This is a genomic window from Sedimentitalea sp. XS_ASV28 (assembly GCF_041224545.1).
GTDB lineage: Bacteria > Pseudomonadota > Alphaproteobacteria > Rhodobacterales > Rhodobacteraceae > Sedimentitalea.
On the sequence record NZ_JBGFGP010000104.1, the window covers coordinates 1 to 104,667 of the forward strand.

General features: G+C 62.3%; 111 protein-coding genes. 70 read left to right on the forward strand and 41 right to left on the reverse strand.

The annotated features are described in order from the left end of the window. The 8 genes from AB9K34_RS06105 to AB9K34_RS06140 form a co-directional block, all read right to left on the reverse strand. The coding region (locus tag AB9K34_RS06105) for an enoyl-CoA hydratase/isomerase family protein (protein WP_369953527.1) at positions 1–606 on the reverse strand (606 nt) is incomplete at its 3' end. Continuing rightward, positions 603–1,091, reverse strand: a complete 489-nt coding sequence (locus AB9K34_RS06110; RefSeq protein ID WP_369953528.1) for a cupin domain-containing protein — start codon at positions 1,089–1,091, stop codon at positions 603–605. The genes AB9K34_RS06110 and AB9K34_RS06105, both read right to left, overlap by 4 nt. Then, a complete protein-coding gene (locus AB9K34_RS06115) occupies positions 1,091–2,302 on the reverse strand; it encodes an acetyl-CoA C-acetyltransferase (protein WP_369953529.1) in 1,212 nt (403 codons plus the stop codon). Before AB9K34_RS06115 ends, AB9K34_RS06110 begins: the two co-directional genes overlap by 1 nt. A 10-nt stretch (positions 2,303–2,312) precedes the next feature. Then, positions 2,313–2,951, reverse strand: coding sequence for a glutathione S-transferase family protein (locus AB9K34_RS06120; RefSeq protein ID WP_369953530.1), 639 nt, complete (start codon positions 2,949–2,951; stop codon positions 2,313–2,315). Positions 2,952–3,229: 278 nt separating this feature from the next. Beyond that, on the reverse strand, positions 3,230–4,369 hold the full coding sequence (locus AB9K34_RS06125) for an acyl-CoA dehydrogenase family protein (RefSeq protein WP_369953531.1): 1,140 nt from the start codon (positions 4,367–4,369) through the stop codon (positions 3,230–3,232). Positions 4,370–4,431: 62 nt separating this feature from the next. Beyond that, positions 4,432–6,213 carry an acyl-CoA dehydrogenase C-terminal domain-containing protein gene (locus AB9K34_RS06130; RefSeq protein ID WP_369953532.1) on the reverse strand — a complete coding sequence of 594 codons (1,782 nt, stop codon included), beginning with the start codon at positions 6,211–6,213 and terminating at the stop codon, positions 4,432–4,434. A gap of 47 nt (positions 6,214–6,260) precedes the next feature. Then, positions 6,261–6,662, reverse strand: coding sequence for a MerR family DNA-binding transcriptional regulator (locus AB9K34_RS06135; protein ID WP_369953533.1), 402 nt, complete (start codon positions 6,660–6,662; stop codon positions 6,261–6,263). A gap of 386 nt (positions 6,663–7,048) precedes the next feature. Next, positions 7,049–7,528: a MarR family winged helix-turn-helix transcriptional regulator gene (locus tag AB9K34_RS06140; RefSeq protein WP_369953534.1), complete on the reverse strand. Its 480-nt coding sequence runs from the start codon at positions 7,526–7,528 to the stop codon at positions 7,049–7,051. 81 nt (positions 7,529–7,609) lie between these two features. On the opposite strand from AB9K34_RS06140, the gene AB9K34_RS06145 reads away from it, so the two are divergent. Both AB9K34_RS06145 and AB9K34_RS06150 read left to right on the forward strand, forming a co-directional pair. After that, positions 7,610–7,978, forward strand: a complete 369-nt coding sequence (locus AB9K34_RS06145) for an antibiotic biosynthesis monooxygenase (protein WP_369953535.1) — start codon at positions 7,610–7,612, stop codon at positions 7,976–7,978. 40 nt (positions 7,979–8,018) lie between these two features. Next, positions 8,019–8,501: a hypothetical protein gene (locus AB9K34_RS06150; RefSeq protein ID WP_369953536.1), complete on the forward strand. Its 483-nt coding sequence runs from the start codon at positions 8,019–8,021 to the stop codon at positions 8,499–8,501. Between the two features lie 145 nt (positions 8,502–8,646). Here the strand turns inward: AB9K34_RS06150 and AB9K34_RS06155 are convergent, their stop codons facing one another. Further along, the gene (locus AB9K34_RS06155; RefSeq protein WP_369953537.1) at positions 8,647–9,015 is read right to left on the reverse strand and encodes a MerR family DNA-binding transcriptional regulator; all 369 of its coding nucleotides are present in this window, start codon (positions 9,013–9,015) and stop codon (positions 8,647–8,649) included. A 132-nt stretch (positions 9,016–9,147) separates the two neighbouring features. Between AB9K34_RS06155 and AB9K34_RS06160 the strand changes: the two genes are divergently transcribed. Genes AB9K34_RS06160 through AB9K34_RS06170 form a run of 3 tightly spaced genes read left to right on the forward strand, consistent with a single transcriptional unit; the run spans position 9,148 to position 11,409 of the window. Beyond that, positions 9,148–9,567 carry a PaaI family thioesterase gene (locus AB9K34_RS06160; RefSeq protein WP_369953538.1) on the forward strand — a complete coding sequence of 140 codons (420 nt, stop codon included), beginning with the start codon at positions 9,148–9,150 and terminating at the stop codon, positions 9,565–9,567. After that, positions 9,567–10,088, forward strand: coding sequence for a PaaI family thioesterase (locus AB9K34_RS06165; RefSeq protein WP_369953539.1), 522 nt, complete (start codon positions 9,567–9,569; stop codon positions 10,086–10,088). The genes AB9K34_RS06160 and AB9K34_RS06165 overlap by 1 nt, the downstream gene beginning before the upstream one ends. Next, positions 10,078–11,409 (forward strand): MATE family efflux transporter, encoded by a 1,332-nt coding sequence (locus tag AB9K34_RS06170; protein ID WP_369953540.1) that lies wholly within the window; start codon positions 10,078–10,080, stop codon positions 11,407–11,409. Before AB9K34_RS06165 ends, AB9K34_RS06170 begins: the two co-directional genes overlap by 11 nt. A gap of 116 nt (positions 11,410–11,525) precedes the next feature. On the opposite strand, the gene arsC is transcribed toward AB9K34_RS06170, so the two are convergent. The 3 genes from arsC to AB9K34_RS06185 are packed head-to-tail and all read right to left on the reverse strand — an operon-like array spanning position 11,526 to position 13,260. Continuing rightward, entirely contained in the window at positions 11,526–11,870 is a 345-nt protein-coding gene (gene arsC, locus AB9K34_RS06175; protein ID WP_369953541.1) for an arsenate reductase (glutaredoxin), read from the reverse strand. Next, entirely contained in the window at positions 11,867–12,925 is a 1,059-nt protein-coding gene (locus AB9K34_RS06180; RefSeq protein ID WP_369953542.1) for a quinone-dependent dihydroorotate dehydrogenase, read from the reverse strand. The genes arsC and AB9K34_RS06180 overlap by 4 nt, the downstream gene beginning before the upstream one ends. After that, positions 12,922–13,260: a DUF952 domain-containing protein gene (locus tag AB9K34_RS06185; RefSeq protein ID WP_369953543.1), complete on the reverse strand. Its 339-nt coding sequence runs from the start codon at positions 13,258–13,260 to the stop codon at positions 12,922–12,924. Before AB9K34_RS06185 ends, AB9K34_RS06180 begins: the two co-directional genes overlap by 4 nt. Positions 13,261–13,398: 138 nt before the next feature. Here AB9K34_RS06185 and AB9K34_RS06190 point away from each other — a divergent pair, with 138 nt between their 5' ends. Then, positions 13,399–14,964 carry a bifunctional UDP-sugar hydrolase/5'-nucleotidase gene (locus AB9K34_RS06190; protein ID WP_369953544.1) on the forward strand — a complete coding sequence of 522 codons (1,566 nt, stop codon included), beginning with the start codon at positions 13,399–13,401 and terminating at the stop codon, positions 14,962–14,964. A 55-nt stretch (positions 14,965–15,019) separates the two neighbouring features. Next, positions 15,020–16,090, forward strand: a complete 1,071-nt coding sequence (mnmH, locus tag AB9K34_RS06195) for a tRNA 2-selenouridine(34) synthase MnmH (protein ID WP_369953545.1) — start codon at positions 15,020–15,022, stop codon at positions 16,088–16,090. Here mnmH and selD read toward each other — a convergent pair. Further along, on the reverse strand, positions 16,066–18,228 hold the full coding sequence (gene selD, locus AB9K34_RS06200; protein WP_369953546.1) for a selenide, water dikinase SelD: 2,163 nt from the start codon (positions 18,226–18,228) through the stop codon (positions 16,066–16,068). The two genes, mnmH and selD, sit on opposite strands and share 25 nt — an antisense overlap. A 196-nt stretch (positions 18,229–18,424) precedes the next feature. Between selD and AB9K34_RS06205 the strand changes: the two genes are divergently transcribed. From AB9K34_RS06205 to mdoH, 5 genes are all read left to right on the forward strand, one after another. Continuing rightward, on the forward strand, positions 18,425–20,044 hold the full coding sequence (locus AB9K34_RS06205) for a thiamine pyrophosphate-binding protein (RefSeq protein ID WP_369953547.1): 1,620 nt from the start codon (positions 18,425–18,427) through the stop codon (positions 20,042–20,044). Between the two features lie 231 nt (positions 20,045–20,275). After that, a complete protein-coding gene (locus AB9K34_RS06210; protein ID WP_369953548.1) occupies positions 20,276–21,643 on the forward strand; it encodes a tetratricopeptide repeat protein in 1,368 nt (455 codons plus the stop codon). Positions 21,644–21,667: 24 nt separating this feature from the next. Then, entirely contained in the window at positions 21,668–22,915 is a 1,248-nt protein-coding gene (locus tag AB9K34_RS06215; RefSeq protein ID WP_369953549.1) for an OpgC family protein, read from the forward strand. After that, positions 22,912–24,414: a glucan biosynthesis protein gene (locus tag AB9K34_RS06220; RefSeq protein WP_369953550.1), complete on the forward strand. Its 1,503-nt coding sequence runs from the start codon at positions 22,912–22,914 to the stop codon at positions 24,412–24,414. The genes AB9K34_RS06215 and AB9K34_RS06220 overlap by 4 nt, the downstream gene beginning before the upstream one ends. Continuing rightward, positions 24,411–26,285 (forward strand): glucans biosynthesis glucosyltransferase MdoH, encoded by a 1,875-nt coding sequence (mdoH, locus tag AB9K34_RS06225; RefSeq protein ID WP_369953551.1) that lies wholly within the window; start codon positions 24,411–24,413, stop codon positions 26,283–26,285. Before AB9K34_RS06220 ends, mdoH begins: the two co-directional genes overlap by 4 nt. Before the next feature lie 91 nt (positions 26,286–26,376). Here mdoH and AB9K34_RS06230 read toward each other — a convergent pair whose 3' ends face one another. Beyond that, positions 26,377–27,207, reverse strand: a complete 831-nt coding sequence (locus tag AB9K34_RS06230; RefSeq protein ID WP_369953552.1) for a PHB depolymerase family esterase — start codon at positions 27,205–27,207, stop codon at positions 26,377–26,379. Continuing rightward, positions 27,204–27,662: a rhodanese-like domain-containing protein gene (locus AB9K34_RS06235; protein WP_369953553.1), complete on the reverse strand. Its 459-nt coding sequence runs from the start codon at positions 27,660–27,662 to the stop codon at positions 27,204–27,206. The genes AB9K34_RS06230 and AB9K34_RS06235 overlap by 4 nt, the downstream gene beginning before the upstream one ends. Before the next feature lie 407 nt (positions 27,663–28,069). On the opposite strand from AB9K34_RS06235, the gene AB9K34_RS06240 reads away from it, so the two are divergent. The 13 genes from AB9K34_RS06240 (at position 28,070) to AB9K34_RS06300 (ending at position 39,120) form a co-directional block, all read left to right on the forward strand. Then, on the forward strand, positions 28,070–28,552 hold the full coding sequence (locus AB9K34_RS06240) for a Na+/H+ antiporter subunit E (RefSeq protein ID WP_369953554.1): 483 nt from the start codon (positions 28,070–28,072) through the stop codon (positions 28,550–28,552). After that, positions 28,552–28,839 (forward strand): monovalent cation/H+ antiporter complex subunit F, encoded by a 288-nt coding sequence (locus AB9K34_RS06245; RefSeq protein WP_369953555.1) that lies wholly within the window; start codon positions 28,552–28,554, stop codon positions 28,837–28,839. Before AB9K34_RS06240 ends, AB9K34_RS06245 begins: the two co-directional genes overlap by 1 nt. Before the next feature lie 4 nt (positions 28,840–28,843). After that, positions 28,844–29,194 carry a monovalent cation/H(+) antiporter subunit G gene (mnhG, locus tag AB9K34_RS06250; RefSeq protein ID WP_369953556.1) on the forward strand — a complete coding sequence of 117 codons (351 nt, stop codon included), beginning with the start codon at positions 28,844–28,846 and terminating at the stop codon, positions 29,192–29,194. A 36-nt stretch (positions 29,195–29,230) separates the two neighbouring features. Then, positions 29,231–29,761, forward strand: coding sequence for a DUF4040 domain-containing protein (locus AB9K34_RS06255; protein WP_369953635.1), 531 nt, complete (start codon positions 29,231–29,233; stop codon positions 29,759–29,761). Then, positions 29,761–30,201 carry a Na(+)/H(+) antiporter subunit B gene (locus AB9K34_RS06260; RefSeq protein WP_369953557.1) on the forward strand — a complete coding sequence of 147 codons (441 nt, stop codon included), beginning with the start codon at positions 29,761–29,763 and terminating at the stop codon, positions 30,199–30,201. Before AB9K34_RS06255 ends, AB9K34_RS06260 begins: the two co-directional genes overlap by 1 nt. Beyond that, positions 30,195–30,638, forward strand: coding sequence for a cation:proton antiporter subunit C (locus AB9K34_RS06265; protein ID WP_369953558.1), 444 nt, complete (start codon positions 30,195–30,197; stop codon positions 30,636–30,638). The genes AB9K34_RS06260 and AB9K34_RS06265 overlap by 7 nt, the downstream gene beginning before the upstream one ends. Next, entirely contained in the window at positions 30,638–32,170 is a 1,533-nt protein-coding gene (locus AB9K34_RS06270) for a monovalent cation/H+ antiporter subunit D family protein (protein WP_369953559.1), read from the forward strand. Before AB9K34_RS06265 ends, AB9K34_RS06270 begins: the two co-directional genes overlap by 1 nt. 8 nt (positions 32,171–32,178) lie before the next feature. After that, complete coding sequence (locus AB9K34_RS06275) at positions 32,179–33,663, forward strand: proton-conducting transporter membrane subunit (RefSeq protein ID WP_369953560.1); 1,485 nt, start codon at positions 32,179–32,181, stop codon at positions 33,661–33,663. Next, on the forward strand, positions 33,653–34,000 hold the full coding sequence (locus tag AB9K34_RS06280; protein ID WP_369953561.1) for a hypothetical protein: 348 nt from the start codon (positions 33,653–33,655) through the stop codon (positions 33,998–34,000). Before AB9K34_RS06275 ends, AB9K34_RS06280 begins: the two co-directional genes overlap by 11 nt. After that, a complete protein-coding gene (locus tag AB9K34_RS06285; protein WP_369953562.1) occupies positions 33,993–35,690 on the forward strand; it encodes a Na(+)/H(+) antiporter subunit D in 1,698 nt (565 codons plus the stop codon). The genes AB9K34_RS06280 and AB9K34_RS06285 overlap by 8 nt, the downstream gene beginning before the upstream one ends. Before the next feature lie 97 nt (positions 35,691–35,787). Further along, on the forward strand, positions 35,788–37,164 hold the full coding sequence (locus tag AB9K34_RS06290; RefSeq protein WP_369953563.1) for an aspartate aminotransferase family protein: 1,377 nt from the start codon (positions 35,788–35,790) through the stop codon (positions 37,162–37,164). Positions 37,165–37,180: 16 nt separating this feature from the next. Then, on the forward strand, positions 37,181–38,389 hold the full coding sequence (locus AB9K34_RS06295) for a CaiB/BaiF CoA transferase family protein (RefSeq protein WP_369953564.1): 1,209 nt from the start codon (positions 37,181–37,183) through the stop codon (positions 38,387–38,389). After that, positions 38,386–39,120, forward strand: a complete 735-nt coding sequence (locus AB9K34_RS06300) for a glutathione binding-like protein (RefSeq protein ID WP_369953565.1) — start codon at positions 38,386–38,388, stop codon at positions 39,118–39,120. The genes AB9K34_RS06295 and AB9K34_RS06300 overlap by 4 nt, the downstream gene beginning before the upstream one ends. Before the next feature lie 35 nt (positions 39,121–39,155). Here AB9K34_RS06300 and AB9K34_RS06305 read toward each other — a convergent pair whose 3' ends face one another. The 4 genes from AB9K34_RS06305 to AB9K34_RS06320 form a co-directional block, all read right to left on the reverse strand. Then, positions 39,156–40,178, reverse strand: a complete 1,023-nt coding sequence (locus AB9K34_RS06305) for an extracellular solute-binding protein (RefSeq protein ID WP_369953566.1) — start codon at positions 40,176–40,178, stop codon at positions 39,156–39,158. A 65-nt stretch (positions 40,179–40,243) separates the two neighbouring features. Further along, positions 40,244–41,077, reverse strand: coding sequence for an ABC transporter permease (locus tag AB9K34_RS06310; RefSeq protein ID WP_369953567.1), 834 nt, complete (start codon positions 41,075–41,077; stop codon positions 40,244–40,246). Further along, positions 41,070–42,005, reverse strand: coding sequence for an ABC transporter permease (locus tag AB9K34_RS06315; protein ID WP_369953568.1), 936 nt, complete (start codon positions 42,003–42,005; stop codon positions 41,070–41,072). Before AB9K34_RS06315 ends, AB9K34_RS06310 begins: the two co-directional genes overlap by 8 nt. 4 nt (positions 42,006–42,009) lie before the next feature. Then, on the reverse strand, positions 42,010–43,113 hold the full coding sequence (locus AB9K34_RS06320; RefSeq protein WP_369953570.1) for an ABC transporter ATP-binding protein: 1,104 nt from the start codon (positions 43,111–43,113) through the stop codon (positions 42,010–42,012). Between the two features lie 321 nt (positions 43,114–43,434). Between AB9K34_RS06320 and edd the strand changes: the two genes are divergently transcribed. Both edd and AB9K34_RS06330 read left to right on the forward strand, forming a co-directional pair. Further along, positions 43,435–45,243, forward strand: coding sequence for a phosphogluconate dehydratase (gene edd, locus AB9K34_RS06325; protein ID WP_369953571.1), 1,809 nt, complete (start codon positions 43,435–43,437; stop codon positions 45,241–45,243). A gap of 3 nt (positions 45,244–45,246) precedes the next feature. Next, positions 45,247–45,894: a bifunctional 4-hydroxy-2-oxoglutarate aldolase/2-dehydro-3-deoxy-phosphogluconate aldolase gene (locus tag AB9K34_RS06330; RefSeq protein WP_369953572.1), complete on the forward strand. Its 648-nt coding sequence runs from the start codon at positions 45,247–45,249 to the stop codon at positions 45,892–45,894. Between the two features lie 19 nt (positions 45,895–45,913). Here the strand turns inward: AB9K34_RS06330 and AB9K34_RS06335 are convergent, their stop codons facing one another. Further along, positions 45,914–46,570 (reverse strand): TetR/AcrR family transcriptional regulator, encoded by a 657-nt coding sequence (locus tag AB9K34_RS06335; RefSeq protein ID WP_369953573.1) that lies wholly within the window; start codon positions 46,568–46,570, stop codon positions 45,914–45,916. A 65-nt stretch (positions 46,571–46,635) separates the two neighbouring features. Between AB9K34_RS06335 and AB9K34_RS06340 the strand changes: the two genes are divergently transcribed. The 5 genes from AB9K34_RS06340 (at position 46,636) to AB9K34_RS06360 (ending at position 51,156) form a co-directional block, all read left to right on the forward strand. Further along, the gene (locus AB9K34_RS06340) at positions 46,636–47,952 is read left to right on the forward strand and encodes a flavin-containing monooxygenase (RefSeq protein WP_369953574.1); all 1,317 of its coding nucleotides are present in this window, start codon (positions 46,636–46,638) and stop codon (positions 47,950–47,952) included. Beyond that, positions 47,949–48,863, forward strand: coding sequence for a bile acid:sodium symporter family protein (locus tag AB9K34_RS06345; RefSeq protein ID WP_369953575.1), 915 nt, complete (start codon positions 47,949–47,951; stop codon positions 48,861–48,863). Before AB9K34_RS06340 ends, AB9K34_RS06345 begins: the two co-directional genes overlap by 4 nt. Further along, positions 48,848–49,789: an SDR family oxidoreductase gene (locus AB9K34_RS06350; protein ID WP_369953576.1), complete on the forward strand. Its 942-nt coding sequence runs from the start codon at positions 48,848–48,850 to the stop codon at positions 49,787–49,789. The genes AB9K34_RS06345 and AB9K34_RS06350 overlap by 16 nt, the downstream gene beginning before the upstream one ends. Beyond that, complete coding sequence (locus AB9K34_RS06355) at positions 49,786–50,544, forward strand: SDR family NAD(P)-dependent oxidoreductase (protein ID WP_369953577.1); 759 nt, start codon at positions 49,786–49,788, stop codon at positions 50,542–50,544. Before AB9K34_RS06350 ends, AB9K34_RS06355 begins: the two co-directional genes overlap by 4 nt. 81 nt (positions 50,545–50,625) lie before the next feature. Further along, on the forward strand, positions 50,626–51,156 hold the full coding sequence (locus AB9K34_RS06360; protein WP_369953578.1) for a DUF2478 domain-containing protein: 531 nt from the start codon (positions 50,626–50,628) through the stop codon (positions 51,154–51,156). Positions 51,157–51,208: 52 nt separating this feature from the next. Here the strand turns inward: AB9K34_RS06360 and AB9K34_RS06365 are convergent, their stop codons facing one another. Further along, complete coding sequence (locus tag AB9K34_RS06365; RefSeq protein WP_369953579.1) at positions 51,209–51,682, reverse strand: hypothetical protein; 474 nt, start codon at positions 51,680–51,682, stop codon at positions 51,209–51,211. A gap of 272 nt (positions 51,683–51,954) precedes the next feature. Between AB9K34_RS06365 and AB9K34_RS06370 the strand changes: the two genes are divergently transcribed. Next, on the forward strand, positions 51,955–53,355 hold the full coding sequence (locus AB9K34_RS06370; RefSeq protein ID WP_369953580.1) for an amidase family protein: 1,401 nt from the start codon (positions 51,955–51,957) through the stop codon (positions 53,353–53,355). An 8-nt stretch (positions 53,356–53,363) separates the two neighbouring features. Here the strand turns inward: AB9K34_RS06370 and AB9K34_RS06375 are convergent, their stop codons facing one another. Next, positions 53,364–54,017, reverse strand: a complete 654-nt coding sequence (locus AB9K34_RS06375) for a GntR family transcriptional regulator (RefSeq protein ID WP_369953581.1) — start codon at positions 54,015–54,017, stop codon at positions 53,364–53,366. A 164-nt stretch (positions 54,018–54,181) separates the two neighbouring features. On the opposite strand from AB9K34_RS06375, the gene AB9K34_RS06380 reads away from it, so the two are divergent. From AB9K34_RS06380 to tig, 4 genes are all read left to right on the forward strand, one after another. Further along, a complete protein-coding gene (locus AB9K34_RS06380; RefSeq protein WP_369953582.1) occupies positions 54,182–55,429 on the forward strand; it encodes a malonyl-CoA decarboxylase in 1,248 nt (415 codons plus the stop codon). 12 nt (positions 55,430–55,441) lie between these two features. Next, positions 55,442–56,953: a malonyl-CoA synthase gene (locus AB9K34_RS06385; protein WP_369953583.1), complete on the forward strand. Its 1,512-nt coding sequence runs from the start codon at positions 55,442–55,444 to the stop codon at positions 56,951–56,953. A gap of 195 nt (positions 56,954–57,148) precedes the next feature. Continuing rightward, entirely contained in the window at positions 57,149–58,255 is a 1,107-nt protein-coding gene (locus AB9K34_RS06390) for a porin (RefSeq protein WP_369953584.1), read from the forward strand. Between the two features lie 181 nt (positions 58,256–58,436). Continuing rightward, a complete protein-coding gene (gene tig, locus AB9K34_RS06395; protein WP_369953585.1) occupies positions 58,437–59,768 on the forward strand; it encodes a trigger factor in 1,332 nt (443 codons plus the stop codon). A gap of 149 nt (positions 59,769–59,917) precedes the next feature. Here the strand turns inward: tig and AB9K34_RS06400 are convergent, their stop codons facing one another. After that, positions 59,918–60,394, reverse strand: a complete 477-nt coding sequence (locus AB9K34_RS06400; RefSeq protein WP_369953586.1) for a transglycosylase SLT domain-containing protein — start codon at positions 60,392–60,394, stop codon at positions 59,918–59,920. Positions 60,395–60,563: 169 nt separating this feature from the next. On the opposite strand from AB9K34_RS06400, the gene AB9K34_RS06405 reads away from it, so the two are divergent. Together AB9K34_RS06405 and AB9K34_RS06410 are read left to right on the forward strand one after the other, a co-directional pair. Continuing rightward, positions 60,564–60,998, forward strand: a complete 435-nt coding sequence (locus tag AB9K34_RS06405; protein ID WP_369953587.1) for a DUF1330 domain-containing protein — start codon at positions 60,564–60,566, stop codon at positions 60,996–60,998. Positions 60,999–61,004: 6 nt separating this feature from the next. Continuing rightward, complete coding sequence (locus AB9K34_RS06410) at positions 61,005–61,574, forward strand: isopropylmalate isomerase (RefSeq protein ID WP_369953588.1); 570 nt, start codon at positions 61,005–61,007, stop codon at positions 61,572–61,574. 89 nt (positions 61,575–61,663) lie between these two features. On the opposite strand, the gene rplI is transcribed toward AB9K34_RS06410, so the two are convergent. Genes rplI through rpsF form a run of 3 tightly spaced genes read right to left on the reverse strand, consistent with a single transcriptional unit; the run spans position 61,664 to position 62,924 of the window. After that, entirely contained in the window at positions 61,664–62,302 is a 639-nt protein-coding gene (gene rplI, locus AB9K34_RS06415; protein WP_369953589.1) for a 50S ribosomal protein L9, read from the reverse strand. An 11-nt stretch (positions 62,303–62,313) separates the two neighbouring features. Further along, entirely contained in the window at positions 62,314–62,541 is a 228-nt protein-coding gene (gene rpsR, locus AB9K34_RS06420) for a 30S ribosomal protein S18 (protein ID WP_005852865.1), read from the reverse strand. Between the two features lie 29 nt (positions 62,542–62,570). After that, positions 62,571–62,924, reverse strand: coding sequence for a 30S ribosomal protein S6 (rpsF, locus tag AB9K34_RS06425; protein WP_369953590.1), 354 nt, complete (start codon positions 62,922–62,924; stop codon positions 62,571–62,573). A gap of 306 nt (positions 62,925–63,230) precedes the next feature. On the opposite strand from rpsF, the gene AB9K34_RS06430 reads away from it, so the two are divergent. Both AB9K34_RS06430 and AB9K34_RS06435 read left to right on the forward strand, forming a co-directional pair. After that, a complete protein-coding gene (locus AB9K34_RS06430) occupies positions 63,231–63,818 on the forward strand; it encodes a YceI family protein (RefSeq protein WP_369953591.1) in 588 nt (195 codons plus the stop codon). A gap of 124 nt (positions 63,819–63,942) precedes the next feature. Beyond that, a complete protein-coding gene (locus AB9K34_RS06435; protein WP_369953592.1) occupies positions 63,943–64,536 on the forward strand; it encodes a YceI family protein in 594 nt (197 codons plus the stop codon). A 189-nt stretch (positions 64,537–64,725) separates the two neighbouring features. Here AB9K34_RS06435 and AB9K34_RS06440 read toward each other — a convergent pair whose 3' ends face one another. Then, on the reverse strand, positions 64,726–65,133 hold the full coding sequence (locus tag AB9K34_RS06440) for a VOC family protein (protein WP_369953593.1): 408 nt from the start codon (positions 65,131–65,133) through the stop codon (positions 64,726–64,728). A gap of 125 nt (positions 65,134–65,258) precedes the next feature. After that, positions 65,259–66,515, reverse strand: a complete 1,257-nt coding sequence (locus tag AB9K34_RS06445) for a cytochrome b/b6 domain-containing protein (RefSeq protein ID WP_369953636.1) — start codon at positions 66,513–66,515, stop codon at positions 65,259–65,261. A 157-nt stretch (positions 66,516–66,672) separates the two neighbouring features. On the opposite strand from AB9K34_RS06445, the gene fabD reads away from it, so the two are divergent. Next, entirely contained in the window at positions 66,673–67,611 is a 939-nt protein-coding gene (gene fabD, locus AB9K34_RS06450) for an ACP S-malonyltransferase (protein ID WP_369953594.1), read from the forward strand. 18 nt (positions 67,612–67,629) lie between these two features. Further along, the gene (gene fabG, locus AB9K34_RS06455; protein WP_369953595.1) at positions 67,630–68,367 is read left to right on the forward strand and encodes a 3-oxoacyl-[acyl-carrier-protein] reductase; all 738 of its coding nucleotides are present in this window, start codon (positions 67,630–67,632) and stop codon (positions 68,365–68,367) included. Positions 68,368–68,374: 7 nt separating this feature from the next. On the opposite strand, the gene AB9K34_RS06460 is transcribed toward fabG, so the two are convergent. Further along, positions 68,375–68,497: a hypothetical protein gene (locus tag AB9K34_RS06460; protein ID WP_369953596.1), complete on the reverse strand. Its 123-nt coding sequence runs from the start codon at positions 68,495–68,497 to the stop codon at positions 68,375–68,377. A gap of 357 nt (positions 68,498–68,854) precedes the next feature. Here AB9K34_RS06460 and AB9K34_RS06465 point away from each other — a divergent pair, with 357 nt between their 5' ends. From AB9K34_RS06465 to AB9K34_RS06570, 22 genes are all read left to right on the forward strand, one after another. Then, positions 68,855–69,088, forward strand: coding sequence for an acyl carrier protein (locus AB9K34_RS06465; RefSeq protein ID WP_369953597.1), 234 nt, complete (start codon positions 68,855–68,857; stop codon positions 69,086–69,088). 140 nt (positions 69,089–69,228) lie between these two features. Next, complete coding sequence (locus AB9K34_RS06470) at positions 69,229–69,768, forward strand: GNAT family N-acetyltransferase (protein WP_369953598.1); 540 nt, start codon at positions 69,229–69,231, stop codon at positions 69,766–69,768. 100 nt (positions 69,769–69,868) lie between these two features. Continuing rightward, entirely contained in the window at positions 69,869–70,612 is a 744-nt protein-coding gene (locus AB9K34_RS06475) for a HisA/HisF-related TIM barrel protein (protein WP_369953599.1), read from the forward strand. A 119-nt stretch (positions 70,613–70,731) separates the two neighbouring features. After that, positions 70,732–71,997: a beta-ketoacyl-ACP synthase II gene (fabF, locus tag AB9K34_RS06480; protein ID WP_369953600.1), complete on the forward strand. Its 1,266-nt coding sequence runs from the start codon at positions 70,732–70,734 to the stop codon at positions 71,995–71,997. Continuing rightward, entirely contained in the window at positions 71,997–73,151 is a 1,155-nt protein-coding gene (gene mltG, locus AB9K34_RS06485; RefSeq protein WP_369953601.1) for an endolytic transglycosylase MltG, read from the forward strand. The genes fabF and mltG overlap by 1 nt, the downstream gene beginning before the upstream one ends. 366 nt (positions 73,152–73,517) lie before the next feature. Continuing rightward, positions 73,518–73,847, forward strand: coding sequence for a hypothetical protein (locus AB9K34_RS06490; RefSeq protein WP_369953602.1), 330 nt, complete (start codon positions 73,518–73,520; stop codon positions 73,845–73,847). Continuing rightward, a complete protein-coding gene (locus AB9K34_RS06495) occupies positions 73,771–75,141 on the forward strand; it encodes a DNA-packaging protein (protein ID WP_369953603.1) in 1,371 nt (456 codons plus the stop codon). The genes AB9K34_RS06490 and AB9K34_RS06495 overlap by 77 nt, the downstream gene beginning before the upstream one ends. Before the next feature lie 120 nt (positions 75,142–75,261). Then, positions 75,262–76,452, forward strand: a complete 1,191-nt coding sequence (locus tag AB9K34_RS06500) for a phage portal protein (RefSeq protein WP_369953604.1) — start codon at positions 75,262–75,264, stop codon at positions 76,450–76,452. After that, positions 76,436–76,735, forward strand: coding sequence for a hypothetical protein (locus tag AB9K34_RS06505; RefSeq protein WP_369953605.1), 300 nt, complete (start codon positions 76,436–76,438; stop codon positions 76,733–76,735). Before AB9K34_RS06500 ends, AB9K34_RS06505 begins: the two co-directional genes overlap by 17 nt. Positions 76,736–76,915: 180 nt before the next feature. Next, positions 76,916–77,473, forward strand: a complete 558-nt coding sequence (locus AB9K34_RS06510) for an HK97 family phage prohead protease (protein ID WP_369953606.1) — start codon at positions 76,916–76,918, stop codon at positions 77,471–77,473. Positions 77,474–77,509: 36 nt separating this feature from the next. Then, positions 77,510–78,691, forward strand: coding sequence for a phage major capsid protein (locus AB9K34_RS06515; protein ID WP_369953608.1), 1,182 nt, complete (start codon positions 77,510–77,512; stop codon positions 78,689–78,691). Between the two features lie 164 nt (positions 78,692–78,855). Then, positions 78,856–79,455 (forward strand): head-tail connector protein, encoded by a 600-nt coding sequence (locus AB9K34_RS06520; RefSeq protein WP_369953609.1) that lies wholly within the window; start codon positions 78,856–78,858, stop codon positions 79,453–79,455. Then, positions 79,452–79,790 carry a head-tail adaptor protein gene (locus tag AB9K34_RS06525; protein WP_369953610.1) on the forward strand — a complete coding sequence of 113 codons (339 nt, stop codon included), beginning with the start codon at positions 79,452–79,454 and terminating at the stop codon, positions 79,788–79,790. Before AB9K34_RS06520 ends, AB9K34_RS06525 begins: the two co-directional genes overlap by 4 nt. Then, the gene (locus AB9K34_RS06530; protein WP_369953611.1) at positions 79,787–80,200 is read left to right on the forward strand and encodes a DUF3168 domain-containing protein; all 414 of its coding nucleotides are present in this window, start codon (positions 79,787–79,789) and stop codon (positions 80,198–80,200) included. The genes AB9K34_RS06525 and AB9K34_RS06530 overlap by 4 nt, the downstream gene beginning before the upstream one ends. A 25-nt stretch (positions 80,201–80,225) precedes the next feature. Continuing rightward, positions 80,226–80,639 carry a phage major tail protein, TP901-1 family gene (locus AB9K34_RS06535; protein WP_369953612.1) on the forward strand — a complete coding sequence of 138 codons (414 nt, stop codon included), beginning with the start codon at positions 80,226–80,228 and terminating at the stop codon, positions 80,637–80,639. A 4-nt stretch (positions 80,640–80,643) separates the two neighbouring features. After that, positions 80,644–80,964, forward strand: coding sequence for a gene transfer agent family protein (locus tag AB9K34_RS06540; RefSeq protein ID WP_369953613.1), 321 nt, complete (start codon positions 80,644–80,646; stop codon positions 80,962–80,964). Further along, positions 80,961–81,164, forward strand: coding sequence for a rcc01693 family protein (locus tag AB9K34_RS06545; RefSeq protein ID WP_369953614.1), 204 nt, complete (start codon positions 80,961–80,963; stop codon positions 81,162–81,164). Before AB9K34_RS06540 ends, AB9K34_RS06545 begins: the two co-directional genes overlap by 4 nt. Further along, entirely contained in the window at positions 81,157–81,816 is a 660-nt protein-coding gene (locus AB9K34_RS06550; protein ID WP_369953615.1) for a phage tail tape measure protein, read from the forward strand. The genes AB9K34_RS06545 and AB9K34_RS06550 overlap by 8 nt, the downstream gene beginning before the upstream one ends. Positions 81,817–81,840: 24 nt before the next feature. Then, entirely contained in the window at positions 81,841–82,473 is a 633-nt protein-coding gene (locus AB9K34_RS06555) for a TIGR02217 family protein (RefSeq protein ID WP_369953616.1), read from the forward strand. Beyond that, a complete protein-coding gene (locus tag AB9K34_RS06560) occupies positions 82,473–83,360 on the forward strand; it encodes a DUF2163 domain-containing protein (protein WP_369953617.1) in 888 nt (295 codons plus the stop codon). The genes AB9K34_RS06555 and AB9K34_RS06560 overlap by 1 nt, the downstream gene beginning before the upstream one ends. After that, positions 83,357–83,800, forward strand: a complete 444-nt coding sequence (locus AB9K34_RS06565; RefSeq protein WP_369953618.1) for a peptidase — start codon at positions 83,357–83,359, stop codon at positions 83,798–83,800. The genes AB9K34_RS06560 and AB9K34_RS06565 overlap by 4 nt, the downstream gene beginning before the upstream one ends. Further along, the gene (locus AB9K34_RS06570; RefSeq protein WP_369953619.1) at positions 83,800–87,750 is read left to right on the forward strand and encodes a glycoside hydrolase/phage tail family protein; all 3,951 of its coding nucleotides are present in this window, start codon (positions 83,800–83,802) and stop codon (positions 87,748–87,750) included. The genes AB9K34_RS06565 and AB9K34_RS06570 overlap by 1 nt, the downstream gene beginning before the upstream one ends. A gap of 60 nt (positions 87,751–87,810) precedes the next feature. On the opposite strand, the gene AB9K34_RS06575 is transcribed toward AB9K34_RS06570, so the two are convergent. Further along, positions 87,811–88,149 carry a TraR/DksA family transcriptional regulator gene (locus AB9K34_RS06575; protein WP_369953620.1) on the reverse strand — a complete coding sequence of 113 codons (339 nt, stop codon included), beginning with the start codon at positions 88,147–88,149 and terminating at the stop codon, positions 87,811–87,813. A gap of 84 nt (positions 88,150–88,233) precedes the next feature. Here AB9K34_RS06575 and cysE point away from each other — a divergent pair, with 84 nt between their 5' ends. Beyond that, complete coding sequence (cysE, locus tag AB9K34_RS06580) at positions 88,234–89,037, forward strand: serine O-acetyltransferase (RefSeq protein ID WP_369953621.1); 804 nt, start codon at positions 88,234–88,236, stop codon at positions 89,035–89,037. A 65-nt stretch (positions 89,038–89,102) separates the two neighbouring features. Here the strand turns inward: cysE and AB9K34_RS06585 are convergent, their stop codons facing one another. The 7 genes from AB9K34_RS06585 to pgk all read right to left on the reverse strand — a co-directional run bounded on the left by AB9K34_RS06585 (position 89,103) and on the right by pgk (position 95,992). Continuing rightward, the gene (locus AB9K34_RS06585; RefSeq protein ID WP_369953622.1) at positions 89,103–90,428 is read right to left on the reverse strand and encodes a pyruvate dehydrogenase complex dihydrolipoamide acetyltransferase; all 1,326 of its coding nucleotides are present in this window, start codon (positions 90,426–90,428) and stop codon (positions 89,103–89,105) included. A 10-nt stretch (positions 90,429–90,438) separates the two neighbouring features. Further along, the gene (locus tag AB9K34_RS06590) at positions 90,439–91,839 is read right to left on the reverse strand and encodes a pyruvate dehydrogenase complex E1 component subunit beta (protein WP_369953623.1); all 1,401 of its coding nucleotides are present in this window, start codon (positions 91,837–91,839) and stop codon (positions 90,439–90,441) included. Positions 91,840–91,841: 2 nt separating this feature from the next. Next, the gene (locus tag AB9K34_RS06595) at positions 91,842–92,231 is read right to left on the reverse strand and encodes a VOC family protein (protein ID WP_369953624.1); all 390 of its coding nucleotides are present in this window, start codon (positions 92,229–92,231) and stop codon (positions 91,842–91,844) included. Beyond that, complete coding sequence (gene pdhA, locus AB9K34_RS06600; RefSeq protein WP_369953625.1) at positions 92,231–93,247, reverse strand: pyruvate dehydrogenase (acetyl-transferring) E1 component subunit alpha; 1,017 nt, start codon at positions 93,245–93,247, stop codon at positions 92,231–92,233. Before pdhA ends, AB9K34_RS06595 begins: the two co-directional genes overlap by 1 nt. A 95-nt stretch (positions 93,248–93,342) precedes the next feature. Continuing rightward, entirely contained in the window at positions 93,343–93,642 is a 300-nt protein-coding gene (locus AB9K34_RS06605) for a septum formation initiator family protein (RefSeq protein ID WP_369953626.1), read from the reverse strand. 143 nt (positions 93,643–93,785) lie between these two features. After that, positions 93,786–94,679 carry a fructose bisphosphate aldolase gene (locus AB9K34_RS06610; RefSeq protein ID WP_369953627.1) on the reverse strand — a complete coding sequence of 298 codons (894 nt, stop codon included), beginning with the start codon at positions 94,677–94,679 and terminating at the stop codon, positions 93,786–93,788. 122 nt (positions 94,680–94,801) lie between these two features. Continuing rightward, positions 94,802–95,992, reverse strand: a complete 1,191-nt coding sequence (gene pgk, locus AB9K34_RS06615) for a phosphoglycerate kinase (RefSeq protein ID WP_369953628.1) — start codon at positions 95,990–95,992, stop codon at positions 94,802–94,804. A 131-nt stretch (positions 95,993–96,123) separates the two neighbouring features. Between pgk and AB9K34_RS06620 the strand changes: the two genes are divergently transcribed. Next, positions 96,124–96,630, forward strand: a complete 507-nt coding sequence (locus AB9K34_RS06620; protein ID WP_369953629.1) for a peptidylprolyl isomerase — start codon at positions 96,124–96,126, stop codon at positions 96,628–96,630. Next, positions 96,623–97,171 (forward strand): peptidylprolyl isomerase, encoded by a 549-nt coding sequence (locus AB9K34_RS06625; RefSeq protein ID WP_369953630.1) that lies wholly within the window; start codon positions 96,623–96,625, stop codon positions 97,169–97,171. The genes AB9K34_RS06620 and AB9K34_RS06625 overlap by 8 nt, the downstream gene beginning before the upstream one ends. A 316-nt stretch (positions 97,172–97,487) precedes the next feature. On the opposite strand, the gene AB9K34_RS06630 is transcribed toward AB9K34_RS06625, so the two are convergent. The 4 genes from AB9K34_RS06630 to AB9K34_RS06645 form a co-directional block, all read right to left on the reverse strand. After that, positions 97,488–97,997 (reverse strand): polymer-forming cytoskeletal protein, encoded by a 510-nt coding sequence (locus tag AB9K34_RS06630; RefSeq protein ID WP_369953631.1) that lies wholly within the window; start codon positions 97,995–97,997, stop codon positions 97,488–97,490. Beyond that, positions 97,948–99,318 carry a DUF5930 domain-containing protein gene (locus AB9K34_RS06635; protein WP_369953632.1) on the reverse strand — a complete coding sequence of 457 codons (1,371 nt, stop codon included), beginning with the start codon at positions 99,316–99,318 and terminating at the stop codon, positions 97,948–97,950. Before AB9K34_RS06635 ends, AB9K34_RS06630 begins: the two co-directional genes overlap by 50 nt. A 220-nt stretch (positions 99,319–99,538) precedes the next feature. After that, positions 99,539–100,345 (reverse strand): ferritin-like domain-containing protein, encoded by an 807-nt coding sequence (locus tag AB9K34_RS06640; RefSeq protein ID WP_369953637.1) that lies wholly within the window; start codon positions 100,343–100,345, stop codon positions 99,539–99,541. Positions 100,346–100,500: 155 nt separating this feature from the next. Beyond that, positions 100,501–100,962, reverse strand: a complete 462-nt coding sequence (locus tag AB9K34_RS06645; protein WP_369953633.1) for a peroxiredoxin — start codon at positions 100,960–100,962, stop codon at positions 100,501–100,503. A gap of 84 nt (positions 100,963–101,046) precedes the next feature. Between AB9K34_RS06645 and AB9K34_RS06650 the strand changes: the two genes are divergently transcribed. Together AB9K34_RS06650 and AB9K34_RS06655 are read left to right on the forward strand one after the other, a co-directional pair. Then, entirely contained in the window at positions 101,047–104,397 is a 3,351-nt protein-coding gene (locus AB9K34_RS06650; protein ID WP_369953634.1) for an AsmA-like C-terminal region-containing protein, read from the forward strand. 92 nt (positions 104,398–104,489) lie between these two features. Next, positions 104,490–104,667 (forward strand): S-adenosylmethionine:tRNA ribosyltransferase-isomerase (locus AB9K34_RS06655; protein WP_369953638.1); only part of this gene is annotated, 178 nt, incomplete at its 3' end.

The following is a 104,667-nucleotide window of genomic DNA, read 5'->3' on the forward strand; positions in this document are numbered from 1 at the left end:
GTCCACCACCTCGTCCACCAGACCGGCGGCCTTGGCTTTTGTCGGTTCGACCATCTTGCCTTCGAGCAGGAAGGGCGACGCGCCCATCGCACCCAGCTTGCGCACCAGCCGCGTGGTGCCGCCCGCGCCGGGAAAGATACCGACCATGATCTCGGGCAGTCCGATCCGCGCCTTGGGATTGTCGGCGACAAAGATGCGATGGGTCGCCAGCGGCAATTCCAGACCGATCCCGGCGGCGGTGCCGGGCAGGGCGGCGGCAATCGGCTTGCCGCCCTTGTTGGTTTTCGGATCCATGCCGGCGCGCTCGATCTTGCGCAGCAGGGCATGCATCTGCATCGTCCCCTCGAACAATCCGCGCGCCGGATCGTCGCCCGCATCGTCCTTCATCTTGGCCAGCAGATTCAAATCCATGCCCCCGGCAAAGGATCCCTCCTTGCCGCTGGTGATCACGATGCCCTTGACGGCATCGTCCGCCAGCGCATCGTCGATGCAATCGCTCAGGTCCTGAAGCCCGTTCAGGGACATGACGTTCATGGATTTACAGGGCACATCCCAGGTGATGGTCGCGACGCCCTCGGCGTCCTTTGTCATTGTGAAATCGGTCATTTGGTGTCTCCGATCTGGTCAGCCGTCAGCGGGCTGCCATCTTTGCGGGTGAACTTCGAGTCGGTCTCGTTGACCGACGTCACCTTCATGTCGATATCGCTGTAAACAGCGGTTTCAGTCGGGGTGCGCGTGCCCACCACCAGAAAGGCGGCGGGCGCGTCGGTGTTGTTGACAAGATGATGGCCATTGGCTTCGCCTGCCGGGAAGGCGGCACAATCGCCGGGCAGCATCTCATGCGATCCATGGTCGTCGATCAGGGTACAAACCCCCTGCGTGACCATGACAAACTCGTCCTGCTCCATGTGATAGTGACGCAGGGACGAACGCGCGCCCGCCTTAAGCATCACCATGTTGACGCCGAACTGGGTCAGCCCGCCGGCATCGCCCAATCTCTGGAGCGAGCGGCCATCGACCGCGCGCGCCAGCTTGCCCGGGTAGCTTGTGAATGCCGCGAACGGGATGGAGGCAAGATCGAGTTTTGGCATCAGACGCGCTCGATGATGGTCGCGGCGCCCATGCCCGACGCGATGCAGAGCGTGGCGAGGCCGGTTTCCTTGTCGGACCGTTCAAGCTCATCCAGCAACGTGCCGATGATGATCGCGCCGGTCGCGCCCAGCGGGTGCCCCATCGCGATGGAGCCGCCGTTGACGTTGACCCGATCGGGATCGACATCGAACGCCTGCTGAAAGCGCAGAACCACGGATGCAAAGGCTTCGTTGACCTCGAACAGATCGATATCGCCGATCTCCATGCCGTTATCCGCGAGGATCTTCTGGGTCACCGGCACCGGACCGGTCAGCATGATCGTCGGATCGGTGCCGATCTTGGCGGTGGCCCTGATCCGGGCGCGGGGTTTTAGCCCGTATTTCTCACCGAACGCCTTGTTGCCGACCAGAACGGCCGCCGCCCCGTCGACGATGCCCGAACTGTTGCCCGCATGGTGGATGTGATTGATTTTTTCGAGATGCGGGTATTTGAGCAGCGCGATCTTGTCGAAACCGGGCATCTGTTCGCCCATCATCTGGAATGACGGGTTCAGCGCGCCAAGCGATTGCATGTCGGTCTGCGGGCGCATGTATTCGTCGTGATCCAGGATCGGCAGCCCGTTCTGATCGCGCACTGTGATGACCGATTTCTCGAACCGGTTGTCATCCCACGCCGCCTTGGCGCGACGCTGGGATTCGACCGCCAGCGCATCGGCCTGATCACGGGTGAACCCGTATTCGGTGGCGATGATATCGGCGGAAATGCCCTGCGGCACGAAATAGCTGTCCATCGCCAGCGATGGGTCGACGGCAATCGCCGCGCCGTCGCTGCCCATCGCGACGCGGCCCATCATCTCGACGCCGCCAGCGATATAGGCCTCGCCCGCACCGCCCCTGACCTGGTTGGCGGCAAGGTTGACCGCCTCCATGCCGGAGGCACAGAAGCGGTTGATCGCAAGGCCGGGAATGGACTGGTCGAGATCGGATGCCAGTACCGCCGACCGTGCGAGGCAACCGCCCTGTTCCATCACCTGGGTCACGTTGCCCCAGATCACGTCCTCAACGGCGTGGCCGTCCAGATTGTTGCGCTCCTTGACCGCGTTCAGCGTTAGCGCCGAGAGCCGCAGGCTGGTCACTTCGTGCAGGGCGCCGTCCTTGCGACCCTTGCCGCGCGGGGTGCGCAGCGCGTCATAAATATAGGCTTCTGTCATGTGTATCTCCTCAGGCACGATCCGACGGGTTGCCGGGCATCAGGTCATAGGGGTGCTTCCACCCCGGGGTTTCGGACAGACGCGTGAGCCACGCGTCGATGTTGGGCCAGGCCGTCCGGTCAAATCCGAACGGCTCGGGATAATAAAGATAGCCGCAACAGCTGAGGTCGGCATTGGTGATGTCGTCTCCGACAATCCACTCGCGCCCCGCAAGATGCGCATCCAGCACGCCGTAAGCGGTCGTCAGGCGACCCTGGTTGAACGCGATGACCTCATGCGGGCGCTTGTCTTCCGCGAGGAAATTCATCAGGAACCGCGTCATGCCCGCCATCGAGGACAGCTTGTGATTGTCCCAGAGGACCCAGCGAAGCACCTCGTAGCGCGCCGCTTCGTCTGCGCCGCCGAACCTGCCGCACCGGTCGGTGATATATTGCTGGATCACGCCCGACTGGCTAAGTCGCATGTCACCGTCTTCGAGCACAGGTGCCTCACCCAGCTCGTTGATCAACTGACGATACTCCGGCGTTCGCGTGGCGCCTCCGAAGAAATCGACAAAGACCGGTTCCCAGTCGAGCCCGCTCAGTTCAAGCGCTAGCGCAGCCTTGTAGGAATTCCCGCTTTCACCAAAGCAATGCAGTTTCAGTGTCATATGAAAAAAGCCTCCCGGGGTGCCTTTGGTTCATGTCGGATTTGAGTATTTGGACAAAGATGAAGATGCGCAGGGACTCGCGTAACCAAGTGTTAAGATCGACGCGCCATGATCGTATCCACGGTACAGGCTGGAGAGCCGATGACCGTCAAAGGTGAAGTCGCTCCCGTCCTGATGGCCGTCGCCCCGTGGCGGGAGCGCATCCCCCTCTTCATCTTTGTGCAAATACTCCCGCCGGAGGCGGTGCAAGGGCGCGGCAAGTGGCATCGGTGCACTCATCAAAACGACCTCGCAATCAGTTCCTTCATGATCTCGTTCGTGCCGCCATATATCCGCTGCACCCGTGCATCCGTCCACATTTCGGCGATCGCGTAATCCTGCATATATCCATACCCGCCATGCAATTGCAGGCAGGCATCGAGAACCTGCCCCTGGGTCTCGGTTGCCCAGTATTTCGCCATTGCCGCCCTTTCCACACTCAGTTCCCCCGCAATCAGCTCTGAGATGCAGTCGTTCAGAAACGCCTCGGTGACCGCGAGCCTGGTCTTGCACTCGGCGAGTTGGAAGCGCGTGTTCTGAAATTGCAGCAGGTTGCCGCCAAAGGCTTCGCGTTCCTTGCAATAGCCGATGGTGCGCTCGATGGCGCCCTGCATCGAGCCGACGGATTCCGCCGCGATGATCAACCTTTCGCGCGGCAATTGTTCCATCATCTGATAAAAGCCCCGGCCTTCCTCGCCTCCGAGGACATTCTCGGGCGGGAGTTCCACGTCATCAAAGAACAGTTCCGAGGTATCGGAGGCGTGTTTCCCGATTTTCTCGAGATTTCGACCGCGGGTAAAGCCGGGGGCGTTGTCGGTCTCGACCGCGATCAAGGAGATGCCACCGGCGCCCAATGATGGATCGGTCTTGGCAGCCACCAGGATCAGGTCCGCGTGCTGGCCGTTGGTGATGAATGTCTTTTGCCCGTTCAACCGATAGGCATTGCCTTCGCGCATGGCCGTGGTCTTGATCGATTGCACGTCTGAACCGGCAGAGGGTTCGGTCATGGCGAGCGCCCCCACCATCTCGCCGCGCGCCATGGCGGGCAGCCATTTCCTCTTCTGCGCCTCGGAGCCGAACGCCAGGATGTAATGCGCCACGATACCCGAGTGGATGCCGTTGCCCCAGCTTGCCAGATTGGCACGGGCGGCTTCGATGACAAGCACGGCCTCGTGTCCGAAATCGCCGCCTGCGCCGCCGTATTCTTCGGGAATGGAGGCGCAGAGCAGGCCGAGCCGTCCTGCCTCGACCCAGGTGCTCTTGTCCATTTCGCCCTGTTTGCGCCAGGTCCCGATCTGAGGCACCCATTTCTCGGTAAAGAAAGACCGGGCCATGTCGGCGAGCATTTCGTGCTCTCTGGTTTTCCAGCTTCGTGTCATGGTGATCCTCGGCGCGGACAGGGGGGGCGCGCGGCGTGGGAAAACGCCGCACGGTTTCTTGCTTAGAAGTTTGCGGCGTCGAGCGCCATCACCGTGGCGGCACCGCTCTGGATGCGGCTCAGGTGCATCGCGGTGGCCGGCAGGCGGCGTGCCATATAGTAGCGTCCGGTCGCGATCTTGGTTTCGTAGAAAGACGCGTCGGACGCGCCCGCGGCGAGAGCGTCCATCGCCGCCTTGCCCATTCTAGCCCACATCAGTCCAAGGCAGACATGGCCGAACATGTGCATGAAATCCGTCGATCCGGCCAGTGCGTTGTTCGGGTTCTTCATGCCGTTCTGCATGAAGTACATGCCGGCCGCCTGCAGGTCCTTGGATGCGGCCTTGAGCGGCTCGAGGAAGTCGCGGTCCAGAGCGTCATTCTGGCCGGAATTCTCCTTGATGTAGCTTTTGACCATCTCGAAAAAGGCCATCACGTGCTTGCCGCCGTCCTGTGCCAGCTTGCGCCCCACCAGATCCAGCGCCTGAACGCCGTTGGCGCCTTCGTAGATCATCGCGATCCGGGCATCGCGGGTAAACTGCGACATGCCCCATTCTTCGATATATCCGTGGCCGCCATAGACCTGCTGTGCCTGAATGGTCATGTCATAGCCTTCGTCGGTCAGGAACCCCTTGATGACCGGCGTGAGCAACGAGATCAGGCCATCCGCATCCTTGTCGCCGGCGCGGTGCGCGCGGTCGATCATGGTCGCGCCCCACAGGATAAAGGCGCGCGCGCCTTCGGCGAAACTCTTCTGATCCATCAGGTTGCGGCGGATATCCGGGTGGACGATCAGCGGATCGGCCGGACCGTCCGGGTTCTTGGCGCCGGTCACATCCCGTCCCTGCAGGCGGTCCTTGGCATATTCGACGGCATTCTGATAAGCCGCATCGGCCTGGGCAAGGCCCTGCATCCCGACGCCGAGCCGGGCTTCGTTCATCATGGTGAACATGGCCCGCATGCCCTTGTGCTCTTCACCCAGAAGATAGCCGGTCGCACCATCGTAATTCATCACGCAGGTCGAGTTGCCGTGGATGCCCATCTTTTCCTCGATCTTGCCACAGGCCACGCCGTTGCGCGCGCCGAGGCTGCCATCTTCGTTGACGAGGAACTTGGGCACGATGAAGAGAGACACGCCCTTGATCCCTTCGGGCCCACCGGTGATCTTGGCGAGAACGAGGTGAATGATGTTGTCGGCCATGTCATGCTCGCCCGCCGAGATGAAAATCTTCTGGCCGGTGATCTTGTAGCTGCCGTCCTCCTGCGGTTCCGCCTTGGTACGCATCAGGCCGAGATCGGTGCCGCAATGCGGTTCGGTCAGGTTCATGGTGCCGGTCCATTCGCAGGCGACCATGTTGGGCAGGTAGGTGTCTTTCTGCGCGTCCGTCCCGTGCGCCAGGATTGCGCTGGCCGCGCCGTGGGTCAGGCCCTGGTACATGGTAAAGGCCTGATTGGAGGCGGAGAACATTTCACCCACCGCCGTGCCGATGACATAGGGCATGTTCTGGCCGCCATAGTTTTCGGGCATGTCGAGCCCCGGCCAGCCCCCTTCCTTCATCTGTTCGAATGCATCCTTGAAGCCTGTAGGGGTGCGCACGACCCCGTTTTCAAAGGTACAGCCCTCGGTGTCGCCGACCACGTTCAGGGGTTGCAGGACCTCGGAACTGATCTTGCCGGCCTCTTCCAGAATGGCGCTGGTGAAATCGGGCTCGAGCTCTTCATAGCCGGGAATGCCCGCGTCGGTTATGTTCAGCACGTCATGCAGGATGAACTGCATATCCTTGGTCGGGGCGATATAGCTGGGCATGTTTGGTCCTCCTGGAGGGAATTTTATCGGGCAGGGGCCGATCGACTCTATTCGGCGGCCTTCTGCGTGGTTTCGTTGGATTCGATGATCTTGCCGGCCCAGTCGATCTGGGTCTGCAACTCGCTGATCGCCTGGTTCAGTTCATCGCGCCTGGCCTGCATTTCGGCGAGCCGCTCCCTGGCGATCTCATAGGCCCGCACCAGTTGCGTGTGCTGCTGGTCGCCCAGTTGATAGAGATCGAGAAGCTGGCGGATTTCCTCGAGGCTGAAACCAAAGCGCTTGCCGCGCAGGATCAGCTTGAGCCGCCCGCGATCGCGGCGGGTAAACAGGCGTTTCTGTCCCACGCGTTCGGGGAACAGCAATTCCTTGGATTCATAGAAGCGCAGGGTCCGGGGCGTGACGTCGAACGCATCACACATTTCGCGGATTGTCATCAGTTCATCGGTCATGGGTTTAACTCTCATACTTGGCGTGGCGACCATGAGATGTGTGCCTCTGGCCGCGGTTACAACATGAGATTGACGTTGACGTAAGCGAAACGCCACGTCACAGGGAATTTGACGTCGGATCACCCAAACCGGAGGTGTCCGGAGAGGTCAAGGCATCCGTGCCGGTTTGTCCGTTTTTGTGAGTCAGGACTGGTGCCAATTGCAGATAGTTTCGGCTCTGAGCCCATTCTGCATGATGCTACGCAACGCTCGAACGGCAGCTTTCCCAAGAATACATGTTCATCATGAAGATACCCAGCCAACCGAAAAGAGTGCCGAATACGGTTGATGCTGTCGTCCAGCTTCATATTCATGGCTACGTTCTCCCTTGTAGCATGAACAGGTTTTCACTGGGTTGATACAGCATTGCCTTGAGCCGTTGTCGTCTCTTCAAGACGCGTTTTCAGATGTTCGACAACCTTCTGCGTTGTCTTGATGTCTTGAATGGACAACCCTTCGGAGAGGCCGTTCACCCAGGGAACTTGCAGCGCCATTGCCGCCTGGAAGAGCTTCTGGCCTTTTGTGCTCAGGACCACAAGATGCGCTCGTTTGTGGTGAGGGTTGGGCTGGAGCGCGACAATTCCGTCCTTCTTCAATTCGTTGACGATACGCTGCACGCCCTGACGGTGAACACCCATGGTTCTTGCATGCCAAGCCACTGATTCCGGGCGTTCTGCATAAGCGATAGCTCCAAGCACCTGCCATCGTGCACTGGTTAATCCAAGCTCAGAGACCAGTCGGTCTCCGGCCTGCATAAGCCGCCCGTTCAGTCGAAACACATCCAGAATAAGCGCTGTTACAGCCTCCGTCGATTGATTGTCTGACATATCATCCCCATTAATATTGACAACTTATTGTCATAATGACAATTTCACACCATATTGAGTCGTCCTTCAAGGAGCAAATAAATGGTCACCGTCAAACCTCTAGACCCCGAATTTCCGATCCAACAGCAGCTTGGCATAGATGCCGGACCCGTGGTGCTGGTGAACCTGTTCACCGTTGACGCGAGCGACCAAGACGCGCTGGAAGAAGCCTGGCGCAACGACGCTCTCTGGATGAAAAAGCAACCTGGCTACATCAGCACGCAGTTGCACAAAGCGATTGGCGAGAGCAGCATGTATCTGAACTACGCGGTCTGGGATTCCGTTGCAGATTTCCGCGCAGCGTTTTCACACCCGGACTTCCAGAAAGAGCTTAGCCACTACCCGTCAAGCGCAGTTGCAGCACCGCATCTCTTTGAAAAGGTTGCGATCGCGAACTGTTGCACAGCCTGAGGACGTCAACGCCTTAAGCGAGTCCAAGGAGGGCGCAGCCATGAAGACACGTATCCATGCCGTTGCTGGCGGCATCGGCTTTCTGATGATCTTGCTGTTCTGGACTTCGACGATCATCACCGAGCTTTTCGCAAGTCATGAGACCATTGCCGCGACGAAGGCAATGATCCTTCGGGGCATGTGGATACTTATCCCGGCCATGGCGATTTCCGGGGCGTCAGGCATGGCAATGGGTCGCAAGCGCATGGACCCGCTCGCAATGGCAAAGAAAAAACGTATGCCGTTCATTGCGGTCAATGGTATCCTGATCCTGGTCCCCTGTGCCTTCTTCCTGGCCGGGAGAGCGGCTGCAGGTCAATTTGATGTTTTGTTTTATGCGGTGCAGGGGCTGGAGCTGATTGCGGGTGCTGCCAACCTGACCATGATGGGCCTGAATATCCGCGACGGTCTGAAAATGACCGGTAAAATCGGGTCGGATGCAGTCGCTGCAGCAAAAAGAACCTCCCAAAAACGCGCCCTGTAACATAGGAAAGCCCTGCCGGTCTTCTCGTGGCCAATGCCATTCCGCGCCTCACAGGCCAATGGCTCAATGGAGACGCGGCCTGTCATGACGCTGTGCCCCTGTCCGGGTCTGTCTTCTTGGCCTCACCGGCAACGGGAGATCGGCATCATGAAACGGCGCGGGCGGTTTCGTCGCGCAGGTCTTTCAGTTCCTGAATCGCCTCTTCCAGTTGGGCACGCTGGTTTTCGAGTTCGCCCATCTGCCTGTCGGCCATCTCGACAAAGGCCTGCATCTGGACCTCGGTGCCTTCCTTTTCGTAGATCAGCAGCCACTGGCGGATCTCTTCCAGCGCAAAGCCGTATTTGCGACCCCGCAGAATCAGCTTCATGCGCGCGGCTTCGCGCGGACCGTAGAACCGTGCGCGCCCGTCGCGGTCGGGTTGCAGCAACTCGATATATTCGTAATAGCGGAGCGTTCTCGGCGTGACGTCGAACTCAGCGCACATTTCCTTGAACGACAATCGCATCTCGGTCATCAGTCTCTTCCCCCCGTCTGGGCAAATCGTAGGATGATGTCCGCAGGAGCGCAACAGGCGGGCTTGCCCTTTTGGTGCAGGAGCGGTCATAAGAATGCCGGAACAGGCCCGGAACAGGCAAGGACGGCAAAGATGGTGGACAAGGCCAAACTCGCGCGGCAATTCATCGAGGCAATCCCCCATTGCCGCGCGCTTGGCATGATGCTGACGGAGATCGGGGACGGCATGGCAAAGATCGAGATGCCCTATGACGCCAAGCTGGTCGGAGACCCCAAGACGGGGGTTGTTCATGGTGGTGCCGTGTCGGCAATCATGGATACCTGTTGCGGAGCGGCGGTGATGAGCCACCCGAGCGCGCCGGACAGCACGGCCACCATCGATTTGCGCATCGACTACATGCGGGGCGCGACGCCGGGACAGACGATTGTCACCACCGCCCACTGCTATCATATCACCCGCAATGTCGCCTTTGTCCGGGCCAAGGCGGTGGACGACGATACCGGGCGTCCGGTGGCCACGGCGGCGGGCTCCTTCACGGTGGAGAAACGCTGATGGCGCGTCCCCGTCCCGAACCGATGCAGGTGGTCAAGCAACGCCGCGATTCCGCGCTCAACGCGCTGGTGCACGAGGTGCCGTATATCCAGTTTCTCGGCATCGAATTCGAGCGTCGCGGCGATGAACTCACCGGGCTGTTGAATTTTGACGAAAAGCTGATCGGGAATCCCTATCTGCCTGCGATTCATGGCGGTGTGACGGCGGCGTTCCTCGAGACCACCTCGATCATCACGCTGAGCTGGTCCTATCTCTGGCCCGAAATCGAATCCGGCGCGATCGATCTCGAACAGATGGCGGCGGGCGATCTGCCGCGACTGCCCAGGACGATCGGTTTCACCATCGAATATCTGCGCTCAGGTCTGCCGCGCGATGCCTATGCCCGCGCCACGGTGACCCGCGCGGGCCGCCGCTATGCCTCGGTCCTGGTCGAAGCCTGGCAGGACAATCGCGACAAGCTGTTCGCGCAGGCGTCCGGACGGTTCCTGATGCCACCCAGGGACGGTCCGGATGGTGGCTGACCCCGGCGGGCAGATCACGCATCGGCGTGTTCTGAGGATCGCCGTTCCCATCGTTATTTCCAATGCCACCGTGCCGATCCTGGGCGCGGTGGATACAGGCGTGGTCGGACAGCTGGGCGAGGCGGCGCCCATCGGCGCGGTGGGGATCGGTGCGATCATCATCTCGTCGCTCTACTGGTTTTTCAATTTTCTGCGCATGGGCACCACCGGCCTGACAGGGCAGGCGCTGGGGGCCGGACGGATGGGCGAGGTCACCGCCATCCTGACCCGCGTCATCATGATCGGCGCCGTGGGCGGGCTGACGATCCTGGCGTTGCAGGGGCCGCTGTTCTGGGCGGCGTTCCAACTGTCGCCGGCGTCCGAACAGGTCGAAGGTCTCGCGCGCGGCTACATGAAGATCCGTGTCTGGTCGGCCCCGGCGGCCATCGCGATTTTCGGCGTCACCGGCTGGCTCATCGCGCAGGAACGCACCCGTGCGGTTCTGGTGCTGCAACTTTGGATGAACGGTTTGAATATCGTGCTGGACCTGTGGTTCGTGCTCGGTCTTGGCTGGGGCGTGAACGGCGTTGCCTTTGCCACCTTCCTTGCCGAATGGACCGGTCTGGCGCTGGCGCTCTGGCTGTGCCGCGCGACGTTTTCAACGCCCGCCTGGCGCGACTGGGCCCGGGTGTTCGACAAGGATCGCCTGCGCCGGATGATGCTGGTCAACATCGACATCCTGATCCGGTCCCTGATGCTGATGGGCATTTTCGTCTCGTTCCTGTTTCTGGGGGCCGACTTTGGTGACGTGACGCTCGCCGCCAACCAGATCCTGTTGCAATTCATCGAGATCACTGCCTATGCGCTCGACGGTTTCGCCTTTGCCGCAGAGGCGCTGGTCGGGCAGGCGGTGGGTCGCGCCAGTGTCGATCACCTGCGCCGGAGCATCGCCGTCTCAACGGTCTGGGCGTTGCTCGGAACCGCGCTGCTGACGCTGGTCTTTGTGTTCTGGGGCGGGGACATCGTCGATCTGATGGCAAAATCCCCCGAGGTTCGCGCCGAGGCACGCGAATACCTGAACTACATGCTGCTGGTTCCGGTTCTGGGGGTGGCGAGCTGGATGCTGGACGGGGTTTTCATCGGCGCCACCCGCACGGCGGACATGCGCAATATGTCGATCCTGTCGACCGTCGCTTTCGTGGTCGCGGTGGCGCTGCTGGTGCCCTCCTATGGCAACCACGGATTGTGGATCGCGTTCCTGTTTTCCTTCGTGGCACGGGCCGTGACGCTGGGCGCACGCTATCCCGCGCTCGAACGCGCCACGGCGGCGGGCGCGCTCTAGTGCGTTTCGCGATTAACTTGAAACATCTCGCACCACCTAATGCGTTGAAATCTTTGATTTCAGACAGCGTCAGGTGATTCAGGTTTATCGCGAAATGCTATAGGGGCGTTCAGAGGTCAGACAAGCTCCAGAACGCGCTCCGGTGGTCGGCCGATCACGGCGCGCCGACCCGAGATCGCCAGCGGGCGTTCGATCAGGATCGGATGGTCGGCCATCGCCTGCAGCAGTATGTCGTCGTCATCGGTCTTGCTCAGCCCCAGTTCGCGAAACAGCTTTTCGCCGGTGCGCATCATCTCGGCCACCGGCGGGCGGCCAAGCGCGGCATGGGCATGTTTGATCTGTTGCAGGGTGGGCGCGTCGTCCAGATAACGACGCTCTTGAAACGCCGCGCCGCTGTCGCTCAGGAGTGCCAGCGCCTGCCGCGACTTGGAGCAGCGCGGATTGTGCCAAATCTCTATCATAACCAGTCCTCTCGGTTGCTGCCGACCGCATCGGCGACGTTGTCGAAGCCATCCCGTTCCAGCAACCGGTCGAGCCCGGCGACGATCTCGCCAACCAGCGACAGGCCGCCATACACCAGTGCCGTATAGAGCTGTACCGCAGAGGCCCCGGCACAGATCTTGGCATAGGCCTGCTCGGCATTGCCGATGCCGCCGACACCGATCAGGGGAATGTCGCCGCCAAGCGTCGCGCTCAGACGCGCCAGCACGCGGGTCGAGCGTTCGAACAGTGGGGCACCGGAGAGACCTCCGGCCTCGTCCCGATGCGGGCTCTGCAACCCCTCGCGCGACAGGGTGGTGTTGGTCGCGATGATGGCGTCGATGCCGGCGTCACGCGCGACATCGGCCACGTCGGTCAACTCGGCCTCGTCCAGATCGGGTGCGATCTTGAGGAAGACCGGCAGCGGATGCCCGAGCGCGTCGCGTGTCTCCATCACCCCGGTCAACAGGGCTGCCAGCGCCGCCTTGCCTTGCAGGTCCCGCAGTTTTTCGGTGTTGGGAGACGAGACATTGACCGTTGCGAAATCCAGATGCGCCCCGCAATGGCGCAGCACGCTGGCAAAATCCGCGGGCCGGTCGCTGCTGTCCTTGTTGGCCCCGAGGTTCAGTCCGATGACCGCATCGCCCGGGCGTGTGGCGATCCGTGTGCCGATGGCGTCCATGCCCTGATTGTTGAACCCGAACCGGTTGATCGCGGCGCGATCTTCGGTCAGCCGAAACAGGCGCGGACGCGGGTTGCCTTGCTGTGCGCGCGGCGTGGCGGCGCCGACCTCGACAAATCCGAAACCGGCACGGGCGAGGGGGGCAAGCGCCTCGGCGTTCTTGTCGAACCCGGCGGCAAGGCCCACCGGATTGGGCAGCGTCATCCCTGCAACACGGGTGCGCAGCCGGTCCGAAGTCAGCGTGCCCGGCGCCGGCGCCAGACCCGCTTTCAGCGCCCGCATCGCCAGCCCATGCGCGGTTTCGGGGTCAAGCCGATGAAGTGCGGCCAGGCCGAGTTTTTCCAGCAGGCTCACACCATGCCCTCCGGAAAGCGATGCACCCCGTCAACCAGCGGCAGGGGTGCGTTCCAGAGCACGTCTGACAGGCGCAATTCGCGATAAAGATGCGGGAACAATGCACCGCCACGCGACACCTCCCATTTCAGGGCCTCACCCAGGTCATCCGTGTCCAGCGCGAGCAACACCAGCCCTTCGGCGCCGGCGAAATGCCTGGCGGCGGTCTCGGCGGCCTGTTCCGCAGTCGAGAAATGCACGAACCCGTCGGCCAGATCGACCGGCGCGCCACGGGTCGCGCCCTCGGTCCTGAGCGTGTCCCATTCTTCGCGACGGAATATCTTGTAGATCAGCATTTGCGCGGTTTGCCCTGCCGGTCAGCGGCGGTCAAGCCTCTATGCCGCTTGCGGCGTCACGTTGCCCGATCCGCTTTGACAAGTCCGCAAAAGCGGCGCAGGGTTCAGGGGTGTACCGGAACCATGAGGAGTCCGACCATGATGAAAACGCTTCTGCTCTCTGCCGCGACGATTGCCCTGACAACCGGCTCCGCGCTGGCGGATTACACGCTGCACGTGATTCACGTCAACGACATGCACAGCCGTATCGAACCGATCAGCAAATACGACTCGACCTGCAGCGCCGAAGACAACGCGGCGGGCGAGTGTTTTGGCGGATACGCGCGGGTGGCGGCAAAGGTCGCGCAGCTTCGCGAGGAACTGGCCGGTGAGAATGTCGTGGTTCTGGATGCGGGTGACCAGTATCAGGGGTCGCTGATGTACACCACCTACAAGGGCGACGTGGAAATCGAGTTGATGGACCGCATCGGGTTCGACGCGATGGCGGTGGGCAACCATGAATTCGACGATGGTCCGCAGGGTCTTGCAAAACTCGCCGACGGGGTGTCGTTCCCGGTGATCTCGGGAAATATCGACGTGTCGCGGTCAGACCTGTTGAAGGGCAAGGTTCGCAACCACGTGGTTCTGGAGCTGGGCGGCGAAAAGATCGGTATCGTCTCGGCGCTGGCCACCGATACGGTCGAAACCTCGAAACCGGGCGAGGCGGTGATTTTTCAGGACGAGATCGACAGCCTGAGCGCCGATGTGGCGATGTTGCAGGACGAAGGCGTGAACAAGATCATCGCGCTGAACCATGTGGGTGTGAACAAGGACATGGAAATCGCCGGGGCGGTCGCGGGTCTTGATGCGGTCGTGGGCGGTCACTCGCATACGGAATTTTCCAACACCGTGGACGGTGCCATGGCCTATCCGACGATGGTGGGTGATGTTCCGGTGGTTCAGGCCTATTCCTATTCGAAATACCTGGGGCACCTTGTTCTGACCTTTGACGACGACGGCAACGTGATCGATGCCACGGGCAATGCTATCCTGCTGGACGCGTCGGTTGAGGAAGACCCCGCGATTGTCGCGCGGATTGCCGAGCTGGCCGGGCCGATCAACGAGATGAAAACCCGCGTCGTGGCCGAGACATCCGAACCGATCGAGGGCGGGCGCGAGGTTTGCCGTGTCGCGGAATGCCAGATGGGCAACCTGATCGCCGATGCGATGCTGGCGCGCGTCGCCGGTCAGGGGATCGAGATCGCGATCCAGAACGGCGGGGGCATACGCGCATCGATCGATGGCGGCGAGGTGACGATGGGCGAGGTCCTGACGGTTCTGCCGTTCCAGAATACCCTGTCCACCTTCCGGGTGAACGGCGCGACCATTGTTGCGGCCCTGGAAAACGGTGTCAGCAAGATCGAGGACGTCGCAGGACGCTTTGCCCAGGTTGCGGGCATGAGCTATGCCTATGATGCGTCCAGACCGGCGGGCGAACGGGTGTCTGACGTGATGGTCGGCGGCGCGCCGATCGATCCGGACAAGGTATATGGCGTGGTCACCAACAACTACGTGCGCAACGGCGGTGACGGGTACGCGATGTTTTCGGGCGACGACAAGAGCGCCTATGATTTCGGCCCCGATCTGGCGGATGTGACGGCGGAATACCTTGCCGGTATCGGGCCGTACCAACCCTATCTGGATGGGCGCATCGTCGAAAAGTGAGGCGCCACGGTGAACCGGGCCTTTCGCCGCCCGCAGCCGCGGGATAGGGACTGGCATGGCTCTCAAATTCGATAACCTGACCGATCTTTTCGCGCATGGTTTTGATACCGTGATCGACGTGCGCAGCCCGGCGGAATTCGCCGAGGATCATCTGCCGGGGGCGATCAATCTGCCGGTCCTGGACAACCAGGAACGCGCGCAGGTCGGCACGATCTATAAACAGCAGAGCCCGTTCCTGGCACGCAAACTGGGTGCGGCGCTGGTGTTTCGCAATGCGGCGCATCATGTCGAGACCGCGCTGCGCGGCTTTGACGGGGGGTGGCGGCCGCTGGTCTATTGCTGGCGCGGTGGACAACGGTCCGGTTCTTTCGTCTGGATGCTGCGCGAAATCGGTTGGCGGGCCGAGGTGGTCGAAGGCGGCTATCGCACGTATCGGCGGCTGGTGAACGCGGCGCTGTATGACGTGCCGCTGGCGCATCGGCTGATTGCGCTGGATGGCTATACCGGCACCGCCAAGACCGAGTTGCTGCATCGGCTGCGATCGGAGGGGGTGCAGGTTCTCGACCTCGAAGGACTGGCGGGGCATCGCGGCTCGCTGCTCGGGCGGATGGCCCGGCCGCAGCCGGGCCAGAAGGCGTTTGAAAGCGCCTTGGCCCGCGCGTTGAACGGTCTCGATCCATCGCGGCCGGTGGTGATCGAGGCCGAGTCCAGCAAGATCGGCGAGCGCATCCTGCCGCCCAGTCTCTGGGCCGCGCTCAGACATGCGCCGCGCCTGACCCTGAGCGCACCGCTTGCGGCGCGAACGGCGTATCTGGTGCGCGCCTATGACGACATCCTGTCGGATGGCGAGCGGATGATGGATCTGCTTGGCGTGCTGCGCGCCTTTCGCGGAAATGCTGTGGTGGATGGTTGGTTCGATCTGATCCGGGCAGGGGACAAACACGGGCTGACCCGGGCGCTGATGGTGCAGCATTACGATCCGGCCTATGACAAGTCGCGCAAGGCCGCATCGGCGCCGGTTCTGGCCGAACTGACACTCGACACTCTGGACTATGCCGGGCTGGAGCGTGCCGCTGCGCAGATCGCGGGGATTGTGCAGGCTCAGGCGTTCTCGAGCGCGATATAGCCGCTGTCCGCGGTCAGAGCACCGATCCGCGCCGCAGGATACCCCGCTGCACGCAGGTCCGCGAGCAGGCGATCCGCCTCCTGCGCCGGGACCGCGGCGAGCAGCCCGCCGGCAGTCTGCGGGTCATGGAGCAGATCGGCCTTGCCGTGCCGGGGCAGGTGCGGCACCAGCGACCGGTTGTCTTCAAACAGGGACGAGCGGACTCCCGCCTTGGCCATTGCAAGCGCGCCTTCCATCACCGGGATCGCGTCGAGTGCCAGGATTGCACCGGTTCCCGACGCTTCGCAGATCCCGTGCAGGTGCCCGGCGAGACCGAACCCGGTCACATCGGTCATCGCATGAGCCTTGCGCAGGATGCGCGAGGCCTGCGCCTGCGGTTGCACCATGTGCTCCAGTGCCGCGACGATCCAGTTGCCGCGCGCGTATCCGGCCATGTCCGCCGCCATCAGCACGCCGCTGCCCAGGGGTTTGGTCAGGATCAGCACATCGCCCGGCTGACCCCCGGCGAGGGTGACCGGCGCGCTGTCGCACAGGCCGGTCAGGGTAAAGCCGATGGTCAGTTCCGCGCCGACGGAACTGTGTCCGCCGACAATCTCGGCGCCGGCGCTGCGCAGGGTGTCGGTTGCCGTCGCCATGATCTCGGCCAGCATCCGTTGCTGCATTGTGTCGGACAGCCGGGGCAGGATCACCGTCGCGGTCGCGGCCTGCGGTGTCGCCGCCATCGCCCAGATATCGCCAAGTGCATGGTTTGCCGCGATGCGGGTCATCATCACCGGATCGTCGATCAGCGCGCGCAGGTGATCGGATGTCATGACCTGCTGCACCCCGCCCGTGGTCAGCAGCGCCGCGTCGTCGCCCGGCAGCGGCGTGACATCCGCGCGCCGGTTGCCTGCCAGTGGCGCGAGAGCGCGGCGCAGCGCAGTGCGTCCGACCTTGGCGCCACAGCCGCCGCACATGGGCTTGCTGCCCAGGGCTTCGATCATGCCGACGGTGTGGACCGGCGGCAGGCCCGGGGGGTCCATCCGGGGCAGGTCGCGAAAGCGGTTCATGAAGGTTCTGTCGATGCGATCCTTCCAGCGCCACATCACCGGGCCGGTCCAGCTCCGGCCGAACCGTTCTGCCAGAGCACTTTTGCGCCCGAGCGAGATCAGCTTGAGATAATCGCGCTGCGGGCGGTAGCGCCGCAGTGCGCCGCCGCTCAGGGTGGCGCAGATATTCTCGTAAAGGACGGGCGCCTGCCGCACCGCGTAGACACCGGCCTTGGGGCGGGGGGCGTCCGTCATATGCGCGCAATCGCCGGTCGCGAAAATCGCCGGGTCGCTGCTCTGCAATCGATCGTTCACCGCGATGAACCCGTCCTGCAATGCCAGCCCCGATTGCCCGATCCAGCCATGCGCCCGCGCCCCTGCCGCGCCGGTGGTAAAGTCCGAGCGCAGGCTGCGCCCGTCCTGCAAGACAACGGCATCGGCCTGGATTTCGCGGACCCCGGTCTGTTCCAGCAGCGTGATGCCGAGCCCCTGCATCTGCTGCGTGATGTGCTCGCGTGTCTGCGCGCCGGTGGCGGTCAGCATCCTGTCCCGGTCGATGAGCGTGACGGTTGCATCGCGGCTCTGCCGGCGCAGCTGATACGCCATGGCCATCGCCAGTTCCGCCCCGGCGACACCGCCGCCGATGACGACAACGTTTGCCGGCGTGGCGGCATTGGCAAAATGCGCCCAGCGTTCCGCAAATGCGCCGAGCGGCTTGGCGGGCACTGCATGCTGCGCGAACCCCGGCAGATCGGGCATTTCCGAGGTGATGCCGATATCCACCGAACACAGGTCAAAGGCGATCGGGGGACGGCCGGGCACATGAACCAGCCGGTTGGCGGTGTCGATATGTTCGGCGGCCCCGATGACGATCCGCGCACCGGCAAAACGCGCCAGGCGAACCAGATCGATATCCAGATCGTCCCGCCCGTAATGTCCCGCGACAAACCCCGGTAACATGCCGGAATAGGGGGCGGTCGGGCCGGGATTGATCAGCGTCATCCGCGCACCGGGCAGCGGGCGCATGCCCCATTTGCGCAGAACCAGCGCATGGGTGTGGCCGCCGCCGATCAGGACGACATCGTGGGTCAGGGGAAGCGCCGCATTCATGTGCCGGTTCTATCGTATCCCGGCACCGGCGCAAGCCGTCGCATTCGGGCCGCGACAACGCGCGGGTTCGGGCATGGCGGACCACGCGGGGGACAAGCACGTCACAAGCGGCATGACCTCACACTGGCGTGAACGCCCTTGCGTGCGGATATGGATTGGTCAATGTCGCCGGCAGAAATAACCGGAGAACCATCACATGCCGCAATCGGACACCCGCGCAGCCGACATTCTCGCCCGGCGCCTGTACGACGCCGGATGTCGTCATGCCTTTGGCATGCCGGGAGGCGAGGTTCTGACGCTGGTCGATGCGCTGGAAAGGGCGGGCATCCGATTTATCCTCGCCAAGCATGAAAACGCGGCGGGTTTCATGGCCGAGGGCGTGTATCACCGCGATGGTGCGCCGGGGATCCTGGTGGCGACGCTCGGTCCGGGGGCGATGAACGGCGTCAATGTGGTGGCCAACGCCTTGCAGGACCGGGTGCCGCTGATCGTGCTGACCGGCTGCGTGGACGAGGACGAGGCGCTGAGCTACACCCATCAGGTTCTGGACCATCAGGCGGTGTTCCGCCCGATCACCAAGGCCAGCTTTCGCCTGACCGCGAAGGGCGCGGGGATCGTCGCGGACGACGCGGTGCTGACGGCAACGGCGCCGCGTCCGGGTCCGGTTCACGTGGATGTGCCGATCGGTGTGGCCGATACCGTTGTCCCGGACACGATGGCCCGCCAGAATCGCAGGCCGGCGCCGGTGGTGCCGCATGGTGCCGATCTTGCGCAGGCGCGTGACTGGCTGGCCAGGGCGCAGCGGCCGCTGGCGATTGTCGGTCTGGATGTCCTGAACGATTCGTCGGCCCCGGTGTTGCAGGCCTTTATCGAGCATTTCCGCATCCCCTTTATCACGACCTACAAGGCCAAGGGCGTGATTGACGAGGACCATCCGCTCTGCCTTGGTGCGGCTGGCCTGTCGCCGCTGGCGGACACGCATCTGTTGCCGCTGGTGCAACAGGCCGATCTCGTGCTGGCCATCGGCTATGATCCGATCGAGATGCGACCGGGCTGGCGGGATGCGTGGGACATCAGCCGGCAGAATGTCATCGATATAGCGGCGGAACCGAACCGGCATCACATGCATCGGGCCGGGCTTGATCTGGTGGCGGATACCGGGGCGACGCTGGAAGCGATGGCGCAAGGCACGCCGATTGTCGACACATGGCCCGGTGGTGAACCCCGGCACGTGAAAGAGGCGCTGAAGCGGGCCTTTCCCACGGATGAAGAGTGGGGACCGGCGGCGGTGATCGACGAGTGCCGCAAGGTCTTGCCCCGCGACACGCTTGCCACCGCCGACAGCGGTGCGCACCGCATATTGCTGTCGCAGATGTGGACCTGCCATGCCCCGCGCGACATGGTGCAATCCTCGGGGCTCTGCACAATGGGCTGCGCGGTGCCCCTGGCGATCGGATTGAAACTCGCTGCGCCAGACCGCCCGGTGGTCAGCTTTTCCGGGGATGCGGGGCTGCTGATGGTTGCCGGGGAACTCGCGACCGCCGCAGAGCACGGCACCGCGGTGATTTTCGTGGTGTTTGTCGATGCCAGCCTCGCCCTGATCGAACTCAAGCAGAGGCAGCGACAGATGAGCAATCTTGGCGTCGACTTTCCGCGTCACGACTTTGCCGCGATGGGGCGGGCCTTTGGCGGCAACGGGATGACCGTTCGGACCCGCGCCGAATTGCACGCGGCGCTCGCGCAGGCGCAAATGGCAGACCGCTTTACCGTGATCGGGGCGGAAATCGACCGGAATGCCTATGACGGTCGCCTCTGAACACCCGCATGTCAGCGAGATGTGGGGCGGCAAAATCCGCAACCATGGCGCGTACCCGGTCAATTCAGACGGGTTTTCGCTCAAATCGCCCGGATTCTTCGGCAACAATTCTCTCATATGTCACACGGCTCTTCACCAATTCGAGAGTATGAGACATAGCGATATTTCAATGGCCTACTGTTTGTTAAGCGAGTCGCAGCGCGTGACTTCCAAGCAGAATTGGACCCCTAGATGAAGATTGATGTATTCGGCCTAAACACCAGCCTGGAACACCCGGGCAGCCTGACAGACTGGAACGCCGCCATGTTGGGTTTTCTGGCGCATGCTGCAGTCACGCCCAGGCACCTGATGGCGGTGCTGGAGCGAGAGCCGGGATTTGCGCTTGGTCATGCGACCAAGGGCATGTTCTACCTGTTGCTCGGGCGTCGCGAGCTTGTCGCGGTTGCGCAGGGCGATCTGGCGAATGCAAAACAGGCATTGGAGCAGGCAGGGGCGACACCGCGCGAACGCATGTATGTTCAGGCGCTGGATGTCTGGATGACGGGCAAGCCCTCGGGCGCGGTGCGCCTGCTCGAACAGGTTCTGTACGATCATCCGCAAGACGCGCTGGCGATGAAGCTGAGCCATGCCATCCGCTTTGTCCTCGGCGACGCCGCCGGTATGCGCCGGTCGGTCGAACGGGTGATGCCCGCCTATGGCACCGATCACGCGGCACATGGCTACCTGCTGGGTTGTCATGCCTTCACGCTGGAAGAAACCGGCGAGTACCAACGCGCCGAAATCGCCGGACGTCAGGCGCTCTGGACCGCGCCGGACGATGCGTGGGGCCTGCATGCGGTGGCGCATGTACATGACATGACGGGCAATGCGCGGCGCGGGCTCGACTGGCTTGCCGGGCGCGAGAACGCCTGGGCGCATTGCAACAATTTCCGCTATCACGTCTGGTGGCACAAGGCGCTGATGCATCTGGATCAGGGCGAAACCGATGTGGTTCTGGACCTCTATGACCGCGATATCCGCGCCGACAAGACCGATGACTATCGCGATATTTCCAACGCGACCTCGCTGCTCGGCCGCCTCGAACTCGAAGGTGTCGATGTCGGCGACCGCTGGCAGGAGCTGGCCGATCTGAGCGCGGCCCGGACCGAGGACGGTTGCCTGATCTTTGCTGACCTGCATTACCTTCTCGCCCTCAGCGCCGATAGCCGCGAGACCGAGGTGGCGAGCCTGCTGCGGCGCATCCACCGCGATGCCAGCGCCAACCAGACCGAGGCGGACGCGCGCATGGCCCGTCCCGGCGTATCGGCGGCCGAGGGGCTGGCGGCATTTGGCGAAGGCCGGTTTGCCGAGGCGTTTTCGCACCTGTCTGCCGCGCGCGCCGACATGCAGCACGCCGGGGGCAGCCACGCCCAGCGTGACATATTCGAACGGCTGACCATTGATGCCGGCCTGCGCGCCGGCTTGCTGGACCAGACCGAAACCATTCTGAATGACCGCCGGGCACGCCGGGGCAGCGAAGATGCCTATGACGCCGCCCGGCGCAACCTGATCAGCGTCGGACGCGGACAGGAGGGCGCGCAGAGCGTTCCCGCACAGTAACTTTTGCAGAGGCAAGACAAAGACATGGCGACAATTTCGCCCACATCGGATTTTGCTCCGACCCCAGTTGCCGCGAGTCCGGCAATCGCAAGCCTGCGTGATCCGCGGCTGGATTTCTATCGCGGAATCGCGATGTTCATCATCCTGGTCGCGCATATCCCTTTCAACGCCTGGAGCAACTGGATTCCGGCGCGGTTCGGCTGGTCCGATGCCACCGAGATCTTTGTCTTCTGCTCGGGAATGGCATCGGCCATCGCCTTTGGCGGCGCGTTTGAACGCATGGGCTGGCGCATGGGCACGGCCCGTGTCGGGTTCCGGGTCTGGCAGGTCTACTGGGCGCATATCGGGTTGTTCTTTTTCGTGGCGATGATGATGGCCGCGCTGGATACCTACGGCGCATTCGACAAGAGCTATGTCGACTCGCTCAACCTTGGCCGGTTCTTTACCGATCCGATGACGCAGATCGTCGGCATCTTTACCCTGACCTACGTGCCGAACTATTTCGACATCCTGCCCATGTACCTCGTGGTTCTGGCGTTGATGCCGTTGTTCATGGCGCTGTCGCGGGGCGGTTTCGCGCCGGTTGCCGGGGCGAGCATCGCCTTGTGGCTGGCTGCGAATATCGGTTTGCTGTCGCTGCCGGCCGAACCGTGGTCCGATCGGCCGTGGTTCTTCAACCCGTTCGGCTGGCAGTTGCTGTTCTTTACCGGCTTCGCCTTCATGCGCGGCTGGATTCCGGCGCCGCCGGTTTCGCGGCGGCTGGTCTGGATCGCGGCGGGGTTCCTTGTGCTGACGGCGCCTTTCGGTTCGTGGAAGGTGTTCCAGTGGGTCAATACCGCCAGCCCCGAACTCGGCGCGCTGTTCCGCAATGTCTGGACCATGTTCGCGACCCTGGAAAAGGAAACCGGATTCAGCCTGCGCGCCAAGACCGAGTTCGGAATCCTGCGCTATCTGCATTTCCTGTCGCTGGCCTATCTGGCCTGGGTCGCGGCGGGCGAGGGCGGTCGCCGCTTGCAGGCCAACGGCACCGGGATGGCGGCGAACATCTGGCGCAACCTTTTGAAAGTCATCACCAAGGTCGGTCAGCAATCGCTTGCGGTCTTTGTTTTTTCGATGGCTGTCGCGCGGCTGCTGGGTTTTGTCCTCGACCAGCTCGGACGCAGCCCTGCGACAGTTTTGCTTGTTAACCTTGCGGGCTTTGCAATGATCATCGCGGTTGCTTATATCGCCGGTTGGTTCAAGTCTCAGCCATGGCGGAGCAAACGCGCATGACACTCACGCGCAGACAGTTTCTTATGACAACATCGGCCTTTGCCCTGGCAACGGCCGCCGGTGCAACCACAACCGAAGCGCCGTTCGATCACGCGCAGGTCATCGCGATGGCGCGGGACATGGCGGCGGGCGCATACACGCCGCGCGACATGGTTCCGAAGGCGTGGCAGGAGCTCACCTACGAGCAATACAAGCTGATCCGGTTCCGCCCGGAAGCGGCGCTGTGGTACGGGACCGAAACGCCCTTCAACGTCGATTTCTTTACGCCGGGCCTCTATTTTCCGCGTACGGTCAAGGTCGAAACGGTCGAGAATGGCAGGGCGACGCCGGTGGCGTTCGAACTGTCCATGTTCGAGAAATCCGACTCCGTACCCGACCTGCCGGTGGATGAGACGCTGGGCTTTTCCGGTCTGCGGCTGCGCACCGAGATGCACCGTCCGGGCCTGACCGACGAATTCTGCGTGTTCCAGGGGGCGAGCTATTTCCGGGCCATCGGTCTGGACGAGATCTACGGTCTTTCGGCGCGCGGTCTCGCGCTCAAAACCGGCGACCCCGAAGGCGAGGAATTTCCCGATTTCATCCGGTTCTGGCTGGAGCGGCCGCGCCCGGATCAGCGCAACATGATCGTTCATGCGCTGATGGACAGTCCGAGCGTCACCGGGGCCTATCGCTTTGACATAACGCCGGGTCCGGCCTGTGTCATGGAGGTGAGCGCAACCCTGTTTGCGCGTGAAGAACTGGATCACGTGGGGCTTGGCCCGCTGACCAGCATGTTCCTCTTTGACGAGACCAACCGCAGCCGTTTTGACGATTTCCGCCCTGCGGTGCATGACAGCGATGGGCTGATGATCCTGAACGGCAATGGCGAGGTGCTGTGGCGACCGCTGGCCAACCCGAAACAGCTTCAGATTTCGTCATTCATCGACACCGATCCGCGCGGTTTCGGCCTGATGCAACGTGCCCGCCGCCTGTCGGACTTTGCGGATCTTGAGGCGCATTATCATCGCCGCCCCGGTCTCTGGGTCGAACCCAAGGGAGATTGGGGCAAGGGGGCCGTGACGCTGGTGGAAATCCCCGCCGATCGCGAGATCTATGACAATATCGTCGCCTATTGGCGCCCCTCGGCGCCCTATCCCGCAGGCGCGCAGATCGACCTCGCCTATCGTCTCACATGGGGCGAAGAGGCACCGGTTGTGGGCACCTATTCGCGTGTGTTGAATACCCGCATGGGCAAGGGGTTCCACGGGGATCGCGTAGTGACCGTGGATTTCGAGGCCGACCCGCTGTTTGACGACGGGCCCGACGCGATTACCCCGGTGGTCAGTTCGCCGCATGTGGAAACCTCGGACGGGGTGTTGCAGTACAACCCCGAAACCGGGGGGCTGCGGCTGGCATTCTCGTTTGAACCGGGCGATCGCGATCTTGTCGAGCTGCGTGCGCAATTGCGCAAGGGAGACCAGATGGTGAGCGAAGTCTGGCTTTACCGGTGGACAGCATGACAGCCGAATTTCGCAAGATGCCGCCGCGCGCGCCGATGGCGATGCCGGCGCAGGATTTCAGGGCCGCGTTCCATGACCACCGCGCCCCCGGAACATCGCCGTTGCGGGGCACGCGCTGGTGGCGGCTGATGGCGTTCAGCCCGGCCATCGTGGCGACGCTCGGGCTGACCTGGGTCATTTACGGCTGGTTCTCGGCGCAGGGCATCAGCGTGATCGAGGGCATTCTGCTGACGTTGATCTGTTTCAACTTCTTCTGGATCGCCTTTTCGGTCAGCACCGTGGCGCTTGGTCTGGTTTCGCTGGCGCGCCGCGAGCCACCGGCGCGCCCCGCGGCGATGCAGCCGCAAAAGGTCGCGCTGCTGATGCCGATCTACAACGAGGTGCCGTGGTATGTGCTGGGCAATGCGCGTTCGATGCTCGAAGAGCTGCGCGCGCGCGGCGGGCGGCACGATTATTCGATGTTCATCCTCAGCGATACACAGGATGACGCCATTGCCGCGCAGGAACAGGCAAGCGTTCAGGCGCTGCTCGAAACGCTGTCTCCCGATCTGAAACTCTATTACCGCCGCCGCGCGCAAAACACTGACCGCAAGGTGGGCAATATTGCCGACTGGGTGGCAAACTGGGGCGCCGATTACCCTGCGATGCTGGTTCTGGATGCGGACAGCCTGATGACCGGGCGCGCGATCCTGCGGCTGACCGATGCGCTGGCCCGTGATCCCGGCGCGGGATTGATCCAGAGCTTTCCGCAACTGATCGGCGCACAGACCGTATTTGCCCGGATGCAGCAATTCGCCAATGGCGTCTATGGGGCGGCGCTGGCGGAAGGCCTGGCGCGCTGGTGCGGGCAGGAGGGCAATTACTGGGGTCACAACGCGATCATCCGCACGGCGGCCTTTGCCTCTTGTGCCGGGTTGCCGCATCTGCGCTCGTGGCGTGGCCAGGACCAATTGATCATGAGCCACGATTTCGTCGAGGCCGGTCTGCTGCGCCGGGCAGGCTGGGGCGTGCGGTTCCTGCCGCGCATCCGGGGCAGTTACGAGGAAACACCGCAGACCCTGATCGATCATATCCAGCGTGACCGGCGCTGGTGCCAGGGCAACCTGCAACATCTCAACCTGTTATGGTCGCGCGGGTTCCGATCGATTTCGCGGTTTCACATGTTCAACGGCGCGGTTGGCTATCTGATGTCGCCGATCTGGTTTTCGCTGCTGGTGATGTGGGCGTTGATCGGCATGGGCGAAGACGCGAGCGTGCTGACCTATTTCAGCGAAAGCAACCCGACCATGCCGAGTTGGCCGGAACTGACCGAGACGCGGCATGTACTCATCATCGTGCTGATGTACGCGATGCTGCTGGTGCCCAAGCTCATGGGCATTGCCGCGCTCCCTCTGAGCGGCATCCGGTTCAACGAATTCGGCGGCGGTCTGTGGTTTGCGCTGTCCTTTTTGTCCGAGGTGCTGCTCTCGGTAATCTACGCGCCGATCCTGATGGTGCAGCAGATGATCGCCGTGTTCCGGACCGTGCTGGGGCTGCAACGGGGCTGGTCGCCTCAGGCGCGTGCGGGCGGGCATTACGGGTTGGGCACGTTGATGACCTGTCACGCGCTGGAAACCGTCAGCGGGCTGGCCCTGACGGCCGGCATCATCGCCGGCCTGGTGTCGCCCTGGCTGTCGCCGATTGCCCTCAGCCTGCTGTGCGCGGTGCCTTTGTCGGCGCTCAGCGGTTATTCGATGTCGGGCCGGGCGCGGACATGGCTGGGCACGCGGGAAGATTACCGCGAGCCGCTGATCACACAGGCGGCGCGCCACTATCGCACCGAACTGAAGTCGGTTCTCGAACGCCGCAAGGTGCAAACCCCTGCCGAGTGAGCCGGATGCCTCACGGCCGGGGCGAGAGGCCCGCGTCGCCCGACGCGCGGACATCGCATTTCGGCCAGCGCCGGATGCGATGCGTACCGCGTCAGTTGGTCGGCCGGTCCTCGAACCAGTCAAGGATCATGTCCGGCCAGTCGCCGGGTATGGCGTGGCCACCGGGAAACAGGGCGAGTTCAAGCGCGCTGTCCGGTGCGCATCGGGTCCAGGCACGACGCCAGAACTGCCCGGTCTGTGCATAGGCGGTCGGCTTTTCGTCCGGGCAAAGGTTGGCGGCCCGCCAGATTTCGAGTCCGGCAAAGATGTCGCCCTGCCGGTACTGCCCGCCGCCCAGTGCGCGGCCCTCCAGCGGCACGGTTCCGTCACGCCAGCCATGCGTGTGAAACAGCCGCACCGGGCCGGCACATTGCGCCGGATGCGGCCGCCAGAACCCGCCGGCAACCGGCGCATAGGCGGCGAACGCCTCGGGCTCTGCGCAGGCGAGATAGTTCACCATGAACGCACCCCCGGAGAAACCTGCCAGAATGGCGCGGTCGGGATCGAGGTCGAACCGCTCGGCGGCATCGTCGCGAACCCGTCGCAGGAATTCGATTTCATCCCGACCTTCCCAGCCCGGATAGAACCGCCAACCATAGCCGTTGCCCGACCCCACGTTGCGCGAACCGGTCGGCGCGACGAGGGCGTAGCCACGCTCCAGCAAACCCTTGACCAAGCCGGTATTCCCGAGCGTTCCCGCACCGCTGCTGCCCCAGCCATGCAGGAACATGACCATCGGGGTCGTCGCGGTCGGGGTGTCGGGCAGGGCGACATGGTATTCGCCATCGTCCAGCAGGCAGGGGCCCTGATCCGGGCCGCAATCCGCCTTTGCGACGCTCGCGAGCACGGTCAACAACAGCGCCGGGGCCGTGAGAATTTTCATTCGGGAGTCTCCGCAATTGGTGTGACCGGCAAGTTGCTGGCGAGCCAACCCGGTCCGGCCGCCGATCCGAGCATGCCTTCGGGAACGTCGATGATGTCGGTATAACCCGCCGCGCTCAGCGCCTGCGCCATGCGGGCCGAACGCACGCCCCGCGCGCAGATCAGAGCGATGGGCCGGGAGCGATCGGCGTCGGCGATCTCGGCAAGCGTCGCCTGGAAATCCGGACGCCGCATGTCCAGCGGGCTGGCCCCGGCGGGAATTCCCGTGCGCTTCCATTCCTCTGGGCGGCGAATATCGATCAGGACGAGTTCGCCTCTGGACGCAAGCTCATGGGCCTGTTCGACGCTGATCGAACGGCCGGCATAATCCGGCGGGATCAGGGACAGGCGATAGACAACCAGCGCCGCCGCCACGGCCAGCAGAACGACGCCGATCAGGATGCGGTATCGTTTCATGCGGCCCATCTTCGCGCGCCGTGAAGGGACCATATCTGACAGCGGTAAATCATGTGAATTTTCATATCACGTCTGGATCGGAACGCACGCCACGCGCGCAGGAACGACGATCAAGTTCGCGTTAGTGCGGCGGGTTCTGACACGGCCGGAGATGTCTGACCGGGAGGCTCGTGGGGGGCAGGATGTTTGCGAAAACATCGTCGCGACCACGCTGTTGCGACGCGTGAGCGTGGCCCGCCATGCACCGGATAGAAAAGGGATTTTGCGGACAGGACCAGGGCGGTTTCCGGTTCCTTATATACAATCAAAACGATATTTCCTAGTATTTCTACGAATCAAGAAAAGAACAATTTCCATCCGCGAAACAGAAACTGTCAGGGATGGAGCAACGGGTGGGGAAACGTCAGGTGCGATTGATCGGAACCGCGATATTTCTATCGGCGCTCTGGCTCCTGATGTCCGGTCTCTACAAGCCGTTGATCCTCGGATTGGGCGCGGTCTCGGTGCTGCTCGTGGTCTACGTGCTGCACCGGATGGACAGCGTTGACGAGGACCGGGTGACGCTGCCGCTGTCGCCGATTGCGAGCGTGGGATATTTCTTCTGGCTGCTGGTCGAGATCGCCAGGGCAAACTGGGCTGTGACCAAGATCGTGCTGTCGCCGAAGATGCCGATCACCCAGCATCTCTTTGCCGTCCCCTACACGCAGAAATCCGATGTCGGTCAGGTGATCTTTGCAAACTCGATCACGCTGACGCCGGGTACGCTGACGGTCGAGACCGACCTGGGGTATTTCCTGGTGCATGCCCTGGATTATTCGCCTGACGATCTGGTCGCGCTGGCCGACATGGACGCGCGTGTCACCGCCATTGAAACGGAGCGTGCGGGTTGATGTTCGTTGTTGCAACCGTGTCGCTGTTCATCGCGATGATCCTTGTGCTGATCCGTCTGTTCGCGGGGCCGTCGCTCTATGACCGGGTTCTGGCGCTGAACTCGTTCGGGACGCATACGGTGCTGTTCATCGGGGTTATCGGTTTCCTGATGGGACGCCCGGATTTTCTCGATATCGCGCTGCTCTATGCGCTGATCAACTTTGTCGGCACCATCGCGATCCTCAAGTATTTTCGCTATCGTGCCATCGGCGACGTGCGCCGCGACATGAGCGAGGCGGACAGTTGACCCCATGGATATGATCGTCGAAATCCTCAGCTGGGTGTTCATCGTTTCGGGATCGTTCTTCACGATTGTCGGGTCCTTGGGCGTGCTGCGCCTGCCGGATTTCTGGACCCGGTTGCATGGCATGTCGATCAGCGACAGCGCCGGCGTCATCCTGTTGATCCTGGGCATGGCGATGCAGGCGGGGCTGACACTCATCACGGTGAAACTCTTCATCATTCTGGCCTTCCTTTTCATCACCGGACCGACCTCGACCCATGCGGTCGCCAATGCGGCGCTGGTATCGGGGCTCAAACCGCGTTCCGATGTGCCGCCCGAAGAGGATCCCGAATTCAATCCGAACCTCGATACCAAGTAAGGCTGGCCCGAAATAGAAATTTATAGCGATATCATTCTGTTCATACTGCTGGTGCTGACGGCGCTGGCGGTGGTGCGCGCGCAGAGCCTTTTTGCGACCGCGATGCTGTCAGGGGCATTCAGCCTGTTGTCGGCGCTGCTCTTCGTGACGCTGGATGCGGTTGATGTTGCTTTCACCGAGGCCGCCGTGGGGGCGGGGATTTCGACAGTGCTCATGCTGGGCACGCTGGCGTTGACGGCGCGGTTCGAGCGCCCGGCAACCCATTCGCCCGTGATCCCGCTCTTCGTGGTTTTTGTCACCGGTGCGGCGCTGATCTATGGCACGATGGATATGCCGAATTTCGGCGATCCCAACGCCCCGGCCCAGGTTCATCTGGCCCCCGACTTCATTCAGAACAGCCCGCATGAGATCGACGTCCCCAATATCGTGACGGCCATTCTGGCCAGCTATCGCGGGTTCGATACGTTGGGCGAGGTTGCGGTGGTCTTTACCGCCGGGGTCGGTGTTCTGCTGTTGCTCAGCGGGTTGCGCCACCGCCGTCGCCGCCAAGAGAAAGAGGACAGCTGATGCGCCACCACCTCATCCTGCGCGTGGTGACCAAGCTGCTGATCGGCGTCATCATGCTGTTCGCGCTCTATGTGCAGTTTCACGGAGACTATTCACCGGGCGGCGGTTTTCAGGCCGGGGTCATCATGTCGGTCGCGTTCATCATCTATTCCGTGGTGTTCAGCCTCGCCGATGCGCAAAAGGTGCTGCCCCCCTGGTTCGTGCACAAGCTGATGGCGGTCGGCCTGCTGCTCTATGCGCTGACCGGGGTCTACAGCATGTTCGCCGGTTACAATTATCTCGACTATGACGCGATCAACCCGGAGCATCCCGTGAGCGGGCAGCATAACGGCATCATCCTCATCGAGCTTGGCGTCGGCATCACCGTGACCGCCGTGATGGTGACGATCTTCTATGCCTTTGCATCGCGCACACCACCGATGGATGACGAAGCATGGTAAAGGAGTTTGGCCTGGACTGGACCTTTGTCATCGGACACCTGAACTATTGGCTGTTCATCATTCTGATGATGACCGGCCTTTATATCGTGGTCGCCAAGGGCAACCTGGTGAAAAAGATCGTCGGGCTGAACATCTTTCAGACTGCGGTTTTCATGCTTTACATTTCCGTGGGCAAGGTGAAGGGCGGGACCGCCCCGATCTTTCCGGTGGACATGAATATCGATCCGGATGTTCTTTATTCCAACCCGTTGCCGCATGTCCTGATCCTCACGGCCATTGTGGTGGGCGTGGCGACAACATCGCTGGGTCTGGCGCTGGCGGTGCGCATCCGCGAGGAATACGGCACGATCGAGGAAGACAGCATTCAGAAAATAGACAGGGATACCTGCCTGCGGGATGCCAACCTGCATAGCGAAGTCGCGAGCGAGCCGCGCTGATGACAACCGAGACTGTGATCCATACGGCGCTCACGCTGACCGATCAATTGCCGGCGCTTCAGATCGTCGTGCCGTTTGTCGCCGCACCGTTGATCGTGTTGCTGGGGGGGCGCAGATGGGCCTGGCCGATCGCCTTTGCGGCCAGCCTGGCGTCGCTGGTCATTGCGGCGTTGCTGCTGGCCTCGGTTCTGGATGGCAGCATCATTTCCTATCACATGGGGGGCTGGGCCCCGCCCGTCGGGATCGAATATCGCGTCGATGCGGCCAATGCCTTTGTGCTGCTGCTGGTCTCGGCGATCAGCACCGTTGTGCTGCCCTATGCGCGCACCAGCATCGCCCGAGAGGTGTCCGAGCGGCACCACGCGCTGTTTTACACCGCGTATCTCTTGTGTTTCAGCGGGTTGATGGGCGTTGCAATCACCGGCGATGCGTTCAACGTCTTCGTGTTTCTCGAGATTTCGTCGCTCTCGACCTATGTCTTGATCGCGCAGGGGGCGGAGCGCGACAGGCGGGCGCTGACGGCGTCCTATGATTACCTGATCATGGGAACGATCGGTGCTACGTTCTTCGTGATCGGGATCGGTTTCCTCTACATGGCGACCGGCACGCTGAACCTTGCGGATCTGGCCGATCGGATCGCGGACAAGGGCGACAGCCGAACCATTCGCGCGGCCTTTGCCTTCATCGTCGTGGGGATCGGGTTGAAAGTGGCGATGTACCCGGTGCATCGCTGGCTGCCCAACGCCTATACCTACGCGCCCTCGGCCATCACCGCGTTCCTCGCGGCGACGGCCACCAAGGTCGCGGTCTACGTGTTGCTGCGCTTTGTCTTTTCGGTGTTCCAGCCGGCCTTCATATTCGAGGTCCACACGCTGGAATTCATCATCCTTCCCTTTGCGCTCGTGGCGATGTTCGCGTGCAGCTTCGTTGCCGTTTTCCAGAGCGATTTCAAGATGATGCTGGCATTTTCCAGCGTCGCGCAGATCGGCTATATCCTGCTGGGTATCTCGTTTCTGAACGAAACCGGTGTCACGGCGGCGGTCATCCACCTGTTCAATCACGGCATCACCAAGGCGGCGCTGTTCATGGCGGTGGGAGCCTATGTCTACAGTGCGGGCGGATCGTTTTACGACACGATGCAGGGTCTTGGACGGCGGATGCCCCTGACCTCGGCGGCGGTCGTGATTGCCGGGCTCAGCCTGATCGGTGTTCCCGGCACCGCGGGGTTCATTTCCAAATGGGTGCTGGTGCAGGGCGCATTGGAAAAGGGGTGGTGGCCGGTCGCGATCCTGATCGTGGGGTCCAGCCTGCTTGCGGTGATCTATGTCTGGCGGGTGATCGAAGTGCTCTACCTGCAACCCACCCCCGAGGATTCGCGGGTGCGTGAGGTGCCGATGTCGATGCTGGTGCCGATCTGGATCATGGCGCTCGCCTGCATCTGGTTTGGCCTGAATACCGACATGACGATGAGCGCGGCACAGGCGGCGGCGCGCGGTCTGCTGGCCGGGTCTGCCGGGATGATGGGACAATAGGGGGCGGCATGGATACCAACACGGCCATTCTTGCCAGCATGCTGATCCCGGCGCTTGCCGCGATTGCCAACCTTGTGCTGCGCGAGGCACCCAACCTGCGCGACGGCACGACCTTTGTCGCCGCGCTCCTGACCTTTGGCTGCGTTCTCAACATCCTTTACAACGTCGGCAATGGCACCACCGAACCGATGGTTCTGCTGACGGTGATGCCGGGGCTCGAACTCGCCTTCAATGTCGAGCCTCTGGGCCTGATGTTCGCGCTGATTGCCAGCGGGCTCTGGATCCTGACGCATCTCTACGGCGTCGGCTACATGCGCGGCAACAACGAGGATCACCACGCGCGGTTCTTCTGCTTTTTCTCGGTTGCGATCTCGGCGACGCTTGGCATCGCCTTTGCCGCCAACATGTTCACGCTGTTCCTGTTCTACGAGGCATTGACGCTCTCGACCTTTCCTCTGGTCGCGCACAAGGGCACGGATGAGGCGCGGGCCGGCGCGCGGGTTTACCTCGGTATCCTGATCGGCACCTCGATCGGGTTTCTGCTGGTGGCGGTGATCTGGACCTGGACCCTGACCGGGACGCTCGACTTTACCAGGGGCGGTATCCTGCGAGGGAATGTCACGGGTATGATGGTGCCGGTGCTGCTGGCGCTTTATGCCTTTGGCATCGGCAAGGCGGCTCTGATGCCGTTCCACCGCTGGCTGCCGTCCGCGATGGTCGCGCCGACACCGGTTTCGGCCCTGCTGCACGCGGTGGCGGTGGTCAAGGCGGGTGTTTTCACCATGCTCAAGGTTGGTGTCTATATCTTCGGCATCGATTTTCTTGCCGAGACCGGAGCGTCGGAATGGCTGATGTGGCTGGCGGCGTTCTCGATCATCGCGGCGTCGGTCGTGGCGATGACCAAGGACAACCTCAAGGCGCGTCTGGCCTATTCCACGGTCAGTCAACTCAGCTATATCACGCTGGGCATGGCGCTGGCCACGTCGATGGGGGTGCTGGGCGGCGGGCTTCACATCGCGATGCACGCGATGGGCAAGATCACCCTCTTCATGTGCGCGGGGTCGATCTATGTCGCCGTGCACAAGACCGAGATCAGCCAGATGAACGGGCTGGGTCGGGTGATGCCCATCACCTATGGCGCATTCCTGATTGGCGCCCTGTCGATCATAGGATTGCCGCCCCTCGGCGGATCGTGGAGCAAATGGCTGCTGGTGATGGGCGCGGCGGATACCGGGCAATGGGTGATGATTGTCGTGCTGATGGCCAGTTCCCTGTTGAACGTGGTTTACCTGCTGTCGATCGTCGGGCGCGGTTTCTTCATGCCCAATCCCGACATCGCCGAGGGCGCGAAATCCGCCGAGGCGGGCGTGCTGGTCTGGTTGCCGCCGGTGCTGACCGCATTTGGCTGTGTCGTTCTGTTCTTTTACGCAGGAGAGATCGAGAGCTTTCTGACTCCCCTGATTACCGAGGCGGGGGTGAGCGATGGACAATAGGACGCCCGACAATGCCGACACCTATCCGGCCCTGGGCCGGGCGTTCCTGTGGCTGGACAGGCCCGGTGGCGCAAAGGTCGTGCGCTATACTCTCTTCATCCTCTGCGCCCTGCTGATCGTCGCGGATTTTATCTTTTACAAGAAGGGCTATCTTGCGATCGAGGAGTTTCCGATATTCTATGCGCTCTTCGGCTTCTTTTCCTGCGCGGCGCTGTTGATCTGTGCGGTTGTGATGCGTGTCATCCTGGAACGGCCCAGGGATTACTACGCGCCCACGGACGGCGCCCCCGAACCCTTGCCGCAGGAGCAGGTCGCGAAGGTGGATCACCATGCTTGACGCGCTGCCCACCGCTTTTCTGTTCTTCCTGGCGGCGCTGATCCTGCCGATCCTGCCGCGCGGTCCGCTGCGCAGCCTGCTGGTGCTGATCGTGTCGGTTGTCGCGGGGCTGGCGGTCTATGCGATGCCCATGGGAAATCTCGTGCAGACCGAATTATTCGGCTTCACACTCGATCTCATGCGCGTGGACCCGCTCAGCCGGGTATTCGCGCTGCTGTTCTGCATTGCCGCTTTTCTCGGCGGTCTCTTTGCCTGGCACCTGCGCGATACGGTGCAACAGGTGGCGATGCTGCTCTATGTGGGGGCGGCCATCGGGGCGGTTTTTGCCGGGGATCTCGTCACCTTGTTCTTCTACTGGGAAGGCACGGCGATTTCGTCGGTGTTCCTGATCTGGGCACGTCGCAGCGAAGGATCGTATTTTTCGGGGATGCGCTATCTCACGATCCAGATCGGCTCGGGCGTGATGTTGCTGGCCGGCATCATCCTGCACTACAGCGCCACGGGCAGCATCGCATTCGACGCCATGACGCTGGACTCGCCGGCAAGCTGGCTGATCTTCATTGCCTTCGGGGTCAAGGCGGCCTTCATCCTGCTCAACAACTGGATGATCGATGCCTACCCCTCGGCCACCGTCACCGGCACCGTCATCCTGTCGGCCTTTACCACCAAGCTGGCGATCTACGCGCTGGCCCGTGGTTTTGCCGGGACCGAGCTGCTGATCTATATCGGGGCGGCCACGGCGGTTTATCCGTTGATCTGGGCACAACTGGAAAATGATCTGCGGCGGGTGGTGGCCTATGCGCTGAACCTGCAACAGGGGTTCATGTTCGTTGGCATCGGCATTGGCACCGAACTGGCGCTGAACGGGGCGATTGCGCATGCGTTTGTCGGCGTGCTGTATGGCATGCTCCTGTTCATGACGCTCGGCGCTGTGATGTATCGCACCGGCACCAGCCGGGCCACCGATCTTGGCGGGATCTACAAGACGATGCCGCTGACCGCGCTGTTCTGTCTGGTGGGCGCGGCCTCGATTTCGGCCTTTCCGCTCTTTGCGGGTTTCGTTTCCAAATCGCTGATCATCTCGGCGACGGCCAAGGGATCGTACTATGTGGTCTGGGGCTGCCTGCTGCTCGCCAGCGCCGGAGGCTTTCTGGTCTGCGGCCTGAAGGTGCCGTTCTTTGCCTTTTTCAGCAAGGATAGCGGCCTGCGCCCGCGCGAGGCACCCGGTCATATGTTGCTGGTCATGGGACTGACGGCGGTGCTCTGTGTTCACGCAGGCACGAATCCGACCGCCCTTTATTCGCTGCTGCCGTATGACGTGAGCTATCAGCCTTATTCGACCGGCCATATCATCACGCAATTGCAGTTGCTGCTGTTCTCGGCACTGGCATTTGCCCTGCTGTTGCCGACCCGGTTGTACCCGCGCCCGAACCCGACGGTGAATCTCGATTTCGACTGGGTCTACCGGCGTTTGCTGCTGGGGGCGATCGGTCTGCTCGCGATCCCGGTGCGCGGGTTCTTCCGTGCGCTGGACCGGTTCAAGGCCGGTCCGCTGAAGGCGCTGATCCGCACGCTTTACAATACCTACGGGCCAATGGCGCGCACCTCGCAATTCTGGCCGACCGGGGCGATGGTGCTCTGGATCGCGATCCTGCTTGGGGTCACGCTGCTGGTGAGCTACGCCTCCTGAATTTCGGACCGTGAATCGGGCTGATCAAGGCTGGTGTCCGGCTGGCTTGCCGTGCATGGTGTGCGCGTTGACGCCGTGATCCGAGGAAAGAAGTGCCATGACTTTTCAGCCCAACTCGCCCGAGGCCCGTGATGTGGCCTATCATCTGCACAGCTACACCAACGCCCGCGCCCATCAGGAAGACGGGCCGCTGATCATCGAACGTGGCGACGGTGCCTATGTGATCGACAACAGCGGCAATCGCTATCTCGAAGGCATGGCGGGGTTGTGGAGTGTCGGTGTCGGGTTCAACGAGCCGCGTCTTGCGGCGGCAGCAGCGCGGCAGATGGAGAAGCTGCCGTTCTATCACACGTTCGGCAGCCGCTCGCACGGGCCTGCGGTGGATCTGGCGGAAAAGCTGATTCAGCTTGCTCCGGTGCCGATGAGCAAGGTGTTCTACACCAATTCCGGATCCGAGGCCAATGACTCGGTGCTGAAACTGCTGTGGTATCGCTCAAACGCCATGGGGCAGCCGCAACGCAAGAAGATCATCAGCCGCCTGCGTGGGTATCACGGCGTGACCATCGCATCGGCGAGCATGACCGGCTTGCCGACGAACCACGAATCCTTTGACCTGCCCATTGCCAACGTGCTGCATACCGGCAGCCCGCATCACTATCGCGATGCGCGCGAGGGCGAGAGCGAAGTCGAATTTGCCACCCGCCTGGCGGCCGAACTCGAAGAGATGATTCTTGCCGAGGGGCCGGAAACGGTGATGGCCTTCATTGCCGAGCCGGTGATGGGGGCCGGCGGCGTCGTGGTGCCGCCTAAGACCTACTGGGCGCGGATCCAGGAGGTGCTGCGCAAATACGATATCCTGCTGGTCGCGGACGAGGTGATTTGCGGCTTTGGCCGCACCGGGAAAATGTTCGGTTCGCAGACCTTCGACATGAAACCCGATGTCCTGGTGATGTCCAAGCAGATCACGTCGAGCTATTTTCCGCTTTCGGCCTTCATGATCAACGACAAGGTGTTCGAACCGCTGGCCGACGAAAGCAACCGGATCGGCGTGCTGGGTCATGGTTTCACCGCGGCCGGTCATCCGACCGGGGCGGCGATCGCATTGGAGAATATCGCGATCATCGAGGAACGCGGGCTTGTCGCCAATGCCGCCGAGATGGGCGGCTACCTGCATGAGCGGCTGAGAGAAGTCGCCGATCATCCGCTCGTGGGCGAGGTGCGCGGCGTCGGTCTGCTCGCTGCGGTCGAACTTGTGCTCGACAAACAGACGCGGAGCGCGGCGGAGAAACCGGGGCAGCTTGGCAAACACGCGGCCGGGCGGCTCTTCGCGCATGGGGTGATTTCGCGGCCGATGGTCGATGCGCTTGCCTTCTGTCCGCCGATGATCGTCAACCGGGGCGACATCGACGGGTTCCTCTCCGCACTTGGCACGTCGCTTGACGAGACCGCCGACGCCTTTGGCATTTCGCGCTGACAGGGCAGGGCGCAACATGGCAGGACCGCTTGATGGCGTTCGCGTCGTCGACCTTACCACGATGATCTCGGGCCCCTTGGCCACCATGACCCTTGCGGATCAGGGGGCCGAGGTGATCAAGATCGAGCATCCCAGGGGGGGCGATCACAGTCGCCAGGTGGCCGACCGGCGCGGCGGTTTTGCCGCGTCGTTTCTGAACAACAACCGCAACAAGCGGTCCATCGCGCTGAACCTCAAGGACCCGCGCGGGATCGAGGCGGCGCTCAGGCTCTGTGAGGGCGCCGATGTGTTCATCCAGAACTTTCGCCCGGGCGTTGCCGAGCGGATCGGCCTTGGCGAGGCGGCGGTGCGCGCGGCGCGACCCGATATCGTCTATACCTCGATTGCCGGTTTCGGGTTCGAGGGCGACTGGGCGGGCAAACCGGTTTATGATCCGCTGATCCAGGCGCTGTCGGGATTGGCCAGCGTGCAGGGGGGCGGGGCCAGACCCAGGCTGGTGCGCACCATCGTGCCCGACAAGGTGACCGCGCTCCAGGCCAGCCAGGCGATCACCGCAGCGCTTTTTGCCCGCCAGCGCAGCGGGCAGGGCACGCATCTGCGGCTGTCGATGCTGGATACCATGATCGCCTTTCTGTGGAGTTCGGATATGGCGGGGCATACCTTTGTCGGTGACGAGGTGCCCGAGCAGGATGCCGAGGTCGCGCAGAATTACGTGGAACTGATCTATCAAACCGCCGATGGCTGGATGGCGGTGTCGGCGCATACCGACAGCACCTGGGCCGGGCTGTGCGCCGCTGTCGACCGACCCGACTGGCTGGCGGATCCGCGGTTCGCCACGGTCGCCGCGCGCGAGGTGAACAAGGCCGCGCGGCTGGACCTGACACAACAGGCGCTGATTACCGACAGCACCGGCAACTGGATGCAACGGCTGCCCGCGCATGACGTGCCCTGCGCGCCGGTTCTGACGCGCACGCAGATGTATGCGCACCCGCAGGTCGTCGCCAACGGCGCGATCATCGAAACCGATCATCCACAGGCCGGCCGGTTGCGTCAGGCCCGACCGCCCGCGCAATTCTCGGCAACGCCTCTGGATGTACCGCGCCCGGCGCGTCGCCTGGGCGAGGACACCCGTGCAGTGCTGAGCGATGCCGGTTACGATGACCGGGCCATTGACGCGATGATCGCCGCAGGCGTGGCCACCGAAGCACAGGACAGCGAAACATGATCGATCTTTACTATGCCCCGACGCCCAATGGCTGGAAGGCCGCGATCATGCTCGAAGAGTGCGGGATCGATTATCGCCCCAACCTGCTGCGCCTGTCCGACGGCGATCAGTTCTCGCCCGATTTTCTTGCCATCAGCCCGAATGCCAAGATACCGGCGATCCTCGATCACGATCCTGCGCCCGCGTGGGGGCGCGATCCGGTTCCGGTTTTCGAATCCGGTGCGATCCTGCTCTATCTCGCTGAAAAGACGGGCCGCTTTCAGCCTCCGGCCAGCGACCTGCGGGGCCGCAAGGAGATGATGGAATGGCTGTTCTGGCAGGTCGGCAATCAGGGGCCGATGGGCGGGCAACTCAGCCATTTCCGCAACTACGCGCCCGATGATCAGAAAGACTATGGGTTCAATCGGTATCTTGGCGAATATGACCGCAATCTCGGCGTGCTGGAAAACCGTCTGGCGGGGCGCGACTGGATACTCGACGACTATTCGATTGCCGACATGCTGATCTTTCCCTGGGCGTTTATCGCCAAGCCGCTGGGCGCGTCGCTGGACGACTTTCCCAATGTCGCCGGCTGGCGGGCGCGGATCAAGTCCCGCCCGGCAGTGCAGTGCGCCATCGACCTGAACAAGTCGGATCAGAACAGGGGACGACACCGGGTCGACAACAACTCGGTTCTGTTCAACCAGTCCGCAGCGTCCCTGCGGCCGCGCTCCGAAGAGAGCGGTTCCTGACACCGGGACCGCGCCTGGCGGTCCCGGTGGTTGCTTTACTTCTGAAGATCGGTCCAGATCCGGGTATAGATCGCCTGCACATCGGGCGGGCAGGTTTCGTTGAACACGCCGACGCTTCTCAGCTCTTCGGGAATGACAATCTCCGGCGCGGTCCTCATGTCCTCGGGCATGAATTCCTCGGACCCCGCGATACCATTGGCATAGCGGGCGAACTCGGAAATCAACGCGGCGTTTTCCGGCTCCATGATGAAATTCTGAAACGCCTTGGCTTCATCGACATTCTGCGCGTCCTTGAGCACCGCGACCACATCCATCCAGACCGGATAGCCTTCCTTGGGATAGCCATAGGCGATGTTGTCGTTCTGCAGGCGCATGCGGAAACTTGATCCGTTCCAGTTCACCCCGGCCCAAAGGTCTTCCTTGGCGAATTTCTCGATATTGCCGTAATCCATGCCGAGCCAGGATTTCTTGGCCTCGACCAGAGTATCGCGTACCTTCTTGAGCACGTCCTTGTCGCCGGTACAGGGCTCGCCGCCGTGATAGAGGATGGCCAGCGACATCACATCGCCCATTTCAGGCACCACGTTGATCTTGCCCGCAAGCTCTTCCGGAGGATCGAGGAATATGGCCGAGGTGTTGATATCGCCGTCGTAATACTTGGTGTTCACCACGACGCCGGTGGTCCCCCATTGCCACGGCACGGTATAACGGCGGCCCGGATCCCATTTCACGTCGACCCAGGCCGGGTCCATGTTCTTGAAATTCTCCATCTGGTCCGGGCGGCTTTCGAGCAACAGCCCTTCGTTGATCCAGATCGGCACATAGGTGTGTGTGGGCACGACGATATCAAAGCCATGACCTCCGGCCTTGACCTTGGCCAGCGCCGTGTCGTTGCTGTCGAAATCGGTGACCGTGACCTTGATCCCGGTCTCGGCCTCGAATTTCTCGATCAGCTTGGGGTTGGTGTAATTGCCCCAGTTGTAGATGTTCAGTTCCTGTGCGGCGGCACCGGTCGCCAGAAGCGCAAGCGCCGATGCGGCGGATAGCAGATATTTCATCAGGTATACTCCTAGTTGGTGTTCGGGTTCCCGCTCCCGGTTCGTCACGACCGGGTTGGCGCTGGTCAGCGTTTTCTCATGGTGAGCATGAAGAACAAGCTGACCAGGATTGCGCCCGCGACGAGGATCGCGGTCGAAATGGCGTTGATTTCGGGTGTCACGACGCGCCTGAGCTGGCCGAGCATATAGGTTGGCAAGGTGTCCTGACCGGCGGATTTCACGAACTCGGTGATCACCACGTCGTCCAGCGAGATCACGAAGGCCAGCATCAGCCCCGCCACGATGCCCGGCCACATCAGCGGCAGCGTCACGCGGCGAAAGACCTGCCAGCGCGAGGCATAGAGATCTGCGGCGGCGGCTTCGAGAGAGGTATCCATGGTTTCGAGCCGCGCGCGGATCGGCAAATAGGCGAAGGGCACGCAAAACGCGGTATGTGCGACGATCAGGTAGATCATGCTGGTATGCCCGGTCCAGACCTTGACCGCCGCAAAGACGATCAGCAGGGCGACGGCGGTCACGATCTCGGGCACCATCAGGGGCTGGTTGACCAGCGCATAGATCATGGTGCGACCGGGAAACCGTCGGGTGCGGGTCGTGGCGAGCGCGGCCATGGTGGCCGCGACGGTGCCGATCGACGCCGCCACGGTCGCGAGATAGAGCGAGCGCAGGGCGGCGTCCTGTACCTGTTCATTGGCAATCGCGCGCTGGTACCAGCGCAACGAGAAGCCTTCCCAGATCGCCAGCGAGGTGCCGGCGTTGAAGGAATAGGTCACGAGGATCATGATCGGCGCATAGAGCACCACGAAAGTGAACAGCGCCACGATGGCAAAGCCGGGCAGGGTGCGCACGGAATAGCCGCGTGCTTTCGATGTCGGGGCGTCGCGTGTCGGATCAGTCATCGGCCTGCTCCCGCGAAGTGACGCGCACATACCAGATCAGCGAAACCATCACCGCCGCCATCAGCATAAGCGACAGCGCAGCGCCCAGGGGCCAGTTGCGGCCGGCGCCGAATTGCAGTTCGATCAGGTTTCCGAACATCAGGTTCTTGCCGCCGCCCAGCACGCGCGGCGTGACATAGGCGCCCAGCGACGGAATGAACACGAGGATCGACCCGGCGATGATTCCGGGCTTGATGAGCGGCAGGATGACCCGGCGAAACGCCGTCCAGCGCCCGGCATAGAGATCATGCGCCGCTTCGACCAGCCTAAAATCCAGCTTGTCCACCGCCGCATAGACCGGCAGCACCATCAACGGCAGGTAGACATAGGTCATGCCGAAGGCGATGGCGAAATTGGTGAACATGAGCTGGATCGGCGTGTCGATGACACCGATTAAAATGAGGATGTTGTTGAACACGCCTTCGGCGCGCAGCAGTTCCTGAATCGCGATGGTGCGCACCAGCAGGTTGGTCCAGAACGGCACCGTGATCAGGAACAGCCAGAATTCCCGTCGGCCAGGCGGTTGCGTGGCAATGAACCACGCGGTCGGAACGCCAAAGATCAGGGTCGTCACCGTGGTGATCAGCGATAGCGACAGGCTGCGCCAGAAGATCGAAAGATGCGCGTCGGCCCACATCAGCGTGTCGTCGAAAATGTCGCGCTGAAGAAAGATGCCGACCCAGCCGTCGGTCGAGAACTCCCACTTGACGTTGCCATAGTCGCCGGGCGCGAGAAAGGAATAGACCACCATCACCAGCAGCGGCCCGGTTGCCGCGCAGACGATGATAACAAGCGCAGGCAGCGACAACAGCCAGCGGCGGCGGGTGTCCTGGCGCGCGGCTTCGGCTTCGAGGTCGCCGGGGGCAAAAGGCGGGCTGGTGTCGGTCACGGCCTCAATCCCTCAGAACGGTGATGGCACCGGGCGCAAAGCTCATGGCGACGGTGCCGCCCAGACCGGGCAGCGCGTCATCGCTTCCGGGTGCATTCGCCATGCGCACCTTGACCAGTTCGCCGGTTTCCAGGCGCAGGTGAACCGCTGTCGCGTCCCCCGAATAGACGATGTTCTCGATCACCGCGGCTATTTCATTGCCGGAGGGTTGGCCCGCGCGCAAACTGGCGTGCTCGGGACGGATCAGAACGCTGACTGCGCCATCGGCGACGCCATGTGGAACCGTCACATCGAACCGTCCGCCCGCGCGCAGCGTCACGGTATTGCCCGTCAGTTCGGCGTCCAGAAAATTCGACTCACCGATGAAATTGGCCACGAAGCGCTCGGCGGGGCGTTCATATATATCCCGGGGCGACCCGATCTGGAGAATCTTGCCCGCGCTCATCACCGCGATGCGGTCGGACATGGTCAGCGCCTCTTCCTGATCGTGGGTGACGAAGATGAAGGTGATCCCTGTTTCGTGTTGCAACCGTTTGAGTTCGATCTGCATTTCCTTGCGCAGCTTGAGATCGAGCGCGGATAGCGGTTCGTCGAGAAGCAGCACTTCGGGATGCGGGGCGAGGGCGCGGGCGAGCGCGACGCGCTGTTGCTGCCCGCCCGAAATTTCCGAGGTGCGGCGGTTCTTGAGCGGCTCCATCTGCACCAGCCTGAGCATCCGGTCCACCGTTTCGGCAATCTCGGATTTGGGCTTGCCCAGCATCTCGAGCCCGAACGCGATGTTGCCTGCGACGCTCATATGCGGAAACAGCGCATAGTTCTGGAACACCGTGTTGATCGGGCGCTGGTTCGGGGGCAGGCGCGAGATGTCCCGCCCGCCCAGTTGCAGCGTTCCCATCGTCGGCGGCTCGAACCCGGCAATCAGCCGCAGCAGCGTGGTCTTGCCGCAACCGGACGGACCCAGCAGCGTGAAGAATTCATTTCGGCGAATCGACACGGAGACGTCATCAAGCGCGCGCACCTCCTGCTCTCCGCCAAAAATCTTCGAGACGCGGTTGACCTCAACCGCAGAGATATCAGACGCAATGTCCGGATGTGTCAGTTGATCCATGTTCCCCGTTGGTCTTGTGCGGACCCGGAGACCTGCTCCGGCCCTGTTTTCTTTCAGCCTATATCAAAGTCCGAGCGATGCAATAGATCCGGCTTGCGACCGGGCGAGGCCAGGATGGGCCTGCCCGGAAACTGACCAATGGGAAATGATGTCCGGGGTTTGGGCTTGCCGGGGCTGCCTGGAAGTGTTAGCGCTACCATAGACCTTTGCTTCACCAGTTGCGCGACAGGTTCCGGTGAATTCGAGCGGTGCCTTGCAAGCGCCGCCGATCGCATGTGCGGGGATCGAAACGCGACCAGACTTGAAAGAGAAAGCGCTCTCATGGTTTTACATTCCAAAATCGCGGAAGTCACGGACCGGATCGTCGCGCGCAGCAACGAGACGCGGGGCCGGTATCTGGATCGCATGCGCAGCGCCGCCGACAAGGGCCCGGCCCGCGCGCACCTGTCATGCAGCGGTCAGGCACATGCTTTTGCCGGCGCCGGGCCTGATCAGCAGGCGCTGGCCACCGGAACCGGCGGCAACCTTGGGATTGTTACCGCCTATAACGACATGCTGTCGGCCCATCAGCCGTTCGAGCGCTATCCCGAGCTGATCCGTGCGGCGGCGCGCAAGGTCGGCGGAACCGCGCAGGTTGCGGGCGGGGTTCCGGCAATGTGCGATGGTGTCACGCAGGGTGAGGTGGGCATGGAGCTCAGCCTGTTTTCCCGCGACGTGATCGCGCTCGCGGCCGGGGTCGCGATGAGCCACAACACCTATGACGCGGCGGTCTTCCTGGGTGTCTGCGACAAGATCGTTCCCGGGCTGGTGATCGCGGCGCAGGCGTTTGGCCACATCCCCATCGTGTTCCTGCCGGCGGGGCCGATGACCTCGGGGCTGCCCAACGATGAAAAGGCCAGGGTGCGCCAGAAATTTGCCGCCGGCGAGGTGGGGCGCGATGCGCTGATGGCGGCAGAGATGGCGGCGTATCACGGGCCGGGCACCTGCACCTTTTACGGCACCGCCAACACCAACCAGATGTTGATGGAATTCATGGGCCTGCACCTGCCGGGGTCGAGCTTTGTCAATCCGAATACGGAATTGCGCGACGCGCTGACCGTTGCGGGGGCACAGCGCGCCCTGTCGCTCAGCGCGCTGGGCAACAATTACACGCCGGTGTTTGATATCCTGACCGAACGCGCATTCGTGAACGGGATCGTCGGACTGCACGCCACCGGTGGATCGACCAATCTGCTCATTCATCTGGTGGCGATGGCGCGTGCCGGGGGGATCATTCTGGATTGGGAAGATTTTTCGGATCTCTCCGAGGTCGTGCCGCTGATGGCGCGCGTCTATCCGAACGGCCTGGCGGATGTGAACCATTTTCATGCGGCGGGCGGCCTTGGCTACATGATCGGAGATCTGCTCGACTCGGGTCTTCTGCATCCGGACACCCGCACGGTCGCCGGCGACGGGCTGGCGCATTATACCGAGGAACCGCGGTTGAAGGACGGCCTCCTGACTTGGGAACAGGGCAGCGGCACCTCGCTGAATGACAAGATACTGCGCCCCGTATCCGATCCGTTCCAGGCCAATGGCGGGTTGAAACGGCTGGCCGGCAATCTGGGGACGGCGGTGATGAAAATCTCTGCGGTTGCGCCGGAACATCGCACGGTCGAGGCACCGGTGCGGGTGTTTCACGATCAGGATGCGGTCAAGGCGGCGTTCAAGGCCGGTGAGTTCATGGAGGACACGATCGTTGTCGTGCGCTTCCAGGGGCCGAAGGCCAACGGCATGCCCGAATTGCACAGCCTGACCCCGTTGCTCTCCATCCTTCAGGGCAAGGGTATCCGGGTCGCGCTTGTGACGGACGGGCGCATGTCGGGTGCGTCGGGCAAGGTTCCGGCGGCGATCCATGTCAGCCCCGAGGCGCTGGACGGGGGCTCGATTGCACGGTTGCAGGATGGTGATATCCTGCGCGTCGACGCCGAGAGCGGGGCGCTTGAAATCCTGACCGAGGGTGTTCTTGACCGGCCCGCCGCGCAAGCGGATCTTTCCGCGAACGAGGCGGGTCTGGGGCGCGAACTTTTTGCCAATTTCCGCCGTGCCGTCTGTTCCGCAGACAGCGGCGCAACCATTTTCGGAGTATGAGCCATGACTCTCTCACCCCGGGACGCGAGCCGGCGTACCCGCGAAATCTGTGCCCGCGCGCCCATCGTTCCTGTGATTGTCGTTCACGATGTCGCCCACGCCCGCCCGCTTGCCGAGGCGCTGGTGGCGGGCGGCCTTCCCGCGCTTGAGGTCACGCTGCGCACGCCCGTCGCGCTTGAAGCAATCCGGATCATGTCCGAGGTTCCCGGAGGCATTGTCGGTGCGGGAACCCTCGTTACGCCGCAGGACGTGCGCGCCGCGTGCGAAGCAGGGGCGCGGTTCGGCGTCTCTCCGGGCGCGACGCCGACCCTGCTCGATGCCTGCGAGGCCGAGGATCTGCCGACGCTGCCGGGCGCGGCAACCGCGACCGAGGCGATGATGCTGCTTGAGCGCGGGTATGACATGCTCAAGTTCTTTCCCGCCGAAGCCTCTGGCGGTGCGCCTGCGCTCAAGGGCATCGGTGCGCCATTGCCGCAGATCACCTTCTGTCCGACCGGCGGTGTCAGCCCCGGCAATGCCGCAAGCTATCTGGCGCTGTCCAACGTGCTCTGCGCGGGGGGCAGCTGGGTCGCACCCGCCGATCTGATGAAAGCGGGTGACTGGGCCGGTATCGAAGCGCTTGCACGCGAGGCGAGCCAGCTGTCGGCCTGAACCGGTCCAGGCCCGACTCTCAGCAATGTTGCAGGATCGCCCGGATGCCGGCCGCGCAAAAACGCACCAGTTCGTCCTGATGATCCGCTCCGATTGTACCGGTCGCGCCCAGCGTCTCGATGCGCCACGACGAGGTGAGCAGCGCCAGCATCGCGGACACGGAATAGACAAATCCCGATGCAATCGCCGGGCGCCGCGCGTCGGGAAACAGGCTGGCGAACTCGTCGATGAACCGGTTGGCCGTGGGGTCGAAACACTCCGCAGCAAGATCGCGCCATCGCGAATCCGCCGACGCGATCGCCACGAGTCGTGCATAGGCCAGCCATTGCACGTCACCGCTTGCCGCGCGGTCCAGATATGGCCCGACAAAGCATCCGAGCAGGTCTTCCACCGTCATCGGCCCGGCGGATTTGCGGGCGGTCAGCCGGTCGATACGTTCGGTTGACAGATCATCGGCGCGCCGTTTGACCGTCTGGCAAAACAGCTCTGCCTTGCCACCCCCGTGGTGATGAACCAGCCCCACCTGGGTTCCTGCCAGAGCCGCAATGTCGCGTAGGGTTGCGGCATCGAATCCCTTGTCCGCAAACACGGTTTCCGCCGCATCAAAGATGCGTTCGCGGGTTCGAATGGCCCGTTCGGACGGGGCACGTTGACGTCGGGTTTCTGAAATCGCCATAAAATCAGCTTGCCTTAGATTGAACGGTTGTTCAAGTTAATGGGGTGACGTCGGCGAGGGAACGGATGAAAGATACGCGTGAACAGTTTGCCCTGATTGGCGCAGGGCCAATGGGGCTGGCCGCGGCCAAGACCCTGCACGAGCAGGGCATCGCCTTTCAGGGGTTCGAGCTGCATTCGGATGTGGGCGGGCTCTGGGACATAGATAACCCGAAATCCACCATGTACGAGAGCGCGCATCTGATCTCATCGAGGCGGATGACCGAGTTCACCGACTTTCCGATGCGCGACGAGGTGGCGGAATACCCGTCCCATCGCGAGATGAAGCGGTATTTCGGCGACTTTGCCGGTCACTTCGACCTGCGACGACACTTCAGGTTCGGTAGCGAAGTGCTGCGCACCGAACCTCTGGGCGAAACCGGAGAGGGGTGGCGCGTGGTCTGGCGCGATGACACCGGCGAGCATGAGGCGATCTATGCCGGCGTGCTGATCGCCAACGGCACGCTCTCCGAGCCGAACCGGCCGTGTTTTGCGGGCACGTTTGACGGGGAACTGATCCATGCCGCCGAGTACCGGAGTGCTGCGCAGTTCGATGGCAAACGGGTGCTGGTGGTCGGGGCCGGCAATTCCGGCTGTGACATAGCGGTGGATGCGATCCATCATGGGATCAGCTGCGACCTGTCGATGCGCAGGGGCTATCATTTCGTGCCGAAATACGTGTTTGGCAAACCCGCCGACACGGTGGGCGGCGGCATCAGGCTGCCAAAATGGCTCAAGCGCAAGGTCGATGCGCTGATCCTTGGCTGGTTCGTCGGCAACCCGCAGAAATACGGGTTCCCCAAACCGGACCACAAGCTGTATGAAAGCCATCCGATCGTGAATTCGCTGGTTCTGTACCATGCGGGTCACGGCGATCTGCGCGTCCGTCCGGATATCGACAGGCTCGACGGGCATACGGTCCACTTCCGCGATGGCAGCCGGGCCGATTATGACATGATCCTCGCGGCGACGGGTTACCGGCTGCATTACCCGTTCATCGACGACGCGCTGCTGAACTGGCAGGGCGATGCGCCGCACCTCTATCTCAATGCCATGCACCCGACGCGTGACGATCTGTTCGTGCTGGGCATGATCGAGGCGACAGGTCTTGGCTGGCAGGGGCGGCATGAACAGGCCGAACTGGTTGCCCGCTACATTGCCGGCCTGCGTCTTGCGCGCAACGAAGCCCGGCTGCTGCAGGCGGAAAAGGCCGATAGCTATACCCGCGTGACCGGTGGCATGTCCTATCTGAACGTGGCGCGGATGGCCTATTACGTTGACAAGACGACCTATCGGGCTGCGGTCAACGCCTGGATCACGGCGCTGGGCGGGAAGGGGGCATGACAGGTATCGACGACATCGTCCTGAATTTCAGCCCCGGTTCCCTGACGGTGCTGAACGCGGTGCTGGCGATCGTGATGTTCTCGGTCGCGATCGACCTTCGCCCGTCCGATTTTCATCGACTCATGCAGGCACCCAAGCCGTTGATCACCGGGCTGATCTCGCAATTCGTCGTCCTGCCGGCGCTGACCTATTGCCTTGTGCTGCTGACGCAACCGCGCCCCTCCATCGCGCTTGGCCTGATCCTCATTGCGGCGTGTCCGGGGGGCAATATCTCGAATTTCATCACCCACAGGGCCGGTGGCAATGCGGCGTTGTCCGTGTCGCTGACGGCGTTTGCCACGGTTGCGACCGTATTCGTGACGCCCTTCAACATTGCATTCTGGGGCAGCCTCTATGCGCCGACCCGCGAGATACTGCAGCGCACCGAGATCGATCCGCTCAGCGTGGCGATCACCGTCGGTTTCATGCTGATCCTGCCGCTGGTGCTTGGCGTTACGCTGAACAGCCGACGTCCGGATATCGCGGCACGGATCCGGCCGATGCTGCAATGGATCTCGTTCGGCATTTTCATCGCCTTCGTCCTGCTGGCGCTTGCGGCGAACTGGACGTTTTTTCTGCAATACGCCGGAGCGGTCGCGGTCCTGGTCATCCTGCACAACGCGATTGCGCTGGCGGCGGGCTATGGCTGCGCGACACTCGCGGGGGTTTCCTCCTTTGACCGGAGGGCCATCACGATCGAAACGGGTATCCAGAACTCCGGGCTCGGGCTGGTGTTGATCTTCGGATTTTTCGGCGGGCTTGGCGGCATGGCCGTGGTGGCGGCGTTCTGGGGCATATGGCACGCAATTTCAGGGCTGGCGCTCGCCGCGCTGCTCGGTCGGACGGAGGCCGCCCGATGCCCCGCATCCTGATCACCGGCGCCTCCGGCATGATCGGGCGGGCGCTGCTGCGGGCGCTGGCCACGCGGCAAACGCATGAAATCGTCGCGACCGATCTGGCGCCGGCACCCGACCTGCCGGCGACGATCCCGTTCGAGCGTCTGGACGTGACAGGCCCGGATGCGGCGGCTGTTGTCGCGCGGCACCGACCGGATGTGATCGTGCACCTGGCCTCGATCGTGACGCCCGCCAGGGGGATGCCCCGTGACACGGCCTATGCGGTCGATGTCACGGGAAGCCGCAACGTGTTGCAGGCGGCGCTCGAACACGGGGTGCGGCGGCTGGTGGTGACGTCGTCGGGTGCCGCATATGGCTATCATGCGGACAACCCCGTGCCTTTGCGCGAGAGTGATCCATTGCGCGGCAATACCGCCTTTCCCTATGCCTATCACAAGCGGCTGGTCGAGGAGATGCTTGCGCAGGCCCGCTCCAATGCGCCGGGCCTCGAACAGGTGGTACTGCGTGTCGGAACGGTGCTTGGCGCGGGCACCGACAACCAGATTACCGCGCTGTTTCGCAAACCCCGCCTGCTCGCCATCAGAGGCAGCGACAGCCCCTTCGTCTTTATCTGGACCGAGGATCTGGCGCGTATCCTGGAACGTGCGGCGACCGATGGTCCGGCGGGCGTCTTTAACGTGGCCGGGGACGGGGTGATGGGGATCTCCGATCTGGCAGAGGTGCTCGGCAAGCCTGTGCTCTGCCTGCCGGCGGTGGCTCTGCGCGCGGTATTGGCCATCGCCCACCCGCTGGGGCTGAGCGGTTATGGCCCCGAGCAGGTGCGCTTTCTGCAATATCGCCCGGTGCTGGCCAATACCGCGCTGAAGGCCGATTTCGGATATATCCCGCAAAAGAGCAGTCGCGAGGTTTTCGATCTCTGGAAACAGGCGGCCGGACTATGAAGACAGCCGTCATTTCCGGTGGCGCAGGCGGTCTGGGCCGAGCGTTGGCAGACCGGTTGCAGGCGCGCGGATACCGGACCTTCCTGCTCGATCTCGATGTGGGCGATCTGGTCGAAACCGAGCGCCAGGTGCCGGTTGCCTGCGACCTGACGGATCGTGATCAGCTTGCCGCCGCCGCTGACCGGATACGGCAGCGGCATCCATGTATCGACCTCGTGATCTACAGCGCGGGAATTACCCAGATCGGCGCCTTTGCCGACCTTCGGGACGCGACGCATCGCAAGGTGTTCGAGGTCAACTACTTTTCGGCAACGGCTCTTGCCGGGGCATTGCTTCAGGCGGTGCGGGCAGCCGGGGGAACCCATCTGGCCATCTCGTCAGTTGCCGGATTCGCGCCGCTGTTTCATCGCACGGCCTACGCCGCGTCCAAGCACGCGCTTGAAGGTTTCTTCAAATCGCTGCGCTCGGAAGAGGCGCTGCACGGGGTGCGATGCCAGATCGCCGCGCCCTCGTTTGTCGCGACGAATATCGGCAATCCGCAGCTTTGCGCCGATGGCACATCGCGGCCCGGCGCGGCGGCGGATGGGCTCGATCTCATGAGCGCCGATCAGGCGGCGGATGTCATCCTGCGCGGACTGGACAGCGGTGCGCCGCTTATCCCGGTGGGACGCATTGCGCGGCTCTCGTGGTGGCTCAACAGCCTGTCGCCGGGTTTCTTCCAGCGTCTTATGGAGCGCAATATTCGCGACCTCTGACTCCTTCCGTGCAAAACCGCTCTTGCTCGTGCCCGCGATTTCCGGCACCACATCGGGTGGACGGAACGGGGGAGCTTTCCGATGACATTGGCCTATATCAGAACCATGGCGCGCGGGCAGACCGACATCCTGCTTTCGGATTTCGCGGATCGTCTGATCGCTCGCGGGGTGCGCGTCGGCGGTGTCGTACAATCCAACACCACCTGTTCGGACAGCCACCTTTGCGACATGGATGTGCGCGTGATGCCGGATGGACCGGTGTTCCGGATTTCGCAATCCCTTGGCGCGGGGGCGCGCGGATGCCGGTTGAACCCCGATGCGCTGGAGCAGGCGGTGGGCCATGTGGCACAATCGCTGGACGCGGCGTCGGGGCGGCTGCCGCAGGTGTTGATCGTCAACAAATTCGGCAAGCACGAAGCGGACGGGCGCGGGTTCCGGCCATTGATCGCCGAGGCGATGCTCGCGGGTATTCCCGTGCTGACCGCAGTGAACCCGACCAACCATGCGCAATTCCGCGACTTTGCCCAGGGACTGGAGCTATGCCTGCCAGGGACCATGACGGCGCTGCTGGACTGGGCCGCCGAGGTCGTTCCGGCCGAACAGATCGCGTAGCTGCCCTGCCTTTGATGGCGATGCCGGGTTTGCGTGGAGTGGTCGTTTTGCGTCAGCGGACCAGCGTCGGAATCACTGCGATCAGGGCATAGGTCTCACCCGACACGACCTTGTCGCGCAGGGCGAGGATCACGCGGTTGGCGGTTGTCTCAAGCACGACGGCCTGCACGACATGGGCAGTGTCAGACATCAGCGTGACGCTATGGGTGCGCCGCGCCCGCACCGTGGCCCGCCCGACTTCGACATGGGCCTGCAACTGCACGATCGCTTCTTCCCCCACGAGCCTTATCTTTGCACAGCTTTCCTGCTTCACGTCGGGAAACCTGTACTCGTCGCCGGTAATGAGATCGCTTGCCCTGCTCAGGGTTTGACGGCGACAGACGCCGTCGATCACGTCGATATCTTCGAGAAACACACAAAGACAGGATTCTTTGCCGCCGTCGGGCCATGCGGGAACATTGGCGATGGGGAGTTCGGCGGCCATCTCGCCGGGTGCGAAAAAAGCGTACTCTTTATTGGATACCATGACCTGCAAACCCCGATTGCATTTGTTAAAAAAGTGTTAACTTAACTTCTCAAAGTTGGAATATAAAATTGGCCAGAATGTGACGATGTTGGCGATCCGTTGCAAAAAATCGTCGTTTGCAGCTGTTTCTATGGGGTTTTTTCTCCCATGGGATGTGTCCAACTGACGCGGCACACGCTCTGCGGTTTGCGCGTTGCGTCGGCATCCGCAGACGGGCCATTGCCAAAAGGGCACCTTCTCCGGCACGCTCCGCACAAAACGATGAGGTGGACATGACACAGATCTGGGCGTGGACAGCATCCGAAATTGCGCGGGCGATTCGCGATAAACAGATTTCCGCAACCGAGGTTGCACAGGCGCATCTGGCGCGGGCCGACTCCGTGAATCCGCACATCAACGCGGTGGTCGACAGCTTTCACGATGAAACGCTCGACGCGGCGCGGCAGATCGATGCGCAGATCGCCCGGGGCGAGGATCCGGGGCCGATGGGCGGTGTGCCGGTGACGATCAAGGTCAATGTCGACCAGCGCGGCCATGCGACGACCAACGGGCTGAAGTTGCAGAAGGGGCTGATCGCCAATGAAGACAATCCCGTGGTGTCAAACCTGCGCAAGGCGGGCGCGGTGATCGTCGGACGCACCAACACACCGGCCTTTTCGCTGCGCTGGTTCACGCGGAACGATCTGCATGGCCAGACCCTGAACCCGCGCGACCCATCGGTCACCCCCGGCGGGTCATCCGGCGGCGCCGGCGCGGCGGTGGCCGCGGGGTTGTGCGCGATCGGGCATGGTACCGACATCGCGGGCTCGGTTCGCTATCCCGCCTATGCGTGCGGTGTGCACGGGCTGCGGCCGAGTCTCGGACGGGTGCCGGCGCATAATACGACGGGCGGGGATCGCTTCATCGGGGCGCAGATCATGGCGGTGTCCGGGCCGCTGGCGCGCAGTATCGCGGATATCGGTCTGTCGCTGGAGGCCATGGCGCAACGCGACCCGCGCGATCCGTGGCAGACAGTCGCCCCGCTGGCACAGGGCGCGTTCGACAAGCGCGTCGCACTGAGCGTGGCGCCCGATGGCATGGCGGTCGACGACGCGGTGAGCGCCGCCCTGCTGGATGCGGCGGATCGGCTGAGGGCCGAGGGCTGGACAGTTGACGAGGTCGCGTGTCCGCCGATGCGCGATGCCGCCCGGATCAATGCTATCCTGTGGATGGCCGAGCACCAGTTCGCGGCCGACGATCTCGTTGCCAGGGAAGGCGATGCGGATGCGGTGTTCGTGACGCGACAGATGCGCGCCGACGCGGGGGAGCCCGATCTGGAGCGGGTGATGACGGCCCTGCAAAGCCGCGCCGGACTGATCCGTGCATGGGAGACATTTCTGGCGCGCTATCCGGTCCTGCTCTGCCCGGTTTCGGGTGAACTGCCGTTCGAACAGCAAAGCGACGTCCGCTCGGAGGCCGATTTCAGACGCATCTTCGAGGCGCAACTCACACAGCGGGCGTTGCCGACCCTGGGCCTGCCCGGCTTGTCGGTGGCGACCGGACAGGTTGGCACTCTTCCGGTTGGCGTTCAATTGATCGCCGGGCGCTTTCGAGAGGATATCCTGCTCGCGGCAGGGGCGGCGATCGAAAAGGGCGGACCACCTGTGCACGTCGCCGAACCGGGGCCAAGATAGCCGAGGGCTCAACCGGTCTGTTTCAGGCTCGACATGAGGTGTCGGAACTTTTCCCCCTGAACGGCAACATGGGCGCGCATCCGGTCTGCGGCGGCGGCTGGATCGCCGATCCTGAGCGCGTCGAGGATGGTTTCATGCTCGGCCATCGAGTGTGCCATGCGTCCCCGCAGGTGCAGTTGAATGCGGCGATACGGTTTGAGTCGATGCTGAAGCCGCAGAGCCTCGTTTGCCAGAAAGGCATTCCCCGTCTGCCGATATATGGCCTGATGAAACCGTTCGTTTTCATGGTAGTAGCCATCGGTATCGTCGGCACGCAACGCGCGTTGGCACTCCTGATTGATCTTTTCCAGTTCTGCGAGGGCGTCGTCGCAGATTCGCATCGCGGCGAGCCGTGCGCAAACCGCTTCGATCTCGGCCATGGTTTCGAACATTTCCATCAACTCGACGGGGCCGGGCTGTGCAACAAAGACCCCGCGCCGCGGCATTTGCACCGCCAGCCCGGACGCGACCAGACGTTGCAGAGCCTCGCGAACCGGGGTTCGGGACACGCCGAACTGTTGTGACAGACGAATTTCGTCAAGCCTGTCGCCATCGTCGAAGGCACCGGTGAATATCAGCTTTTCCAGTTCGTCAGCGATCAGATCAGCGCGTCGAATGTCCATCACAAACTCTCCTTGCCATATATTGTATCCCGTTCTTCAATTATTGTATACAAAAAGCTTGACTTTGAATCCTGAAATCCGGAGGTTGCAGCGCGTGGTCAAGGGCGCTCCCCGATTCAGGAACGGGCACATCCTTGGCCAGGTGTCTTGATGGGAGCGTGGGGATGAGCCTGTTATCGGACCTGATGAACACGGTATTCGCGCGGCGCTACAGCCGGGCGACCGAGCCGGATCGGAGCGGGCGCAGCATGCAAGAGCTGTGCGATGCGTTGCTGGGCAGTTCCGGCGAGGTGTCGGGCATGATCCTGGCGCGTCATATCCTGGATCGTTATGCAGAGATGGACGACGCGGATAAGCGCGCGTTCTTCGGCTTTCTGACGACACGGCTCGGTATCGACGCGCAAGCGGTGCGTGACGCGCTCGCCGCTTATGAGGCCGCTCCCACGAAATCGACCTATCGTGCATTTCTCACGGCATCCGAGGCCCGGCGTCAGGAGCTTGCCCGACGGCTCAACCAGGTGCCAGGAGCCACGGGCAGGCTCGTCGAAATGCGCAAGGACCTGCTGCGCCTGATGCGGGATGCGCCCGAGTTCGGCACGGTCGATCTCGACTTTCGCCATCTCTTCTCGTCCTGGTTCAACCGGGGTTTTCTCGTGTTGCGTCCGATCAACTGGGAAAGCCCGGCGGAGATCCTCGAAAAGATCATCGCCTATGAAGCGGTTCACGAGATCGGCAGTTGGCAGGAACTGCGCCGAAGGGTCCAGCCTGCGGATCGCCGCTGTTTCGCGTTCTTTCATCCCACCATGCCCAGCGAACCGCTGATCTTTGTCGAGGTGGCGCTGACCCGCGGCATTGCGTCTTCGGTTCAGACACTTCTCAGCGACAAGCGTGAAACCATCCGCGCCGAAGAAGCGGATACGGCGGTGTTCTATTCCATCTCGAACTGTCAGGACGGGCTTGCCGGGATTTCATTCGGCAATTCGCTGATCAAGCAGGTGGTGGCGGACCTGTCGCGTGAATTGCCCGGGCTTCGGACCTTTGTGACCCTCTCGCCGATTCCGGGTCTGACCCGTTGGGCGCAGGAAGAGGAGGGCGATCTGCGCGACGACACACCCGAACGGCAAAGGCAGCGCGCGGCGTATTACCTGTTGCATGCCAAACGTGACGATGGTGCGCCGTATGATCCGGTGGCGCGATTCCATCTTGGAAACGGGGCGCTGGTCCACGCGGTCCATGCGGGGGCGGATATGTCGGAGAACGGGCTGTCCCAGTCCGGCGGGGCGATGGTCAACTATCTCTATGACCTGTCCTTGATTACCCAGAACCATGAGCGCTATGCCAGCAAACAGACCATTGCCGCGTCGCCCGAGGTGACCGCCCTGGCGCAGGCAGCCCGGAAACCGAGTTCGTGAGGACATAACATCATGGCAAATCCACTCTTTGACACGTTGTTCGGGCGCTATGTCGGGCAGGACACGGTTTTTTTGCACCTGCCGGACGGGCGCACGATAACCCACGGCGCGTTTCTCGAGCAGGTGGCCCGCTTTGCCCATGTCTTCGTGGAACTCGGGGCGCAACCCGGCGACCGGCTGGCGGTACAGATCGAGAAATCGCCCGAGGCGCTGGCCGTCTATGCCGCCTGCGCACAGGCGGGGATCATCTTCCTGCCGCTCAATACCGCCTACACGGCGGAGGAGGTCAGCTATTTTGTCGCGAACAGCGGTGCGCGGGTTCTGATCTGTGACGGGTCCAGGGTGGATGCGCTTGGCCCGGTTGCCGAGGCGGCGGGGGCCGTGCTGGAAACCCTGAACGCCGACGGCACCGGCACATTGTCTGACAAGACAGAGGACAAGCCGGCAGTCTTTGACACGGTGCCGCGCGCAGCCGGTGATCTCGCGGCCTTTCTCTATACGTCCGGCACCACAGGCCGGTCCAAAGGGGCCATGCTGACCCAGACCAACCTGCTGTCCAATGCCGAGGTGCTGGCCGATTACTGGCGGTTCGGTTCCGGGGACGTGCTGCTGCACGCGCTGCCGATCTTTCACACGCACGGGCTGTTCGTGGCGACCAACATCACCCTGATTGCGGGTGGCTCGATGATTTTCCTGCCCCGGTTCGATCTTGACCAGATCATTGCCGATCTGCCGCGTGCAACGTCGATGATGGGGGTTCCGACATTCTATACGCGCCTGTTGGGCGATGACAGGTTCGATCGGGAACTGGTGCAGCACATGCGCCTGTTCGTATCGGGCAGTGCGCCCTTGCTGGCCGAAACCCATGCCCGGTTCGAGGCGCGCACGGGCCACCGCATTCTTGAGCGTTATGGCATGACCGAGACCAACATGAACACCTCCAACCCCTATGACGGCGAGCGCCGCGCCGGGACGGTCGGCTTTCCGTTGCCGGGCGTCGAACTCAAGATCACGGACCCCGGCAGCGGCAGGACCCTGCCCGATGGCGAGGTCGGCCAGATCGAGGTGCGCGGCCCCAACGTGTTCAAGGGCTATTGGCAAATGCCGGAGAAGACGCGCGAAGAACTGCGCGAAGACGGGTTTTTCATCACCGGCGACCTCGGGATGATCGACGAGCGCGGCTATGTCCAGATCGTCGGTCGCAACAAGGACCTGATCATTTCCGGTGGCTATAATATCTATCCCAAGGAAATCGAACTGGTGCTGGACGATCAGCCCGGAGTGCTGGAAAGCGCGGTGATCGGTGTGCCGCATCCGGATTTCGGCGAAACCGTCGTGGGCGTTCTGGTGGCCGAACCCGGCACTACGCCTGATCCCGAGGCGATCATGGCCGCCGCGGCACAGTCGCTCGCCCGGTTCAAGCATCCGCGCAAGTTGATCGTGCTGCCGGAATTGCCGCGCAACACGATGGGCAAGGTACAGAAGAACCTGCTTCGCACGCAATTCGACGGGCTGTTCAAGTAACCTTGTGGCGCGCTGTGCGGTTTACGTTTTGCGGGTGCGACCACGCGCCACACGTTTTGCGCGAGCAATCCGCCTGTGATAGTGACAGTACGAACCCGTCCGGTCTGGTGCCGATTCAGGGACGTCGTGAACTGCCCTGATCCTTCGCCGGCCGGACGGCACGACAAGCCCCACTGGACATCAGCGAGATTTGATATGCACTCCACAATCCGTAACCTGACCATCGCGTCCCTTTTGCCGTTGGCGACAACCGCCGCTGCAGAGATGAAATATGAGAATGGCAATGGCGGCAGCGTGCTGCTCTATGGTCAGTTCGATCCGGCATACCTGTCGTTTGACGACGGTGAGGAAACCACCTCTGACGTTGTCGATAACTCTGCCTCCAACAGCCGCGTCGGCCTGTGGGTGCGCCAGAACTACGGTGCGAGCGAGTTTGCGTTCAACTTTGAAACCGCTCTCGGCCTGCGCCCGTCCGGAGGGCTGTCGCAGAACTTTACCCCCAAGGGGGCCAACTGGCAGCGTACCAGCATCCGCAAGGTGGATTTCAGCTACAAGACCGACCGCTACGGTGCGTTCTTTGCCGGTCAGGGCAGCATGTCGACCGATGGCGTCGCCGAGGTTGACCTGTCGGGCACATCGCTGGCCACCTATGTGTCGATCCCGGATACCGCAGGTTCGTTCCTGTTCCGTGACAGCGCCGGTGTCTTGTCGGATCGTCGTATCGGCGGCTCGTTCAGTGATTTTGACGGGGCGCGTCTTGGCCGTGTGCGGTACGACACGCCCAGTTTCGCGAATTTCACCCTGTCGATTTCCTGGGGCGAAGAGATCCTGGCCGAGGACAGCGAGCTGGAAACAACCGCAATCGCGCTGCGCTACAAGAACACCGTCGGCGATTTCAGGATCGAGGGTGCGCTCGGCTATTCCGAAACCCGGCCGGCAGAGAATGTCGAAAAGTATGATGACACGATCGGTTCCGTCAGCATGCTGCACGCATCCGGTGTCAGCGTGACGCTGGCGGCAGGGGATCGCTCCGACCACGGGTCCTATACCTATGGCAAGCTCGGCTATCAGGCCGACTGGCTGAGCGTTGGCAAGACCGCCGTGTCGATCGACTATTACGATGGTCGTGACCGGAGCGTGGATGGTGCCGAGGCCGACTCGTTCGGCGTCGGCATTGTGCAGAGCTTCGATGCCTATAATGTGCAGGCTTATCTTGGCTATCGGGATTACGATCTGACGGAACCGGCGGCGAGCTATCAGGATGCCTCCTCGGTGATCTTCGGCGCCCGCTGGAAGTTCTGATCCGCCAACCGGATGACAAGACAACCGGAAACGCGCCCTGCGGGGCGCGTTTTTCGTTGATATCCACCGCTGGCGGGGCTTCGCGCCTGAATGCCTCTTGCGCCGCAGCCGCCCGACCAATAGAAGGCCCCAAATTCGCAAGGGTGCGCGGGGCGCACGCCGGAACCTATGGGGAAACACGATGCAGGTCACCGAGACGCTGAAAGAAGGTCTGAAGCGCGGCTACGCGATCACCGTCACCGCCGCCGAGCTGGACGAGAAGGTCAATGAAAAACTGACCGAGGCGCAGCCGGAAGTCGAGATGAAGGGCTTTCGCAAGGGCAAGGTGCCGATGCCGCTTTTGAAAAAGCAGTTCGGCCAGCGCCTGATGGGCGAAGCGATGCAGGAAAGCATCGACGGTGCAATGAACAAGCACTTTGAAGAGACCGGTGATCGTCCGGCCATGCAGCCCGATGTCAAGATGACCAACGAAGACTGGAAGGAAGGCGACGACGTTCAGGTCGAGATGTCCTATGAGGCGCTGCCCGAGATCCCGGACGTCGATCTGAAGTCGATTTCCCTTGAAAAGCTCGTCGTCAAGGCGGACGAGGCGGCGATCGACGAAGCGCTGACCAACCTGGCCGAAACCGCGCAGGATTTCAAAGCCCGCCGCAAGGGCAGCAAGGCCAAGGACGGCGATCAGGTGGTTCTCGATTTTGTCGGCAAGGTCGACGGCGAGGCCTTCGAAGGCGGTTCGGCCGAGGACTATCCGCTGGTTCTGGGCTCCAACAGCTTCATCCCGGGCTTTGAAGAGCAACTGGTCGGCGTGAAGGCCGAAGAGGAAAAGGACGTGACCGTCAGCTTCCCCGAAGACTATCAGGCGTCGCACCTGGCGGGCAAGGAAGCGGTCTTTACCTGCACCATCAAGGAAGTGAAGGAACCGGTTGCCGCGGAAATCGACGATGAACTGGCCAAGAAATTCGGTGCCGAAGACCTCGCCGCGCTGAAAAGCCAGATCGGCGAACGTCTTGAGGCCGAGTATGCCGGTGCCGCACGCGCGGTGATGAAGCGCGGCCTGCTGGACGCGCTGGACGAGATCGTGACCTTCGATCTGCCGCCGAGCCTTGTCGAGGCCGAAGCCAAGCAGATTGCCCATCAGCTGTGGCACGAGGAAAACCCCGACGTGCAGGGGCATGATCACCCCGAGATCGAAACCACCGACGAGCACACCAAGCTGGCCGAACGCCGCGTGCGCCTGGGTTTGCTGCTGGCCGAGTTGGGCCAGAAGGCCGAGGTCGAGGTCAGCGATGCCGAGATGACGCAAGCCATCATGAACCAGGCCCGCCAGTATCCCGGACAGGAACGCCAGTTCTTTGAATTCGTGCAGCAGAACCAGCAGATGCAGCAGCAGCTTCGCGCACCGTTGTTCGAAGACAAGGTCGTGGATTATGTATTCGAACTGGCCAGCATCACCGACAAAGAGGTGGGCAAGGACGATCTGCAAAAGGCCGTCGAGGCCATGGAAAACGAATAATCCGGTCCAGAGGCCGGATGCCAGGGGTCGCCCATGTGGCGGCCCTTATTTTTTGGGGGAATGCGCGCGCCGTAAGCGCAATGCGTTGACATCCGACACCGGATGTCGTGCGGCTTGGGCAGCGTACGGCGCGCTGAAGGAGCTTGGGATCAGGGCTGAACCAGCCCGGTCTCAACCAGCATCCCGCGCCGCTTGGCCTCGTACCAATAGCCGCGCGAATAGTGCTTGACCGCGTTGTCATAGCTGCCATCTGAAAGCAGCCACGCGCCACGCAGGTATTTTCCTGCGTATTTCAGATTGGTCTCGGCATCGAGCAGATCCCTGGGTTTGCCGTCGAACCCCATCGACCGCGCGGTGTCGGGAAGGATCTGGAGCAGGCCGTAATAGGGGCGGTTTATTGCCTCGGGCCTATGGGTGCTCTCGCGGATCGCGAGGCGATGCACCAGCGGGCGCGGAATGTCGTACAGATCGGCATATTTGTTGATCAGCGCGCGCAATTCAGGGGTTTCATTCGGGTAAAGTGGCGGGCCGGCAGGGGTCGTGGGTTCGGGGACGGTGGCACATGCGCCCGTAGCAAGGAACATGGCGAGCCCGGCCAGCGTGCGACGGCGGGACAGTATTGGCATCTCTCTGAGAATCCGGTTGTTGATCCGGCTGGCAATCTATCTATCCGATGACCTGCGGCAAGCGGTGTACCGTCCGGAGGCGTATTTTGCGCGGCGGATTGCCGATGCCGGTCTTGTCCCGAAGCGCTGCGCGGGCCAATCTGCACCCGATCAGAAAAGAGGACAGCCAATGCCATACCTGGGATTTGCGCGAGAGGATTACGAAGCATTCAAGGCCAACGATCGCGAGGGGCCGGTGCATATGCTGAACCTCGTGCGGCTGCGCGCGCAGGCAGAATACGAGGATGGCAGCGTGGCAAGCGGCCGGGAGGCCTATGCCAGCTATGGCCGTCTGAGCGCCCCGGTCTTTGCACGGGTGGGCGGACGCATCGTATGGCGCGGGTCTCTGGAGCAGGTGGTCATCGGACCGCAGGACGAACAGTGGGACCTGTGTTTCATCGCCGAATATCCGCAACCGGGCGCGTTTCTCGAAATGCTGAAGGATGCGGAATACCGTGCGGCCATGGTTCATCGGCAGGCCGCAGTTGCGGATTCGCGTCTGATCCGCATGGCGCCGCTGACCGCTGGCGGCGGGTTTGGCGATGTTTCGGCCAACGAGGGCTGATCACAGATGATGTCCGCTGTGTTGCAGTGTCTGGGCGACAACTGGTCGCCGACCATCGGCGATCCGAGCGTGATGGGCTGGGTCACGGTTGTGGCCTATGGTGTCACGGCCCTGTTATGCGCGCTGGCCTTTCGTGGAGAGCCCGCGCGACGGCTCAGGCTGTTCGGCTATGGGCTGACGCTGCTGCTGGCTCTGCTGATGGTGAACAAGCAACTGGACCTCCAGTCGGCATTGACCGCCGGCGCGCGTTGTCTGGCGCAATTGCAGGGCTGGTACGAGGACCGGCGTGCCGTGCAAGTGGGCTTCATTCTGGTGCTGTTGCTGTACTGCCTTGGCTTTGGCATTTTCCTGATCTGGATCATGTGGGGGCACCTCGGGCAGATTTGGCTCATGGTGCTGGGCCTGATCTTTCTGCTGGCGTTCATTGCGGTGCGCGCCGTCGGGTTTCACCATTTTGACGCGCTCATCAGCGCGCAGATCAGCAATGTCAGGATGAACTGGATACTGGAACTGGGCGGCCTGATCATGATCGGGGCGAACGCTGTCTGGATGATCCTGGCGCGCAGGCCGCGCTAGTCCGGTTCAATCGGGGTCCGACAATAAAAGAACCGCGCGGAGCAGGGGCTCCGCGCGGTTCCGGATGTATTTGCGAGTCCGAGGCCGGATCAGCTCTTGGACGCGTCGTCCTCGGAATCGTCGCTGGCGGGTTCAACACCGGCGGCTTCCGCGATGGCATCGTCGTCCGATGCGGCTGATCCGATATCGTCGAACAGTTCGGCGATTTCGAATTCCGCTTCGGCTTCTTCCTCGGCGGCAAGTTCCTGGATCGACTTGCCCGAAGCCTGAAGCTCGGCCTCTTCGGGCGAGCGGGCAACGTTCAGCTTGATCCGGACGTCGACTTCCGGGTGCAGGTGCACTTCGACCTCGTGCAGGCCCAGGGCCTTGATCGGGATGCGGATCAGCACTTGCTTGCGGTCGATCGTAAAGCCGGCCTCGGTTGCGGCATCTGCGGCGTCACGGGGCGTGACCGAGCCATAGAGGTTGCCGCCATCGGAGGCCGAGCGAATCACGATGAACTGCTGACCGTCGAGTTTTTCGCCGAGGGCTTCCGCCTCTTTGCGTGTCTCGAGGTTGCGTGCTTCGAGCTGCGCTTTCTGTTCTTCAAAGGCGGCGATATTCGCTTTGCTGGCGGTCAGCGCCTTTTTCTGCAGCAGCAGGTAGTTGCGCGCATAGCCCGGCTTGACGTCGACGACGTCGCCCATTTGGCCCAGCTTGGCAACACGTTCCAGAAGGATGACTTGCATGTGCTTTCTCCTTACTTGACGGCGTAGGGCAGCAGGGCGAGGAAGCGGGCACGCTTGATGGCGCGGGCGAGTTCACGCTGCTTCTTGGCCGAGACGGCGGTGATACGGCTGGGGACGATCTTGCCGCGCTCGCTGATATAACGCTGCAGCAGGCGAGTGTCCTTGTAGTCGATGGCGGGAGCATTGTCGCCCGAGAAGGGGCAGACTTTGCGACGGCGGAAAAACGGTTTGGCTGCCATGGTTTACAGTCCTTTTCTCAAGCTGTGGATCAACGGCGTTCGCGACGGTTGTCGCGTTCGTCGCGTTTCTGCATCTGGACCGACGGGCCTTCCTTGTGCTCGTCAACCTTGATGGTCAGCACACGCATCACGTCGTCATGCAGGCGCATCAGGCGTTCCATTTCCTGGACGGCCGGTGCCGGTGCATCGGTGCGCAGGAAAGCATAATGGCCCTTGCGGTTCTTGTTGATCTTGTAGGCCATCGTCTTGACGCCCCAGTACTCCTGATCGACCAGCTTGCCGCCGTTGTCGGACAGGACCGCACCGAAATGTTCGATAAGGCCTTCAGCTTGCGTGTTGGACAGATCCTGACGCGCAATCATGACATGCTCATAGAGTGGCATGTTGACTCCTGTTCTTGTTTCAAGGCGCATTTCAAAGGTGGGGCCAATATCCTTTCGCGGCCCCGCCACGAGAGACTGCGCGGTTCAGATGAGTGCGAAAGGAGCGCTCCGTATACACGGATCTGCCAGCGGGGCAAGCCCAAGTCGCCGACGGTGCTCGGGCGGGCGGCAGATCAGTTGCCGGGTCGGTGCGCGACTGTTCGCCCATTCACAGATTCTGTGGAGTTTTCCGGGATTGGTTTTGGCCCGCGACCCACTAGGTATGATAGATCGAACGCAGAGACCACAGAGAGGAAAACCAATCCCATGAAATCCGTTCTTTTCGCCGCCGCGCTTGGAATTGCGGCCACCGCCGTTGCCGCCGAACCCGTTGAGTACACGCTTGACTCGGGTCACAGCCAGATACTCTTCAAATACGATCACCTGGGGTATTCCACCACCGCGGGCATGTTCTCGGGTTTCGAGGGCACGATCATTTTCGACGCCGAGAATCCCGAGGCATCGAGCGTTGAGGTCTCGATGCCGGTCAAGTCAATGCTGACCGGATGGCAAGAGCGGTTCGAACACCTGATGTCGCCCGATTTCTTCGACGCGAGCGATGATGAAATGGTAAGCTTCGTGTCCACCGGCATCGAAGTCACCGGCGAGGACACTGCGCTGATCACCGGCGATCTTACCCTGAACGGCGTGACCAAGGAAATCGTGCTGGACGCCAAGCTGAACCAGGCGAGCATGCACCCGATGCAGAACAAGCCCTGGGCCGGGTTCGACGCCACCGTGCAGCTGCTGCGCTCGGACTATAACCTTGGCAAGTTTACGCCTTTCGTGGGCGATGAGGTCGACATTGAAATCTCGCTAGAAGCACAGGCGGCCGGGTCCGGCGACGCCAACTGAGCCATGAGCGCGTTGCGGACCCCCATGGCGGTCCGCAACATTTTTCAACTGCGGTCTTGCCCTCCGGCACCAAGGGCGTGAACCTTGCTTTGCCAGGGCAGCGCAACCACGCCCGGAGGGACTGATGATCAGAAAGACGATGGCGGCGTGCGTTTTCGCCGCGAGCGGCTTGGCCATGACGGCGCAGGCCGAAACCTGGACGGTGGACCCGCAACATACCGAGGTGCGGGTCTATTGGGACCATTCCGGGTTCTCCGAGCAATCGCTTGAATTCACCGAAGTGGACGGTTCGCTGACCTTCTCGCTGAACTCCGTGCCCGATTCGACGGCGTTCTTCACCATTCCCGTGGACAGCATGGAAACCGGGGTAGAGCGGTTCAACAAAGATCTGTGGAGCGACACGTTCTTCGATCTGGAGAAATACCCGCTGATCAGCTTCAACTCGACGTCTTTCCGGCAGGTCGCGCCCATGAAGCTCAAGGTCAAGGGCGATTTGACCATCAAGGACGTGACCAAAGAAGCCGAATTCGACGTCACCGTCCACGCCTTGGGCGAACATCCGGTCGGCCGCTATTTCAAGTATTTTTCCGGCACATGGCTGGGCGTCACCGCCGTGGCCAACATCAAGCGCTCGGATTGGAACATGGGTGCCTTTGTGCCCATGGGGTCCGATGAAATCCGTATCGTGATCAATTCGGAGTTGCGGGCGGTGGAGTAGGGCAAATCGGCTTCTCTTGAACAAGCGATAGCGCGGGGTGGGTGACTCGCCATCCATAGGACGAAGCAGAGTCAGGTAAAATCGTCTTGCGACAAAGCTGATTCACTGATCCTGCCGGAGGAATAGTGACTTCAATGCGTTGGGGGTCTTAGTGTTTCAAGTTGGTTGCGAAATGCTCTGCCGTTGTAATCAGATGGTGCCGCTGCGATCGGCCCGTGCAAACTCGATCAGATCCCAACGGTTCCCCCAAGGGTCTTTCCACACTGCGACGCGGCCATATGGTTCGTTGCGCGGCTTGGATTCGAATTGGACGCCCAAACTTCGCATCTGCGAATAGTCCGCATCGAAATCCTCCGTTTCCAGAAACAGCCAGACGCGCCCGCCCCCTTGTTCGCCAATCGCAGCAGTCTGACGTTCGCCTACAGCACGAGCGAGCAATATCTCGGTTTCGCCGTTTGGGGGCGCAATCCGGACCCACCTCTTTCCATTGCCCAGTTCCGTGTCTTCGCGGCACTCAAAGCCGATCTTCGAAAAGAATGCGAGGGCTTCGTCATAGTCGGTGACAAGCAGAGAAAAGAGCGCAATACGATTGGGCATGAAATAGACTTAGCAATCGGAAAATGGCCTCGCAACCGCGTGAGCAACCACCAGATGATTTCAAGCGGCTGCAACGCATGTTGGCATCTGTTTCGTTCCGCGAACCGGCGCGGGCAGGGGCGGATTTATCCGCCCGCGCGGGTCGCCGTGAGGGATACATCGACATCCACAGCAAGGCCAAGCGAGGCGGGGTCTGTGACGGACTGACCGATCTGATAGTCGAGGCGTTGCAGTTGCAGCGTGCCGGTCATGGTGGCTGTGTCGTCCTGAAAGGTTAGGTCGAACGGCAGGGTGACGGGCAGGGTGGTGTCGCGGATGGTCAGCGTTCCGATGGCGACATAGCCGTCCGGGGTCTTCTCGATTTCCGCTTCGAAACGGGCGGTCGGGAAATTCTCGGCATCAAAGAAATCGGGACCCATCGCCTGTTGAGTCACGCCGCCGAGGGTCAGCGAGGGGATCGCGATCGTGACATCGACCGTGCCGGCCGGGCCGGGGGCGGCAGGTTCTTCAAAGGTGATGTCGGCAGTCCAGTCGGCAAAGGTGCCGGTGACGGTGCTGCCCATCTGGGTGATCGCTATCTTGAGTGTTCCCTCATCGACCTGCCAGCCTGCGGAGGCGGTGTCGGCCGGTGCGGATGCGCTTTCAGATGCGGCGGCGGTCGGTTCGGATGCGGTCGGCTCTGACGCAAAGACCCCCGACAGCGCGGCAAACCCGAGGGCTGCCGCCCAGACGAGCAGCGCGGCGACGGCGGGCAGCGCGGCGTGCGGCGTGGCTTTTGCGGGGAGGTCGGTGCCGTTGCCGTCGAACCACATGCGGCGCAGCGTGGAATCGCGGTCGATGATCTGGTGTTTGATCGCTCCCGCGATGTGCAGGGCAATCGCGACGAGCAGCACGCGTATGAAAATCACGTGCAGGGTGGCGAAGAGGTGCGAAACCGTTTCGTCCTTGGGAACAAGGGGCAGAGACTGGCCGAAGGGCCACCAGATCGGCGCAAATCCCACGGTTGCCGCGTGGTGTATCCAGCCGGTCAGCGGCACCAGTACCAGCGAGCCGTAGAGCAGCCAATGCACGGTTTCCGCGAGGAAGGTTTCGAGCCGCCGTTCGGGATGGAGCGGCGCCGGCTTGTCCTGCGTTACGGCCCAGAGGATGCGGGCGAGCGCAACAAAAAAGATCAGCACGCCCGTGGTCTTGTGTATCGAAAACAAGAGAGCAGTGCGTTGGATATCGGCTTGCGTGCTGACGATCCCGGGGGTGTTCAGGTCCTGCGCCATTCCGTTGGCGATCAACCCGAGCGGAATCTCGGTCAGGATCAGCAGCGCCGTGAGCCAGTGAAAAACCTTGCTGACAGCGCCATAACGGTTGGAAGTGTTGTGCAGCGGCATGGCATCCTCGAAGGGCTGTATGCGGAGAAAATAGTGGGTTTTCATTCGGGCACAACGGCGGTTGCGCACATGCGGCGCGCATGCGCGCACAGTCGCCTGCCCCGTTGCCTCTATCTGCGCGCCGGGCTATGCCAAAGCGGGCAGATGGAGGTATAACATGAGCAGAGCATTCGTTTTTCCCGGTCAGGGCGCGCAGGCGATCGGCATGGGGCAGGCGCTGGCTGCCGCGTATCCGGCGGCGCGGGCAGTATTTGACGAGGTGGACGACTCGCTGAACGAGAAGTTGAGCGCGCTGATCTGGGAGGGCGATATCGCGGAGCTGACGCTGACGCGCAACGCACAGCCGGCCTTGATGGCGACATCCATGGCGGCGATGCGTGCGCTGGAAGCCGAAGGGGTGACGATCGAGGCCGCGAGCCATGTGGCCGGGCATTCGCTCGGCGAATATTCGGCGTTGGCGGCGGCGGGCGCGCTGAGCGTGGGCGATACGGCCAAGCTGCTGCGGACCCGGGGCCAGGCGATGCAGGATGCCGTACCGGTGGGCCAGGGCGCGATGGCGGCGATCCTGGGGCTTGATCTTGTCACAGTGCGAGAGGTCGCCGAAGCGGCTGCAGAGGGCGAGGTGTGTCAGGCCGCGAACGACAACGATCCGACGCAGGTGGTGGTGTCGGGTGCCAAGGCGGCCGTCGAACGTGCGGCGGCCATCGCCAAGGAGCGCGGCGCCAAGCGGGCGATCATGTTGCCGGTGAGCGCGCCGTTCCACTGTGCACTGATGCAGCCGGCCGCCGACGTGATGGCGCAGGCTCTGGCCGACGTGACGATCAAGGCGCCGGTGGTTCCCGTGGTGGCGAATGTGCGGGCCGAGGCGGTGAGCGATCCGGACACGATCCGTGCGCTGCTGGTCGAGCAGGTGACCGGCGCGGTGCGCTGGCGCGAAAGTGTCGAATACATGGGCGCTGAAGGGGTTGGCGAGGCGTGGGAGATCGGCGCGGGCAAAGCCCTGTCGGGGATGATCCGCAAGATCAATCGCGATATCGCCTGCAAGGCGGTGGGAACGCCGGATGATGTCAAGGCCGCTGCCGAGAGCGTCGGTTGAGCAGGAAAGGAACAGGACATGTTTGATCTGACAGGAAAATCCGCGCTGGTTACCGGCGCGTCCGGCGGTATCGGGGGCAGCATTGCGCGCACTCTGCACGGCGCGGGGGCGACGGTGGCTCTGTCGGGAACGCGGGTCGAGCCGCTTGAGGCGCTGGCTTCCGAACTTGGCGAACGCGCCCATGTGCTGCCTTGCAATCTGAGCGATCCTGACGCTGTCGATGCGCTGCCCAAACAGGCCGCAGAGGCGATGGGTGCGGTGGACATCCTGGTCAACAATGCCGGGATCACCCGGGACAACCTGTTCATGCGCATGTCTGCGGATGAGTGGCAAAGCGTGATCGACGTGAACCTGACGGCCACCTTCCGGCTGTGCAAGGGGGTGATGCGGGGAATGATGAAATCCCGCTGGGGCCGGATCGTGAATATCAGCTCGGTGGTTGGTGCCACCGGCAATCCGGGACAGGCGAACTATGCCGCGTCAAAGGCCGGTATGGTCGGAATGTCGAAAAGCCTGGCCTACGAGGTGGCGAGCCGGGGCATCACCGTCAATGCGGTCGCGCCGGGTTTCATCACCACGGCAATGACCGACAAACTGACCGACGATCAGAAATCCGGCATCCTGGGGCAGGTGCCCGCCGGGCGTATGGGCGAGGCCGAAGAGATCGCGGCCGCGGTGCTTTATCTCGCAAGCCCCGAAGCCGGCTATGTGACCGGCGCGACGCTGCATGTGAATGGCGGAATGGCGATGCTGTGATCCGCGGTCAGCGGTCGTCCCGATTATCGGAATGCGAAGAGCCGGGGTGGAGCAGGCGGAACACAAGATAGCTGAGGATCAGCAGGGCGAGAATGAGGAGCAGGCTTTGCGCTTCGTAGAGTTGAATCATGGAACGTGCTCCTTGCGGTGTTTGACCGGCAGTCAGGGGTCTCATGTCAGGGGTCTCATGTCGTCCCGTCGGGGCCTTGGACCCTTGTTTCGCGTATGAGGACAGTCTATCTCCGAAAAAGGACAATTTTTCGGCGGGTTCCAGACCTAAAGATGAAGTGATTGGGCCTTTTCGAAAGCGTTTGCCTCTATGCAACTCTGTGCTATAGGCGGCGCAACCTTGGCAGGCGGCAACAGAACGTCCGGCTGTCAAACCCGGAACGCCGGGAACGAGCCGCCCGACCGGGCGAAACCAACCGACCCCGAGCGGGCGAGGGCAGACTTGGGCCGAGAGCCCGCAATGGAATGAGGAAGTATCATGAGCGACGTCGCAGACCGCGTTAAGAAGATCGTTGTAGAACATCTGGGTGTTGAAGAGGACAAAGTGACCGAGAACGCTTCGTTCATTGACGACCTGGGCGCAGACAGCCTCGACACCGTCGAGTTGGTCATGGCCTTTGAGGAAGAGTTCGGCATCGAGATCCCCGACGATGCGGCCGAAACCATCCAGACCTTTGGCGACGCGGTCAAGTTCATCTCTTCGGCGTCCTGAACCGTTCGAACCGGATTTCGAAAGCGGCGTTTTCCATGGGGAAGCGCCGTTTTTTTCGTGTCATGTGTCGACTGCCTATTGCGTCCGAAAGAAATCTGTAGACACCTTTGAGTTGAGGCAAGCAGACAAGAAACGGCGCAATGATCCGTTCGGTTCCCAATATAAACACGGCGCGGCTGACCCTGCGCGCGATGAAACCCGAAGACTTCAACCGTTTCGCCCAGATTTGGGCGACGATCGATACGGTGAGCAATATCGGCAGCCGTCCGCTGAGCCGGGGTGCGGCATGGGAGTCGTTCCTGCGCAATGCGGGACACTGGGAAATGACCGGCTTTGGGCAATGGGCGGTGATCGAGCAGAAAGCACGGATCATGGTGGGCCAGACAGGGTTTTTCTTTAGCGCCTGTGCCTTTGGCGAGGATTATGACCCCTTTCCCGAAGCCGCCTGGATGCTGACGCCCGAGACGCGGGAGGGCGACCTGGTTCGCGAAGCGGCCGAGGCGGCGCATGACTGGTTCGATCGGGTCATTCCTGGCCCCCTGGTGGCGCGGGTCGGGGTGGAAAACACGGCGGCGCTGAGGTTGGCGGCGCGACTGGGCTATGAAGAGATGCGCGAAACCGAATGTGGCGGCGAATCGATTGTCCTGCTGCGCAGAAACGGTCCGCCGTCGGCAGCATGACGCCGCAAACAGAGCAGGTAGCGCCGAAATAGCGCGATGCTGACCTTCCGGTTGTGTTAGCCTGTGGCTGAAACAGGTGGCCAATATCGGGGGCAAGGTCATGTTGATATATCCGACGATGGAATTGCAGGGCGGGCGCTGCGTGACGCTGGCCAAGGGCAGGCTCAATGAACCGATGGTCTGGCATGTGGACCCGGTCGAAACCGCGCATGACTTTGCCAAAGCCGGGGCAAGCTGGATGCACCTGACCGATTTTGATGCGATCGAGGGGCGCGGCGACAATGCCGAACTGGTCGAGGAGATCATCCGCACGGTCGGCATTCCCGTGCAATTGGGTGGCGGAATGCACAGCCGTGAGCGGGTCGAACACTGGATCGACAAGGGGGCGGGGCGGATCGTGGTCGGCTCGCTGGCGGCACGCGATCCGCAGCTTGTCGGCGAGCTGGCCCGGTTCCATCCCGACCAGATCGTGCTGGCGGTTGATGTCTGGCGCGGACAGGTGATGACCGATGGCTGGCGCACCGCCAGTGCCTGGGCGCCGGAGAGCTTTATCGAGGCGTTCGGCGATGCGCCGTTCGCCGGGATCGTCATCACCGATATCGAAAACGAACTGGACGAGGTCGAGGCGCAACTGGGCCTGATTTCGAGTCTGGCCAGCCATGCCCGCGCCCCGGTGATTGCAAGCGGTGTCGTTCGTTCGGTCGATGACATCGCACGTCTGACCTATGTGCAGAATATCGCCGGTGCGCTGGTCGGGCGCGCGTTGTTCCGCAAGAGCGTCGACTTGTCGGAGGCGCTGAAGATCGCGCAGCCCGGACCCGAGCCTGTGGCCGCGTTCCGGTAGGGTATTGAACACGCGGGGAGCGCGAAAAGGTGCCACCTTGTGATGCGCTGCGCTCTTGCCCCCGTACCCCGGTGCAGGGTAAGAGCGATGCGCAATGGCAAAAGGGGCAAGAGACAGTCATGCGCAGAGTAGTGGTAACCGGATTGGGGCTGGTGACACCGCTGGCAAGCGGGGTCGAGGAAAGCTGGTCCAGGCTGTTGGCCGGGCAATCGGGCGCTGGCCCGATCAAGCAGTTCGATGCCGTCGCAAGCGGAGTTTCGACCACTTATGCGTGTGAAGTGCCAAAAGGCGATGGTACTGACGGCACCTTCAACGCCGATGATTGGCTGGCCCCAAAGGAGCAGCGCAAGATCGACGATTTCATCCTCTATGGAATCGCGGCGGCGGATATGGCGTGCCACGATGCGGGATGGACCCCCGAGGACGAGGCCGACCGACTGCGTACCGGCGTCATGATCGGATCCGGCATCGGCGGGTTGAGTTCGATTGCGGACACCGCCGTCATGATCAAGGAAAAGGGGCCGCGCCGGGTTTCGCCATTTTTCATTCCCGGGGCGCTGATCAACCTGATCTCCGGGCAGGTCAGCATCCGGTTCGGCTTCAAGGGCCCGAACCATTCGGTGGTGACCGCCTGTTCGACGGGCGCGCATGCCATCGGCGATGCCAGCCGCCTGATCCAGCATGGCGATGCGGACGTGATGATTGCCGGCGGCGCCGAGGCCGCGATTTGCGAGATCGGCATTGCCGGATTCAATGCCTGCAAGGCGTTGAGCACCAGGTATGCCGATAATCCCCAGGCGGCGAGCCGCCCCTATGACACCGATCGCGACGGGTTTGTGATGGGCGAAGGTGCCGGTGTGGTGGTTCTGGAAGAATACGAACACGCCAAGGCCCGTGGCGCCAAAATCTATGCCGAGGTTCTGGGCTACGGTCTGTCGGGCGACGCCTATCACATCACCGCGCCGTCCGAGACGGGTGACGGTGCGGAACGGTCGATGCGCGCGGCACTTGAGGGGGCCGGGCTGACCCCTGCGGATGTGGATTACATCAATGCGCATGGCACCAGCACCATGGCCGATACCATCGAGTTGAACGCGGTCGAGCGGATGATGGGCGACGCTGCGTCGAAAGTGACGATGTCGTCGACGAAGTCGATGACCGGGCACCTGCTGGGGGCTGCCGGGGCCATCGAGGCGATCTTTTCGATTCTCGCGATCCGCGATCAGGTGGCCCCGCCGACGATCAACCTGGACAATCCGGCGGTTGAAACCGCTGTTGACCTTGCCCCGAACGCCAAACGGGAACGCAAGATCGATGTGGCACTGTCAAATTCCTTTGGATTCGGTGGCACCAATGCGAGCGTCGTCTTCGGGAAAGCCGGCTGATGTGGCGCAGTCTCGCATCCAACATGCTGACATTCCTGGTCGTCGGGTTGTTCCTTGCGGTTGGAGTGGTGTTGTGGGGAAAGTCCCAATACACGGTTGAAGGGCCGTTGACGGATGCCATCTGTCTGCGGGTCGAGCGCGGCTCGAACATGGGCAAGGTCAGCCGTGATCTGGAAGACATGGGTGCGATCAGCAATGCGACGATCCTCCGGCTGGGCGCCGATTACAGTGAAAAGGCGAGCCAGCTGAAAGCCGGGAGTTTCCTGGTAAAGCCGGGGGCGTCGATGGAGCAGATCGTCGATCAGGTGACGCGGGGTGGTGCGAGCACTTGCGGCACGGAGATCGTGTATCGCGTCGGCGTTACGCGCACCGAAGCGCGCGTGCGCGAGCTTGACCCCGCGACGGATCAGTTCGTCGAGATTGCGACGTTTGATCCGCTCACCGAGGAGGCACCCGAAGGCTATGTTGCGAAGCGGGCGGACGCAGATACCAGGTATCGCATCGCGCTCGCCGAAGGGGTGACCAGCTGGCAGGTTGTAGAGGCGCTGAACGCGATCGATGTGCTGAGCGGAGAAATCACCGAGCGTCCTGCGGAGGGAATGCTTGCCCCGGATAGCTATGAAGTGGTTTCCGGGACAGACAGGTCCGCGTTGCTTGAGCAGATGCAACAGGTGCAGGAATTGCGTATTGCCGCGGCTTGGGAGAGCCGGCAAGAGGGACTGCCACTGGCCAGCCCCGAGGAAATGCTGGTTCTGGCGTCGATCATCGAGAAAGAAACCGGCATTGCCGAGGAACGCGGGCAAGTGGCGAGCGTTTTCGTGAACCGTCTGAACCGGGGCATGCGGCTTCAGACCGACCCGACGGTGATTTACGGGCTGACAAAGGGTCAAGGTGTGCTGGGGCGCGGGTTGAGGCAGAGCGAGCTTCGCAGCAATACGCCTTGGAACACCTATGTCATCGATGGGTTGCCGCCGTCACCGATCGCGAACCCGGGTCTGGCGAGCCTTGAGGCTGCCGTAGCGCCGGCGGTGACAGACTATGTCTTCTTCGTTGCGGATGGCTCGGGGGGGCACGCTTTTGCCGAAACCCTTGAAGAGCATAACCGCAACGTCGCGAAATGGCGCGAGATCGAGGCGCAACAGCAGAACAATTGAAGCGGATCAGCCAGCGTTCATCTTTTAATTGATTGGGTGCTGAGCGCATATGCCGGACGCCAAGCCGCTTTCAAGCGGCTTGGTCAAAACGTCTTGCAAGACGTTTTGAAACGCGAATTTGAATTCGCGTCGTCCAAGGCCGTTTCAACGGCCTTGCGCTCCGAGCATGATCGAAACCTGAAATTAATATTTAATAACAATTTGTTAAGGCTCGTGTTCGATGGCGCAACCTTGACACAGCGTACGATCTCCCGTATAGGTTGTGTCATGCTAGAAGACGTGTGTAGCGACCTCGGGGAAACCTGCAGGTCGTTTTTTCATGTCTCTCGTGCGGAGATTTTTCACGCATGAGGCAAAAGAGCAAACATGACTTTGATTACCCCGGAGGAACGTATTTCTCGTTCGGCTGATATTCTGCGGTCGCTTGAGGAATCGATACTGAGTTTGCGCAAGCGAGCGGAAGACTTGCGACTGCAACTTGAGGCCGGGGAGGATGCAAACCTTGTGGCTGGCAGCAAAGACCTGCTGGAGGCGGAAAAGCTGATCAGCAGTTGCCGAAGAGTGGAGATGAGCCTTGACGAACACTATCGAAAAAAAGCGGGAATCGCGCAGGGAGGTTATGCTCTCGACCTTGATGCCGCCCGATCTGAGATCGGGAGCCGTCTGGCTCGCATCAGAAACAGCCGAGCTTCGTGAAGGCTTTCTGGACAGTCTTGGGGAGGGAGCGCTATTGGCGCTCCCTTTCCTTTTCGAGTTCTGGGCTCTGGAGCACCAATTGGCGCCGGAAGGAGAGTGGCGGAGCTGGGTTATCATGGGAGGGCGCGGCGCGGGCAAGACGCGTGCCGGGGCGGAGTGGGTTCGCATGCAGGTCGAGGGTGCGCGTCCGCTGGATCCGGGCGCCAAGCAGCGCGTGGCTCTGATCGGCGAGACCTATGACCAGGTCCGCGACGTGATGATTTTCGGTGACAGCGGTATCCTGAATTGCTCACCGCCGGATCGCCGTCCTGTGTGGAAATCGACCGAACGCAAGCTGGTCTGGCCGAACGGGGCGGTGGCGCAGGTGTTTTCCGCGCATGATCCCGAGGCGTTGCGAGGGCCGCAATTCGACGCGGCCTGGGTTGACGAGATGGCCAAGTGGAAAAAGGCGCGCGAGACCTGGGACATGCTGCAGTTTGCCTTACGGCTTGGAGATTTGCCGCAGGTCTGTGTCACGACGACGCCGCGCAATATAGGGGTGCTGAAAGAGCTGCTTGCGTCGCCGTCAACCGTTGTGACATGCGCGCCGACCGAGGCGAACCGTGCCAATCTTGCCGCGAGTTTCCTGGAGGAAGTGCGTAGCCGGTACGCGGGGACGCGTCTGGGTCGGCAGGAACTCGACGGCGTGTTGCTGGCAGATGCCGAGGGCGCATTGTGGACGACGGAGATGCTGCAAACCGCGCGCATCGAGAATGCGCCGGAGTTTGACCGGGTGGTGGTGGCGCTGGACCCGTCGGTAAGCGCGGGGCGTGCCGCAGATGAATGCGGGATCGTGGTGGTTGGGGCGCAGACGGATGGACCTCCGCAGGATTGGCGGGCCTGTGTGCTTGCCGACTGTACGGTGCAGGGGGTCGGCCCTGCGGGATGGGCGCGTGCAGCGATCGAGGCGATGGACAGATTTGGTGCCGAGCGGCTGGTGGCCGAGGTAAACCAGGGGGGGCAGCTTGTCGAAGAGGTTCTGCGACAGGTGGACCCGCTGGTTCCGTTCAGGGCCGTGCACGCATCGCGCGGCAAGGTTGCGCGGGCTGAACCCGTGGCGGCGCTGTATGAACAGGGGCGGGTCCGGCATTTGCGGGGATTGAGCGATCTGGAGGAACAGATGTGCCTGATGACGCCACGGGGATATGAGGGACAAGGATCGCCCGATCGTGTGGATGCGCTGGTCTGGGCCTTGCATGATCTGATGATTGCGCCGGCGGCGGTGTATCGGCGTCCGCGTCTGCGTTCGCTGTAGCGCGGGCGGACCACCGTACGGTGGATTTTTATAATTTTACCAAAGCCACGTCAGAAAGATCGCCAACAACCGGGCGGCGCGGAACTGACGCGCGGTTCAGATCAAACAGGAGCATCGGGAATGGTTTTTGATTTTTTGCGCCGGGGCGCAAAGACCGAGGTGCCGAATACCAAGGCAAGCGCGACAGGACCGGTTGTCGCCTATCACTCAGCCGGGCGCGTTGCCTGGAGTCCGCGTGACACAGGATCGTTGACGCGCACCGGTTTTTCCGGGAACCCGGTCGGGTTCCGGTCGGTCAAGCTGATTGCCGAGGCTGCGGCGGCGCTTCCCCTGGTCTTGCAGGACCAGCATCAGCGCTATGATACGCATCCGGTGCTGTCGCTGGTGCAGCGACCGAACGAGGCGCAGGGACGCGCCGAGTTGATGGAAGCGCTGTTTGGTCAGTTGTTGCTGTCTGGCAATGCCTATGTCGAGGCCGTCGCGGGTGAAGGCCGCCTGCCGCTGGAACTGCATGTGCTGCGCTCTGACCGGATGAAGGTGGTGCCTGGAGCGGATGGCTGGCCGGTCGCCTATGAATACAGCGTTGGCGGGCGCAAGCATCGCTTTGACGCGGCGGGTGCGGTTTCTCCGGTTTGCCATATCAAGTCGTTTCATCCGCAGGACGACCACTATGGGTTCTCGCCGATGCAGGCGGCGGCGATGGCGGTGGATGTGCATAACAGCGCATCGCGATGGTCCAAGGCGTTGTTGGACAATGCGGCACGCCCGAGCGGGGCGCTGGTGTTCAACAGCGCGGATGGACACGGGGCGATGGCAGACGATCAGTATCGTCGGTTGTCCGAGGAAATCGAGGCGAATTACCAGGGCGCCCGCAACGCCGGCCGGCCGATGGTGCTGGAAGGTGGGCTGGATTGGAAGCCGATGGGCTTTTCGCCCAGTGACATGGAATTCCAGAAGACCAAGGAAGCGGCGGCGCGCGAGATCGCGCTGGCCTTCGGAGTGCCACCGATGCTGATCGGTATTCAGGGGGACGCGACCTATTCGAATTATCAGGAGGCGAACCGGGCGTTCTATCGGTTGACGGTGCTTCCGCTGGCGACGCGCGTGGCGGCGGCGTTGAGTGATTGGCTGTCGCAGTTCACCGGAGAGATGTTCGAATTGAAACCCGATCTCGATCAGGTGCCTGCACTGGCTGCGGAACGCGATGCGCAATGGGCGCGGGTCTCGCAGGCGCGGTTTCTGAGTGACGCGGAAAAGCGGTCGCTGCTTGGGCTGCCGGCACAGGGGATGGCTGATGACGGTAACCCATGATGTCGGCACCCGGCGCAGTTTTGCGGTGATGGACGGAACGACCTCGATGTTTCGCCAGCTCGAAAAGCGAGTTGTGGCGGTCGAGGCGGCAATTGCAGCCATAGAGACGGATCGGGCGGTGAACGAAGAAAAACGCAAGTTCATGGAGGCGCGGTTCAACCAGATCGACCGACGCCTGGACAAGATCGACGGCCATATTTCCCGTCTGGTCTGGCTGATCATCGCGGCTATCCTCGGCGGTTTCATGTCCTTCGCGATGCAGGGAAATATCCTGAATGTCTGAAGCCATATGGCCCGGCATTGTCGGCGGTGCGGGGGCGCGTGTTGGTGTTCGGCGCTGACGCAGGTGGGCGTTGGGTGGAGCGCCATCCGTTTTCACCGGGAGGCGACACCCCAGTGGATCACGATTGCGACATTTCCCGGGGGCTGAGTTGGTCGTCGGAGTTCATCAAGGAGATTAGTCATGACGCAGGACAATGGGCTTGAACACAAATTCGCCCGGTTTGGGGACGCTTTGAGCGTCAGCGACGGTGCCGTCATCGAAGGCTATGCCAGCCTGTTCGGGCAGGTCGATCAGGGCGGAGATGTGGTGCAGAAGGGAGCATATGAGGCGTCGATCCATGCTCTGGCTGCGACTGGTCGGCGGGTCAAGATGCTCTGGCAGCATGATCCGGCGCAGCCGATCGGCGTCTGGGACGAGGTGCGCGAGGATGGCCGGGGCCTGTGGGTCAAGGGCCGGTTGCTGGAAAGCACCCAGAAAGGTCGCGAGGCGGCGGCTCTGATCGAAGCGGGCGCGATTGACGGGTTGTCGATCGGATATCGCACGACGAAGGCAGGCAAGACAGACAAGGGCCAGCGGCTCTTGACCGAACTGGAGCTTTGGGAAGTGTCACTTGTGACTTTCCCGATGCTGCCCAGTGCGCGGGTGGCGGCGAAGGGCGATACGCTGACGACCGAAACCGTTCTGCGCGAATTGGCCGCGACACTGGAGAGTGCGCGGATGGACCTGGCGTGCCGCTGAACACGCCGATTTCTCACCCTTAGACAGGATGTTCCGATGAGCAATACCGAGCGGCTGGAAACGGCCCAGGAAGGTGCGCCCGTGGTTCGGGAAGTGAAGCAGGCGATGGCCGGCTTCGTGAGCGAATTCAAGGGCTTTCAAAGCGAGATGAATATGAAACTTCAAAAAGCAGAAGAGCGACTGACCATGCTGGATCGTAAATCACAACTCGCGGCACGTCCGCGCCTGTCCGCCGCAACCGAGGAAACGGCTCCGCATCAGAAGGCGTTCAATGCCTATCTGCGCAGCGGCGATGACGACGGGCTTCGCGGTCTTGAGCTGGCGGGCAAGTCGATGACCACGGCGGTCAACAGCGACGGTGGTTATCTGGTGGATCCGCAGACCTCGGAAACGATTCAGTCCGTACTGCATTCCACGGCATCGCTGCGGTCGATTGCATCGGTGGTGAATGTCGAGGCGACCAGTTTCGACGTGCTGGTGGACCATTCCGATGTCGGTGCCGGCTGGGCGACCGAAGCGGGGACGCAGGCCGAGACCGATACGCCGCAGATCGATCGCATCGCCATCCCGCTGCATGAACTGAGCGCCTTGCCCAAGGCGAGCCAGCGTCTGCTGGATGACAGCGCTTTTGATATCGAGGGCTGGCTGGCGTCGCGCATTGCCGACAAGTTTGCGCGTGCCGAGGCCGCGGCGTTCATCACGGGTGACGGGGTGGACAAGCCGCGCGGTATTCTCAGCCATGCGACGATCGAAAACGACAACTGGGCCTGGGGCAGCATAGGCTATATCGCCAGCGGTGTTGATGGCGATGTCGGATCCGGCGACGCGATTGTCGACCTGGTTTACGCCCTGGGTGCGCAATACCGCGCAAACGCCACCTTTGTGATGAACTCCAAGACCGCCGGTCTGGTGCGCAAGCTCAAGGATGCCGATGGCCGGTTCCTGTGGTCCGATGGTCTCGCGGCGGGCGAACCCGCGCGTCTGATGGGTTATCCGGTCGTGATTGCCGAGGATATGCCCGATGCCGCAAGCGAGTCGTTCTCGATCGCCTTTGGTGATTTCAACGCCGGTTACACGATTGCCGAACGTCCTGATCTGCGCGTGCTGCGTGATCCGTTCAGCGCCAAGCCGCATGTTCTGTTTTATGCAACCAAGCGCGTCGGCGGCGATGTTTCGGACTTTGCCGCGATCAAGTTGCTGAAATTCGGCACGTCCTAATCCGTGCCGGACGCGGGGCCAATTGACCGGCCCCGCGGTGGGCGCGCGCCATTCCAGACCCTTCATGTTGTCTAGCTGCTCCCCTCCGTCCGAGCAATGTGAGGCGGCGCGCGTCCATCAAACCAGAACCGGCCCGGAGGGGTCCGAGCTTGCGGAGTGATATGATGATGTTGATCGAAGAGACCACCGTGCCTGACGCGGCGCTGCCGGTGGCTGAGTTCAGGGCGCATTTGCGGCTTGGTACCGGGTTCGGTGACGAGAGCCTGCAGGACGATGTTCTGAACGGGTTCCTGCGGGCGGCGATTGCGGCGATCGAGGCGCGGACCGGAAAGGTGCTGATCTCGCGGGATTTCACCTGGACATTGACCGGTTGGCGCGACCGCGCGGGACAGGTGTTGCCGGTCGCCCCGGTGAACACCATCAATCAGGTGCTGCTGATCGACGAAATCGACATGGAATCTGAGCTGGCCGGTGATGCGTTTCGTCTGGAACGCGACAGCGAGCGCCCGCGGCTGCGTCCGGCAGGTTCGCTTTTGCCGATGATCAGGACCGGTGGTTCGGTGCGTATCGCCTTCACTGCGGGATTTGCGGAAAGCTGGGGCGGATTGCCTGCCGATCTTGGCCACGCGGTAATGTTGCTCGCGGCGCATTACTACGAGCATCGCAATGAAAGCTCGCTAAGCGACGGCAGCATGCCGTTTGGCGTGAGCAGTCTGATCCAGCGATATCGCGTGATGCGGATCGGTGTCGGGGTGGCGCGATGAGCGGGGTGCACCTTGGCCGGAAACTGTTGCTTGAGGCCCCGCGCCGGGTGCCGGATGGCGCTGGCGGATATTCCGAGAACTGGGAGGTTCTTGGAGAGTTGTGGGCCGATGTCCGGAGCCGGACGGGACGCGAAAGAAACGAGTCGGGCGTCGTGGTGTCGTCTGTTGGTTACCGCATCGTCGTTCGCGGCGCACCTCACGGCGCGTCGGCAAGGCCGATGCCCAATCAGAGATTTCGCGACGGCGCACGCCTGTTCGTGATCCGGGCCGTGACAGAGCGCGATGCCAACGGTCGCTACCTGACGTGCTTTGCGGATGAGGAGGTCGTGGCATGAGCTATGCAATGGCAAGCGCGCTGCAGGCGGCCGTGTATCAGCGTCTTCGGGATGATCCGGACCTGGGCGCGCTGGTTGGCGATGCGATTTTCGATGCGGCACCTGAGGGAGAACTTCCCGAACTGTACGTGACGCTGGGCACGGAGACGGTTCGTGACCGGTCGGATGCTGTCGGCACGGGGGCAGAGCATCGCTTTACCGTGTCGGTGATCAGTGCCGCCGCCGGGTTCGGCGTGGCCAAGGACGTCGCCGGTGCGGTGAGCGATGCGCTGTCCGATGCCCGCCCGACCCTGAGCCGGGGCCGTGTGATCGGACTGTGGTTCGAGAGGGCACAGGCGCGCAGGACCGGCACGGCGGGGCGCACCCGGCAGATCGACCTGCGATTTCGCGCGCGTCTCGAAGACAACTGAACACTGATTTTTTCGGAGAAAAGATATGGCTGCCCAGAACGGAAAAGACCTGTTGGTGAAAGTCGACATGACCGGCGATGGCCTTTTTGAAACCATTGCGGGCCTGCGCGCGACGCGCGTCAGCTTCAATGCGGAGACCGTGGATGTCACGAGTCTCGAAAGCCAGGGTGGATGGCGCGAACTGCTCTCGGGGGCGGGTGTCAAATCTGCTGCGATCTCGGGGTCGGGCGTATTCAAGGATGCCAGCACCGATGAGCGCGCGCGGCAATTGTTCTTTGATGGCGAAACCCCGGAGTTCCAGGTTGTCATTCCGGAATTCGGCATCGTGGAGGGGCCGTTCCAGGTGACGGCGATCGAGTATGCCGGGAGCCACAATGGTGAAGCGACATACGAGATGTCGATGGCCAGCGCCGGCGCGCTGAACTTTACGGCGCTTTGATCCGATGGCCAATCCGTGGACTGGAGAGGTGGCCCTGGTCATCGACGGGCAGCGCCGGGTGCTCAAGCTGACACTTGGGGCATTGGCCGAGCTGGAACAGCTGCTTGAGACACCATCGCTGGTGGCGTTGGTCGAGCGCTTTGAAAATTCGTCGTTTTCGATGCGTGACGTGATGGCGCTGCTCGCCGCCGGCTTGCGCGGTGGCGGTGTCGATCTGAGTGCAGAGGCGCTCGGACAGGCCGAAATAGAGGGCGGACCGATGCAAGCTGCGCGGGTGGCGGCAGAATTGCTGGCACGGGCATTCATGGTGCCCGGCGAAACATGAACGGCTTTGACTGGCCGTCGCTGCTGCGGGCGGGCGTGCAGGGGTTGCGGCTGCGGCCTGACGAGTTCTGGCGCCTGACCCCTGCGGAATTACGGCTGATGCTGGGGCAGGGAGGGGCGGGTTCCGCCCTGTCGCGGAGCGGGCTGGATGCGCTCCTGGAGGCTTATCCGGACAGGCAACGAGGAGACGGCGATGAGTGATCGCGATGCAATAGCCAATCTTGAGGATCAGGCGGAGGCGCTGGAAGACAGCCTTGGCGCGGCGGCAAACATGGCGGCCGGATTTGACAGCGAACTACGTCGCGTTCGCGACGCGTTGTCGGCAACCGGCAAGGACGTATCGACGCTCGAACGGGGTATGTCCAAGGGGCTGCGGCGGGCCTTTGACGGTTTGGTGTTTGACGGAATGAAGTTGTCGGACGCGTTGGAGACCGTCGCAAAGTCGATGATTCAAACCACGTATTCCGCTGCCGTTAAGCCGGTTGCGAACCACTTCGGGGGCCTGCTCGCGGATGGTGTCAGCGGGATTGTCGAGGGATTGCTGCCATTTGCAGATGGCGGAAGCTTTTCACAGGGCCGCGTCATGCCTTTTGCCAATGGCGGAATCGTGTCCGGCCCCGTGACATTTCCGATGCGCGGGGGAACCGGATTGATGGGTGAAGCAGGCCCCGAAGCGATCATGCCGCTGGCGCGCGGAGCGGATGGCAAGTTGGGCGTGCGGAGCGCCGGCGGTGGCGCGGTCAGCGTCGTGATGAATATTACCACACCGGATGTGCGGGGCTTTCAACGAAGCCAGGGCCAGATTGCCGCGCAGATGAGCCGGGCGCTGAGCCGTGGCAATCGCAATCGGTAAATCGGACGACAAGGGGAGAACAGGATGAACTTTCACGAAGTGAGATTCCCGGCTTCGCTGAGCTTTGGCTCGGTGGGCGGACCGGAACGGCGTACCGATGTTGTAACGCTCGCCAACGGTTTCGAAGAGCGCAACACGCCCTGGGCGCATTCCAGACGCCGGTATGATGCGGGTCTCGGCATGCGGTCGCTGGATGATGTCGAGACCCTGATCGCGTTTTTCGAGGCGCGCCACGGTCAGATGTTCGGGTTCCGCTGGAAGGACTGGTCAGATTTCAAATCGGGACGGGCGTCGGCAGATACGACGTTCGACGATCAGGTGATCGCGACGGCGGACGGGGTGCAGACGGCGTTTCAGCTGACCAAGACCTATCGCTCCGGCGTGTTTTCCTACGAGCGTCCGATCACCAAGCCGGTGGCTGGGACGGTCCGCATCGGTATCGAGCAGGACGAAATGCGTGAATCGGTGGATTACGAGATCGACCTGACCTCGGGTATCGTCCGGTTCGGGAAACCTCCGGCAAGCGACATGCGCATCATGGCGGGGTACGAGTTTGATGTGCCCGTCCGCTTTGATACCGACCGGATCCAGACCAGCGTTGCCAGCTTTCAGGCCGGCGATGTTCCCAATGTCCCGGTCGTGGAGGTTCGTGTCTGATGGGGGGAATGGACGAGGCGTTCAAGGCGCATATTGCGACCGGTTTGACGACGTTGTGCCGATGCTGGGCCATCACGCGCAAGGATGGAGAAATACTGGGATTTACGGATCATGACGTCGCGCTGGAGTTTGAAGGTGTCAGGTTCAAGGCCGACAGCGGATTGTCCGCACGCGCATTGCAGCAAAGCACCGGACTGTCCGTTGACAATACCGAGGCCCTCGGCGCGTTGAGCGATGCGTCGGTGAGAGCCGAGGACATTGATGCGGGACGCTTTGATGGAGCCGAGGTGCGGGCCTGGCTGGTGAACTGGGCCGATGTCGATGTCCGTTGGTTGCAGTTTCGTGGTTCAATCGGAGAGTTGCGGCGGATTGGCGGCGCGTTTCACGCGGAATTGCGCGGCCTGACCGAGAATCTGAACAGATCCGTGGGGCGCATTTACCAGAAACCCTGCACCGCCGTCCTGGGGGATGGTTCCTGCCGTTTCACGCTTGATACACCCGGATATCGCGATGAGCGCGCGGTCGAGCAGGTTTCCGACGGTCTCAGCTTCACATGGGGCGAGATGCGTGAGTTTGAGCCCGGGTGGTTCCTTCGTGGTCGTCTTACCGTTCTGAGTGGTCCGGCGCAGGGCTTGTGGGGGATGATCCGACAGGACCGGTTTATCGGGGAAAAGCGCCAGATCGAGTTGTGGGAACCGATCCGCGCCGCGATCGACCACGGAGACATGGTGCGTCTTGATGCAGGATGTGACAAGCGCATGGAAACATGCCGTTTGAAATTCAACAACCTTTTGAACTTCCAGGGTTTTCCTGATCTTCCCGGAGAGGACTGGGTGATGGCCGTACCCAAGCAGAGCCGTCGGAACACCGGCGGGAGCCGCAGATGACTGAAATTGTTGTAAAAGCTGCGCGCGGATGGCTCGGGACGCCGTATCGACATCAGGCTGCCTGTCGCGGGGCGGGCACCGACTGTCTCGGGCTGGTGCGTGGGGTGTGGCGTGAGATCATGGGAAGCGAACCCGAGGTGCCGCCGGCATATTCGATGGACTGGTCCGAGCCGCAGGGCCAGGAAAGGCTCTGGCAGGCGGCAACGCGGCATTTATGCGAGCAGCCGGGCAATGCCAGCGCCCCGGAAATCGGGGATGTCATCCTGTTCAGGATGCGCAGCGGGGCCGTTGCAAAACATCTGGGCATCGTGTCGGCAGTCGGCGCGGCCCCGGCCTTCGTTCATGCCTATGAGCGTTATGGCGTGGTCGAGAGCCGGCTGAGCGATCCGTGGCGCCGGCGTATCGTCGCGCGTTTCAAATTTCCACTGGAGGCTAAGTGATGGCGACGATTCTTCTATCGGCCGTAGGTGCGGCTATTGGTGGCTCGATCGGTGGCACTGTTGCCGGGCTTTCATCGGCTGTGATCGGTCGGGCCGTTGGCGCCACGCTTGGTCAGGTCATCGACCAACGCCTGTTGGGGCAGGGATCAGAGGCGGTGGAAACCGGTCGTGTCGACCGGTTCCGGCTGACCCAGTCCGGCGACGGCAATCCGATCGCGCAGGTCTACGGACGGATGCGTGTCGGCGGACAGGTGATCTGGGCCTCGGATTTTCTGGAACGACGCAGTACAACCGGTGGTGGCGGTGGTAAGGGGAGCCCGAGTTCGCCGGAAGTCACCAGCTTCAGCTATAGCGTTTCACTGGCGATTGCCGTCTGCGAAGGTACAATCGCGGGCATCGGGCGGGTCTGGGCGGACGGTGAAGAGGTCGCCCAACGGGACTTGAACATGCGGGTCTATACCGGCACTGACGACCAGTTGCCGGATCCGCTGATCGAGGCAATCGAGGGCGAGGGGTTTGTTCCGGCTTATCGTGGAACGGCGTATGTGGTGCTGGAACGGGTGCCGCTGGGGCGGTTTGGCAACCGTATTCCACAATTCTCGTTCGAGGTTCTGCGGCCCGAGCAAGCGGATTCGCGCACCTATGAAAGCGACCTGGCGCAGTTGGTCAAAGGCGCCGCGCTGATCCCGGGAACGGGTGAATATGCGCTGGCGACATCGGCGGTTCACTACACCAAGGGGCCGGGGATCAACTGGGCGGCGAATTCCAACAGCCCCTCTGGAAAAACCGATTTCCTTACGTCGTTTGAGATGCTGAACACCGAGCTGCCCTCCTGCGGTTCGGTCTCGCTCGTTGCGTCGTGGTTCGGCAGCGATCTGCGCTGTGGGCAATGTGAGGTCAAGCCGAAGATCGAGAAGAGAGCCAACGAAGGTGGCAACATGCCGTGGCGTGTGGCGGGATTGGATCGGGCGGACGCCGACGAGATCGAACGGGAGGACAATCGACCGATCTATGGCGGGACGCCGACCGATCAGTCGGTGATCCAGGCCATTCGCCACGTGAATGCAAAGGGCGGACGGGTCATGTTCTATCCGTTCATTCTGATGGAGCAGACAGAAGGTAATGGGCTGGAGGATCCATGGACATCCGCCGACAACCAGCCAACCTTGCCCTGGCGGGGCCGGATAACGCTGTCGAAAGCGCCAGGACAGAGTGGATCGCCCGACGGAACGGTATTGGCTGATGAGGAAGTCGCCAGCTTTTTCGGGACCGCCCGGGCGTCTGATTTTTCTGTCGTGGGAAGGACTGTCGAGTATACCGGTCCGGATGAATGGGGGCTTCGCCGCTTTATCCTGCACTATGCGGCGCTGTGTGCGGCGGCGGGTGGCGTGCACGCGTTTTGCATCGGGTCGGAAATGCGGGCGTTGACCCAGATACGCGGGGCAGCGGGATTTCCGGCGGTCGAAGAGTTCCGTGCGCTTGCCGCCGAGGTGCGGGCATTGCTCGGACCGGATACACGTATCGGTTATGCGGCGGATTGGAGCGAGTATTTCGGCTATCAGCCGCAGGACGGCAGTGGGGATCGCTATTTCCACCTTGATCCGCTCTGGGCGGATGAGAATATCGACTTCATCGGGATCGACAATTACATGCCCCTGTCCGACTGGCGGGATGGCGATACACATGCGGATGCCGGGTGGGACAGCATTTACAACCTCGACTATCTCGCGGCGAATATCGAGGGCGGCGAAGGCTATGACTGGTACTATCAGTCGTCAGAGGCAGAGGCCGCGCAGATCAGGACACCGATCGAGGATCAGGAGCATGATGAGCCGTGGGTCTGGCGCTACAAGGACATTCGGAACTGGTGGCAGAACCCGCATCACGAACGCATCGGCGGCGTCCGTCAGCAGGATCCGACGGACTGGGTGCCCGCGTCCAAGCCGATCTGGTTCACCGAACTGGGATGCGCCGCGATAGACAAGGGCACCAACCAGCCGAACAAGTTTCTGGACCAGCGGTCATCGGAATCTTCGCTGCCGAAATATTCTGACGGGTCTCGGGATGATCTGATCCAGCTGCAATACCTGCGGACGATGCTGACATATTGGGCTGACCCTGCCAACAATCCGGTGTCCGAGGTTTATGGTGATGCGATGATCGATATGGATAACGCGTATGTCTGGGCCTGGGATACGCGGCCCTATCCGGCATTCCCGAACAATCTGACCCTGTGGAGCGATGGCGCGATTCAATCTCGTGGGCACTGGCTGAACGGTCGGGCAGGTGCGCGAACCCTTGCATCCGTCGTTGAAGAGATTTGCCGTCGCTCCGGTGTCACCGAGGTCGATACGTCGAGATTGTTTGGTGTGGTGCGTGGATATGCGGTGGAAGAGGTCACCTCTGCACGGGCCGCGCTTCAACCACTGATGTTGCGATACGGGTTTGACGCGATCGAGCGTGATGGCGTTCTGAAGTTCGTGATGCGCGGGGCCGGGCGCCCGCATGTGCTGGATGCCGATGCGCTTGCCGTGTCCGGCGATCTGGACGGTACGGTTGAGTACAGCCGCGAGGCCGAAGCCGAGATGACCGGCCGGGTGCGCCTGCGTTTCGTGCAATCAGGTGCGGATCATGAGATTGTCGCCGAGGAAGCGGTTCTGGCGGACACGTCGACACATTCGGTTACATCATCGGAGCTTCCGCTTGCGATGACGCGCTCGGAAGGCCGGCAGGTGGCCGAGCGATGGCTGGCGGAAGCGCGCGTTTCGCGCGAGGCGGCCCGGTTCGCATTGCCGCCATCGTTGATGCACCTGGGGGCCGGCGATGTTGTCCGTCTCGATACCGATCAGGAAGACGCGCACGCATTGTACCGGGTTGACCGGGTCGAACAATCCGAGTTGCAGCTGCTCGAGACCGTGCGGATCGAGCGTGACATTTACAAGACCACTGATCTGCAAGAGGAAATTCCCGGGGCAAAGCCTTTTGCGGCCCCGGTCCCGGTCTTGCCCTTGTTCATGGATTTGCCCCTGATGCGCGGCGACGAAATCGAACATGCGCCGCATCTGGCCGTGACTGCGACACCGTGGCCGGGATCGGTTGCGATATATGGGTCATCCTCGGATGACAGTTACGCGCTAAGCGAGATCATCGCCGCTCGATCCGTCGTGGGGCAGACGGAAAACACGCTCTTTCGCGCGCGTTCCGGGGTCTGGGACGGTGGAGAGGCTTTGCAGGTCCGGATGCTGAGCGGCGCACTGGAATCGCGCGAGAAATCCGCGATCCTTAATGGCGCCAATCTTGCGGCGATCGGGGATGGCACGAGCGGCAATTGGGAATTGTTTCAGTTCCGGAACGCCGAGTTGATTGCCGAAGATACCTATCTGCTGACGGATCGATTGCGGGGGCAGGGTGGCAGTGACGGGATCATGCCGGCGAGCTGGCCAGCCGGGTCATGGTTTGTCCTGATGGACGGAACGCCGGCTCAGATCGATCTCGCGAGCGCGCACAGGCGCGTTTCCCGCCACTATCGCATCGGATCGGCTGCGCGCGGGTATGATGACCCTTCGTATACCCATGTCGTCGAGGCATTTGATGGCAACGGTTTGCGGCCCTATTCTCCGTGTCATCTTGGGGTGTGGTCCGGGCAAAACGGCGATCTGCATTTCGACTGGGTTCGACGAACCCGTATCGACGGCGACAGCTGGGATTTGCCCGAGGTGCCATTGGGGGAAGAAAACGAGACCTATGTGGTGCGGATTTGGAATGGCTCAACCCCGGTGCGGGAGATCACCGTCGGCTCGACAAGCTGGGTCTATACCCGGGCGCTGCAAGATGCGGATGCCGCTCGTCTTCCGCTGCGCTTTGAAGTGGCACAAGTTTCGGTGCGCTACGGCTTTGGGCCATTTGCGTCGCTTGACGTGGGCGATCGGGATGTCTCGGGTTTGGCATGAGGCGTTTTGCCCCGACATGCGCGCATTGGCCCGCACGCGAAACCAACCGGGGCAGCGGCATCATCCATTGGCGCATTCGATGCACCTGAGTGTCGCCGGATCGAGTTCAAGCCGCTTTGAAGAGATTTCGGAACCGCAATCGACGCAATAACCGAATTCACCTTCCTGTATCCGCGTTATCGCGGCCAGCAGACGTTGCTTCTGCTGGTCGCGTCTTTGCTGTTGCGCCTTGGCCATCGCCTGGCTCTGCAGCGCGTCCATACGGCTCAGACGCCCGACGGATTGTTGGTCAAGCATGACGATATGCTGACCCGCGCGCCCGCGCTCGTTGGTGTCGGACAGTTCCTTGAGCATCTGCTCGATCATGGCGGTGAAGCGATTCAGTTCTGATACATTCATGTCATGAATATGCCACATCATTGCTTTGCGTTTTGCTTTTGCATGGTGCATGCCTATTCTAGACGTGAAAAAGGAAGCGGTGCCATGGCCGAAACACGCAGAAAACTGTCACCTGTCGATCCGGTCTGGGACCGTATCAATCGCGAGGCAAGACAAGCGGTTCAGGACGAGCCGCTCATGGGCGGGTTGATTCACGCCTGCATCCTGCACCACAAAACGCTTGAAAAGGCGCTGTCTTACCGGATTTCGGCCAAGCTTTCTTCGAATGAGATGTCGATGGCGATTCTGCGCGAAATTGCCGATCAGGCCTATGAGGAATCGCCGGGGCTGATTGATGCCGCGCGCGCCGATCTGGTTGCGGTGTTCGAGCGTGACCCGGCCTGCCATCGCCTTTTGCAACCGATCCTGTATTTCAAGGGCTATCAGGCCATGCAGGCCTATCGTGTCGGGCATTGGCTGTGGGACAACGGACAGCATGATCTGGCCTATTTCTTCCAGATGCGGGTGTCGGAGATTTTCGGGATCGACATCCATCCCGCGGCGCGGATCGGCAAGGGGATCATGATCGACCATGCCCATTCGATTGTCATTGGTGAAACAGCCGTCGTTGGCGACAACGTGTCCATGTTGCATTCCGTAACTTTGGGAGGCACGGGCAAGGAAGAAGAAGACCGTCACCCGAAGATCGAAGACGGTGTGCTGATCGGGGCCGGTGCCAAGGTGCTCGGCAATATTCGCGTTGGTCATTGCAGCCGGATCGCAGCAGGGTCGGTCGTGCTGGCGGATGTACCGCCATGCAAGACGGTTGCCGGGATTCCTGCCAAGATCGTGGGCGAGGCCGGGTGTGATCAGCCTTCGATCTCGATGGATCAGATGTTTCCGGAGTAGCGCCGTCGCAATTCAACGCAGTCGCAAGGGCAGGCGCGATTGACCGGCGCGCGCCTGTTTGCGTTTCAAGCCAGCATGAGCATCGGATTTTCAAGGTTGTCCACGATCTGCTGCAGTAGTTGTGCCCCCAAAGCACCGTCGATCACGCGGTGATCGACGGAGAGGGTGACGGACATCACCGTTGCCACGGACAGTTCTCCATCCTCGCCGACCACCGGCTTCTTGACACCGGCACCGACTGCGAGAATCGCGCCGTGAGGCGGGTTGATCACCGCGTCGAAATTGTCGATGCCGAACATCCCCAGGTTCGAGATCGCAAAGCTGCCGCCCTGATATTCTTGCGGCGCCAGCTTGCGGTCGCGGGCGCGGTTCGCCAGATCCTTCATCTCGGCAGAGAGCGCAGAGAGCGATTTCATCTCCGCGTCTTTCAGCACCGGGGTAAAGAGACCGCCATCGATCGCGACCGCGACGGCGACATCCGAGGGGTCGAGCCGCAGGATCCGGTCACCCGCCCAGACCGCGTTGGCATCGGGGACCGCCTGCAGCGCCAGGGCGCAGGCCTTGATGATGAAATCATTGACCGACAGCTTGATGCCACGGCTTGCCAGTTGGTCATTCAGTTGCGCCCGGAACGCGAGCAGCGCGTCGAGGCGGATATCGCGACGCAGGTAGAAATGGGGGATCGACTGCTTCGCTTCGGTCAGCCGCGCCGCGATGGTCTTGCGCATGCCATCGAGTTCGACTTCGTTATAGGCGCGCCCTTCGTAGATCCGGGTCACCGCGTCCGCCGAGGGGCCGGCGGCCATCGGCGCAGGGGAGGGCGCGGAAGGCTTTGAGGACTCTGTTGCGTCTGTTGAGGTCGCGGCAGCGGGGTCGGTCGCCGTCGCTCGCGACCCCATCACATCCGCCTTGACGATACGCCCGCGTGGTCCGGAACCGGTGATCGAGCGCAGGTCGATTCCCTTTTCCGCCGCGATCCGCCGCGCGAGAGGGGATGCGAAGATGCGCTCGCCATCCTGTACCGGGGCGGCGGGGGTCTTGCTTGCGTTCGGGGGTTCCGCCGCCTGTTCCGTCGTCGGCTCCGAACTGTCCTCGTCGCTGTCACCGGCGGGGGCCGACGCGGGGGTGGCGATGTCATCCGCATTTTCACCGTCTTCGAGCAGCACGGCGATCGGCGTGTTGACCTTGACCCCCTGCGTGCCCTCGGCGACCAGAAGCTTGCCCACCGTGCCTTCGTCGACCGCTTCGAACTCCATCGTTGCCTTGTCGGTTTCGATCTCGGCCAGAAGGTCGCCCGAGGCGACGGTATCGCCCTCCTTGACGAGCCACTTTGCGAGCGTGCCTTCCTCCATCGTCGGAGACAGGGCGGGCATCAGGATTTCCGTCGTCATCGTGGCCTCCTTACCTGTAGGTCACTTGTTTCACGGCGGCGATCACCTCGTCGGTGGTGACCAGCGCATGTTTCTCAAGATTGGCGGCATAGGGCATCGGGACATCCTTGCCGGCGCAGTTGATGACCGGCGCGTCGAGATAATCAAACGCCTCCTGCATCAGGACAGAACTGATGTAATTGCCGACCGAGCCCTGCGGCCAGCCCTCTTCGACGGTGACGCAGCGATTGGTCTTCATCACCGAGTCGATGATCGTCGCAGTGTCCATAGGACGCAGGGTGCGCAGGTCGATGACTTCGGCACTGATCCCGTCCCCGGCCAGTTTCTCGGCGGCTTCGAGCGCGTATTTCATGCCGATGCCGAAGCTGACGATGGTGACGTCGTCGCCCTGCTGCCAGATGCGGGCCTTGCCGAAGGGAACGGTGAAGTCGTCCAGCTCCGGAACGTCAAAGCTGCGCCCGTATAGGATTTCGTTCTCGAGGAAGATCACCGGGTTGGGATCGCGGATCGCGGATTTGAGCAGGCCCTTGGCGTCAGATGCTGAATAGGGCATCGCCACCTTGAGCCCGGGGATCTGCATGTACCAGGCGGCATAATCCTGGCTGTGTTGCGCGGCGACGCGCGCCGCGGCGCCATTGGGACCGCGGAACACCATGGGCGCGCCCATCTGGCCGCCGGACATGTAAAGCGTCTTGGCCGCGGAATTGATGATCTGGTCGATGGCCTGCATCGCGAAGTTGAAGGTCATGAATTCGACAATCGGGCGCAACCCGCCGAAGGCCGCACCAACGGCAACGCCGGCGAAGCCATGTTCCGTGATCGGGGTATCTATGACCCGCTTGCTGCCGAATTCGTCGAGCAGGCCCTGGCTGATCTTGTAGGCGCCCTGGTATTCGGCAACCTCTTCGCCCATCAGGAACACGCTGTCATCCGCCCGCATTTCCTCGGCCATGGCGTCGCGCAGCGCCTCGCGGACGGTTTGCTGCTTGAGCGCGGTGCCCTCGGGCCAGTCCGGGCTGGGCGGGACCGGGGCGGATTTGGGGGACGGGGGGGCGGATTTCGGGGATCTAGGGGCGGATTTCGCGGGGTCCCCTGCGGGGACCGCCTTGGCATCCGCGTCACCCGCCTGCGCGGGTTCCGGCGCCTGCGGAGGCGTTTCGGCGTTTTCTCCATCGGCGAGCAGCAGGGCGATCGGGGTGTTCACCTTGACGTTTTCCGTACCCGCATCGACCAGCAGCTTGCCGATCGTGCCGTCGTCGACCGCCTCGAACTCCATCGTCGCCTTGTCGGTTTCGATCTCGGCCAGAAGATCGCCCGAGGACACGGTGTCGCCCTCCTTGACGAGCCATTTCGACAGCGTGCCCTCTTCCATCGTCGGCGACAGCGCGGGCATCAGGATTTCGGTTGCCATCTTCAGTTATCCTCCCCTGCCGGTGTCATCATTCCGACCACGTTTCCTTGTCCATCCTCGACACAGGCGCAGCGCCCGATCCCCGGATAATCCGTCGGCGGCAGGGCCTCTGCCCCGCCATGGGCCAGCGCCCAGTCATAGCGCGCGTCGCAATCGGCCACTTCGAAGGTCATGGTGCCGCCGCGGATCGGGGAACCGGCATCCGGGGGACTGTCCGCACGCAGCATCAGCGCGGCGGTCAGGCCGTTGGCACCGCCGATCCCGTCGCCCTGGATCATGTGATAGCCCGCCTCTTCAAGACCCGGGATCGCCTCGAATTGCCAACCGAACAGACCGCCGTAAAAGCTCTTGGCGGCCTCGACATCCTGCACGTGAATTTCGAAATGGGGCATCAGGCTACCTCGTTCTGGGGAACCGCATCCGCATAGATATCGGTCCACAATTCGTCCAGCGCCGGTTCGGGGCTGTCCTTGGCGAAATCGGCGGCGGCGTTGATGACGCTCTTGATCTCCTTGTCGATCGCCTTGAGATCCTCTTCGCTGGCATGTTTGCCGGTGAGCAACATGCTGCGCACCTGTTCGATCGGGTCGCGCTCTTCGCGCATTTTCTGCACTTCCTCGCGCGTGCGGTACTTGGCCGGATCGGACATCGAGTGGCCGCGATAGCGGTAGGTCTTGACCTCGAGAATATAGGGGCCCTTGCCCGCACGGCAGTGGGCGATGGCCTTGGCGCCGGCATCCCTGACCGAGACGACATTCATGCCGTCGACGATCTCGCCGGGAATGCCAAAGGCCGCGCCGCGGGTATAGAGATCGGGGGTCGAGGTCGACCTTTGCTGGGCCGTGCCCATCGCGTATTGATTGTTCTCGATCACGAACACCACGGGCAGTTGCCAGAGCGCGGCCATGTTGAAGGTTTCATAGACCTGGCCCTGGTTCGATGCGCCGTCTCCGAAATATGTGAACGTCACGCGCCCGTTTTCGCGATACTTGTCGGCAAAGGCCAGACCCGCGCCGATAGGGACCTGCGCGCCGACGATGCCGTGCCCGCCATAGAAGTGCTTTTCCCTGGAGAACATGTGCATCGAGCCGCCCTTGCCCTTGGAATAGCCGCCCTCGCGCCCGGTGAGTTCGGCCATCACGCCGTCCGGGCTCATGCCGCAGGCGAGCATATGGCCGTGGTCGCGATAGGAGGTGATGCGCTTGTCGCCCTCTTCGGCTACGGATTCGAGTCCGACCACGACGGCTTCCTGACCGATATAGAGGTGACAGAACCCACCGATCAGCCCCATTCCGTAAAGCTGACCCGCCTTTTCCTCGAAACGTCGGATCAACAGCATTTCACGATAGAAAGTCGTGAGTTCTTCGGCGGAAACGTTGGGTTTCCTGGTGCTCTTGCGCGTGACCATCGCGGCGCACTCCTCCTGCGTTCTTATAGTTTAATGCTAAACTATGGATAGCGGCTCTGCAGGCGTATGGCGAGTGAAATTGACGCGGGGCACGCTTAGCGGATCACGATCTCGTCAGCGCGCAACAGGCCGAGCACCGAGCGCGCCTGCTGATCCAGAAGGTCGAGATCGAGATATTCGTCCGACAGGCGGCGGGTCAGGTTCTCGGTCGAGGCGATGTCCGCTTCGAGCCGGGTCAGCGTCTGGCGCAGCGTTTCGGCCTCGGCGGAGATCTCGACGCGCCGGAACAGGCCGTAATCACCCTGAACAGCGGCAAAGGTGAAATAGACGCATAACGCGAAGGTCGCCGCGAAATAGATCAGGCCCCCAAAGCCGGGGCGCGTCGAACGGGTCAAGATGCACTGCCTCTTTGCGCCCTTAATGGGCGTTCTGGATGCACTATGGCATAGGCGAATCGCCTTGTGAATCCCTGTTTATGGGGAAGCAGAGCCGGGAATCGGAAATTCTTCGCGCGTGGCCAAAAGGCCGCAGGCCGAGCTCAGCCGGCGACCGATGCGGTATGGATGCTGGTGATGGTTTTTCCCAGCGTTTCGTTGAACGCCTCGTCCGATTGCCCGGCCGAGAGCCCCTCGGTCAGCGCGCGCGAGAAGGATGCGATCACGCCGCGATTTTCGCTCAGGCGCGCATTTGCTTCGTCGCGCGAATAACCGCCCGACAACGCCACGACACGCATCACGCGCGGATGATCGACCAGGGACTCGTAGGCGTTTGCGGTTTCCGGCAGGGTCAGCTTGAGAATGACCTGCTGGTTCTCGGGGAGGGCATCGAGATGCGCGTGCAATTCGGTGCGCAGGATCTCTTCGGCCTGGACCTTGTCGCTGATGCTGATGGTGATTTCGGGCTCGATGATCGGGATCAGGCCTTTTGCGAGAATCCGGGATGCGACCTCGAATTGCTGCGCCACGATCGCCGCGATCCCGCTTGCCGAGGCCGCGTCGATGACCGAGCGCATCTTGGTGCCGAAAATGCCTTTGGCCACGGCACGATCCAGAACCTCGTCAAGGCCCGGCATGGGTTTCATCAGGCGCACGCCATCCGCTTCGTCGGCAAGTCCCTTGTCCACCTTCAGGAACGGCACCACCGAGCATTTTTCCCAGAGATACTGGGCGGTCGGAATGCCATCGACATCGCGATCCATGGTCTGCTCGAACAGGATGGCACCGATCACCTGGTCGCCGGAAAACACCGGTGACTTGATGATGCGGCTGCGCATCTGGTGGATCAGGTCGAACATTTCGGCATCCGAACCATAGGCGTCTTCTTCAACGCCGTAGAGTTTGAGCGCCTTGGGGGTCGAGCCGCCGCTCTGATCGAGCGCCGCGACGAAACCCTTGCCGGAAGTCATCTGCTCGGTTTGCCGTGTGTTTGCCATGGGTCGATACACCTTGCTGGTTCTGGCCCACGCGGGGCATTGTCGTCGTTCCGCAGGGGTTTAAAACAGGGGCATGCCGGTTGCAATTGCGTTAGCGCGAACAGGCGGCCCGGCTGTCGGGATCAGTGCTGGAGCGCGGCGACGCCGGGCAGGGTCTTGCCCTCCATCCATTCCAGAAAGGCGCCGCCTGCCGTGGAAATATAGGTGAAATCCTGTGCCACACCGGCCTGATTGAGGGCCGCAACGGTGTCACCGCCGCCGGCGACGCTGATCAGTTGCCCGGCACGCGTGCGTTTGGCGGCGCTGCGCGCGGCGGCATTGGTGGCGGCGTCAAAGGGGGTGATTTCAAACGCCCCCATGGGGCCGTTCCAGATCAGGGTACGGGCCGTGTCCAGTACCGCCTCGACCTGCTTCACCGTTTCCGGACCGGCATCCAGAATCATCGCGTCGTCCGGGCATTGATCCGCGGGCACGGTCCGGTTTTCCGCGCCGGCCTTGAACTCGCGCGCGACAACCGCATCGACCGGCAGCAGGATCCTGCAACCGGCGGTTTCGGCCTTTTCCATGATATCGCGCGCTGTGGCGGTCATGTCGTGTTCGCAGAGCGACTTGCCCACGTTCAAGCCCTGTGCGGCGAGAAAGGTGTTGGCCATGCCGCCGCCGATGATCAGGTGGTCCACCTTTTCCACGAGGTTGCCCAACAGGTCGAGTTTGGTCGATACCTTGGCCCCCCCCACGACCGCCGCCACCGGGCGTTCCGGCGTGCCGAGAGCCGCCTCGAGCGCGGTCAGCTCCGCTTCCATCAACCGTCCGGCGCAAGAGGGCAGCAGGCGCGCGATGCCCTCGGTCGAGGCATGCGCCCGGTGTGCTGCCGAAAAGGCATCGTTGCAATAGACATCGCCCAGCTCTGCGAAGTCCTCGGCGAGCGCCGGGTCGTTCTTTTCCTCGCCCGGCTGGAATCGGGTGTTTTCAAGCAGTAGAACCGAGCCATCGGCCATCGCGCCAACCGCCGCCTTGGTCGCATCGCCCCGGCAATCGGCGCAGAACGACACCGGCACACCCAGCCCGGACTCAAGCGCCGGAACCAGCGGACGCAGCGACATCTCGGGCACGTGCCGGCCCTTGGGGCGTCCGAAATGCGCGAGCAGCACCGGTTTTCCGCCCCTGGAAATGATATCATCCATTGTCGGTTTCAGCCGACGGATCCGCGTGTCATCGGTGACCACGCCATCTTCGACCGGCACATTGATATCGACCCGAACCAGAACCCGTTTGCCCGCAATTTCCATGTCGTCCAGCGTGTTCCAGCTCATCGGTCAATCCCTGTGTCCATTCCTATTGTCGCGCTTTTTTCTCACATTTCTGCTCATGGTCAATGGTTCACTTGGCATTCCCGGCTGCCGGGCTTAGGTATCTGCCAACACAGCTTGGACAGGAGGGCCAGATGGCCGAAATCAAAGATCCCGAAAACACGATCCTCATGGAACTGAAGGGCGGCACCGTCACCATCGAACTGCTTCCCGACGTTGCTCCGCTCCATACCCAGCGGATGAAGGAGCTGGCCCGCGCCGGTGCCTATGACAACGTGTGTTTCCACCGCGTCATCGACGGCTTCATGGCCCAGACCGGTGATGTGCAGCACGGCAACATGGAAGACGGGTTCAACTTGGGTCGCGCCGGCACCGGCGGGTCGGACATGGACGATCTTCCGGCGGAATTCTCGAAGCTGCCTCATGACCGTGGAACCCTGGGTGCCGCGCGTTCGCAGAACCCGAACAGCGCCAACAGCCAGTTCTTCATCAACTTCAAGGACAACAGTTTCCTGAACGGTCAGTACACGGTCTATGGTCGCGTGATTGGCGGGATGGAACATGTCGATGCCATCACCCGTGGCGAGCCGCCCGCATCCCCGGACCGGATGATCAGCGTCAAGGTGGCCGCGGATGCATAGGCTGGCCGCGCTGCTTGCGCTTGTTGCCAGCCCTGCGCTGGCCACCGGGCTTCAGGTCGAGATCGAAGGCGAAGGGGCCAACGGCACCGTGGTCATCGACCTGCTGGAAGACGTGGCGCCGGGGCATGTGGAACAGATCACCGCGCTGGCGTCGGAAGGGGCCTATGACGGCGTGGTCTTTCATCGAGTCATAGACGGCTTCATGGCCCAGACCGGCGATGTGGAATTCGGCAAGCTGGGTGGCGACATGCGCCGCGCGGGCACCGGCGGTTCCGATCGTCCGGATCTGGCCGCCGAATTCTCGGACATTCCGTTCGATCGTGGCGTCGTCGGCATGGCCCGTGCGCAGGATCCGAACAGCGCCAACAGCCAGTTCTTCATCATGTTCGATGAGGGGTATTTCCTGAACGGGGACTATACCGTGATCGGGCGAGTCACCGACGGCATGGATGTCGTCGACGCGATCAAGCGCGGCGAGGGCCGGAACGGCGCGGTTGTCGGCCAACCCGACGTGATGAAATCGGTCACCGTAACCGATTGATACCGCGTCGCTTTGGCGGATATCGCCCGAAGCATCGCGACGGGCGCAGATGAGAGCACGGTTTCGCTCGCCCGCGGAACCGTGTTTTTCTTTTAGCTTATAATGTCTTGCATCGAGGAGGGGGCGCGCACCGGTGTCCGGTGACGCGCAACCTGTTTGGCCGCTCTCGCGTAACACGGACGTTGCGCACCGAATGCGGGACAGCGCGTGGCTTGCAAGCGGGCCGGATCATATGCGTGGGGCAATCGGTTTCCCCATGCGATCAGGGCACGCGTCTGCCCGACGGTGCCCTGCAACTTCTTCGATGATTATCGGTTCAGGTCGATACCTTGGCGGTGGCCGGATTGGCGCCCTGCGCCTTGCCCGCACCGCCGGGATTCAGGGGATCGTCCTGACGCTGGACAGAGCCTTCGAAATGGGCACCGCTCTCGATGGCGATGGTCTTGTGGATGATGTCGCCTTCGACGCGCGCGGTCGAGGTCAGGCGTACTTTCAGACCGCGAACACGGCCAACGATTCGGCCGTTGATCACGACGTCATCCGCCGTCACTTCCCCCTTGATCGTCGCCGTCTCGCCGATCGTCAGCAAATGCGCGCGGATATCGCCTTCCACCGTGCCTTCGACCTGGATGTCGCCGGTTGTCTTGAGGTTGCCCGTGATGTGCAGGTCAGACGACAGCGTCGATGCGGGGGGCTTGGCCTTGGGGGCGCTGGCCTTGTAGTCGCCTGTCGATGCGGGTGCGGCGGGGGCCCCTGCAGGAGCCGCCGGTTTCGCCTCATCGGACGTCTTGGAACCTGGCTCGTTTATCTTGCTCTTCGAAAACATTACTTGCAGCCTTGATGTAGATCATGGGGTTAACAGGTGTGCCGTTTACGCGCACTTCATAGTGCAGATGCGTGCCGGTCACCCGTCCGGTGCTACCCATATCAGCAATGTGATCGCCGCGCGAGACCCTTTGGCCTTTCTTCACGCGAATGCGCGAGTTATGCGCATAGTAGGTTTCGATGCCGAAATCATGCCTGATCTTGACCAGCCGGCCAAATCCCGATTGCCAGCCGGCATGGGTGACAACGCCGTCTGCGGTGGCGAGGATGTCGGTGCCCGCGCGCCCGGCGAAATCCGAACCGTTGTGCATCCGGCGACCGCCGGTCTTGGGGTCGCGGCGATAACCGAACCCGCTGGTATAGCGCACGGCATCCCGCACCGGGCTGGCGAAGGGCGCGCGCTCTGCCGCGATTCGATACATGTTCAGCAGGTCCATCTGCGCAAGGATGCGGTTGGTCCGCAACTCGTCGACAGTCGGTTCATCTTCGCCGCGGGTGGTAAAGGTGAGGGGAGTCAACGGACCGCCCTGACCGCTATACCCGCGGCGAACCTGCTCGATTATCTTGTCGGTCGGCATGCCTGCCGAGCGGAACATCTTGTCCAGCGGCGCGACCGAGATGGTCATCGCCTCTTCGAGCTGGCGGAAAATCTGGTCGTTCTGCTCGTCCTTCAGCTTGAGGTCGAGTTCGAGTTCGGCTGCGCGCTCGATGGCATGCCTGGCGTTCTGCGCGATCTGGTCGCGTTCCTGCGCGGTCTGTGCCAGGGCCTCTGCCATGAAGTTCACGGATGCGGGCGATACGGCGTCGCCGCTTTGCGTGGTGCCAGGGCTCGCCTGTTCGGCCAGAAGCGTGGCGAGTTCGGTGCGTGCCGCTTCGCGGTCTTTCATGGTGTCGCGCAGGGTCGATTGGATCACGTCAATTCCGGTCTCCAGTTCGTGCCGCTGCGTCTCCGATGCCAGCAGGTCGGATTGCATGAGCGAGATCTGGGCAAGCGCGGCGTTGAAACGCTGTTGTGCGGCCTGCGCCTCTTCGGCGCGCGCGTCGCGTTCCAGCGCAAGGGCATTGAGACGATCCTGATACATATCCTGATCGCGCTTGGCCTTCTCGCGGAAGTTACCCGACCCGATGCTGTCCATCAGCAGGACCGCCGTCGCGATGATCGCCCATGCGACGATGGCCGAGGCACCGATACTTATGAACAGCTGGGTTACCGGACGAAGCCGGACAAAACGCGTGTCCGTATCGGACTTGAGAAATACCCGGCGTTCGGGGAACAACCGTTCCATCACCGCATGAATTCTTATCGCAAGCCTTGTCCGCACGCGCTCTTCCCTGATCCATCCCCTTGACGGCTGACGCACCAAGTCTGGCCACGCGCCTGAGCGGTCACTAATGATAGTGTGTCTTTTGGGCAAGTTCTCGCAGAATGTAACAGGCCGATGGCCGCAAAAAGCCCGGAAAACTGGCGAAATCCTGCCGAAATCAATGGCCTCCGGATGTGGCATCGGCAAGGAATTGCCGCCCGGGATTCTGCCGCCCGGATCACGGTGTGTTGTTTTGTCGCTCTGCCAATGGCCAGTAGAAATCGGGCGGAATCCCTGCTTCGGCGCGCTTTTCCTCGTTGAAGGGCGGCTTGAGCGGGCCGTGGAAATATCGCTTTACAAGGTCATGAAATATCTCGCGCGGGTCGAGATCGTGGCGACCGCAGAGAAAATGAAACCATTTCGAACCATAGGCGACATGGCCGACCTCTTCGGCATAGATCGTTTCCAGCGCCGCCACGGCCTGTTCGATCCCGGCCTTGCGGAAGATGTCGATCATACCGGGCGTGACATCAAGCCCGCGCGCTTCGAGAACCATGGGAACCACGGCGAGGCGGCCCATGAAATCCTCTGCCGTATCCTCGGCGGCGCGCCACATGCCCGCATGGGCGGGCAGCGCGCCGTAGTGGCTGCCAAGCGCCTCAAGACAATCGCACATCAGGTTGAAATGCTTGCTTTCTTCGTCCGCCGCCTTGACCCAGTCATCGTAGAACCCGATCGGCATTGGAATGTCGGTGAAGCGCGCGATGATATCCCAGTGCAGATCGACGGCGTTCAACTCGATATGTGCAACCGCGTGCAGCAGCGCGATCCGGCCCGCCGGGCTGCCGGGGCGTCGCCGGGGAACGTCGCGCGGAGACAGCAGTTCCGGCCGTTCCGGTCGTGACGGGTGCAGCGGCGGAGAGGCGGTGCCGATGGGAATGTCGCTTGCCTGCCCGTGCCGCGCGGCGAACCAGCGCGCCGCGCAGTCACGCGACACCCTTGTTTTCTCGCGGCCATCTGCGGTTCGCAGAACCCGGTCGGCCATCCCGGCAAGAGTATCTGTCACGCGTCGGTGCTCCTTGTGGGGTTGGTTTGCTGACGATTGCCCGCAAACGTGTCGCGATTGTCCGGCTCCGTCGCGGCCAGAGGCGGACGGCGGCGGTGCGGTGCGACGTTACACAGGGTCATGCCCGGGTCGGTCTAGCCCTGCTTGACTGCGGCCAGTACCTCTTCGACATGCCCCGGAACCTTGACCTTGCGCCATATCCTGCCGATGCGCCCCTCCGGATCGATCAGGACGGTGGTGCGTTCGATGCCCATGAAGGTCTTGCCGTACATCTTTTTTTCTTTCCACACGCCGTAATCCTCGCAAGTCTGCCCGTGTTCGTCCGAGAGCAACGGCACGCTCAGACCCTGCTTGGCGACAAATTTGTCATGGCTTGCGAGGCTGTCCTTGGAGATGCCGAACACCAAAGCGCCGGCGTCGGTAAAGGCTTGTTGATGTTCCGAAAATCCGATGGATTCCTTGGTACAGCCCGGCGTATTATCGCGGGGATAGAAAAAGAGAACAATCGTCTGCCCGCGCAGATCGGACAGGCGGACGGTGTCGCCCCCGGTACTGGGCAGGGCAAAGTCGGGTGCAGCGTCATTAACGTCGGGCATATGCGAATTCCATGTGATTGGATCTGGGATGCGAAGGACAATAGGCTTTTGCGACAAAACGAAAAGGCATGCAGGCTGGTTTAGATGACCCGCGACCCTGAAAAAGAAGATCCTGCCGGCGGAGAAGCGCCGCGTCGCCGTTCGCGCAGGCGCAGGTTCGGTATCTGGTCGGCCGGATTCGCGACCCTTGCCGCATTGCTGGTCGGGGGATTTCTGCTGTGGGGGATCGGGCAGACGCTGACGATGCCCGACTGGCTGCGCAGCCGGATCGAGGCGCGGCTCGAACAGAATCTCGGGGGCCTGCAGATCGCGTTCGGCGATGTCGAGATGGTGGTCAATCGCGGATGGCGACCGCGCGTGCGCCTGCGCGATGTCACCCTGAGCGAAGCCGATGGGCGGCCCATCCTGCAACTTGCCGATGCGCAGGCCAGCCTTGCGATGAGGCCGCTGTTGCGCGGACGCCTTCAGCCCAAGTCGATTTCGCTGAGCGGGGCCTTCATCACCTTGCGGCGCGAGGCCGGCGGCAGGCTGTCGCTGGCGCTTGGCCAGAACCGAACCGTGGTGCGCGAGGCGGCGACCGTTGCCGAACTGATCGAGGAGTGGGACAGGCGGCTGGTGGCGCCGCCGTTGTCGTCGCTTGTCGCGGTCGAGATGGAATCGCTCACGCTGCGCTATGACGACCTGCGGCAGGGGCGCAGCTGGACCCTGGACGGCGGACGGATCACGCTAGACCGCGACGACTCGGATATCCGCATCGCCGGCGGTTTTTCCCTGCTCAGCGGCAGAGACAGCGCCGGATCGGTCGAGATGAACTATTCCAGCCGTATCGGCGAGGCGAATGCCGAACTTGGTGTCGTCGTGTCGAATATCTCGGCGCAGGATATCGCGGCGCAATCCGTGGCTCTGGCCTGGCTCGACGTGCTGCGGGCGCCGATTTCGGGCGCCTTGCGGATGAGTGTCGAAAGCGATGGCAAGCTGGGTCCGCTTTCGGCGACGCTCCAGATCGGTGCGGGCGTGGTGCAGCCGACCGAAGCCACCCGGCCCGTGCCGTTCGATGGCGCGCGAAGCTATTTCACCTATTCGCCAGCCGAACAGGTCCTGATCTTTGACGAGGTTTCGGTGGCAAGCGCCTGGGGGACCGGTTCGGCAGAGGGGCGCGCCTATGTGGATATAGAAGCCGATGGCTTCAGGGATCTGATCGGCCAGCTGACGCTGACCGGCCTGTCGCTGAATCCGGACGGTCTCTATGAGGAACCGATCGAGATTTCCCGCGCATCGGCGGATTTCCGGCTCGAACTTGCGCCGTTTCGGCTGACCCTGGGTGACATGCTGATCACGCAAGAGGACAGCAGCCTGCACCTGTCGGGCCGTCTCGACGCCCATCCCGAGGGCTGGCAATTGGCGGTCGACGGCAATATGGACCAGCTCACGCCGGAACGGCTGAAACAGCTCTGGCCGGATTTTGCCGCGCCAAAGCCGCGAAAATGGGTGAACGAGAATGTCACGGGCGGGCGGCTCGAGGATATCGGCTTTGCCCTGCGGATCAATCCGGGTGAGCGGCCCGATATCTATCTCGATTTCACCTATGAAGAGACCGAGGTCAGGTTTCTCAAGACCATGCCGCCGATCGTCGGCGCCAGCGGGCAGGTCACGATCGTGGAGGACCGGTTTGTCGCGACCGCCACCGCGGGACAGGTCACCGCCGAGCAGGGGGGCGCACTCGATGTGGCGGGGACGTCCTTCATCATTCCTCAGATGTCGGCCAAACCGGATACGCCGGCTGTGGTGCGTGTGCAGGCGGCAGGGTCCGTCACGTCGATCCTGTCGCTGCTGAACCGGCCGCCGCTCGCGGTGCTCAAGGATACGCCCTTGCCGGTCGACATGGCCGAAGGGACCGCGCGGCTGGGCGGGACGCTGGCCTTGCCGATGAAGCCGAAGGTGCCTTTTGACGACATTGAATTCCACCTGCGCGGCGAGATCACCGATGTTGCAAGCGCGGTTCTGGTTCCGGGGCAGTCGGTGCAGGCGCGGGTCATGGAAATTGTCGGCGATCAGGATGGCATCTCCCTGTCGGGCGCGGGCAGGATCGGGCCGGTGCCGGTCTCGGTCAGCTGGCAGCAGCCGCTGGGCAGGGATGCGCCCAAGCTCAGCCGGCTTGACGGGACGATCGAACTGTCCGCCGCCGTGGTCGAAACCTTCGGGATCGGGTTGCCCGAGGGCAGCGTGTCGGGCAAGGGCAGCGCGACATTCTCGATGCAGTTCGCGGCGGGCAAGCCACCTGCGCTGACGCTGGAGTCCGATCTGCGGGGGGTGGGGCTGGCCCTGCCACCGCTGGGCTGGGCAAAGCCGGCCCAGACGGCGGGAACCTTGCAGATTTCGGGCATTGTCGGCGATCAGACCCGGATTGACCGGTTGGTCCTGCAAGCCTCGGGCCTGTCGGCAAATGGGGCGGTTACTACCAGATCTGGCGGCGGGCTCGACCGTGCCCTGTTCAACTCCCTGCGCCTGGGCGACTGGCTCGATGTCGCGGCCGAACTGGTGGGCCGGGGCAGCGCGCCGCCCGATATCCGCGTGCTCAGCGGTACGCTGGACCTGCGGCGTGCGACATTCGGCGGCGGATCGGGGGGCGGTGAAAGTGGCCGGATGGATGTCGCGCTTGACCGGTTGCAGATCACCGACGCGATTTCGCTCACCGATTTTTCCGGCCAGTTCACGACCACGGGCGGGATCAAAGGACCGTTCAGTGGCCGGGTGAACGGCCAGACGCGGGTGTCGGGGCAGGTCGAGCCGCAATCCGGGCGCAGCGCGGTGCGGCTGCAGTCGGACGATGCCGGTGGTGTCGTGCGGTCTGCGGGGTTGCTGACCATGGCAAGGGGCGGGAAATTCGATCTGTCGCTGCGCCCCGGTGTGCGCACCGGGGAATTTGACGGAGACCTGAAAATCACAAACACCCAGGTTCATGATGCCCCCGCGATTGCGGCGCTGCTCAACGCCATCAGCGTTGTCGGCCTGCTGGACGAGATGTCGGGGCAGGGCATCCAGTTTTCCGAGGTCGAGGCCCGGTTTCGGCTCGGGCCATCCAAGGTCACGGTTTTCGAAAGCAGCGCCACCGGACCGGCCATGGGCCTGTCGATGGACGGCACGTTCGACGTCCCAACCGGGACGCTGAACATGCAGGGGGTGATTTCGCCGCTCTACCTGCTCAATCAGGTGGGCAACCTGATCGCACGCAAGGGCGAGGGGGTGTTCGGCTTCAATTACACGCTGACCGGGCCGGCCAAGAACCCGCGTGTGGGGGTCAACCCGCTCTCGGGACTTGCCCCCGGTTTCCTGCGCGACATCCTGCGCCGCGCGCCGCCGCCGGTTGACGAATTCGCCCCGCAGCCGGCGCCCGAGCCGAAGCGGCCCCCCAATGACGCCAACTGGGGACGGTGATGGCGTGCAGGCGAGACGTTGCGGCCCGTCGCGCGCACGGCTAGAAGCCGGCGACCTGCCGACCTGCGTCACTACCCGACTGGACCACGCCGATGAAACTGAGCGATTTTGATTTCGATTTGCCCGAGGACCGTATCGCCACGCGCCCCGCGGTTCCGCGCAGCGCTGCGCGGGTGGTTGTGGCGCACGCCGTTGACATCACCGAAACGAAGGTCAGCGCGCTCCCCGGGTGGTTGCGTCCCGGCGACCTAATGGTGCAGAACGATAAGA

What these genes read in the sequence shown, in the direction of transcription:
- AB9K34_RS06365 (WP_369953579.1), bottom strand. Translation starts at nt 51,682, where the DNA reads ATGGTATCCAATAAAGAGTACGCTTTTTTCGCACCCGGCGAGATGGCC.
- AB9K34_RS06410 (WP_369953588.1), top strand. Translation starts at nt 61,005, where the DNA reads ATGATGTCCGCTGTGTTGCAGTGTCTGGGCGACAACTGGTCGCCGACC.
- AB9K34_RS06320 (WP_369953570.1), bottom strand. Translation starts at nt 43,113, where the DNA reads ATGGATCAACTGACACATCCGGACATTGCGTCTGATATCTCTGCGGTT.
- AB9K34_RS06150 (WP_369953536.1), top strand. Translation starts at nt 8,019, where the DNA reads ATGAAGACACGTATCCATGCCGTTGCTGGCGGCATCGGCTTTCTGATG.
- AB9K34_RS06265 (WP_369953558.1), top strand. Translation starts at nt 30,195, where the DNA reads ATGGTAAAGGAGTTTGGCCTGGACTGGACCTTTGTCATCGGACACCTG.
- AB9K34_RS06220 (WP_369953550.1), top strand. Translation starts at nt 22,912, where the DNA reads ATGACACTCACGCGCAGACAGTTTCTTATGACAACATCGGCCTTTGCC.
- AB9K34_RS06215 (WP_369953549.1), top strand. Translation starts at nt 21,668, where the DNA reads ATGGCGACAATTTCGCCCACATCGGATTTTGCTCCGACCCCAGTTGCC.
- AB9K34_RS06190 (WP_369953544.1), top strand. Translation starts at nt 13,399, where the DNA reads ATGATGAAAACGCTTCTGCTCTCTGCCGCGACGATTGCCCTGACAACC.
- AB9K34_RS06565 (WP_369953618.1), top strand. Translation starts at nt 83,357, where the DNA reads ATGACTGAAATTGTTGTAAAAGCTGCGCGCGGATGGCTCGGGACGCCG.
- AB9K34_RS06590 (WP_369953623.1), bottom strand. Translation starts at nt 91,839, where the DNA reads ATGGCAACCGAAATCCTGATGCCCGCGCTGTCGCCGACGATGGAAGAG.
- AB9K34_RS06555 (WP_369953616.1), top strand. Translation starts at nt 81,841, where the DNA reads ATGAACTTTCACGAAGTGAGATTCCCGGCTTCGCTGAGCTTTGGCTCG.
- AB9K34_RS06510 (WP_369953606.1), top strand. Translation starts at nt 76,916, where the DNA reads ATGACGCAGGACAATGGGCTTGAACACAAATTCGCCCGGTTTGGGGAC.
- tig (WP_369953585.1), top strand. Translation starts at nt 58,437, where the DNA reads ATGCAGGTCACCGAGACGCTGAAAGAAGGTCTGAAGCGCGGCTACGCG.
- AB9K34_RS06370 (WP_369953580.1), top strand. Translation starts at nt 51,955, where the DNA reads ATGACACAGATCTGGGCGTGGACAGCATCCGAAATTGCGCGGGCGATT.
- AB9K34_RS06140 (WP_369953534.1), bottom strand. Translation starts at nt 7,528, where the DNA reads ATGTCAGACAATCAATCGACGGAGGCTGTAACAGCGCTTATTCTGGAT.
- AB9K34_RS06540 (WP_369953613.1), top strand. Translation starts at nt 80,644, where the DNA reads ATGGCCAATCCGTGGACTGGAGAGGTGGCCCTGGTCATCGACGGGCAG.
- AB9K34_RS06625 (WP_369953630.1), top strand. Translation starts at nt 96,623, where the DNA reads ATGCATAGGCTGGCCGCGCTGCTTGCGCTTGTTGCCAGCCCTGCGCTG.
- pgk (WP_369953628.1), bottom strand. Translation starts at nt 95,992, where the DNA reads ATGAGCTGGAACACGCTGGACGACATGGAAATTGCGGGCAAACGGGTT.
- edd (WP_369953571.1), top strand. Translation starts at nt 43,435, where the DNA reads ATGGTTTTACATTCCAAAATCGCGGAAGTCACGGACCGGATCGTCGCG.
- mltG (WP_369953601.1), top strand. Translation starts at nt 71,997, where the DNA reads ATGTGGCGCAGTCTCGCATCCAACATGCTGACATTCCTGGTCGTCGGG.
- AB9K34_RS06145 (WP_369953535.1), top strand. Translation starts at nt 7,610, where the DNA reads ATGGTCACCGTCAAACCTCTAGACCCCGAATTTCCGATCCAACAGCAG.
- AB9K34_RS06380 (WP_369953582.1), top strand. Translation starts at nt 54,182, where the DNA reads ATGAGCCTGTTATCGGACCTGATGAACACGGTATTCGCGCGGCGCTAC.
- mnmH (WP_369953545.1), top strand. Translation starts at nt 15,020, where the DNA reads ATGGCTCTCAAATTCGATAACCTGACCGATCTTTTCGCGCATGGTTTT.
- fabG (WP_369953595.1), top strand. Translation starts at nt 67,630, where the DNA reads ATGTTTGATCTGACAGGAAAATCCGCGCTGGTTACCGGCGCGTCCGGC.
- AB9K34_RS06350 (WP_369953576.1), top strand. Translation starts at nt 48,848, where the DNA reads ATGCCCCGCATCCTGATCACCGGCGCCTCCGGCATGATCGGGCGGGCG.
- AB9K34_RS06390 (WP_369953584.1), top strand. Translation starts at nt 57,149, where the DNA reads ATGCACTCCACAATCCGTAACCTGACCATCGCGTCCCTTTTGCCGTTG.
- AB9K34_RS06490 (WP_369953602.1), top strand. Translation starts at nt 73,518, where the DNA reads ATGACTTTGATTACCCCGGAGGAACGTATTTCTCGTTCGGCTGATATT.
- AB9K34_RS06520 (WP_369953609.1), top strand. Translation starts at nt 78,856, where the DNA reads ATGATGTTGATCGAAGAGACCACCGTGCCTGACGCGGCGCTGCCGGTG.
- AB9K34_RS06360 (WP_369953578.1), top strand. Translation starts at nt 50,626, where the DNA reads ATGACATTGGCCTATATCAGAACCATGGCGCGCGGGCAGACCGACATC.
- AB9K34_RS06405 (WP_369953587.1), top strand. Translation starts at nt 60,564, where the DNA reads ATGCCATACCTGGGATTTGCGCGAGAGGATTACGAAGCATTCAAGGCC.
- AB9K34_RS06385 (WP_369953583.1), top strand. Translation starts at nt 55,442, where the DNA reads ATGGCAAATCCACTCTTTGACACGTTGTTCGGGCGCTATGTCGGGCAG.
- rpsR (WP_005852865.1), bottom strand. Translation starts at nt 62,541, where the DNA reads ATGGCAGCCAAACCGTTTTTCCGCCGTCGCAAAGTCTGCCCCTTCTCG.
- arsC (WP_369953541.1), bottom strand. Translation starts at nt 11,870, where the DNA reads ATGATAGAGATTTGGCACAATCCGCGCTGCTCCAAGTCGCGGCAGGCG.
- AB9K34_RS06650 (WP_369953634.1), top strand. Translation starts at nt 101,047, where the DNA reads ATGACCCGCGACCCTGAAAAAGAAGATCCTGCCGGCGGAGAAGCGCCG.
- AB9K34_RS06170 (WP_369953540.1), top strand. Translation starts at nt 10,078, where the DNA reads ATGGTGGCTGACCCCGGCGGGCAGATCACGCATCGGCGTGTTCTGAGG.
- AB9K34_RS06525 (WP_369953610.1), top strand. Translation starts at nt 79,452, where the DNA reads ATGAGCGGGGTGCACCTTGGCCGGAAACTGTTGCTTGAGGCCCCGCGC.
- fabD (WP_369953594.1), top strand. Translation starts at nt 66,673, where the DNA reads ATGAGCAGAGCATTCGTTTTTCCCGGTCAGGGCGCGCAGGCGATCGGC.
- AB9K34_RS06595 (WP_369953624.1), bottom strand. Translation starts at nt 92,231, where the DNA reads ATGCCCCATTTCGAAATTCACGTGCAGGATGTCGAGGCCGCCAAGAGC.
- mnhG (WP_369953556.1), top strand. Translation starts at nt 28,844, where the DNA reads ATGGATATGATCGTCGAAATCCTCAGCTGGGTGTTCATCGTTTCGGGA.
- AB9K34_RS06260 (WP_369953557.1), top strand. Translation starts at nt 29,761, where the DNA reads ATGCGCCACCACCTCATCCTGCGCGTGGTGACCAAGCTGCTGATCGGC.
- AB9K34_RS06185 (WP_369953543.1), bottom strand. Translation starts at nt 13,260, where the DNA reads ATGCTGATCTACAAGATATTCCGTCGCGAAGAATGGGACACGCTCAGG.
- AB9K34_RS06640 (WP_369953637.1), bottom strand. Translation starts at nt 100,345, where the DNA reads ATGGCCGACCGGGTTCTGCGAACCGCAGATGGCCGCGAGAAAACAAGG.
- AB9K34_RS06400 (WP_369953586.1), bottom strand. Translation starts at nt 60,394, where the DNA reads ATGCCAATACTGTCCCGCCGTCGCACGCTGGCCGGGCTCGCCATGTTC.
- AB9K34_RS06440 (WP_369953593.1), bottom strand. Translation starts at nt 65,133, where the DNA reads ATGCCCAATCGTATTGCGCTCTTTTCTCTGCTTGTCACCGACTATGAC.
- AB9K34_RS06445 (WP_369953636.1), bottom strand. Translation starts at nt 66,515, where the DNA reads ATGCCGCTGCACAACACTTCCAACCGTTATGGCGCTGTCAGCAAGGTT.
- AB9K34_RS06585 (WP_369953622.1), bottom strand. Translation starts at nt 90,428, where the DNA reads ATGACGACGGAAATCCTGATGCCCGCCCTGTCTCCGACGATGGAGGAA.
- AB9K34_RS06285 (WP_369953562.1), top strand. Translation starts at nt 33,993, where the DNA reads ATGCTTGACGCGCTGCCCACCGCTTTTCTGTTCTTCCTGGCGGCGCTG.
- AB9K34_RS06130 (WP_369953532.1), bottom strand. Translation starts at nt 6,213, where the DNA reads ATGCCCAGCTATATCGCCCCGACCAAGGATATGCAGTTCATCCTGCAT.
- rplI (WP_369953589.1), bottom strand. Translation starts at nt 62,302, where the DNA reads ATGCAAGTCATCCTTCTGGAACGTGTTGCCAAGCTGGGCCAAATGGGC.
- AB9K34_RS06620 (WP_369953629.1), top strand. Translation starts at nt 96,124, where the DNA reads ATGGCCGAAATCAAAGATCCCGAAAACACGATCCTCATGGAACTGAAG.
- AB9K34_RS06120 (WP_369953530.1), bottom strand. Translation starts at nt 2,951, where the DNA reads ATGACACTGAAACTGCATTGCTTTGGTGAAAGCGGGAATTCCTACAAG.
- AB9K34_RS06465 (WP_369953597.1), top strand. Translation starts at nt 68,855, where the DNA reads ATGAGCGACGTCGCAGACCGCGTTAAGAAGATCGTTGTAGAACATCTG.
- AB9K34_RS06290 (WP_369953563.1), top strand. Translation starts at nt 35,788, where the DNA reads ATGACTTTTCAGCCCAACTCGCCCGAGGCCCGTGATGTGGCCTATCAT.
- AB9K34_RS06275 (WP_369953560.1), top strand. Translation starts at nt 32,179, where the DNA reads ATGGATACCAACACGGCCATTCTTGCCAGCATGCTGATCCCGGCGCTT.
- AB9K34_RS06470 (WP_369953598.1), top strand. Translation starts at nt 69,229, where the DNA reads ATGATCCGTTCGGTTCCCAATATAAACACGGCGCGGCTGACCCTGCGC.
- AB9K34_RS06630 (WP_369953631.1), bottom strand. Translation starts at nt 97,997, where the DNA reads ATGTTTTCGAAGAGCAAGATAAACGAGCCAGGTTCCAAGACGTCCGAT.
- cysE (WP_369953621.1), top strand. Translation starts at nt 88,234, where the DNA reads ATGGCCGAAACACGCAGAAAACTGTCACCTGTCGATCCGGTCTGGGAC.
- rpsF (WP_369953590.1), bottom strand. Translation starts at nt 62,924, where the DNA reads ATGCCACTCTATGAGCATGTCATGATTGCGCGTCAGGATCTGTCCAAC.
- AB9K34_RS06205 (WP_369953547.1), top strand. Translation starts at nt 18,425, where the DNA reads ATGCCGCAATCGGACACCCGCGCAGCCGACATTCTCGCCCGGCGCCTG.
- AB9K34_RS06610 (WP_369953627.1), bottom strand. Translation starts at nt 94,679, where the DNA reads ATGGCAAACACACGGCAAACCGAGCAGATGACTTCCGGCAAGGGTTTC.
- AB9K34_RS06135 (WP_369953533.1), bottom strand. Translation starts at nt 6,662, where the DNA reads ATGACCGATGAACTGATGACAATCCGCGAAATGTGTGATGCGTTCGAC.
- pdhA (WP_369953625.1), bottom strand. Translation starts at nt 93,247, where the DNA reads ATGGTCACGCGCAAGAGCACCAGGAAACCCAACGTTTCCGCCGAAGAA.
- AB9K34_RS06300 (WP_369953565.1), top strand. Translation starts at nt 38,386, where the DNA reads ATGATCGATCTTTACTATGCCCCGACGCCCAATGGCTGGAAGGCCGCG.
- AB9K34_RS06310 (WP_369953567.1), bottom strand. Translation starts at nt 41,077, where the DNA reads ATGACTGATCCGACACGCGACGCCCCGACATCGAAAGCACGCGGCTAT.
- AB9K34_RS06430 (WP_369953591.1), top strand. Translation starts at nt 63,231, where the DNA reads ATGAAATCCGTTCTTTTCGCCGCCGCGCTTGGAATTGCGGCCACCGCC.
- AB9K34_RS06305 (WP_369953566.1), bottom strand. Translation starts at nt 40,178, where the DNA reads ATGAAATATCTGCTATCCGCCGCATCGGCGCTTGCGCTTCTGGCGACC.
- AB9K34_RS06335 (WP_369953573.1), bottom strand. Translation starts at nt 46,570, where the DNA reads ATGGCGATTTCAGAAACCCGACGTCAACGTGCCCCGTCCGAACGGGCC.
- AB9K34_RS06235 (WP_369953553.1), bottom strand. Translation starts at nt 27,662, where the DNA reads ATGAAACGATACCGCATCCTGATCGGCGTCGTTCTGCTGGCCGTGGCG.
- AB9K34_RS06115 (WP_369953529.1), bottom strand. Translation starts at nt 2,302, where the DNA reads ATGACAGAAGCCTATATTTATGACGCGCTGCGCACCCCGCGCGGCAAG.
- AB9K34_RS06245 (WP_369953555.1), top strand. Translation starts at nt 28,552, where the DNA reads ATGTTCGTTGTTGCAACCGTGTCGCTGTTCATCGCGATGATCCTTGTG.
- AB9K34_RS06530 (WP_369953611.1), top strand. Translation starts at nt 79,787, where the DNA reads ATGAGCTATGCAATGGCAAGCGCGCTGCAGGCGGCCGTGTATCAGCGT.
- AB9K34_RS06295 (WP_369953564.1), top strand. Translation starts at nt 37,181, where the DNA reads ATGGCAGGACCGCTTGATGGCGTTCGCGTCGTCGACCTTACCACGATG.
- fabF (WP_369953600.1), top strand. Translation starts at nt 70,732, where the DNA reads ATGCGCAGAGTAGTGGTAACCGGATTGGGGCTGGTGACACCGCTGGCA.
- AB9K34_RS06515 (WP_369953608.1), top strand. Translation starts at nt 77,510, where the DNA reads ATGAGCAATACCGAGCGGCTGGAAACGGCCCAGGAAGGTGCGCCCGTG.
- AB9K34_RS06375 (WP_369953581.1), bottom strand. Translation starts at nt 54,017, where the DNA reads ATGGACATTCGACGCGCTGATCTGATCGCTGACGAACTGGAAAAGCTG.
- AB9K34_RS06505 (WP_369953605.1), top strand. Translation starts at nt 76,436, where the DNA reads ATGACGGTAACCCATGATGTCGGCACCCGGCGCAGTTTTGCGGTGATG.
- AB9K34_RS06570 (WP_369953619.1), top strand. Translation starts at nt 83,800, where the DNA reads ATGGCGACGATTCTTCTATCGGCCGTAGGTGCGGCTATTGGTGGCTCG.
- AB9K34_RS06435 (WP_369953592.1), top strand. Translation starts at nt 63,943, where the DNA reads ATGATCAGAAAGACGATGGCGGCGTGCGTTTTCGCCGCGAGCGGCTTG.
- mdoH (WP_369953551.1), top strand. Translation starts at nt 24,411, where the DNA reads ATGACAGCCGAATTTCGCAAGATGCCGCCGCGCGCGCCGATGGCGATG.
- AB9K34_RS06330 (WP_369953572.1), top strand. Translation starts at nt 45,247, where the DNA reads ATGACTCTCTCACCCCGGGACGCGAGCCGGCGTACCCGCGAAATCTGT.
- AB9K34_RS06230 (WP_369953552.1), bottom strand. Translation starts at nt 27,207, where the DNA reads ATGAAAATTCTCACGGCCCCGGCGCTGTTGTTGACCGTGCTCGCGAGC.
- AB9K34_RS06345 (WP_369953575.1), top strand. Translation starts at nt 47,949, where the DNA reads ATGACAGGTATCGACGACATCGTCCTGAATTTCAGCCCCGGTTCCCTG.
- AB9K34_RS06340 (WP_369953574.1), top strand. Translation starts at nt 46,636, where the DNA reads ATGAAAGATACGCGTGAACAGTTTGCCCTGATTGGCGCAGGGCCAATG.
- AB9K34_RS06270 (WP_369953559.1), top strand. Translation starts at nt 30,638, where the DNA reads ATGACAACCGAGACTGTGATCCATACGGCGCTCACGCTGACCGATCAA.
- AB9K34_RS06535 (WP_369953612.1), top strand. Translation starts at nt 80,226, where the DNA reads ATGGCTGCCCAGAACGGAAAAGACCTGTTGGTGAAAGTCGACATGACC.
- AB9K34_RS06110 (WP_369953528.1), bottom strand. Translation starts at nt 1,091, where the DNA reads ATGCCAAAACTCGATCTTGCCTCCATCCCGTTCGCGGCATTCACAAGC.
- selD (WP_369953546.1), bottom strand. Translation starts at nt 18,228, where the DNA reads ATGAATGCGGCGCTTCCCCTGACCCACGATGTCGTCCTGATCGGCGGC.
- AB9K34_RS06355 (WP_369953577.1), top strand. Translation starts at nt 49,786, where the DNA reads ATGAAGACAGCCGTCATTTCCGGTGGCGCAGGCGGTCTGGGCCGAGCG.
- AB9K34_RS06500 (WP_369953604.1), top strand. Translation starts at nt 75,262, where the DNA reads ATGGTTTTTGATTTTTTGCGCCGGGGCGCAAAGACCGAGGTGCCGAAT.
- AB9K34_RS06645 (WP_369953633.1), bottom strand. Translation starts at nt 100,962, where the DNA reads ATGCCCGACGTTAATGACGCTGCACCCGACTTTGCCCTGCCCAGTACC.
- AB9K34_RS06545 (WP_369953614.1), top strand. Translation starts at nt 80,961, where the DNA reads ATGAACGGCTTTGACTGGCCGTCGCTGCTGCGGGCGGGCGTGCAGGGG.
- AB9K34_RS06460 (WP_369953596.1), bottom strand. Translation starts at nt 68,497, where the DNA reads ATGATTCAACTCTACGAAGCGCAAAGCCTGCTCCTCATTCTCGCCCTG.
- AB9K34_RS06155 (WP_369953537.1), bottom strand. Translation starts at nt 9,015, where the DNA reads ATGACCGAGATGCGATTGTCGTTCAAGGAAATGTGCGCTGAGTTCGAC.
- AB9K34_RS06125 (WP_369953531.1), bottom strand. Translation starts at nt 4,369, where the DNA reads ATGACACGAAGCTGGAAAACCAGAGAGCACGAAATGCTCGCCGACATG.
- AB9K34_RS06280 (WP_369953561.1), top strand. Translation starts at nt 33,653, where the DNA reads ATGGACAATAGGACGCCCGACAATGCCGACACCTATCCGGCCCTGGGC.
- AB9K34_RS06160 (WP_369953538.1), top strand. Translation starts at nt 9,148, where the DNA reads ATGGTGGACAAGGCCAAACTCGCGCGGCAATTCATCGAGGCAATCCCC.
- AB9K34_RS06210 (WP_369953548.1), top strand. Translation starts at nt 20,276, where the DNA reads ATGAAGATTGATGTATTCGGCCTAAACACCAGCCTGGAACACCCGGGC.
- AB9K34_RS06475 (WP_369953599.1), top strand. Translation starts at nt 69,869, where the DNA reads ATGTTGATATATCCGACGATGGAATTGCAGGGCGGGCGCTGCGTGACG.
- AB9K34_RS06495 (WP_369953603.1), top strand. Translation starts at nt 73,771, where the DNA reads ATGCTCTCGACCTTGATGCCGCCCGATCTGAGATCGGGAGCCGTCTGG.
- AB9K34_RS06165 (WP_369953539.1), top strand. Translation starts at nt 9,567, where the DNA reads ATGGCGCGTCCCCGTCCCGAACCGATGCAGGTGGTCAAGCAACGCCGC.
- AB9K34_RS06560 (WP_369953617.1), top strand. Translation starts at nt 82,473, where the DNA reads ATGGGGGGAATGGACGAGGCGTTCAAGGCGCATATTGCGACCGGTTTG.
- AB9K34_RS06550 (WP_369953615.1), top strand. Translation starts at nt 81,157, where the DNA reads ATGAGTGATCGCGATGCAATAGCCAATCTTGAGGATCAGGCGGAGGCG.
- AB9K34_RS06575 (WP_369953620.1), bottom strand. Translation starts at nt 88,149, where the DNA reads ATGAATGTATCAGAACTGAATCGCTTCACCGCCATGATCGAGCAGATG.